Annotated in this window: 122 protein-coding genes, 1 tRNA gene and 1 pseudogene (2 of these 124 running past the window's edge); 65 read left to right on the forward strand and 59 right to left on the reverse strand. The window is 60.7% G+C overall.

What is annotated here, in order from left to right:
* The 4 genes from RHP72_RS06080 to RHP72_RS06095 all read left to right on the forward strand — a co-directional run.
* Nucleotides 1-340, forward strand: the 3' portion of a protein-coding gene (locus tag RHP72_RS06080) for a nuclear transport factor 2 family protein (protein ID WP_165639146.1). It extends 62 nt beyond the left edge of the window; 340 of the gene's 402 nt are visible here — the last part of the coding sequence; its start codon lies beyond the left edge, outside the window; the stop codon is at nt 338-340.
* Nucleotides 341-504: 164 nt separating this feature from the next.
* On the forward strand, nt 505-660 hold the full coding sequence (locus RHP72_RS06085) for a DUF6131 family protein (protein WP_003945564.1): 156 nt from the start codon (nt 505-507) through the stop codon (nt 658-660).
* Nucleotides 661-795: 135 nt separating this feature from the next.
* The gene (locus RHP72_RS06090) at nt 796-1,272 is read left to right on the forward strand and encodes a hypothetical protein (RefSeq protein ID WP_003945539.1); all 477 of its coding nucleotides are present in this window, start codon (nt 796-798) and stop codon (nt 1,270-1,272) included.
* Nucleotides 1,273-1,336: 64 nt separating this feature from the next.
* Entirely contained in the window at nt 1,337-2,494 is a 1,158-nt protein-coding gene (locus RHP72_RS06095) for an AI-2E family transporter (RefSeq protein ID WP_042453495.1), read from the forward strand.
* Nucleotides 2,495-2,501: 7 nt separating this feature from the next.
* Here RHP72_RS06095 and RHP72_RS06100 read toward each other — a convergent pair whose 3' ends face one another.
* Nucleotides 2,502-2,717 (reverse strand): hypothetical protein, encoded by a 216-nt coding sequence (locus RHP72_RS06100; protein ID WP_003945874.1) that lies wholly within the window; start codon nt 2,715-2,717, stop codon nt 2,502-2,504.
* A gap of 188 nt (nt 2,718-2,905) precedes the next feature.
* Here RHP72_RS06100 and RHP72_RS06105 point away from each other — a divergent pair, with 188 nt between their 5' ends.
* Nucleotides 2,906-3,175, forward strand: a complete 270-nt coding sequence (locus RHP72_RS06105; RefSeq protein ID WP_003945929.1) for a DUF4235 domain-containing protein — start codon at nt 2,906-2,908, stop codon at nt 3,173-3,175.
* A 22-nt stretch (nt 3,176-3,197) separates the two neighbouring features.
* Here the strand turns inward: RHP72_RS06105 and RHP72_RS06110 are convergent, their stop codons facing one another.
* A complete protein-coding gene (locus RHP72_RS06110; RefSeq protein ID WP_007734708.1) occupies nt 3,198-3,605 on the reverse strand; it encodes a RidA family protein in 408 nt (135 codons plus the stop codon).
* 111 nt (nt 3,606-3,716) lie between these two features.
* Between RHP72_RS06110 and RHP72_RS06115 the strand changes: the two genes are divergently transcribed.
* Nucleotides 3,717-3,932: a BldC family transcriptional regulator gene (locus RHP72_RS06115; protein WP_003945782.1), complete on the forward strand. Its 216-nt coding sequence runs from the start codon at nt 3,717-3,719 to the stop codon at nt 3,930-3,932.
* A 72-nt stretch (nt 3,933-4,004) separates the two neighbouring features.
* Here RHP72_RS06115 and RHP72_RS06120 read toward each other — a convergent pair whose 3' ends face one another.
* From RHP72_RS06120 to RHP72_RS06130, 3 genes are read right to left on the reverse strand one after another with little or no spacing between them, the layout of a single operon-like run.
* Nucleotides 4,005-5,204, reverse strand: a complete 1,200-nt coding sequence (locus RHP72_RS06120) for an acetyl-CoA C-acetyltransferase (RefSeq protein WP_070160309.1) — start codon at nt 5,202-5,204, stop codon at nt 4,005-4,007.
* On the reverse strand, nt 5,201-5,863 hold the full coding sequence (locus RHP72_RS06125; protein ID WP_007726396.1) for a 3-oxoacid CoA-transferase subunit B: 663 nt from the start codon (nt 5,861-5,863) through the stop codon (nt 5,201-5,203). Before RHP72_RS06125 ends, RHP72_RS06120 begins: the two co-directional genes overlap by 4 nt.
* Nucleotides 5,860-6,627: a CoA transferase subunit A gene (locus RHP72_RS06130; RefSeq protein ID WP_179090791.1), complete on the reverse strand. Its 768-nt coding sequence runs from the start codon at nt 6,625-6,627 to the stop codon at nt 5,860-5,862. Before RHP72_RS06130 ends, RHP72_RS06125 begins: the two co-directional genes overlap by 4 nt.
* A 167-nt stretch (nt 6,628-6,794) precedes the next feature.
* Here RHP72_RS06130 and RHP72_RS06135 point away from each other — a divergent pair, with 167 nt between their 5' ends.
* Nucleotides 6,795-7,574 carry an IclR family transcriptional regulator gene (locus RHP72_RS06135; RefSeq protein WP_042452404.1) on the forward strand — a complete coding sequence of 260 codons (780 nt, stop codon included), beginning with the start codon at nt 6,795-6,797 and terminating at the stop codon, nt 7,572-7,574.
* A gap of 17 nt (nt 7,575-7,591) precedes the next feature.
* Here the strand turns inward: RHP72_RS06135 and RHP72_RS06140 are convergent, their stop codons facing one another.
* Nucleotides 7,592-8,173, reverse strand: coding sequence for a helix-turn-helix domain-containing protein (locus RHP72_RS06140; RefSeq protein ID WP_042453490.1), 582 nt, complete (start codon nt 8,171-8,173; stop codon nt 7,592-7,594).
* Between the two features lie 112 nt (nt 8,174-8,285).
* Here RHP72_RS06140 and RHP72_RS06145 point away from each other — a divergent pair, with 112 nt between their 5' ends.
* The 10 genes from RHP72_RS06145 to RHP72_RS06190 all read left to right on the forward strand — a co-directional run bounded on the left by RHP72_RS06145 (nt 8,286) and on the right by RHP72_RS06190 (nt 21,910).
* Nucleotides 8,286-9,689: an MFS transporter gene (locus RHP72_RS06145; RefSeq protein ID WP_042452402.1), complete on the forward strand. Its 1,404-nt coding sequence runs from the start codon at nt 8,286-8,288 to the stop codon at nt 9,687-9,689.
* Between the two features lie 109 nt (nt 9,690-9,798).
* Entirely contained in the window at nt 9,799-11,706 is a 1,908-nt protein-coding gene (locus RHP72_RS06150) for an alkyl/aryl-sulfatase (RefSeq protein WP_042452401.1), read from the forward strand.
* A gap of 17 nt (nt 11,707-11,723) precedes the next feature.
* Entirely contained in the window at nt 11,724-12,704 is a 981-nt protein-coding gene (locus RHP72_RS06155; protein ID WP_042452399.1) for a linear amide C-N hydrolase, read from the forward strand.
* 104 nt (nt 12,705-12,808) lie between these two features.
* Complete coding sequence (locus RHP72_RS06160; protein ID WP_007726415.1) at nt 12,809-14,140, forward strand: MFS transporter; 1,332 nt, start codon at nt 12,809-12,811, stop codon at nt 14,138-14,140.
* A 46-nt stretch (nt 14,141-14,186) separates the two neighbouring features.
* Complete coding sequence (locus tag RHP72_RS06165; RefSeq protein ID WP_007726417.1) at nt 14,187-15,383, forward strand: anhydro-N-acetylmuramic acid kinase; 1,197 nt, start codon at nt 14,187-14,189, stop codon at nt 15,381-15,383.
* Nucleotides 15,380-16,255 carry a MurR/RpiR family transcriptional regulator gene (locus RHP72_RS06170; RefSeq protein ID WP_003941452.1) on the forward strand — a complete coding sequence of 292 codons (876 nt, stop codon included), beginning with the start codon at nt 15,380-15,382 and terminating at the stop codon, nt 16,253-16,255. Before RHP72_RS06165 ends, RHP72_RS06170 begins: the two co-directional genes overlap by 4 nt.
* Nucleotides 16,256-16,352: 97 nt before the next feature.
* Nucleotides 16,353-17,270: an N-acetylmuramic acid 6-phosphate etherase gene (gene murQ / locus RHP72_RS06175; protein ID WP_047269010.1), complete on the forward strand. Its 918-nt coding sequence runs from the start codon at nt 16,353-16,355 to the stop codon at nt 17,268-17,270.
* Nucleotides 17,271-18,050, forward strand: a complete 780-nt coding sequence (gene nagB, locus RHP72_RS06180; protein WP_283543081.1) for a glucosamine-6-phosphate deaminase — start codon at nt 17,271-17,273, stop codon at nt 18,048-18,050.
* Between the two features lie 60 nt (nt 18,051-18,110).
* Nucleotides 18,111-19,526, forward strand: a complete 1,416-nt coding sequence (locus RHP72_RS06185; RefSeq protein WP_283543082.1) for an FAD-dependent oxidoreductase — start codon at nt 18,111-18,113, stop codon at nt 19,524-19,526.
* Between the two features lie 86 nt (nt 19,527-19,612).
* Nucleotides 19,613-21,910 (forward strand): serine/threonine-protein kinase, encoded by a 2,298-nt coding sequence (locus RHP72_RS06190; RefSeq protein ID WP_311094468.1) that lies wholly within the window; start codon nt 19,613-19,615, stop codon nt 21,908-21,910.
* 27 nt (nt 21,911-21,937) lie between these two features.
* Here RHP72_RS06190 and RHP72_RS06195 read toward each other — a convergent pair whose 3' ends face one another.
* The gene (locus RHP72_RS06195) at nt 21,938-22,246 is read right to left on the reverse strand and encodes an amphi-Trp domain-containing protein (protein ID WP_037129603.1); all 309 of its coding nucleotides are present in this window, start codon (nt 22,244-22,246) and stop codon (nt 21,938-21,940) included.
* Nucleotides 22,247-22,494: 248 nt separating this feature from the next.
* On the opposite strand from RHP72_RS06195, the gene RHP72_RS06200 reads away from it, so the two are divergent.
* The 3 genes from RHP72_RS06200 to RHP72_RS06210 all read left to right on the forward strand — a co-directional run bounded on the left by RHP72_RS06200 (nt 22,495) and on the right by RHP72_RS06210 (nt 25,750).
* The gene (locus tag RHP72_RS06200) at nt 22,495-22,938 is read left to right on the forward strand and encodes a Fur family transcriptional regulator (protein ID WP_037129600.1); all 444 of its coding nucleotides are present in this window, start codon (nt 22,495-22,497) and stop codon (nt 22,936-22,938) included.
* Nucleotides 22,939-22,974: 36 nt separating this feature from the next.
* Nucleotides 22,975-25,197, forward strand: coding sequence for a catalase/peroxidase HPI (katG, locus tag RHP72_RS06205; protein WP_003941458.1), 2,223 nt, complete (start codon nt 22,975-22,977; stop codon nt 25,195-25,197).
* Between the two features lie 79 nt (nt 25,198-25,276).
* Complete coding sequence (locus RHP72_RS06210) at nt 25,277-25,750, forward strand: NUDIX domain-containing protein (protein ID WP_311094469.1); 474 nt, start codon at nt 25,277-25,279, stop codon at nt 25,748-25,750.
* A gap of 17 nt (nt 25,751-25,767) precedes the next feature.
* Here RHP72_RS06210 and RHP72_RS06215 read toward each other — a convergent pair whose 3' ends face one another.
* Nucleotides 25,768-26,586 (reverse strand): universal stress protein, encoded by an 819-nt coding sequence (locus RHP72_RS06215; RefSeq protein WP_311094470.1) that lies wholly within the window; start codon nt 26,584-26,586, stop codon nt 25,768-25,770.
* Between the two features lie 221 nt (nt 26,587-26,807).
* On the reverse strand, nt 26,808-28,550 hold the full coding sequence (gene ctaD / locus RHP72_RS06220; RefSeq protein WP_007726434.1) for a cytochrome c oxidase subunit I: 1,743 nt from the start codon (nt 28,548-28,550) through the stop codon (nt 26,808-26,810).
* Between the two features lie 199 nt (nt 28,551-28,749).
* Between ctaD and RHP72_RS06225 the strand changes: the two genes are divergently transcribed.
* Nucleotides 28,750-29,130 carry a VOC family protein gene (locus RHP72_RS06225; RefSeq protein ID WP_007726436.1) on the forward strand — a complete coding sequence of 127 codons (381 nt, stop codon included), beginning with the start codon at nt 28,750-28,752 and terminating at the stop codon, nt 29,128-29,130.
* A 3-nt stretch (nt 29,131-29,133) separates the two neighbouring features.
* On the opposite strand, the gene RHP72_RS06230 is transcribed toward RHP72_RS06225, so the two are convergent.
* The 3 genes from RHP72_RS06230 to RHP72_RS06240 all read right to left on the reverse strand — a co-directional run bounded on the left by RHP72_RS06230 (nt 29,134) and on the right by RHP72_RS06240 (nt 32,134).
* A complete protein-coding gene (locus tag RHP72_RS06230) occupies nt 29,134-30,834 on the reverse strand; it encodes a GAF domain-containing protein (protein WP_039972680.1) in 1,701 nt (566 codons plus the stop codon).
* Nucleotides 30,824-31,555: a response regulator transcription factor gene (locus RHP72_RS06235; RefSeq protein ID WP_039972719.1), complete on the reverse strand. Its 732-nt coding sequence runs from the start codon at nt 31,553-31,555 to the stop codon at nt 30,824-30,826. Before RHP72_RS06235 ends, RHP72_RS06230 begins: the two co-directional genes overlap by 11 nt.
* 234 nt (nt 31,556-31,789) lie before the next feature.
* Entirely contained in the window at nt 31,790-32,134 is a 345-nt protein-coding gene (locus tag RHP72_RS06240; protein WP_037129595.1) for a nitroreductase/quinone reductase family protein, read from the reverse strand.
* A gap of 238 nt (nt 32,135-32,372) precedes the next feature.
* On the opposite strand from RHP72_RS06240, the gene RHP72_RS06245 reads away from it, so the two are divergent.
* Nucleotides 32,373-32,594, forward strand: a complete 222-nt coding sequence (locus RHP72_RS06245; protein WP_075832430.1) for an RGCVC family protein — start codon at nt 32,373-32,375, stop codon at nt 32,592-32,594.
* Nucleotides 32,595-32,701: 107 nt separating this feature from the next.
* Here RHP72_RS06245 and RHP72_RS06250 read toward each other — a convergent pair whose 3' ends face one another.
* Together RHP72_RS06250 and RHP72_RS06255 are read right to left on the reverse strand one after the other, a co-directional pair.
* On the reverse strand, nt 32,702-33,304 hold the full coding sequence (locus RHP72_RS06250) for a hypothetical protein (RefSeq protein ID WP_397517608.1): 603 nt from the start codon (nt 33,302-33,304) through the stop codon (nt 32,702-32,704).
* A gap of 23 nt (nt 33,305-33,327) precedes the next feature.
* Nucleotides 33,328-33,777 (reverse strand): helix-turn-helix domain-containing protein, encoded by a 450-nt coding sequence (locus RHP72_RS06255; RefSeq protein ID WP_007726458.1) that lies wholly within the window; start codon nt 33,775-33,777, stop codon nt 33,328-33,330.
* Nucleotides 33,778-33,904: 127 nt separating this feature from the next.
* Between RHP72_RS06255 and RHP72_RS06260 the strand changes: the two are divergent.
* A pseudogene (locus tag RHP72_RS06260) lies at nt 33,905-35,002 on the forward strand (MFS transporter); the annotation flags it as partial.
* A gap of 66 nt (nt 35,003-35,068) precedes the next feature.
* On the opposite strand, the gene RHP72_RS06265 reads toward RHP72_RS06260, so the two are convergent.
* The 4 genes from RHP72_RS06265 to RHP72_RS06280 all read right to left on the reverse strand — a co-directional run bounded on the left by RHP72_RS06265 (nt 35,069) and on the right by RHP72_RS06280 (nt 38,278).
* Complete coding sequence (locus RHP72_RS06265) at nt 35,069-36,319, reverse strand: amidohydrolase (protein WP_064114285.1); 1,251 nt, start codon at nt 36,317-36,319, stop codon at nt 35,069-35,071.
* Nucleotides 36,320-36,416: 97 nt separating this feature from the next.
* Nucleotides 36,417-36,839 (reverse strand): hypothetical protein, encoded by a 423-nt coding sequence (locus tag RHP72_RS06270; protein WP_007726468.1) that lies wholly within the window; start codon nt 36,837-36,839, stop codon nt 36,417-36,419.
* A 470-nt stretch (nt 36,840-37,309) separates the two neighbouring features.
* Nucleotides 37,310-37,858, reverse strand: coding sequence for a hypothetical protein (locus RHP72_RS06275; RefSeq protein WP_311094472.1), 549 nt, complete (start codon nt 37,856-37,858; stop codon nt 37,310-37,312).
* Nucleotides 37,859-38,017: 159 nt separating this feature from the next.
* Entirely contained in the window at nt 38,018-38,278 is a 261-nt protein-coding gene (locus RHP72_RS06280; RefSeq protein ID WP_042452363.1) for a hypothetical protein, read from the reverse strand.
* A 67-nt stretch (nt 38,279-38,345) separates the two neighbouring features.
* Between RHP72_RS06280 and RHP72_RS06285 the strand changes: the two genes are divergently transcribed.
* From RHP72_RS06285 to RHP72_RS06300, 4 genes are all read left to right on the forward strand, one after another.
* Nucleotides 38,346-40,061: a 3-ketosteroid-delta-1-dehydrogenase gene (locus RHP72_RS06285; protein ID WP_003943733.1), complete on the forward strand. Its 1,716-nt coding sequence runs from the start codon at nt 38,346-38,348 to the stop codon at nt 40,059-40,061.
* A 689-nt stretch (nt 40,062-40,750) separates the two neighbouring features.
* A complete protein-coding gene (locus RHP72_RS06290; protein WP_257237539.1) occupies nt 40,751-41,569 on the forward strand; it encodes a M23 family metallopeptidase in 819 nt (272 codons plus the stop codon).
* A 244-nt stretch (nt 41,570-41,813) separates the two neighbouring features.
* Nucleotides 41,814-42,575 carry a pentapeptide repeat-containing protein gene (locus RHP72_RS06295; RefSeq protein ID WP_064443221.1) on the forward strand — a complete coding sequence of 254 codons (762 nt, stop codon included), beginning with the start codon at nt 41,814-41,816 and terminating at the stop codon, nt 42,573-42,575.
* Between the two features lie 12 nt (nt 42,576-42,587).
* Nucleotides 42,588-43,004, forward strand: coding sequence for a hypothetical protein (locus tag RHP72_RS06300; RefSeq protein WP_042452357.1), 417 nt, complete (start codon nt 42,588-42,590; stop codon nt 43,002-43,004).
* A 78-nt stretch (nt 43,005-43,082) separates the two neighbouring features.
* Here the strand turns inward: RHP72_RS06300 and RHP72_RS06305 are convergent, their stop codons facing one another.
* From RHP72_RS06305 to RHP72_RS06320, 4 genes are all read right to left on the reverse strand, one after another.
* Nucleotides 43,083-43,424: a hypothetical protein gene (locus tag RHP72_RS06305; RefSeq protein WP_063314901.1), complete on the reverse strand. Its 342-nt coding sequence runs from the start codon at nt 43,422-43,424 to the stop codon at nt 43,083-43,085.
* Nucleotides 43,421-44,572 (reverse strand): alkane 1-monooxygenase, encoded by a 1,152-nt coding sequence (locus RHP72_RS06310; RefSeq protein ID WP_054826870.1) that lies wholly within the window; start codon nt 44,570-44,572, stop codon nt 43,421-43,423. Before RHP72_RS06310 ends, RHP72_RS06305 begins: the two co-directional genes overlap by 4 nt.
* Nucleotides 44,573-44,667: 95 nt before the next feature.
* Nucleotides 44,668-45,321, reverse strand: coding sequence for a class F sortase (locus tag RHP72_RS06315; RefSeq protein WP_003943710.1), 654 nt, complete (start codon nt 45,319-45,321; stop codon nt 44,668-44,670).
* On the reverse strand, nt 45,322-46,653 hold the full coding sequence (locus RHP72_RS06320; RefSeq protein WP_064689434.1) for an ice-binding family protein: 1,332 nt from the start codon (nt 46,651-46,653) through the stop codon (nt 45,322-45,324).
* A 223-nt stretch (nt 46,654-46,876) separates the two neighbouring features.
* Here RHP72_RS06320 and RHP72_RS06325 point away from each other — a divergent pair, with 223 nt between their 5' ends.
* Entirely contained in the window at nt 46,877-47,593 is a 717-nt protein-coding gene (locus RHP72_RS06325) for a TetR/AcrR family transcriptional regulator C-terminal domain-containing protein (protein ID WP_042452349.1), read from the forward strand.
* 356 nt (nt 47,594-47,949) lie between these two features.
* On the opposite strand, the gene RHP72_RS06330 is transcribed toward RHP72_RS06325, so the two are convergent.
* From RHP72_RS06330 to RHP72_RS06350, 5 genes are all read right to left on the reverse strand, one after another.
* Nucleotides 47,950-48,093, reverse strand: coding sequence for a hypothetical protein (locus RHP72_RS06330; RefSeq protein WP_165639161.1), 144 nt, complete (start codon nt 48,091-48,093; stop codon nt 47,950-47,952).
* Between the two features lie 58 nt (nt 48,094-48,151).
* On the reverse strand, nt 48,152-48,613 hold the full coding sequence (locus tag RHP72_RS06335; RefSeq protein ID WP_007726499.1) for an Hsp20/alpha crystallin family protein: 462 nt from the start codon (nt 48,611-48,613) through the stop codon (nt 48,152-48,154).
* A 186-nt stretch (nt 48,614-48,799) separates the two neighbouring features.
* Entirely contained in the window at nt 48,800-49,684 is an 885-nt protein-coding gene (locus tag RHP72_RS06340; RefSeq protein WP_042452347.1) for an MBL fold metallo-hydrolase, read from the reverse strand.
* 137 nt (nt 49,685-49,821) lie between these two features.
* Complete coding sequence (locus tag RHP72_RS06345; RefSeq protein ID WP_042926669.1) at nt 49,822-51,075, reverse strand: wax ester/triacylglycerol synthase domain-containing protein; 1,254 nt, start codon at nt 51,073-51,075, stop codon at nt 49,822-49,824.
* 46 nt (nt 51,076-51,121) lie between these two features.
* The gene (locus RHP72_RS06350) at nt 51,122-52,786 is read right to left on the reverse strand and encodes a hypothetical protein (protein ID WP_234551966.1); all 1,665 of its coding nucleotides are present in this window, start codon (nt 52,784-52,786) and stop codon (nt 51,122-51,124) included.
* Between the two features lie 183 nt (nt 52,787-52,969).
* Between RHP72_RS06350 and RHP72_RS06355 the strand changes: the two genes are divergently transcribed.
* Both RHP72_RS06355 and RHP72_RS06360 read left to right on the forward strand, forming a co-directional pair.
* The gene (locus RHP72_RS06355; RefSeq protein WP_042452341.1) at nt 52,970-53,587 is read left to right on the forward strand and encodes a DUF1109 domain-containing protein; all 618 of its coding nucleotides are present in this window, start codon (nt 52,970-52,972) and stop codon (nt 53,585-53,587) included.
* 200 nt (nt 53,588-53,787) lie between these two features.
* Entirely contained in the window at nt 53,788-54,279 is a 492-nt protein-coding gene (locus tag RHP72_RS06360) for an FBP domain-containing protein (protein ID WP_007726512.1), read from the forward strand.
* A 148-nt stretch (nt 54,280-54,427) separates the two neighbouring features.
* Here the strand turns inward: RHP72_RS06360 and RHP72_RS06365 are convergent, their stop codons facing one another.
* The 4 genes from RHP72_RS06365 to RHP72_RS06380 all read right to left on the reverse strand — a co-directional run bounded on the left by RHP72_RS06365 (nt 54,428) and on the right by RHP72_RS06380 (nt 59,016).
* Nucleotides 54,428-55,168, reverse strand: coding sequence for a hypothetical protein (locus tag RHP72_RS06365; protein WP_007726514.1), 741 nt, complete (start codon nt 55,166-55,168; stop codon nt 54,428-54,430).
* Nucleotides 55,165-56,100, reverse strand: coding sequence for an ABC transporter ATP-binding protein (locus tag RHP72_RS06370; RefSeq protein WP_311094473.1), 936 nt, complete (start codon nt 56,098-56,100; stop codon nt 55,165-55,167). Before RHP72_RS06370 ends, RHP72_RS06365 begins: the two co-directional genes overlap by 4 nt.
* On the reverse strand, nt 56,097-56,459 hold the full coding sequence (locus RHP72_RS06375) for a GntR family transcriptional regulator (RefSeq protein ID WP_007726518.1): 363 nt from the start codon (nt 56,457-56,459) through the stop codon (nt 56,097-56,099). Before RHP72_RS06375 ends, RHP72_RS06370 begins: the two co-directional genes overlap by 4 nt.
* A 2,483-nt stretch (nt 56,460-58,942) precedes the next feature.
* Nucleotides 58,943-59,016, reverse strand: a tRNA-Gly gene (locus RHP72_RS06380).
* Between the two features lie 305 nt (nt 59,017-59,321).
* On the opposite strand from RHP72_RS06380, the gene dcd reads away from it, so the two are divergent.
* The 4 genes from dcd to RHP72_RS06400 all read left to right on the forward strand — a co-directional run bounded on the left by dcd (nt 59,322) and on the right by RHP72_RS06400 (nt 62,053).
* On the forward strand, nt 59,322-59,891 hold the full coding sequence (gene dcd, locus RHP72_RS06385) for a dCTP deaminase (protein ID WP_003943702.1): 570 nt from the start codon (nt 59,322-59,324) through the stop codon (nt 59,889-59,891).
* Nucleotides 59,892-59,916: 25 nt separating this feature from the next.
* Entirely contained in the window at nt 59,917-60,201 is a 285-nt protein-coding gene (locus RHP72_RS06390; protein WP_054187570.1) for a hypothetical protein, read from the forward strand.
* A gap of 91 nt (nt 60,202-60,292) precedes the next feature.
* On the forward strand, nt 60,293-60,499 hold the full coding sequence (locus RHP72_RS06395; protein ID WP_007726530.1) for a hypothetical protein: 207 nt from the start codon (nt 60,293-60,295) through the stop codon (nt 60,497-60,499).
* 30 nt (nt 60,500-60,529) lie between these two features.
* Entirely contained in the window at nt 60,530-62,053 is a 1,524-nt protein-coding gene (locus tag RHP72_RS06400; RefSeq protein WP_311094474.1) for a hypothetical protein, read from the forward strand.
* Between the two features lie 3 nt (nt 62,054-62,056).
* Here RHP72_RS06400 and RHP72_RS06405 read toward each other — a convergent pair whose 3' ends face one another.
* Entirely contained in the window at nt 62,057-62,809 is a 753-nt protein-coding gene (locus tag RHP72_RS06405; RefSeq protein WP_007726535.1) for an IclR family transcriptional regulator, read from the reverse strand.
* Nucleotides 62,809-64,320, reverse strand: a complete 1,512-nt coding sequence (locus RHP72_RS06410; protein WP_042452324.1) for an APC family permease — start codon at nt 64,318-64,320, stop codon at nt 62,809-62,811. Before RHP72_RS06410 ends, RHP72_RS06405 begins: the two co-directional genes overlap by 1 nt.
* A gap of 238 nt (nt 64,321-64,558) precedes the next feature.
* On the opposite strand from RHP72_RS06410, the gene RHP72_RS06415 reads away from it, so the two are divergent.
* From RHP72_RS06415 to tatA, 3 genes are read left to right on the forward strand one after another with little or no spacing between them, the layout of a single operon-like run.
* Entirely contained in the window at nt 64,559-66,139 is a 1,581-nt protein-coding gene (locus RHP72_RS06415; protein ID WP_007726538.1) for an FAD-dependent oxidoreductase, read from the forward strand.
* 39 nt (nt 66,140-66,178) lie between these two features.
* Nucleotides 66,179-66,850: a Rid family hydrolase gene (locus RHP72_RS06420; protein ID WP_007726540.1), complete on the forward strand. Its 672-nt coding sequence runs from the start codon at nt 66,179-66,181 to the stop codon at nt 66,848-66,850.
* Nucleotides 66,850-67,026 carry a Sec-independent protein translocase subunit TatA gene (gene tatA / locus RHP72_RS06425; protein WP_003943732.1) on the forward strand — a complete coding sequence of 59 codons (177 nt, stop codon included), beginning with the start codon at nt 66,850-66,852 and terminating at the stop codon, nt 67,024-67,026. The genes RHP72_RS06420 and tatA overlap by 1 nt, the downstream gene beginning before the upstream one ends.
* Nucleotides 67,027-67,078: 52 nt before the next feature.
* Here tatA and RHP72_RS06430 read toward each other — a convergent pair whose 3' ends face one another.
* From RHP72_RS06430 to RHP72_RS06450, 5 genes are all read right to left on the reverse strand, one after another.
* Nucleotides 67,079-67,693 (reverse strand): class I SAM-dependent methyltransferase, encoded by a 615-nt coding sequence (locus RHP72_RS06430; protein ID WP_007726541.1) that lies wholly within the window; start codon nt 67,691-67,693, stop codon nt 67,079-67,081.
* Entirely contained in the window at nt 67,690-68,448 is a 759-nt protein-coding gene (locus RHP72_RS06435; RefSeq protein WP_003943643.1) for a PIG-L deacetylase family protein, read from the reverse strand. The genes RHP72_RS06430 and RHP72_RS06435 overlap by 4 nt, the downstream gene beginning before the upstream one ends.
* Nucleotides 68,442-69,380, reverse strand: coding sequence for a hypothetical protein (locus RHP72_RS06440; protein ID WP_007726542.1), 939 nt, complete (start codon nt 69,378-69,380; stop codon nt 68,442-68,444). The genes RHP72_RS06435 and RHP72_RS06440 overlap by 7 nt, the downstream gene beginning before the upstream one ends.
* Nucleotides 69,377-70,081: a glycosyltransferase family 2 protein gene (locus RHP72_RS06445; RefSeq protein WP_042452319.1), complete on the reverse strand. Its 705-nt coding sequence runs from the start codon at nt 70,079-70,081 to the stop codon at nt 69,377-69,379. The genes RHP72_RS06440 and RHP72_RS06445 overlap by 4 nt, the downstream gene beginning before the upstream one ends.
* Before the next feature lie 233 nt (nt 70,082-70,314).
* A complete protein-coding gene (locus RHP72_RS06450) occupies nt 70,315-71,082 on the reverse strand; it encodes a GAF and ANTAR domain-containing protein (protein ID WP_003943624.1) in 768 nt (255 codons plus the stop codon).
* Between the two features lie 109 nt (nt 71,083-71,191).
* Here RHP72_RS06450 and RHP72_RS06455 point away from each other — a divergent pair, with 109 nt between their 5' ends.
* The gene (locus RHP72_RS06455; protein ID WP_037131016.1) at nt 71,192-71,890 is read left to right on the forward strand and encodes a HemK2/MTQ2 family protein methyltransferase; all 699 of its coding nucleotides are present in this window, start codon (nt 71,192-71,194) and stop codon (nt 71,888-71,890) included.
* Here the strand turns inward: RHP72_RS06455 and RHP72_RS06460 are convergent.
* Nucleotides 71,847-72,896: an iron-containing redox enzyme family protein gene (locus RHP72_RS06460; RefSeq protein ID WP_221741477.1), complete on the reverse strand. Its 1,050-nt coding sequence runs from the start codon at nt 72,894-72,896 to the stop codon at nt 71,847-71,849. The two genes, RHP72_RS06455 and RHP72_RS06460, sit on opposite strands and share 44 nt — an antisense overlap.
* Between RHP72_RS06460 and RHP72_RS06465 the strand changes: the two genes are divergently transcribed.
* The gene (locus tag RHP72_RS06465; RefSeq protein ID WP_003943717.1) at nt 72,897-73,136 is read left to right on the forward strand and encodes a CDGSH iron-sulfur domain-containing protein; all 240 of its coding nucleotides are present in this window, start codon (nt 72,897-72,899) and stop codon (nt 73,134-73,136) included.
* Between the two features lie 130 nt (nt 73,137-73,266).
* Here RHP72_RS06465 and RHP72_RS06470 read toward each other — a convergent pair whose 3' ends face one another.
* The 3 genes from RHP72_RS06470 to RHP72_RS06480 form a co-directional block, all read right to left on the reverse strand.
* A complete protein-coding gene (locus tag RHP72_RS06470; protein WP_003943666.1) occupies nt 73,267-73,470 on the reverse strand; it encodes a cold-shock protein in 204 nt (67 codons plus the stop codon).
* A 316-nt stretch (nt 73,471-73,786) separates the two neighbouring features.
* Nucleotides 73,787-74,764, reverse strand: a complete 978-nt coding sequence (locus tag RHP72_RS06475; protein ID WP_003943713.1) for a YihY/virulence factor BrkB family protein — start codon at nt 74,762-74,764, stop codon at nt 73,787-73,789.
* An 86-nt stretch (nt 74,765-74,850) separates the two neighbouring features.
* The gene (locus tag RHP72_RS06480) at nt 74,851-75,288 is read right to left on the reverse strand and encodes an STAS domain-containing protein (protein WP_058038940.1); all 438 of its coding nucleotides are present in this window, start codon (nt 75,286-75,288) and stop codon (nt 74,851-74,853) included.
* A gap of 330 nt (nt 75,289-75,618) precedes the next feature.
* On the opposite strand from RHP72_RS06480, the gene RHP72_RS06485 reads away from it, so the two are divergent.
* Nucleotides 75,619-75,867, forward strand: a complete 249-nt coding sequence (locus tag RHP72_RS06485) for a hypothetical protein (protein ID WP_003943680.1) — start codon at nt 75,619-75,621, stop codon at nt 75,865-75,867.
* Between the two features lie 16 nt (nt 75,868-75,883).
* On the opposite strand, the gene RHP72_RS06490 is transcribed toward RHP72_RS06485, so the two are convergent.
* Together RHP72_RS06490 and RHP72_RS06495 are read right to left on the reverse strand one after the other, a co-directional pair.
* Entirely contained in the window at nt 75,884-76,666 is a 783-nt protein-coding gene (locus RHP72_RS06490; protein WP_003943639.1) for a SigB/SigF/SigG family RNA polymerase sigma factor, read from the reverse strand.
* A complete protein-coding gene (locus RHP72_RS06495) occupies nt 76,663-77,097 on the reverse strand; it encodes an anti-sigma factor (RefSeq protein ID WP_311094475.1) in 435 nt (144 codons plus the stop codon). Before RHP72_RS06495 ends, RHP72_RS06490 begins: the two co-directional genes overlap by 4 nt.
* Before the next feature lie 237 nt (nt 77,098-77,334).
* Between RHP72_RS06495 and RHP72_RS06500 the strand changes: the two genes are divergently transcribed.
* Nucleotides 77,335-77,772, forward strand: a complete 438-nt coding sequence (locus RHP72_RS06500) for a hypothetical protein (RefSeq protein WP_037131043.1) — start codon at nt 77,335-77,337, stop codon at nt 77,770-77,772.
* Between the two features lie 9 nt (nt 77,773-77,781).
* Here RHP72_RS06500 and RHP72_RS06505 read toward each other — a convergent pair whose 3' ends face one another.
* The 5 genes from RHP72_RS06505 to RHP72_RS06525 all read right to left on the reverse strand — a co-directional run bounded on the left by RHP72_RS06505 (nt 77,782) and on the right by RHP72_RS06525 (nt 80,013).
* Nucleotides 77,782-78,099 carry a WhiB family transcriptional regulator gene (locus tag RHP72_RS06505; protein ID WP_003943622.1) on the reverse strand — a complete coding sequence of 106 codons (318 nt, stop codon included), beginning with the start codon at nt 78,097-78,099 and terminating at the stop codon, nt 77,782-77,784.
* A 185-nt stretch (nt 78,100-78,284) separates the two neighbouring features.
* Nucleotides 78,285-78,956, reverse strand: coding sequence for an ANTAR domain-containing response regulator (locus RHP72_RS06510; protein WP_042452311.1), 672 nt, complete (start codon nt 78,954-78,956; stop codon nt 78,285-78,287).
* 60 nt (nt 78,957-79,016) lie between these two features.
* The gene (locus RHP72_RS06515) at nt 79,017-79,151 is read right to left on the reverse strand and encodes a hypothetical protein (RefSeq protein ID WP_256082897.1); all 135 of its coding nucleotides are present in this window, start codon (nt 79,149-79,151) and stop codon (nt 79,017-79,019) included.
* Between the two features lie 73 nt (nt 79,152-79,224).
* Nucleotides 79,225-79,770 (reverse strand): Dps family protein, encoded by a 546-nt coding sequence (locus RHP72_RS06520; protein ID WP_003943731.1) that lies wholly within the window; start codon nt 79,768-79,770, stop codon nt 79,225-79,227.
* 84 nt (nt 79,771-79,854) lie between these two features.
* The gene (locus RHP72_RS06525; protein ID WP_003943664.1) at nt 79,855-80,013 is read right to left on the reverse strand and encodes a hypothetical protein; all 159 of its coding nucleotides are present in this window, start codon (nt 80,011-80,013) and stop codon (nt 79,855-79,857) included.
* Nucleotides 80,014-80,371: 358 nt separating this feature from the next.
* On the opposite strand from RHP72_RS06525, the gene RHP72_RS06530 reads away from it, so the two are divergent.
* The gene (locus RHP72_RS06530; protein ID WP_003943719.1) at nt 80,372-80,674 is read left to right on the forward strand and encodes a MerR family transcriptional regulator; all 303 of its coding nucleotides are present in this window, start codon (nt 80,372-80,374) and stop codon (nt 80,672-80,674) included.
* Nucleotides 80,675-80,698: 24 nt separating this feature from the next.
* On the opposite strand, the gene RHP72_RS06535 is transcribed toward RHP72_RS06530, so the two are convergent.
* The 4 genes from RHP72_RS06535 to RHP72_RS06550 form a co-directional block, all read right to left on the reverse strand.
* The gene (locus RHP72_RS06535) at nt 80,699-81,076 is read right to left on the reverse strand and encodes a hypothetical protein (protein WP_007726560.1); all 378 of its coding nucleotides are present in this window, start codon (nt 81,074-81,076) and stop codon (nt 80,699-80,701) included.
* A 136-nt stretch (nt 81,077-81,212) separates the two neighbouring features.
* Complete coding sequence (locus RHP72_RS06540) at nt 81,213-82,700, reverse strand: trehalose-6-phosphate synthase (protein ID WP_064075809.1); 1,488 nt, start codon at nt 82,698-82,700, stop codon at nt 81,213-81,215.
* Entirely contained in the window at nt 82,697-83,116 is a 420-nt protein-coding gene (locus tag RHP72_RS06545) for an STAS domain-containing protein (RefSeq protein WP_007726563.1), read from the reverse strand. Before RHP72_RS06545 ends, RHP72_RS06540 begins: the two co-directional genes overlap by 4 nt.
* A 259-nt stretch (nt 83,117-83,375) precedes the next feature.
* Nucleotides 83,376-83,564 carry a PI-type proteinase gene (locus RHP72_RS06550; protein ID WP_136472457.1) on the reverse strand — a complete coding sequence of 63 codons (189 nt, stop codon included), beginning with the start codon at nt 83,562-83,564 and terminating at the stop codon, nt 83,376-83,378.
* 167 nt (nt 83,565-83,731) lie between these two features.
* Here RHP72_RS06550 and RHP72_RS06555 point away from each other — a divergent pair, with 167 nt between their 5' ends.
* Nucleotides 83,732-83,980, forward strand: coding sequence for a hypothetical protein (locus tag RHP72_RS06555; RefSeq protein ID WP_007726566.1), 249 nt, complete (start codon nt 83,732-83,734; stop codon nt 83,978-83,980).
* A 220-nt stretch (nt 83,981-84,200) separates the two neighbouring features.
* Here the strand turns inward: RHP72_RS06555 and RHP72_RS06560 are convergent, their stop codons facing one another.
* Both RHP72_RS06560 and RHP72_RS06565 read right to left on the reverse strand, forming a co-directional pair.
* Entirely contained in the window at nt 84,201-84,692 is a 492-nt protein-coding gene (locus RHP72_RS06560; protein WP_218960345.1) for a hypothetical protein, read from the reverse strand.
* Nucleotides 84,689-85,267 (reverse strand): RNA polymerase sigma factor, encoded by a 579-nt coding sequence (locus RHP72_RS06565; protein WP_007726571.1) that lies wholly within the window; start codon nt 85,265-85,267, stop codon nt 84,689-84,691. The genes RHP72_RS06560 and RHP72_RS06565 overlap by 4 nt, the downstream gene beginning before the upstream one ends.
* Nucleotides 85,268-85,453: 186 nt before the next feature.
* Here RHP72_RS06565 and RHP72_RS06570 point away from each other — a divergent pair, with 186 nt between their 5' ends.
* From RHP72_RS06570 to RHP72_RS06610, 9 genes are all read left to right on the forward strand, one after another.
* Nucleotides 85,454-85,918 (forward strand): Asp23/Gls24 family envelope stress response protein, encoded by a 465-nt coding sequence (locus tag RHP72_RS06570; RefSeq protein WP_311094477.1) that lies wholly within the window; start codon nt 85,454-85,456, stop codon nt 85,916-85,918.
* On the forward strand, nt 85,915-86,199 hold the full coding sequence (locus RHP72_RS06575; protein ID WP_042452304.1) for a hypothetical protein: 285 nt from the start codon (nt 85,915-85,917) through the stop codon (nt 86,197-86,199). Before RHP72_RS06570 ends, RHP72_RS06575 begins: the two co-directional genes overlap by 4 nt.
* 70 nt (nt 86,200-86,269) lie before the next feature.
* Nucleotides 86,270-86,458 carry a hypothetical protein gene (locus RHP72_RS06580; protein WP_007726577.1) on the forward strand — a complete coding sequence of 63 codons (189 nt, stop codon included), beginning with the start codon at nt 86,270-86,272 and terminating at the stop codon, nt 86,456-86,458.
* A gap of 38 nt (nt 86,459-86,496) precedes the next feature.
* Nucleotides 86,497-86,676 carry a hypothetical protein gene (locus tag RHP72_RS06585; protein ID WP_003943629.1) on the forward strand — a complete coding sequence of 60 codons (180 nt, stop codon included), beginning with the start codon at nt 86,497-86,499 and terminating at the stop codon, nt 86,674-86,676.
* Nucleotides 86,669-87,061 (forward strand): Asp23/Gls24 family envelope stress response protein, encoded by a 393-nt coding sequence (locus RHP72_RS06590; RefSeq protein ID WP_311094478.1) that lies wholly within the window; start codon nt 86,669-86,671, stop codon nt 87,059-87,061. Before RHP72_RS06585 ends, RHP72_RS06590 begins: the two co-directional genes overlap by 8 nt.
* Nucleotides 87,058-87,627, forward strand: a complete 570-nt coding sequence (locus tag RHP72_RS06595; RefSeq protein ID WP_311094479.1) for a DUF6286 domain-containing protein — start codon at nt 87,058-87,060, stop codon at nt 87,625-87,627. Before RHP72_RS06590 ends, RHP72_RS06595 begins: the two co-directional genes overlap by 4 nt.
* Nucleotides 87,624-88,208 (forward strand): hypothetical protein, encoded by a 585-nt coding sequence (locus RHP72_RS06600; protein ID WP_046378100.1) that lies wholly within the window; start codon nt 87,624-87,626, stop codon nt 88,206-88,208. Before RHP72_RS06595 ends, RHP72_RS06600 begins: the two co-directional genes overlap by 4 nt.
* Nucleotides 88,209-88,617: 409 nt before the next feature.
* The gene (locus RHP72_RS06605; RefSeq protein WP_003943661.1) at nt 88,618-88,881 is read left to right on the forward strand and encodes a GlsB/YeaQ/YmgE family stress response membrane protein; all 264 of its coding nucleotides are present in this window, start codon (nt 88,618-88,620) and stop codon (nt 88,879-88,881) included.
* 90 nt (nt 88,882-88,971) lie between these two features.
* Nucleotides 88,972-89,169 (forward strand): CsbD family protein, encoded by a 198-nt coding sequence (locus RHP72_RS06610; protein ID WP_007726588.1) that lies wholly within the window; start codon nt 88,972-88,974, stop codon nt 89,167-89,169.
* A gap of 33 nt (nt 89,170-89,202) precedes the next feature.
* On the opposite strand, the gene RHP72_RS06615 is transcribed toward RHP72_RS06610, so the two are convergent.
* A complete protein-coding gene (locus tag RHP72_RS06615) occupies nt 89,203-89,925 on the reverse strand; it encodes a hypothetical protein (protein WP_311094480.1) in 723 nt (240 codons plus the stop codon).
* A 306-nt stretch (nt 89,926-90,231) separates the two neighbouring features.
* Here RHP72_RS06615 and RHP72_RS06620 point away from each other — a divergent pair, with 306 nt between their 5' ends.
* From RHP72_RS06620 to RHP72_RS06635, 4 genes are all read left to right on the forward strand, one after another.
* Nucleotides 90,232-92,193, forward strand: a complete 1,962-nt coding sequence (locus RHP72_RS06620; protein WP_311094481.1) for a hypothetical protein — start codon at nt 90,232-90,234, stop codon at nt 92,191-92,193.
* Entirely contained in the window at nt 92,190-93,923 is a 1,734-nt protein-coding gene (locus RHP72_RS06625; protein ID WP_311094482.1) for an ABC transporter, read from the forward strand. Before RHP72_RS06620 ends, RHP72_RS06625 begins: the two co-directional genes overlap by 4 nt.
* 46 nt (nt 93,924-93,969) lie before the next feature.
* On the forward strand, nt 93,970-95,118 hold the full coding sequence (locus tag RHP72_RS06630; RefSeq protein WP_217018481.1) for a cellulase family glycosylhydrolase: 1,149 nt from the start codon (nt 93,970-93,972) through the stop codon (nt 95,116-95,118).
* A gap of 571 nt (nt 95,119-95,689) precedes the next feature.
* Nucleotides 95,690-96,613, forward strand: a complete 924-nt coding sequence (locus RHP72_RS06635) for a UTP--glucose-1-phosphate uridylyltransferase (RefSeq protein WP_007726597.1) — start codon at nt 95,690-95,692, stop codon at nt 96,611-96,613.
* Here the strand turns inward: RHP72_RS06635 and RHP72_RS06640 are convergent.
* From RHP72_RS06640 to RHP72_RS06650, 3 genes are all read right to left on the reverse strand, one after another.
* Nucleotides 96,607-96,933: a helix-turn-helix transcriptional regulator gene (locus RHP72_RS06640; protein ID WP_228232489.1), complete on the reverse strand. Its 327-nt coding sequence runs from the start codon at nt 96,931-96,933 to the stop codon at nt 96,607-96,609. The genes RHP72_RS06635 and RHP72_RS06640 overlap by 7 nt on opposite strands.
* A gap of 261 nt (nt 96,934-97,194) precedes the next feature.
* Nucleotides 97,195-98,667 carry a glycosyltransferase gene (locus RHP72_RS06645; RefSeq protein ID WP_081305432.1) on the reverse strand — a complete coding sequence of 491 codons (1,473 nt, stop codon included), beginning with the start codon at nt 98,665-98,667 and terminating at the stop codon, nt 97,195-97,197.
* Nucleotides 98,661-100,130 carry a hypothetical protein gene (locus RHP72_RS06650; protein WP_256938209.1) on the reverse strand — a complete coding sequence of 490 codons (1,470 nt, stop codon included), beginning with the start codon at nt 100,128-100,130 and terminating at the stop codon, nt 98,661-98,663. Before RHP72_RS06650 ends, RHP72_RS06645 begins: the two co-directional genes overlap by 7 nt.
* An 872-nt stretch (nt 100,131-101,002) precedes the next feature.
* Here RHP72_RS06650 and RHP72_RS06655 point away from each other — a divergent pair.
* The 9 genes from RHP72_RS06655 to gmd form a co-directional block, all read left to right on the forward strand.
* Nucleotides 101,003-102,523 carry a sugar transferase gene (locus RHP72_RS06655; RefSeq protein ID WP_007726602.1) on the forward strand — a complete coding sequence of 507 codons (1,521 nt, stop codon included), beginning with the start codon at nt 101,003-101,005 and terminating at the stop codon, nt 102,521-102,523.
* A 150-nt stretch (nt 102,524-102,673) separates the two neighbouring features.
* Nucleotides 102,674-103,771, forward strand: coding sequence for a glycosyltransferase (locus tag RHP72_RS06660; RefSeq protein WP_065456022.1), 1,098 nt, complete (start codon nt 102,674-102,676; stop codon nt 103,769-103,771).
* Nucleotides 103,743-104,894 (forward strand): polysaccharide pyruvyl transferase family protein, encoded by a 1,152-nt coding sequence (locus tag RHP72_RS06665; RefSeq protein ID WP_228232491.1) that lies wholly within the window; start codon nt 103,743-103,745, stop codon nt 104,892-104,894. The genes RHP72_RS06660 and RHP72_RS06665 overlap by 29 nt, the downstream gene beginning before the upstream one ends.
* Nucleotide 104,895: 1 nt before the next feature.
* Nucleotides 104,896-106,218: an O-antigen ligase family protein gene (locus tag RHP72_RS06670; protein WP_311094483.1), complete on the forward strand. Its 1,323-nt coding sequence runs from the start codon at nt 104,896-104,898 to the stop codon at nt 106,216-106,218.
* Nucleotides 106,215-107,264 carry a glycosyltransferase gene (locus RHP72_RS06675; RefSeq protein WP_007726612.1) on the forward strand — a complete coding sequence of 350 codons (1,050 nt, stop codon included), beginning with the start codon at nt 106,215-106,217 and terminating at the stop codon, nt 107,262-107,264. Before RHP72_RS06670 ends, RHP72_RS06675 begins: the two co-directional genes overlap by 4 nt.
* Entirely contained in the window at nt 107,261-108,052 is a 792-nt protein-coding gene (locus RHP72_RS06680) for a glycosyltransferase (RefSeq protein WP_042452281.1), read from the forward strand. Before RHP72_RS06675 ends, RHP72_RS06680 begins: the two co-directional genes overlap by 4 nt.
* On the forward strand, nt 108,042-108,968 hold the full coding sequence (locus tag RHP72_RS06685) for a glycosyltransferase family 2 protein (protein WP_311094484.1): 927 nt from the start codon (nt 108,042-108,044) through the stop codon (nt 108,966-108,968). The genes RHP72_RS06680 and RHP72_RS06685 overlap by 11 nt, the downstream gene beginning before the upstream one ends.
* A 164-nt stretch (nt 108,969-109,132) precedes the next feature.
* Nucleotides 109,133-110,317, forward strand: coding sequence for a polysaccharide biosynthesis protein (locus RHP72_RS06690; RefSeq protein ID WP_228401970.1), 1,185 nt, complete (start codon nt 109,133-109,135; stop codon nt 110,315-110,317).
* A 46-nt stretch (nt 110,318-110,363) separates the two neighbouring features.
* Nucleotides 110,364-111,004, forward strand: the 5' portion of a protein-coding gene (gene gmd, locus RHP72_RS06695; RefSeq protein WP_003943737.1) for a GDP-mannose 4,6-dehydratase. The gene runs 391 nt beyond the window's last position; only the first 641 of its 1,032 coding nucleotides appear in the window; its start codon is at nt 110,364-110,366; its stop codon lies off the right edge, out of view.

The raw sequence follows: 111,004 nt of genomic DNA on the forward strand, positions 1-111,004 counted from the left end.
CTCGAACGACGCCGAACGGATCGGCGATTTCATGGCAGACGACTGGGTGATCGTCTCGGAATCCGGAGTGTCGACCAAAGCGGAGTTCCTGGGTTTCGTGGCCTCGGGCGACCTGACTCATTCGGCGATGGACCGCGTCGGGAGCGCTCGCGTGCGTTTCTTCGGTGACGTCGCACTGTTCACCACGCGGATCGTCAATACCGCGCACTACGGCGGCAGACAATACGACGCCGACGAGTGGACCACCGACGTGTTCGCGCGGCGAGACGGTCGTCGGTGCTGCGTGTTGAGCCACATCACGCCGGCGGTCGAGGCGAAGATCGAGGACGTGGAACTATGACGTAGAGATAAGAGAAAGGCTGATGTTTTAACGGTGACACTATTGGGTAGTAATACGAGTTTCGCATTTATGAATGTATTTATCGGATTTATCGATTGTGAAGTTTCTGTAGTAGCGTCAGTTGAGTAGATCATTTTGATACGCATACCGGATGAGGTTCTCACATGATTGTTCTCGGCATTATTCTGGCGTTGATCGGCTTTTTCACGGGGTTGAGCATTCTGACCACCGTCGGCATCATCTTGGTCGTCGTAGGTGCAGTTTTGTCCATCCTCGGTGCTACCGGGCGCGCAGTGGGCGGACGAAAAGTCTGGTATTGATCAATACTGCGCGAGTAGCTGAAAAAGCGGTACCCGATCTCTTCGGAGATCGGGTACCGCTTTTTGTGCTCCAACTGGTTTTCGGTCTCTCTACCCCAAATTATCGATCTGAGCGGCATCGGGTAAACATGAAGGATGCTTTCTCGAGACCATGACGAAGAGAAATCTGCCGAGCGATTCAGATTCCCTCGCAGATGGAATCAGGTTGACGAATCGCGCCGCGGTTTGGTGTTGGCGTGGGTGGCCTTCACGTTGACGTTCGGCGGAGCACGTCTGGTGACGTGGTTGATCCAGATCGACACCAGGGACGTCGGCGACATCAGCGCCGGTGGCACTCATCTGCATCACTATCTATGGGGAATTCTGCTGTTGGCCGGGGTGGCGATCTTCGGACTCGTAGACCGAAGCCCTCGCGCAAGAACATGGATGGGCATCGCGTTGGGCATCGCACTCGGGCTCATCGTCGACGAGGCTGCGTTACTGATCACTCTCGACGACGTCTACTGGCAGAGCGACGGTTGGCCCAGCATCGCCATCGCTGTGTCGATCATCGGAGTGGTAGGAACCGGTCTCGCGCTGACCCGAAGCGGAGCGGAGAAGCCTCGAGGTTGATCCGGCCGCGGCACGGGTACTCACTCCCGTGCCGGGAAGTCGCGCGGATCGTGAGGTGGCTTGAATGGATCCCAGTTCCGCGGACACCTCACCGGATTCCGACAGTGAAGTCAAAGCTGCAGATCCGATGGCGGAAGCCGAACGTGAAGCCGCAGCATTGGCGACGCCCGTCCGGCCGCTGGGCGAACCGGGGCCGAGGTTCGATCGTCGTTCACCGTTCTTCATCGGTCTGAGCGCGGCGGCCGGTGTTGCCGTGACGTACGCGGTGATCGAAGTGCTCCTGGCGGCGCGAGGCATGCTGATCCTGATCGTGGTCGCGCTGTTTCTCGCGGTGGGCATCGAACCGATGATCGTCTGGCTGGAGCGGAGACATTTCCGACGCTGGATCGCAGTCACCGTGGTACTCCTCGGAATTGCAGTGATGTTGGCGCTGTTTCTGGTTGCTGCGATCACCCCGCTGGTCGAGCAGGGACGTCAGTTCGCATCACACGCTCCCGAACTTCTGACACACATTCGTGACCGGTATCCGATCGTCAGCGACCTCGACGAGAAGTATCACCTCGAGGAGCACCTCACCACCCAACTGGACGGTTCGGGGTCTGCGCTCGCGACGGGTTTGCTCGGAGCGGGGCGGGCGGTGTTCAGCGCAGTCGCCGACGCTGGAATCGTTGCTGTACTGACGACGTACTTCTTGATCGACTACCCACGAATCCGCACGAATCTGTATCGGCTGGTGCCACATTCGCGGCGGCCACGAGCAATCGCCATCGGTGATCAGATACTGGCAGGTGTGGGTGGGTACGTCCTCGGCAATGTTCTGATCTCCGTGATCACCGCAGTGTGCACCTTCGCGTGGTTGTTGATCTTCGACGTGCCGTATCCGTTGATCCTGGCGCTGCTGGTCGCTCTGCTCGATCTGATCCCGATAGTCGGTTCCACGATCGCAGGGGTTGTCGTCGCCCTGGTCTCCCTGACAGTCTCTGTCCCAACGGCATTGGCGACAGTCGCGTTCTTCATTGCGTTACGACTGCTCGAGGACTACCTGCTCGTTCCGAAGATCATCGGGAAGACGGTGGCGGTCCCGGCACTGGTGACCGTTGTCGCGGTTCTGTTGGGTGGAGCGTTGCTCGGTATTGTCGGTGCGTTGCTGGCGATTCCGGTCGCTGCGGCCTTGCTGCTGCTTGCAAGGGAGACGCTCTTCCCGCGCCTCGACGCTTCTTGACCGGCTTCTATCGGACGCTTCGCGCGCGACGCCGAGAACCAGGATTCGGCTTGGGGCACATCCGAGTCGGGATGGTTTCTCCCTCGGCGGTGATACGGAATACCGAGACTTTCTCGCTACAACCGTGATTCAGATCGACCGCGTATGCGATTGCGGCGCGATCCGAGACGAAATCTTCCATCACCGTTGTACCGTCCGGTAGTTCGATTCTGTAGTTTTCCATGACTTACACAACCTTCTTTCGCTAAGACGATCCTACCCGGCTCGAGAAGTGGCAAACCCGTGGAACACAACGTGCGACAGTCGTCTTCGTGCCTTGCCGGTGCAATGTTTCGACACCTCGCCTGCTGGGTAGTGAGAGTCGGTCAGCCCGCTCAGGCGGTACGTATCGAACCACGGAGGATCCGCGCAATGAGCGCAGTATCGAAAGCGATGTACAAGCCACTCTCACTGGCGACCAGCGTCCTGGGCGGCATCTTGGCCGGCGCTGTCTTCCAGCAGGTGTGGAAGCGCATCGGTGACGACAAGAATGCGCCCGAGCCCAAAGACTTGAGCAGGTCGAGCAAGGAAGTCCTGATCGCCGCAGCCCTGCAGGGAGCCATCTTCGCTGTTGTGCGAGCCGCAGTGGATCGTGCGGGGGCAAAGGGCTACCGGGCCCTTGCTCATGAAGATCCTCGGTAGGGACGCCCGGTTCGGTTCGAGTTCAGTCGACGACGGCCGCGATTGCCTCGATCTCGACCAGTTGATCGTCGTAACCGAGAACGGTCACACCCATCAGAGTGCTCGGGGCGTCGTGATCACCGAACGCGTCGCGGACTACCTCCCACGCCGCAACCAGGTCGGCTTGATTGCTCGACGCCACCAGGACGCGGGTGTTGATCACGTCGGTGATGGACGCGCCCGCGTCCGAGAGAGCTGTTCTCAGGTTGTCGACGGCCTTGGCTGCCTGTCCTGCGTAGTCACCGATGGCGGCAGTGGAGCCGTCCTCGTTCAACGGGCAGGATCCGGCCAGGAAGATCAGTCGTGCATCGGCGGGAGCCGTTGCTGCATAGGCATATTCAGCCACCGAAGAGAGTGACGTGGAACGGATCAGAGTTACCGACTTCGACATTATTTCCCCAAGGAATAGTAAAGTTTTGCAGCGAGTCTTTCACAGCACGCCAGGGGTTGCCAATTCATCGTCGGACCCATCCCTTCAGTCGGCAGCTACGAATGACTGCCAATGAGCCGAGAAGAAGAGCACACAGCACCTGTCGACGAGTGGCTGACGACCAAACAGGTTGCAGCACTGTTCCACGTCGACAGGACCACGGTGTCCAGATGGGCGAGGGAGGGCAAAGTCGGCACTCTGAGAACGCTTGGCGGGCATCGGAGGTACCGGCGATCGGAGATCGAGACGTTGCTGCGTAACCGCTCGACGACGCTCGATCACCAATAACCTTCGGCACGAAACAGACAGGTCGCCGAGCATGATGAGGGCTCGGCGACCTGTCTGGTCAGCAGGAAGTAATCAGGCCTTGGGGACGCGGACGATGAGTGCGTCGCCTTGTCCGCCGCCGCCGCAGAGTGCGGCTGCGCCGATGCCGCCGCCGCGGCGTTGCAGTTCGAGGGCGAGGTGCAGGGCGATGCGGGCGCCGGACATGCCGAGGGGGTGGCCGACGGCGATGGCGCCGCCGTTGACGTTGACCTTGGCGGGGTCGAGGCCGAGTTCGCGGGTGGAGGCGATCCCGACGGCGGCGAATGCTTCGTTGATTTCGACGAGGTCGAGGTCGGTGGGGTCGATGCCTTCCTTCGCGCAGGCCTTGGCGATGGCCCGGGCGGGTTGGGACTGGAGGGTGGAGTCGGGTCCGGCGACGACGCCGTGGGCGCCGATTTCCGCGATCCAGGTCAGGCCGAGTTCTTCGGCTTTGGTTTTGCTCATCACCACGACGGCGGCGGCGCCGTCGGAGATCGGGGAGGCGGAGCCGGCGGTGATGGTGCCGTCCTTGCTGAACGCGGGACGCAGTTTGCCGAGGGATTCGGTGGTGGTGTCGGCGCGGATGCCTTCGTCCTGGGCGAAGACGATGGGCTCGCCCTTGCGTTGGGGGATGGAGACGGGGACGACTTCGTTGTCGAAGAGGCCGTCTTTCCAGGCGCGGGCCGCGTTCTGGTGTGAGGCGGCGGCGAAGGCGTCCTGCTCGGCGCGGGTGATGTGGGCGGTTTCTTGTTGGTTGACTTGTTCGGTGAGCAGGCCCATGGCCTGGTCGGTGAAGATGTCGTGGAGGCCGTCGTAGGCCATGTGGTCGCGGAGGGTGACGTCGCCGTATTTGAAGCCTTCGCGGCTTTTTTCGAGCATGTGGGGTGCGCGGGACATCGATTCCTGCCCGCCGGCGACGACGATGTCGAATTCGCCGGCGCGGATGAGTTGGTCGGCGAGGGCGATGGCGTCGATGCCGGAGAGGCACACTTTGTTGATGCTCAGGGCGGGGACGTTCATGGGGATGCCGGCGGCGACGGCGGCTTGGCGGGCGGGCATCTGGCCGGCGCCGGCGGTGAGGACCTGTCCCATGATGACGTAGTCGACTTGTTCGGGTGCGACTGAGGACTTGTCGAGGGCGCCTTTGATGGCGATGCCGCCGAGGTCGGACCCGGAGAGGTCTTTCAACGATCCGAGGAGTCGACCCATCGGGGTACGAGCTCCCGCAACAATCACAGTGGTCGTGTCGGTCATGCCAGTTCAACTTTCAGTTCGGTGCCGGTTGCGGCGACTACGTCTTCGACGCTGACATCGGGGGCGAGTTCACGCAGGACGAGTGGACCTTCTTCGCTCACGTCGATGACGGCGAGGTTGGTGATGATCCGATTCACCACGCCCTGGCCGGTCAGGGGCAGGGTGCACGCGTCGACGATCTTGGGGTTGCCGTCGCGGTCGTTGTGCTCCATGACGACGATGACACGCCGGGCACCGTGGACGAGGTCCATTGCGCCGCCCATGCCCTTGACCATCTTGCCGGGGACCATCCAGTTTGCGAGGTCACCCGTCTTCGACACCTGCATACCGCCGAGGACTGCGGTGTCGATGTGGCCGCCGCGGATCATCCCGAACGAGAGGGCCGAATCAAAATATGCCGCACCGGGGTTGACGGTCACGGTCTCTTTGCCGGCGTTGATGAGGTCAGGATCGACGTTGTCCTCGGTGGGATACGGTCCGGTGCCGAGAATTCCGTTCTCCGAGTGCAGGACCACACGAACGTCCGAGCCCAGGTATCCGGGAATCAGTGTGGGAAGGCCGATTCCGAGATTGACGTACTCCCCGTCGATCATCTCTGCAGCCGCCCGCGCTGCCATCTGCTGGCGCGTCCAACCCGTCACTGTCACTGGTGCGGTCATCGTGAGGTTCCTTCCGAAGCGCTGACGGTTCGCTTTTCGATTCGCTTGTTCTGAGGGCCGGTGTGGACTACGCGCTGGACGAAGACCCCAGGTAGATGCACCGATGCCGGGTCGATTTCACCGGGCTCGACCAGACGTTCCACCTGCGCGATGGTGACCCGTCCCGCCATCGCGGCGAGCGGGTTGAAGTTCATCGCGGTCTTGTCGAACACGAGGTTGCCGTCGGTGTCTCCGAGAACAGCGTGCACGAGTGCGTAGTCGGCGTTGATCGCCTCTTCCATTACGTAACGCTTGGTTCCGAAGACACGAGTCTCCTTCGGAGGCGATGCAATAGCGATCGAGCCGTCGGCGTCGTAGCGCCATGGCATTCCGCCGTCGGAGATGGGGCTACCCACTCCGGCCGGTGTGAAGAATGCGGGGATTCCGGTTCCGCCGGCGCGCAGACGCTCGGCGAGCGTTCCCTGCGGCGTCAGTTCCACTTCGAGTTCGCCGGCCAGGTACTGCCGGGCGAACTCCTTGTTCTCGCCGACGTACGACGCGGTCACTCGTCGGATACGGCCGGCGCTCAGCAAGATTCCGAGACCGTGATCGTCGACGCCGCAGTTGTTGGAGAACACCTCGAGGTGGGTTGCACTCGTAGCTGCGATCGCGTCGATCAACACGTCGGGGATGCCGCACAAGCCGAATCCGCCGACGGCCAGCGTTGCGCCGTCGACGATGTCGGCGACCGCCTCCGCTGCGGACTCGTACACCTTTGCTGTCATGTTCTCTCCCTGCCAAGCGTTCATTGAGTAGACACTCACTCACTTCGATATCCAGTGAACTATCTCCAGTTCACAGGTTCAAGGAATCTCGAACATCAACCGAGAACTGATCGACTACTGATCGTCTGAAGGAATTTCGTTCATTGAATGGACGCTAGGATGGCTGCATGCCAACTCACGGGCAATCGCCGGCCGTGGTCGCGCGGGTGGCTGCACTTCTGCGAGCCCTCGGCGCGTCCGAACCAACGGGCACTTCCACCACGGAATTGGGCAAGGTCACCGGCCTCGCTCGGCCCACTGCGCACCGACTGCTCACGTCCCTGGCTGCCGAAGGACTGGTCGACCGTGACGCACGAACCGGTCGGTGGTCTCTCGGCCCGGAGTTGTACCTCCTGGGGGCGGCGGCCGGAAATCGGTACGACATCACCGACCGGGCTCGCGACGTCGTCGACGAACTTGCCCGGGTCACGGGGGAGAGCGCCTTCCTGTCGGCACGCCGAGGTGACGAGACCGTCTGCATCCTGAGTCAGGAAGGCAGTTTTCCACTGCGATCTCACGTGCTGCACGAGGGGAAGCGATTCCCGTTGGGGGTCGCGTCGGCGGGGCTTGCCATCTTGAGCCATCTACCGACGCGGGACGTCGACGACTATTTCGCCCGAGTGAATCTGGAATCGGAATGGGGTGAGATCCACAGTGAGGCATCACTCCGTGAGCGAATCGAGTCGACGCGTGTCACCGGGTACGCGGTCAATCCAGCCCTCATCGTCGAGGGAAGCTGGGGGATGGGTGCCGCGGTGTTCGATCGCAACGGTCGCCCGGCCTGGGCGCTGAGCCTGACCGGAGTGGAAACACGCTTCCGGCCCGCGCGTCATGCCGAGTTGGGAACGCTACTCCTCGAGTATGCTCATACGTTGTCGAACCGACTGAAAACACATGCAGTGAACTAGCTTTCGATAAACACGCTTTAGGCAGGAGCGTTCTTTACCTTCGTGCGCACGTGTGCCTTCTCGCCTTGCGGGCCGAACAGGTGCAAGATCTCCACCACCTGTTCATCGGCAGGCCCGAACCAATGGGGCTCGGCAGTGTCGAACTCCGCGACTTCCCCGGGGTGCAGGACAACCTCGTTCGCCCCCAGGATGAGACGCAGATCCCCGGCGAGGACGTAGAGCCATTCGTAGCCGGCGTGGGTGACGAGCTTCGGTGGACGCGGCCCGATCACCTGCTTGAAGACCTGCACTCGGCCGGGATAGCGCGTCAACGGAACGACGGCACTGCCGTTCTTGCGTCGGCTCGGGGTGAGATGGACCCGAGGATCGCCCGTAGCGGGGGCGCCGACGAGTTGGTCCAGCGCGACCCGGTGCGCTCGGGCAAGCGGCAACAGCAGATCGAGGGTGGGACGACGCTTACCCGATTCGAGGCGTGAGAGTGCGCTGACGGAGATGCCGGTGGCTTCGGACAGGCCCTCGAGGGTCAATCCGCGATCGCGTCGGAGCGTGCGCAGTCTCGGTCCGATATCGGTGATCAACTGCTCGAATTCAGCATCCATGCCGTCCATCTTTGCAGTTTCCGCAAAATTTCTACCGGCTTCGGACGCTGGAGAGCAACGATCCTTTCGACAGTCGAGTACGGCAGAGCACTTCGAGAGATGGAGTCCGACCATGAAACCTTCGAGCGGGATCGAACCGCAAGTGATCGGACTCGATGCAGGGCGGCGATGGGGCATCCTGGCGATCTGCTGCACGAGCCTGTTCGTCGTCGGGTTGGACACCACCATCGTCAACGTGGCCCTGCCGACGATCGGTGAGGGATTTCGCGTCGGAACCCGTGGTCTGGAATGGGTCGTCAACGCATACACACTCGTCCTGGCGAGCTTGCTGATCTCGTCCGGAGCAGTGGCCGATCGTTTCGGCAGGAGACGAGTCTTTCAGATCGGGCTCGTCGTCTTCGGGGTGGCGTCGATTGCCTGCGCGCTCGCTCCGTCCGTCGAGATGTTGATCGCGGCGCGGATCGTCCAAGGCGTCGGCGGGTCGATGCTCAGTCCGGTTGCCTTGGCGATCGTCGTCAACGTGATGACCGACCCGAAGGAGCGGGCCAAGGCAATCGGGGTGTGGGCCGCGGTCTTCGGCCTGAGTATGGCGGCAGGGCCGATCGTCGGCGGCGTGCTCATCGAAAGTTTCGGCTGGCGATCGGTTTTCTGGATCAACGTGCCGGTGATCTTGGCCGTGCTCGTCTTGACTGCTGTGTTTGTTCCGGAGTCCCGAGCGCAGCAGTCGCGACGACTCGATCTTCCCGGTCAGTTGCTACTGGTGATTCTTGTCGGCGGGGCGGTTGCCCTTCTGATCGAGGGTCCGCGAATCGGATGGTTCTCTGCCGCGGCGACGGCAGGGTATGTCGTTGTTGCTGCAGCGTTGGCCGCATTCATCCGCGTCGAATCACGCAAGCGCGAGCCACTGATGGATCTCGCACTCTTCCGCCGCAGACCGTTCTCGTCGGCTGTGGTCGGCGCTGTCGTGGTGTTCGTGGCGTTGAACGCGACGCTACTGCTCGGCACGTTCTACTTGCAGCACTCCCGCGGTATGAGTCCGGCCCTGGCCGGCGCGATCACCCTCCCGATGGCTGTTGCGGCAACGGTCTGCGCGCCGTTGTCCGGAATACTCGTCGGACGCTTCGGCCCGCGGCGACCGCTGCTGATCGCCGGTAGTTTCACGACGCTCGGTGGACTGTGCCTGGTCTCGCTCGACAACAACACGGCGATTCCGATGCTCTTGGCCGCTTACCTGTTCCTCGGTATCGGATTCGGGTTCTCGAATGCCCCGATCACCAACACCGCCGTCAACGGGTTGCCGAGATCGCAGGCGGGGCTTGCTGGTGGAATAACCTCCAGTGCACGCCAATTCGGTGCTGCTCTCGGTGTTGCGCTGGCCGGTGGCATTATCGGCGGCAGTGCACCGGTAGACGTCGCACAGGCATCGAGGCTGGGATGGATCCTGGTTGCCGGATGTGGGATCGCGGTCCTGGTGATTGCACTCGCATCCCGGAATTCCGAGGAACTCCCCGGCTGATCACCTCGCGTGTTCGTGGGAGCTTCACCCTGCGCGGGTGATTCCAAGCGCGTGCCCAACCGATACAGATGATGGGGTATCAGATCGTCGTATCCGAGCGGGGAGTGCCATGTGCCAGACACCTAAGGACGCAACACCGGCCACAGTCACGGCGAATCGCGAGGCAGTCGCACGGTATGCCATGGACGACCGGCAGGATTTTGCCGACGCGGATCGAGGATTGATCGCTCCGTTGCCGGGCAAGGTTGTCGCCGATGACGGGCATACGGTCTTCGATCCCGATGCGATGGCATACCTCGGTGACGATGTTGCCGCGCCGGAGACAGTCAATCCGAGCCTGTGGCGTCAAGGACAACTGATGCGCCGAGGTGGTCTGTATCAGGTGACGGATCGCCTTTACCAGGTACGGAACAACGACCTGGCAAATTTGACGGTTGTCGAAGGTGGCGAGGGACTGATCGTCATCGACTGTATGGCGGGGGTCGAATCGGCGCGCCAGGGTATGAAGATGATTCGTGAGCACGTCAGCGACAAGCCAGTTTCGGCGATCATCTACACGCACACCCACATCGACCACTACGGCGGAGTCAAAGGGATCGTCGATCTGGACGACGTGACGTCCGGGCGAGTTCCGATCATCGCACCGGGCACGATCGCGTCGTTCGACAAGTTCGCGATCGGGGAAAACGTCGTCGCCGGAAATGCCATGGCGAGACGGTCCTTCTACGCCTTCGGTGGATTGCTCGATCTCGATGCCAAAGGGATGGTTACCTGCGGCATCGGCACGATCAGCACGAAAGGTCCACTTGTCTCGTATATTTCCCCCACTGACAGCATCACGGAGACCGGAACGAAGCGTGAGATAGCCGGTCTGGAATTCGAGTTCCTCTACGCGCCGGATACCGAGGCCCCGGAGGAAATGCACATCTGGATCCCCGAACTCGCCGCGCTGACCTGTGCGGAGAACGCCAATCATTCGCTCCACAACATCCAGACCTTAAGAGGTGCGCGCACTCGCGACGCTCGGAACTTCGCGCGGTATCTGGACGAGACTCTCGAACGGTGGGGAGACGACGCGGCTGTTCACTACGGACCGCACACGTGGCCGGTGTGGGGTAACGAGAACCTGGTGCCGTTCATCGAATCGCAAAGGGACACTTACAAGTACATTCACGACCAGGCACTCCGTCTCGCGAACAAGGGGTACACGCCGCTCGAAGCTGCCGAGGTGATCGAACTACCGGACGAACTCGGGCGCAAGTGGTACAACCGCGGATATCACGGCACTCTGCACCACGACGTTCGCGCCGTGTACACCAAGGAACTGGGAATGTGGGACGGCGATCCGGTGTCGCTTCATCCTCATCCGCCGGTCGAATCGGCGAAGAGGTTCGTCGATCTCCTTGGCGCGCAGAAGATCCTGGACGAGGGTAAGCGGGCATTCGACGCCGCGGACTACCGATGGGCGGCAGAGATCCTGCACAAGTTGGTGTTCGCGCAACCGGAGAACGCCGAAGCGAGGAACCTGCAAGCCGACGTCTACGAGCAGATGGGCTATCAAGCCGAAGGGCCGCAGTGGCGTGGGATCTATCTCTCGGCCGCGTTGGAACTACGCGAGGGCGCCCAGCCTGCCCCGTACGTCACGGCAAGTCAGGACAGTGTCCTCGCGATGCCCATCGACATCCTCTTCGACTTCGTTGCAATACATCTCATCGGCGACAAGGCCACCGACGCGGAACTGCGGATCGATTTCGTGTTCACCGATCGCGGCGACGAGGCATGGACTGCGTGGGTCAAGCGCGGTGTCCTCAATGCACGTAAGGGTGCGTCACCGAACACACAACTGACGGTCTCGGGCCCGAAGGCGGCGCTCGTGGGAGCGCTTCTTCAACCGGGCGCGGCCGCCGAACTGGCCAAGGCCGGGCAGATTTCGCTCGACGGAGACGAATCAGCGCTCGAGACGCTGGGAGGGTTGCTCGATACCTTCGATCCCAGTTTCAATATCGTCACGCCGTAACGAAGGGATAGCTTTCGATGTGTACACGCTTGGTCTACTTGGGGCCCAACGACACTGTGATCACTGCTCGATCGATGGATTGGAAGGTCGACCTCGGAACAAACCTCTGGGCATTCCCGCGCGGCATGACCAGAGAGGGCTGTGCAGGTCCGAACTCGATACAGTGGACGTCGAAATACGGAAGTGTTGTCGCGACGGCCTACGACATGTGCACGACCGACGGGGTCAACGAGGCTGGGCTGTCTGCCAATCTTTTGTGGTTGGTCGAGTCCGAGTACCCGACGTATGACGGTTCGACCCCGGGATTGTCGATCGCGGCGTGGGCGCAATACGTCCTGGATCGCTTTGCGACAGTTCAGGAAGCGGTCGAAGTACTCGCGTCGGAACCGTTCACGGTAGTGACCGCTGCCGTTCCCGGCGAAGACCGCCTCGCAACGCTGCACATGTCGCTCTCGGACGCCGGGGGAGACAGCGCGATCATCGAGTACGTCGGTGGACGCCCGACGATTCATCACAGCCGTGAGTACCAGGTGATGACCAATTCGCCGATCTTCGATCAGCAACTCGCCGTCAACGAGTACTGGAAGCAGATCAACGGGACCGTCATGCTGCCCGGAACAAACCGTGCCGCTGACAGATTCGCTCGGGCGTCGTTCTATGTCGATGCGATACCGCAGACGGACGATCCGCGGGCGGCGTTGGCATCCACCTTCAGTGTTATTCGGAATGTGTCGGTGCCCCTGGGTATTTCGACTCCCGATGAGCCCAACATTTCATCGACCCGTTGGCGCACCGTCGTCGATCACAAACGCACGCTCTATTTCTTCGAGTCGGCGATGACGCCCAATACCTTCTGGGTGGACGTGGCGTCGATGGATCTCGCGGAAGGGACACCCGTCCGAAGGCTCGGACTCGGACCGAACGAGAGCACCGTCTATTCCGGTGACTCCACTGACCAGTTCGAACGGGCGGAGGCATTCACGTTCGCGGGAGCATAAGGCTTCGGGGCGTAGTAAAAATCCAATCGTGAAACTTCTTGACATTTCTACTCCGTTCAGATGAAACTTTGTTGCATATTCGGGTTTCGTCAACGGAGGACGGCATGGGCATCACAGTGCAGACACGGAACGATGGTGCGCAGCTCAAACGGCGCAGGGCGCTCGTCGCCGGCTCCGTCGGAAATTTCATCGAGTGGTACGAGTTCGGTGTGTACGGGTTCTTCGCGACGATCATCGCGTCGAACTTCTTCAGCGCCGACGGCTCCGGCGACCTCGAAAGCCTGATCAAGACCTACGCGTCGTTTGCGCTGGCCTTCTTCTTCCGCCCAGTGGGGGCCGCGCTGTTCGGTCGACTCGGTGACCGCATCGGCCGACGCCCCACCTTGGTGATCGTTCTTCTGCTTATGTCGGGTGCGACGACCCTGATCGGTGTGCTCCCCACCTACGAGAGCGTCGGAATTCTGGCACCGCTGCTCTTGACGGTCCTTCGAATTCTGCAGGGATTGTCGGCTGGCGGTGAGTTCGGCGGTGCAGTGTCGGTGATGACCGAGTTTGCTCCGCCCGGACGACGCGGGCTCTACGGCTCGTGGCAGTCGTTCACCGTCGCGCTCGGACTGCTCGCCGGTGCGGGGATCGCAGCACTCCTCGCTACTGTCCTCGACTCGGGACAGCTCGGTGACTGGGGCTGGCGCATTCCGTTCCTCCTTGCACTTCCGATGGGTCTGGTTGCTCTGTGGCTCAGGCTCCGCCTCGAAGAAACGCCGTCGTTCGAGCGTGCTCGATCAGTCCAGTCCGAACCGACAGCTGATGCAGCGGCGCCTGTAGTGCAGCCGACTGTCGGAGAGACAGCCAAGGCGATTCTGCTCGGAATCGGGCGGTTGATGGGGTGGTCTGCTGCCGGTTACACGTTCCTCGTAGTGATGCCGACTTATCTTCAGAGTTCGCTCAACGCGACTTTCCATCAGGCACTTGTTGCTTCCGTGCTCGCCAATGCGGGCTTCGCGGTGACCATTCCGATCGCGGGTGGACTCAGCGATCGCATCGGACGACGCGCGGTCATGCTCACCGGCACCGTGATAATTCTGGTCTTGGCTCTGCCGCTGCTCAACGTCCTGCAGAACGAGCAGACGTCTTTGACAGCCAAGGGATTTGCAGTGTTTGCCGCCGGCGCCGCAGTGGGACTTGTTGCCGGACCCGGACCCGCCATGCTCTCCGAGATGTTCCCCACCTCGGTTCGGTACACCGGATTGGGACTCGCATACTCCCTGTCCAACGCGGTCTTTTCGGGCTGCGCCGGTTTGATCATCACGTGGCTGATCAAGGAAACTTCCAATCTCGATATTCCGGCCTACTTCGTGATGGCAACGTGCGCCGTCAGTGCGATCGCCTTGAGTACCTTGCGAGGAAATGCCCACAAGCGGGCACTCGTCGACTGACCGCAGCTTTTCCGAATGCCGAAACGATCCGAGTAAGGGATATTTCATGAGAGTCATCGGCCTGATGTCCGGTACTTCGTACGACGCAATCGATGCTGCCGCAGCAGACATCCGGATCGACGGGGACACTCTTGTGCTCACCCCACTGGGCATGGTCAGCGAACCGTATTCCGGTGAGTTGCGGGCTGCGGTGGCGGCTGCGGTCCCGCCGGCGTCCACCACTGTCGGTCAGATCTGCCAACTTGACACCGAGATCGGACAGGCATTTGCGGCCGTCGCTGCGCGGGCGAACGAGGAACTGTGCGGTGGCAGTGCGGAATTGATCTCCTCACATGGTCAGACGATGTTCCACTGGGTCGAAGGAGCGCAAGTAAAAGGCACTCTCCAGCTCGGGCAGCCGGCCTGGATAGCCGAGAAGACCGGATGCACGGTCGTGTCGGACCTGCGCTCTCGCGACGTGGCGACGGGTGGTCAGGGCGCACCACTTGTCAGCGCATTCGACGTATTGTGGCTCAACGGAAGAACTTCGGGTTCCGTCGCGCTCAATCTCGGTGGCATCGCGAACGTCACTGCTCCGGGTGGCGTCCCGACATCGACGGCAGATGGTGCCGCAGTACCGATTGCCTTCGACACCGGCCCCGCAAATGCGCTGATCGACGCTGCGGTAAGCGAATTCACCGCGGGGGAGCAGTGGTTCGATCTCGGAGGTGCTCTGGGCGCAGCGGGCACACCGAACGTCGATCTGCTCGCACAACTACTGAGCGAACCGTATTACGCGCAGCCCGCTCCCAAGAGCACAGGCAAGGAATTGTTCCATCGGGACTACCTACTCGCCGCACTGCGGGGCTACGAATCCTTGTCTCTGGCCGACATCGTCGCGACACTGACTGCACTGACCGCCCGGACCGTCGCCGATTCCGTCAAAGCGCTGGCGGCTACCGAAGTGGTGGTGTCAGGCGGTGGCACCAAGAACCCGACGTTGATGGCGATGCTCCGTGACGAACTGGGCGACATCGCGCTTGTCTCTTCGGACGAGCTCGGCGTCACTTCCGACATCAAGGAAGCATTGGCTTTCGCGGTTCTCGGCTATCTCACCGCACACGGATTGCCTGGAAGCATCGCTTCGTGCACCGGTGCGCGTCACGCCAGTGTGCTCGGATCTCTGACGCCAGGAAGCCGTGGGCTGCCTAGAATCACATCGGTGCCGTCAGCTCCGAAAACGATGCGAATCGAGGCGTTATGACTTTGGACCGGAGTGCTCCGGCGTCCGTCGACCTGCTTGCTCGTATTCGTGCATCACTGAGTAGCCTCTCGCCTGCCGAGCTGCGGATCGCCGAAATCATCGAAGCCGACCCCAGTCTGGCCTCCACCCTGACGGTCAACGACCTCGCCGAACGAGCGTCGACAAGCACGGCGACAGTGGTCCGCACAGCCAAACGACTCGGTTTCGAGGGTTATCCACAGCTTCGTCTCGCGCTGGCGGCGATCAGCGGGTCCGGTACAGAGAACACGATCCCGCTCGGTGTGGACATCGTTGCTGCCGACTCGGCCGGTGAGGTGATGGCCAAGCTCGCCGAGTTCGAATCCGAACAACTCAAGGGCACGGCGCAATTGACAGATCCTGCTGCGCTCGAAGAAGTTGTGTCCCGGATTCGATCCGCCCGCCGCGTCGAGGTCTACGGCATCGGCGCCTCTGGCATCGTCGCGCAAGACCTCACGTTGAAGCTCTCTCGCATCGACGTCAACTGCCGGGTTCATCTCGACCGAGACGCGGCCATGGTCAGCGCCAGCTTGCTCGGACCGGACGACATCGCAGTGGGGATCTCACATTCGGGTGAGACTTCGGATGTCGTGGAACCACTTGCCCTTGCCCGTCGAACCGGGGCGTCGACGGCTGCGATCACCGGAGGGGCACGATCGACGCTCGCCGTGCAGTCACATCACGTTCTGCTCACTGCCGGTAGAGAATTCGGTTTCCGATCGGCTGCGATGGCAAGCCGCACCGGTCAGCTGTTGGTAGTCGACACAATTTTTGCGATGGTGGCGCACTCGCTGCCCAGCGCACTCTCTGCTCTGCAACGAAGCCATGATGCCATTGCTTCGAAGCGGCACTGACGAGGAGTCGTCGCTGTGAGTACTGACGAGGAGTCGTCGCTGTGAGTACTGACGAGGAGTCGTCGTAATGAATATCGATCGAGGAGGACTCGCCACAATGCAATTGGAAATGCTCTCCACCGAGAGACCCAACCCTCTGACCCGCGATCTCGATGTCATGTCGGTGTCGGGTCTGCTGACGGTGATGAATCAACAGGACGCAATCGTGGCCGGCGCGGTGGCAGCGGTACTACCCGCCATCGAAGCCGCAGTCGACTTGATCGTCGCGGCCCGAGCACAAGGTGGTCGACTGATCTACCTGGGAGCGGGGACAAGTGGGCGTCTGGGAGTTCTCGACGCAGTGGAATGCCCTCCGACGTTCGGGACCGATCCGGGCGAGGTGATCGGCATCATCGCCGGTGGCCCAGGAGCGTTTCTGAACGCCGTCGAGGGGGCAGAGGACGATCCGCGAGCGGCTGGGGTCGATCTCGACGCAATCTCGTTGAACGCCAACGACGTCGTGGTGGGTCTGGCTGCCAGCGGTCGTACCCCCTACGTCATCGGGGGACTCGATCACGCCCGCGAACTCGGCGCTGCAACAGTGGCAGTCTCGTGCAACCGGAACGCGGCAATGAGTTCTCACGCCGGCGTGGCCATCGAAGTGGAGACCGGCCCCGAGATCCTCACCGGATCGACGAGGCTCAAGGCCGGAACTGCGCAGAAGATGGTGTGCAACATGCTCTCCACGGCGAGTATGGTTCGCTCCGGGAAGGCATTCCACAATCTGATGGTCGATCTTCGGCCGACCAATGCCAAGCTTGTCGATCGTGCGAACCGGATCGTCGCGGCAGCCACCGGAGTCGATACCGAGATCGCTGCGGAGACCATCGACGATGCCGATGGTCATGTGAAGGCAGCGGTCGTCATGTTGTTGGCCGAATGCGACTTCGCCGAAGCAACCGAACTGTTGGACCGCGCTTCGGGTTCGGTACGTGAGGCCATCGTCGGAGCCGGCAAGAGCAGTGAGGAAGTCTGAATGGAAATCGTCATAGTTCCCAGTCCTGAGGACGGCGGGCGAATCGCTGCCGATATCGTGTGCGGCGCAATCGAAAACGGAGCGCGGACGCTCGGCCTCGCGACCGGATCGTCACCGCTGCACACGTATCGAGAGCTGATCAAGAGGCATCGAGAATCGGGAGTGTCGTTCGCGGCGATGAGCGCGTATCTTCTCGACGAGTATGTAGGTCTCACGTCCGATCAGCCGCAGTCCTACGCGCACACCATCCGCACGGAACTCGTGGATCACCTCGACATCGACAATGCGCGAGTGTTCAGCCCCGACGGCGGGGCCGCGGATCCCAGTGACGCGGCCCGGCGTTACGACGCTGCCATCGCCGAAAACGGTCCCATCGACGTGCAGATCCTCGGCATCGGCCTGAACGGACACATCGGTTTCAACGAGCCCTCCTCCTCGCTTGCATCGCGCACCCGAGTGAAGACCTTGACCGAGAGGACTCGCGCCGACAATGCACGGTTCTTCGCAGACCCAGCCGACGTACCGCATCATGTGATCACGCAAGGGCTCGGAACCATCAGTGATGCAAGGCATCTCGTCCTGATCGCGGACGGCGCCCGCAAAGCGCCCGCCGTCCGGTCCGCGGTCGAAGGTCCGGTCTCGGCATTCTGCCCGGCGTCGGTGCTGCAGCTGCATCCACACGTGACCGTCATAGTCGACGAGGCAGCTGCCGGCGAACTCCAACTAGCGGACTTCTACCGCTACACAACCGAGCACAAGCCTGCAGAGCAAGGTTACTGAAAAGCGGGCTGCTGAAAGCGGACTTGATCTCCAGCGCAGTTGAGGTCCTAGCCTCGGGGGATGATCAACGCCAGAGGTCCAGCGGTATCCCCGCCTGCGGCGCCCCGATTCTTCTCACCACCGCTCAGTGTCGCGATCGTCGGAGCGGGGCCGGCGGGAATCCACGCCGCCGGCGCTCTCGCCGAACTTGCGCCCGGCACCAAGACAGACGTGTTCGAGCGTCTACCGACGCCGTACGGACTGGTGCGCTACGGTCTCGCACCAGGGCACCCCGAGTCCGAAAAGTTCGCCCATTCTCTGCACACCACGCTGGTCGCCAGTGAGTTCCGGCTGTTCTGCAACGTGGAGATCGGAAAGGACCTTTCCGTCGATGACCTACGTTCGTCCTACGATGCCGTGATCATTGCAACCGGTGCGCCGCGGGATGCACCTCTCGACATTCCCGGCGTCGAGCTTCCAGGTTCTTTCGGTGGCGCCGAGTTTGTCGGTTGGTACAACGATCACCCGGACAGCTCGCCGCAGTGGCCGCTGAACGCGGAATCGGTCGCAGTGATCGGAGGTGGCAACGTCGCACTCGACGTCACCCGTATGCTCCTCGCCGAGGCGCAATCGCTGCAGGCCACGGACGTCTCCGACCAAGTTCGGGAAGGGATCGCCGGCAGTCGAGTTCGCGAAGTACACATCTTTGTCCGGCGCGGACCAGCCGACGCTCGCTTCTCCCCGAACGAGTTGCGCGCTCTCGGTGAACTACCCGGCGTAGATGTTGTCGTCGATTCTGTCGATGTCGTACCGGACCGGCATGTCGAGCGGATGACCAAACAGTTGGCGCACACCCGACTGGCAGTCGAGACACTCCGTGGTTTCGCGGACGCTGCTTCTGCCGATCGGACTTCCCGGCGCCGAGTTCACCTGCACTTCTACCGACAGCCGGCGCAGATTCTCGGCAGCGGGAAAGTCGAAGCACTCCGCGTCGAGCGGACAGACCCGGACGGATATGGTCACGTCACCGCTTCGGGTATCTGTACCGACTATCCGGTTCAAGCTGTGTACCGGGCAATCGGATTTCTCGGGACGCCACTTGCCGGGGTGCCTTTCGATCACGGACGCGGCAATGTTGCGCACCAGGGCGGCGCAGCGGTCGACGAGAGCGGCTCGCCGATCGCAGGTTTGTTCGTGACGGGCTGGATGAAGCGAGGTGCCGCGGGGCTGATCGGTGCGGCTCGGCCTGATGCACGCCAAACCGTCGAAACCTTGCTGCGACAGTTGGATTCGGCATACGAGCGTCGAGCCGGCCACGGCCGGATCGCGGAGGTCCTCAGGGCCGGCAGAGTGGTGCCCGTCGATTGGGGCGGATGGCTTCGCATCGATGCCGCCGAACGTGCCCTCGGTGTGAAGCATGGGCGTGATCGGATCAAAATCAAAGAGCGCGACGAACTCGTTCGCATCGGCACGGAGTCGGCAGTTCACGCCGAATAGATTCGCTGGGGTCTGGAGTACCACCGGGGTTACGCTGAAGTGAGTCACTCCGATTCATTGTGATCGAGGTGCGGAACAGAAGTGTCATGAATGAACGTGGTGCGCAGGCCAGTGACGCGACAATCGCGAGCGGGCCCCTGACCGAACGGGGCACCGTCACCGAGTTGCGCCCCTCAACGCTGCCGGTGGTGCGTGACGGCCAGAACGGTGCAGACGGCCTCGGCCGCCTTGTGGCGGATTGGGAGGAGGGACGAACCCCGTCCGACCTGAGCGACTATCTGCCTGATCCAGCCAAGATTCGTCGGGCGGCGCTGATCGAACTGGTCGGAATCGACATGGAGTACCGCTGGCTGAAAAATGATTGCCCGAAACGGCTCACGGATTACTGTGCCGAGTATCCCGAATTACTCGAAGAACCATTACCGGCCGAGCTCCTGTACGAGGAGTTCCGGCTGCGGAAGCAGGGTGGGGAGGACGTCGCAGCAGCCGAGTACCTCAGCGAGTTTCCTTTGCAGGCAGAGAGTTTCGAGCAGATGTTCGATTGTGATTCGATGGCCGGTCGCGAAGACGTGATGATGTTGGGGCTCTCGGGTTTCGACGAGTTCGAAATCGGGCAGCACCTGGACGATTTCGAACTGGTGTTGGAACTCGGGCACGGCGCATTCGCCCGCGTGTTCCTCGCTCGGCAACTCTCGATGCAGCGGTGGGTTGCGTTGAAAATCTCGCGCAACGTCGGAGTCGAGCCACAGACTCTCGCCCAGCTCGACCATCCCAACATCGTCCGGGTCTTCGATCAACGGCTGCTCGAGGAACGCGCACTGCGAGTCCTTTTCATGGAATACGTGCCGGGTGGGACCCTGCTCGACGTGGTCAAACTTGTCCGCGTGACACCGCAGGCGCAGCGGTCCGGACAACTACTTCTCGACGCCATCGACAAGACCCTGGCGACGAAGGGAGAGATGAAGCCCAGCGAGACGAGCCTGAGGAGCGAGATCGCTGCGATGTCGTGGCCGGAGACCGTGGCCTGGATGGGGATGCGACTGGCCGATGCCCTCGAGTATGCGCGTGAGCACGGCGTATTACATCGGGACATCAAGCCGGCGAATGTCCTCCTCAGCGTCGAAGGCATCCCCAAGCTCGCCGACTTCAACGTCAGCTCGAGCGAGGAGGTCTCGACCGAGGACGCTGCATGTTTTGTCGGAGGCTCGCTTGCCTACATGTCTCCGGAGCAATTGGAGGCCTGTGCGGTGGGGGCGCCTGGCACACTCGACACCCGTAGCGACATCTATGCACTGGGCGTGATGTTGTGGGAACTCCTCACCGGGAGTAGGCCTTTCACGGACGACGGTACGGGGGAGAGCCCACCGTCGCCCAAGAAGGCGCTCGAGGCCCGCCGGCGCGGGGTGGATCCCGCAGCCGAGGCACGGCTACCAGACGACTGTCCGCCGGCGCTGCGCCGAGTTCTGGTCAAGTCTCTCTCGCCGGAGAGAGACGGAAGGTGGTCTGGCGGCCGAAAGCTGGCTCGTCAGTTCGCTCTGTGTCTGGACCGGTCTGCTCGCAATCTGGTGGACCCACCGGAAGGGAGTCCACGTTCGACGTTGTGGAAGTGGGCGCTGCCGATAGTGCTTGCCGCGATCGGAATTCCGAATCTTCTTGCGGCGGGCTACAACTACTACTACAACAAGATGCTGATCATCTCGGGTCTCTCGCCGCAGGCTCAGCAGCATCTCGAGCAGGTTCATCTGGTCATCGGGGTGGCTGCGTTCTCTCTCGGTGCCGCAGCGATCCTGTATTGGTGTCGGCTTGCACTCACCGTGCCTCACGGACTGCGCAACGGTCAGACGTACAGCGCGGAGGTCTTGAACAAAGCGCGTACCGCGACGCTGAATGTCGGACATCGCGCGGTGGTGATCGCATTCGGTCTGTGGGTTCTGGCCGGTATCGCATATCCGGTCGCATTGCAGATTGCCGCCGGCGGAATTCCGCAGCGAGCCTACGTGCACCTGATGTCGTCGCTGGCGGTGTGCGGCGCCGTCGCAGTCGCGTATCCGTTCTTCATCCTGACGTACTACTCGGTTCGATGTCTGTATCCGATCTTGTTGTCACACGGCGAGTTACGAAGCGACGACGGACGCGATATTCGCTCGTTGGGTCGGAGCAGCACGCGTTACCTCGCAGTCGCGGCGTCGGTTCCCCTGGTGGGAATCGCGGGGCTCAGTTTTGTCGGTTCGGGTGCCGGTGAGGAACTCAACGCAACAGTCCGTGCGCTGTGTTTGGGCGGTATCGCCGGATTCATCGTTGTGTATCAACTGTTTCGACGGATCGAAAGTGACCTCCGAGCACTGCTGCGCGTCGTGTCTCTCGAGGTGTCGGCGTCTCCGTAAGTGCCGAACAACCGTATTCGAGTCGGCCTATGTGGAAGTGCTCTTGCGTGGTCGGCTGCGACGAACTGCTTTGGTGCGAGGCGGAGACTTCTCTTCCGATTCTTCCTGAGGGTCGTCGCGCCAGTGAATCTCGATTTCTATCTCGACTTCGTTGCCGTCGACTTCGATCTCGAGTTCCCACCGAACCTGTTCCGGAACACTGATTTCGATCGAGTCCCCACCCGACCCCAGCTCCACTTCCGATCCACTGGCGAGGGCTTGGCCGAGGGCGATGAGTCGGTCGGCGACTTCCTGCCGTGAGAGTTCTGACTTCCTCTTGATCTCCAGTTTGGGCACGAGCACTCCTGACCTCGGCGGATTCTCCCTATCACGGTAGTTGGACGAAGGGGAGATTGTCGGAGTTTGTGGAACCACACAGCAGGACGCGTCGACGCGCAACAAACCTGAAGGCGGTGTGGGGACGCCAGAAACAGCGAGGAATCCGGCTCACTTCCAGCACGGACGAATCGGTCGGGAGGGCCCTGTCAGCGATGATTTTCGCGAAAGTCTGGGTTCAGTCCAGAAGATTGCGCAATAGTGGAAAGGTGCCTTCGACGCCGGATTATGCAGCCCAACTGCGTAACGCTGAGCTTCGCGTGACTCGTCCCAGAGTCACGGTGCTCGAGGTTGTGCATGCACGCCCACACGCAGCCACCGAGACTGTCTTCGATGCTGTGCGGGCTGTTCTGCCGGGGGTGTCGCGGCAGGCGGTCTACGACGTGTTGCACGCTCTCACCGACGCCGGGCTGATACGGCGGATCCAACCGTCCGGATCGGTGGCGCTGTACGAGTCACGCGTCGGCGACAACCATCATCACGTCGTCTGCCGGTCCTGTGGGGTCGTTGCAGATGTCGACTGCGCAGTCGGAGAGGCACCGTGTTTGACGCCGTCGGCGCACAACGGTTTCGTTCTCGACGAAGCCGAGGTCATTTACTGGGGCCTGTGTCCCGACTGCTCGACAACTCAGAGTTTGCGATCACAAACGTGATCGAAGTCCGTTCTACTCGCTCATGGAGGGATTACCGTGTCCGATAGTTGCCCGGTTGCTCACGACGGAAACACCGAGAGCACCAGCGAAAGTGAAAACCCCGCAATCCCGTCTCCGACGCCTACCGGGAATCGTCCGAGAACAAACAGCGACTGGTGGCCGAATCAGCCGGATCTCTCTGTCTTGCATTCACATTCGTCGAAGTCGAATCCGATGGGTGCCGACTTCGATTACGCCCAGGAATTCGCCAAGCTCGATGTCGAGGCGCTAAAGCGCGACGTCATCGCGTTGATGACGGCGTCGCAGGATTGGTGGCCGGCCGACTACGGGCACTACGGCGGACTCTTCGTGCGTATGAGCTGGCATGCTGCCGGCACCTATCGCATTGCAGACGGCCGCGGCGGTGGCGGCCAAGGTGCTCAGCGTTTCGCCCCGCTCAACAGTTGGCCGGACAACGCCAGCCTCGACAAGGCCCGGCGCCTGCTTTGGCCCGTGAAGCAGAAGTACGGAAAGCAGGTTTCCTGGGCCGACCTGCTGGTGTTCGCGGGCAACTGCGCCCTGGAGTCGATGGGGTTCAAGACCTTCGGCTTCGGATTCGGCCGAGAAGACATCTGGGAGCCCGAGGAGATCTACTGGGGTCCCGAGGACACCTGGCTCGGCGACGAGCGTTACAGCGGAGACCGTGAGCTGTCCGGACCGCTCGGAGCCGTGCAGATGGGCCTGATCTACGTCAATCCCGAAGGACCCAACGGGCAACCGGATCCGGTAGCGGCCGCCCGCGACATCCGAGAAACGTTCGCCCGCATGGCGATGAACGACGTGGAGACAGCTGCGCTGATCGCCGGCGGTCACACCTTCGGCAAGACGCACGGAGCCGGACCGGCCGACCTCGTCGGACCGGAACCGGAAGGTGCTCCCATCGAGCAGCAGGGACTGGGCTGGAAGAGTGCCTTCGGCACGGGTGTGGGTAAGGACGCGATCACCAGTGGTCTCGAAGTCGTGTGGACTCCCACTCCGACGAAGTGGGACAACACCTTCTTGGAGATTCTGTACGGCTACGACTGGGAGCTGACCAAGAGTCCGGCGGGTGCGTGGCAGTGGATTCCGAAGGACGGCGCGGGGGCGGGCACCATCCCGGATCCGTTCGATTCGTCGGCCGGACGCACCCCGACGATGCTGACGACCGACCTGTCCCTACGCCTGGATCCGACGTACGAGAAGATCACCCGGCGCTGGCTCGATCATCCGGAAGAATTCGCCGAAGAGTTCGCCAAGGCTTGGTACAAGCTCCTTCACCGTGACATGGGACCGGTCACGCGCTACCTGGGACCTTGGGTTCCCGAGCCGCAGCTGTGGCAGGACCCGGTTCCCTCGGCCGATGATCAACTGATCGGGGACGCAGACATCGCGATCCTCAAGAGTCGACTTCTCGACTCCGGGCTGTCCATTTCGCAGTTGGTATCGACGGCGTGGGCGTCTGCCGCGAGCTTCCGCAGCACGGACATGCGCGGCGGCGCCAACGGTGCGCGAATCCGACTGGAGCCGCAGAAGAATTGGGAAGTCAACGAGCCTGCAGCTCTCTCCGCGGTGCTTCAGACTCTCGAGCGTGTTCAGCAGGACTTCAACCAGGCTGGTGGAGCAAAGGTTTCTCTCGCCGACCTGATCGTTCTGGGTGGTACAGCGGCCGTCGAACAGGCTGCGAAGAACGCCGGACAGGACATCACGGTCTCGTTCACGCCGGGCCGAACGGATGCAACGCAGGAGCAGACAGACGTCGACTCGTTCGAGGTACTCGAACCCCGGGCCGACGGATTCCGGAACTACCTCAAGGGAGGCGAGAAGATTCCGGCAGAGATTCTGTTGGTCGACCGCGCGTACATGCTGTCGCTGACCCCGCCCGAGGTGACAGTGCTGGTCGGCGGACTTCGCGCGCTGAACGCGAACTTCGGCAATACCCGTCACGGCGTGTTCACCGATCGTCCCGAGACGTTGACCAACGATTTCTTCGTCAACCTTCTCGACATGGGTACCGAGTGGAAGCCGTCGAAGACGGACGAAAACGTATACGACGGCGTTGATCGCGTGACGGGCGATCCGAAGTACACGGCAACTGCGGTCGATCTCGTTTTCGGATCGAATTCGCAACTGCGTGCACTCGCCGAGGTGTACGCCAGCGCAGACGCCAAGCAGAAGTTCGCCGAGGACTTCGCCGCAGCCTGGACCAAGGTGATGGACCTCGACCGGTTCGACGTGAACTGATCCAGCAGATCGTCGACGACGCCCCGCGAGCTTGTTCTCGCGGGGCGCCGTCATTTCACGCGCACGATAGCGTGGTCGTGTGGCCGATCAATTTGCGCTGGTACCAGCGGTGTACGTGATGGTCTGTCGAAGCAACCCGGTACAACGGCGCGAGGTGCTGCTGCAATTGCGCGAGGGCACGGGATTCATGGACGGATACTGGGCTCACGCTGCTGCGGGCCACGTCGAACTGGGGGAGTCGGCGATCGACGCTGCCGTTCGGGAGGCTGCGGAAGAACTTGGTGTCGAGTTGCTTTCCTCGGAACTGAAGCCGCTGACCGTGTTGCATCGCCGCCACGCGGACGGGAGCGAACCGGTGGATCATCGAGTGGACTTCTTCTACGAATGCCGCACGTGGTCGGGTGAACCACGCCGGATGGAGCCGTTGAAATCTGCAGATCTGCGGTGGTGGCCGGTTGACGAACTCCCGGAGAAGTTGGTCGACCACGAGCGTTTCGTAATCGAAGCCCATCACTCCGGTCAGCTCGCACCCATCCACAGTTACGGCTTCTGACCGGGTGACGATCTGATTCAGGCTTCGCTGGCAACGATGACCGGGCAGTGTGCTTTTCGAATCATCGCACTGCTCGTGGTGCCGAGAGCGGTGTCGTCGAACGAGCCTCGCCCACGCCGACCCACGACGAGAAGCCGTGCCTCGGTGGAGAGTTGTTCAAGAATGGCAACCGAGGGGCCGTCGAACTCGATCTGACGGATCGCGACGCCAGGGTAGAGCGTGGCCCAACCCGACAGTTGCCACGTCAGCGGCGTCGAGTGCTGGGGCGAGTGCCCGGATGCGACGTCTCGACGCAGTTCGGCCTCTGGCGGCGCTGCGTGCACGACGACCAGTTCGGTGTTCGCTGCCTCTGCTTCCTTGAATGCGATGGCCAGAGCGCTTTCGCTGTAGGCGCTTCCGTCCAAACCGACGACAACCGGCAAGGCTGCCGCAGCGCTGCTTTCACGCGGTGTTCCGACTCTTGCGAACGAACATGTCGGTCCAGGTGCGGCGGGATCGTCCTGTGTTGCGACGATCAAGGCGGCCTCGGACGTCAACGCGGTGAGGATTGCGGTGTTCTCCCCGGAGATCAGATCGGTCCGGATCCGAAGATCTGGCGACACCGACTCGGCGATCTGAATGGCCTCCATGAACAGGCCGGTCGGCGATGCCGAGGTGTTCAGATCGGCGCTCGGAGCTACGAAAACGATTTGCATCCAGAGACCGTGGCGATGTGCGAACTCAGCCGCCCACGTGATCACGTCGGGGCGCACCGGGGATCCGTCGATGCACACGACCACCGCTCCGTCCGCGGACCACTCCGAGGTGATGAGATCAGTCGATAGTTCGGGCTTCATCGTGAACTCCTCGAGCTGTGTCTGTTGAATGCGAACTAGCTTGCAGGACAGTGCCGAACAGCAATCCTGCGACGATTATCGAGCACGCGGCAGTCGTCAGGGGCAACCACACGAGCGTCGTGACAGCGAACATGAGCACGAGCAACGGGGCGAGGAGATGGCCGGGTTTCGCTCGGCGTTCGTGGTGCTGCTTTTCTGCCCAGGCTCGGTGCTTCGTGCCGTCATTCATGTTGTTTCACCTCAGTTCTCACGTCGGAAACCGACTTGTGACCAAGCAGTCCGACATGCGCCTCGTCGCGCATTCTTTCGACCATGTGGGGGTAGTGCAGTTCGAATGCCGGCCGCTCACTGCGGATTCGGGGGAGTTCGGTGAAGTTGTGTCGCGGTGGTGGGCAGGACGTCGCCCATTCGAGCGAGTTTCCGAAGCCCCAAGGATCGTCGACGGTCACAATTCGGCCGTACCGGTAGCTCTTGAAAACGTTCCAGATGAACGGAATCGTCGAGGCTCCGAGCACAAACGCGCCGATGGTCGAGATCGTGTTGAGAAGAGTGAAATTGTCCGACGGCAGGTAGTCCGCGTACCGCCGAGGCATGCCCTGGGCGCCGAGCCAATGCTGGACGAGAAATGTTGCGTGAAAGCCGATCAGGGTCAACCAGAAATGGATCTTGGCGAGCTTCTCGTCCAACATCCGGCCGGTCATTTTCGGGAACCAGAAGTAGATTCCGGCGTATGTCGCGAACGCGATTGTCCCGAAGAGGACGTAATGGAAATGCGCGACAACAAAGTACGAGTCGGTGACATGAAAGTCCAAGGGCGGGCTGGCAAGGATGACGCCGGAGAGTCCGCCGAACAGGAATGTGACCAGGAAGCCGACGGAGAACAGCATGGGCGATTCGAAAGTCAACTGCCCCTTCCACATGGTGCCGATCCAGTTGAAGAACTTGACTCCGGTGGGAACTGCGATCAGGAAGGTCATGAACGAGAAGTAGGGGAGGAGAACGGCGCCGGTTGCGTACATGTGGTGAGCCCACACAGCGATCGACAGTGCAGCAATTCCCAATGTTGCATAGACCAATCCGGTGTATCCGAAGATCGGCTTGCGGCTGAAGACGGGGAAGATCTCCGAGACTATGCCGAAGAACGGCAGCGCCAGAATGTAGACCTCGGGATGGCCGAAGAACCAGAACAGGTGCTGCCACAACATGACTCCACCGGTGGCGGGGTCGAACAGGTGCGCTCCCAGGTGCCGGTCCACCCACAGTCCGATCAAGGCAGCAGCGAGCAGCGGAAAAACGAGGAGGATCAGCATGCTGGCGACCAGCGCATTCCACGTGAAGATCGGCATGCGGAACATCGTCATACCCGGGGCGCGCAGGCAGACGATCGTCGAAACGATGTTGACTGCGCCGAGGATGGTGCCGACCCCACCGAGAGCGAGACCGATGATCCACAGGTCGGCGCCCATGCCGGGGGAGTGGAGTTCGCTGGTGAGCGGTACGTAGGCGGTCCAGCCGAAATCTGCCGCACCACCAGGTGTTACGAATCCGGCGGACGCGATCAGGCCGCCGAAGAGATAGAGCCAGTAGCTGAAGGCGTTGAGTCGCGGGAAACACACGTCCGGCGACCCGATCTGCAGTGGCATGAGGTAGTTGGCGAATCCGAAGAACACCGGGGTCGCGTACAGCAGGAGCATGATCGTGCCGTGCATGGTGAACAACTGGTTGTACTGCTCGTTGGACAGGAATTGCATTCCCGGAACGGTCAATTCCATGCGCATGAGTAGTGCCATCAGTCCGCCGATCAAGAAGAAGGCAAACGATGTCACGATGTACATCAGACCGATCATCTTGTGATCGGTGGTCCTGAGGATCTCGACCAGTTTCGAACCCTTCGGAGCGGTTCGGGGAATTGCATCGGCGGGAGAATCGACCTCACCGACCGGCCGGGGCGCGAGATCAACCACGACGGCCGCCTACGCACATCGACGTGACGAAAGACCGAGAATGCCTGGGACTGTGGAACATAACGCAATGATCGTGGCGACCGGGAACTCGGACGAGGGGAAAAGGTCCCTAGGATCGGAACAGAGGCATGGCGTAGATCACGTGGTCCGGTACGGTCGAGAGAGTTGTCTTCACGAGCGGAAAGAAAGCGAGATGGTCATGGCATGTCGTATCAGTGAACTGGTGCTCGGTTGCCGGGAACCCGAGGTGCTGGGCCGGTTCTGGTGCGAGGTTCTGGACTTCGTCGTGCTCGATCGAATGGACGACGGTTCGTTGGAGATCGGCCCACGCGAAGGGTTCGGCGGTCCGCAGCCGACGATCATCCTCAGTCGCAGAGACGAACCGGAGAAGGGTAAGCCCCGCCTGCATATCGACGTCAACGCCACCGATCGCGATCAGGAGGCCGAACTGGAACGCCTGTTGAGTCTTGGTGCGCGGCCGGCCGACATCGGCCAGACAGGGCACGAACAATGGCATGTCCTGGCCGATCCGGAAGGTAACGAGTTCTGCCTGCTCAAGGCCCAACTGGATCCGCTCTGACGCTCAACGATGCTGGATCGGCAACGGACTTCGCCTGGGGCTCAGTGGAACACGCCACACCAGTTCGGTGACACCGTTCTCGCTGGTGATGTTGCTCGAGCCTCCGCACTGACGAGCGCGGGTCGCCAGGTTGTCGAGACCGTGGATTCTGGTTGCCTGGTCGATTCCCACACCGTCGTCGACGATGCTGATGACAAGCTCCTCGGTGGCCCGGATGGTGACGTCGATGGCATCGGCATGTGCATGCCGCAGAGCGTTGCTCAAGCCCTCGCGCACAACGGCTTCGGCATGCGGGGCAAGTCGAGACGGGACGGAACTGTCGATGGTTCCCTCGAAAGTGACGCTGGGAGTGATCGACGAGTGGCCGGACAGACCGTTGACGGCATCGAGTAGTCGCCGCCGCAGGCTTGTGGGAGTAGACATCTCGCTCGTATGGAGGTCGAAGACTGCGGTGCGGATTTCACGGACTGTTCGATCGAGTTGATCGACAGAGGTGTCCAATACGGTTCGAACGGTGTCCTCGTCGCCTGGACGTTGCAGCACCCCCTGCAAACTCAACCCAGTGGCGAACAGCTGTTGGATGACGTGGTCATGGAGATCCCGCGCGATTCGGTCGCGATCTTCGAGGACGTCGACCAGTCTTTCTTTCCGTTGCTGTTCTGCGAATTCGACAGTGACAGAAGCGATGTCTGCCATCGCCGTCAGTTGCTCGATCTCGTCCACTCCCCACGGGCGGTTGCTGCGGCGTGACGCGAAGAGAACACCGCCGCCGAACGAGGTCCCGGAGAGGGGGAGTGCGACCACTGATTCGTCGCCGGAAACATTTAGTGCCGGAACGGAACTGCCATGTGGTGCAGAGATCGGCCGCCGGCTCCGCGCAGCGTCGTCGATCACGGTCCCGGACAGATCGACGGCTGATCCGGTCGCGGGGACAGGCTGGGAATCAGCAGCATCGGCGACGTGGACTACCGGCTCTCTGCCGAGGTCGTAGCGAACGACGCACACAAGATTTCCATCCGTGAGGTGCCGCGTCGTCCGAACCAGTTCCGATAGCGTCTCGTCGCGGGATCCGCCGCTGAGCAGACGTGCATTGACGGCGGCGACGGCCTTGAGCCAGGCTTCTCGCGTCCGGGATTCCTCGAACAGACGCGCATTGTCGATGGCGATGCTCGCAGCATTTGCCAGAATCTGGAGTACAGCCTCGTCGCGGTCGTCGAATGCAGTCCGTTCCGAGCTGTCCGCGAGGTAGATGCTGCCGAACACCTCGCCCCTGACGAAGATCGGAACACCGAGAAACGTGTCCATCGGCGGATGATTGGTCGGAAACCCTGCCGAGGACGGATGCGAGGAGATTCGGTCGGTTCGAACCGGGCACGGTTCTCGAACGACCAGGCCCAGCAGGCCGTGACCTTCGGGAAGATGCCCGATCTTGGCAACCTGCCCCTGAGTCATACCGGAGTGGATGAATCGGGACAAGCGTCCGTCGGGGGATTTCACGCCGAGCGCGCCGTAGTCCGCTTCGAGGAGATGTCGCGCGACGTCGACTATCTGTTGCAGGGTTTCGTCGAGCTGGAGTGTGGACCCGACGGTCAACACGGCACTGAGCAGTTTGGGAATTGCAGTCGGGTTGAGAGCAGTCAGCTCCGCGCTTCCGGCGATGTCGCCGAAAAGGCTGAGCATGAGCGCGTCGCGGCTACCTGGCATGGTGCGTGCCCGTGGTGGCGGAGAAGGGCGAGCCGGACGGCGTCAGCAGGTGAGTGGTCGCCTGGCCGGAAGGATCCGGGTGCGAAGTGCCCGCACGAAGCTTTGTCGCCAGAACTGCGGCCTGCGTTCGACGTTCGAGACCCAGTTTCTCGAGGATGCGTGAGACGTAGTTCTTGACTGTTTTCTCCGAGAGTTCTGCGTGCGAGCTGATCTCTCGATTGCTCAGTCCCTTGCCGATCAACTCGAAGATCAAGAGCTCCTGATCGGTCAACAGGGCTGCCGCAGTACCCGACTCCTGTTCGGACCGGATGCGCCGGACCAAACCGATCACCGCCTGGGTGTTCAACAGCGACTTGCCGGTAGCAACCGTGCGGATCGCCGACACCAGGTCGTGGCCGCGGATGTTCTTGAGGACGAATCCTCGTGCGCCGGCGATCAGGGCGTCGAGCAGTGCGTCGTCGTCGGAGTACGACGTGAGCATCAAAGTGGCGGCGCTCGGGTAGGTCGACGCCAGTTCTCGGCACAGTTCCACACCGTTACCGTCGGGAAGTCTGACGTCCATGACAACCACGTCGGGTCGGCATTCGGGTATTCCGGCCGAGGCTTCGCGAACACACGACGCCTCGCCAACAACGTTGAATCCCGATACCTGATTCAACAGGTCTGCCAATCCACGACGGACGATCTCGTGGTCGTCGACCAGATAGATGCCGATCGTCACGGTGGTCACCTCTTCCAGCTCACGCCTGCCGTCGATGTTACCGGACGGTAATGTCCCGACAGGATCGGGTTGTCCGACCGATGGTCGACAAAAAACCCGCGTCGAAGGGTGCGAGACCGAGTCTCGATTGCACAGAGTCAAAGGTCCCGACCGTCACGAGATCTGAATCACCCAGATCTCGTGAGGCGGTGGGTGTGAGCTGAATGTGATTGCACCGGTGGCTGTTCGATCCGCTCAGTCGACGGGAGCGAGTTCGACGGAGACGTAGACACCCTTGCCTTTTCGGTGTGCGAGTGCCTCGCCGGGGCGATCGATACCGTCCAGTTGGAGAACGATCGGACCTTGTTCCGGGTAGAAATTGCGCCACCAACTCTTCTTGTCCGGCATGGCAACGCCGATCGTCACATGGTCGCCTTTTCGTTTGTAGGACACGGGCGCGCTGAAGGTGCGACCGGACTTGCGTCCGACGTAGGTGATGACGGTCATGGAACGGCCCAGTAGTTTGCCTACGATCGGAGCGCCGATCAGTGGTTGGACCACTACGTTCACGGCGGCGGATACACGTTGGAAAGTGTTCACGAGAAGCCCTTTCACGACGAATGCTGCACGAATTCGAATCCTGCACGGAAATGGTGCGTGCAGTAGTTCTATCCTGCTCGACCGGGATTGTCGCGTGGGCAGAAATTGGTACAAACCGGTGTGCCGAAGCGAGTAGCGTGGGGTACGTCGAGGGTCATTCGAATATGCGCGGTCAAGCCATGTCGTCCTCGACGCCAACCCGGTCTGTGGTCGAACGGCCGAGAACTGGAGCGCCGGTATGGCGTCGAACCCGTCCGATGTGTCGAATGCACGAGGGCAATCCGAGTCGACTGACGAGGATCAGAAAACACCGTCGATCTGCCCGGCGTGTCAGCACAGTATGGAATCCCACGATCCGCTCGGGGTTCGCTTCTGCGCAGTGACTGCCGACCGCGGTCTCGATCGAAAGTGCATCTGCGCTGCCGATCGTGAGGAAATTCAGCACTACTCGCGATACTGATCCGCCTGGGCATCACGTCAATTCGTACGCCAAGATTCGACTGTCACCTCGACGACACTGCCCGCGCCACTGAACGCGCCGCGGGTGAACCGCACTGAGTGACAGATTCACCCTCGTTGCGACCACTTGCTGCGCAGAAGCATCAGTGCGGTAAGGGTGAGGCCCCATCCGATTGTGGACAGTGCGACGCCCATGCCTGCCTGTCCGGTGACATCGGCACTGGCGTCGATGCTGAATGCTGTGGTGAATCCTGCAGCAGTGCCGGCAGCGGCCGTCATACCGCCGGCCTTCATCCATCGCGAGCAATGTGCGGAACCGAAACACGCCAGAATCACTGTCAGTCCACAGGCGACGACCTGCCAGGTGGGGAACTGTGTCGGAGCAGGCAGGCCGGGGCCGCGGAATCCGCCTTTGTAGTCGGCTGACCAGCTGAGCCAGCCCACGCAAGACAGAAAGCCCAGTGCAAAGGCCAACAGGCCGGTGCTCCACAGTCCGAGTGAGCCCGATCCCGTGTGCCCGCCGCCGAGGGCGGTCGTGGAGTGCTCCAGGCCAGTTCGTTCCGAACGCCAGATTGTCCAGATGATGCTCGCGCCGATAGTTGCGGGCACGCCGACGAAGATGAATGCAATCCAGAGAAACTGCGGCCAGGAGAACTCGAGATCGACAGTCATGGTCGGAGTATGCGCGTACTTCGAATCATGTGCGCCCATCTGTCAATCTGGCGAGTTGCGGGTCAACCTTCCTCGACCTTCTCCACATGTGTACTTGTAGGGTCCAGGTCGATATTCCGTGTGTTGATCAGTCGAAGCCTGGGAACCGGATCGCCCGTGGTGTCGTCGATCAAGATCGAGTGTGGCTCACCGTCATCGAAGGCGTGGCGCTCTCCCCACTGTCGCAGGCTAATGATCACGATGAACAGATCCATACCGCGTTCGGTCAGGATGTACTCGTTGCGGGTACCTTGCGCGTTCGGTTGGACTTCGAAGATTCCCTGCTCGACAAGGACTTTGAGCCTGTCCGTGAGAATGTTCTTTGCGATGCCCAGGTTTCGTTGAAACTGACTGAATCTCGATGACCCGTCGAAGGCGTCACGCACGATCAGCAGCGACCATCTGTCGCCGATGATGTCGGCCGCTCGGGCCGTCGGGCAGTGCGGGTCTGTCCATTGTGCGCGATCCGGCATCGAGTTCCTCATTGGTTGCGTTTTGAAACTGTATTGACGTAACCTCCAAATGGTATCAAAACGCAACCAAGTTGAGGTGGAAGTGCCTGTACGTCATGCTGTCGAGAACTCGCGGGGCAAGTTGAAAATGTCTCGCGGACTTCGCCTGTTGCTCGCAGTGCTCTGCGGGGTCTCGGTAGCCAACATCTACTACGCACAGCCGCTCCTCGGGCAAATAGGCTCGGATCTTTCCATTCCTCCGGCCGGCCTCGGTTTCGTAGTCGCACTCGCCCAACTCGGTTATGTGGTGGGGTTGATCGTGTTGGTGCCATTGAGCGATCTCGTGAATCGAAAGAAATTGATCGCAATCCAGATCGTCGCTGCTGCAACGGGAACGATGCTTGTTGCTCTGGCCACCACGAATCTGCAGCTGTTGATCGGGATGGCGGTCGCAGGCACGTTCTCGGTAGTTGTTCAAGTCATAGTTGCCTATGCTGCGGCAATCAGTGACCCGGACGAGCGGGGCGCAAACATCGGTGTCATCACCAGCGGCGTTGTCGTCGGCATCATCCTCGCTCGGACTGTCGCCGGCGCAGTTGCGGATCTGGCAGGCTGGCGGGCGGTCTACGCGGGATCCACTTTCATTTCGGTACTGGTCGCGGCCGTCGCGCTGACGATGCTGCCGAAAGATCCTCGTTTGCAACACGATAGGCGTTCGTACGTGCGTGCAATGGGGTCTGTCGTGACGTTGACGCTTACGAACCGACTGTTTCGCACCCGGGCCCTGATCGCCTTGTTCCTTTTCGCGTCCTTTGGTGCTTTGTGGAGCGGAATGGCCCTGCCGTTGAGTGAGGAACCATGGCGGTTGTCTACCACACAGATCGGGCTCTTCGGAATCGCAGGATTGGTTGGAGCATTGGGCGCGTTCGGTGCCGGTCGGTGGGCCGATCAAGGCAAAGCGCAACGCGTCACCGGGGCGTCTTTGGTCGTTCTCTTGCTGTCGTGGGTATTCAACGCGCAGGCGACGCACTCGCTGGTGTTACTCGTAGTCGGTGTTGTTGCGTTGGACTTCGCCGTACAGGCTGTTCATGTCACGAGCCAGAATCTGATCGTCGCGAACACACCGGAATCGTCGGGGCAGATCATCGGTAGTTACATGGTGTTCTATTCGTTGGGCAGCGCGGCTGGGGCGGTTTCCACCACTATGGTTTTCGACGCGGCAGGGTGGGGCGCTGCAAGTATTCTCGGCGGCGCCTACGCGTTTGCAGCCTTGATCGCATGGACGATCGATCGATTGCGGACCCGCAACACTCTAGGGAGTTGGGAGCCACGTCCTGGCCGCGACGACCAAGGCGTTCACACCGATGGTCAGGGTCGGCTCGATCACGGGAGCGTAGTGCGGAGAGTGGTTCGACGGCACGGTTCGCAAAGCCGGATCAGTCATGTCACCTGTCGTGAACAGTGAAGGGTCGGTACCGCCCAACAGCCAGTACGACAGTGGCGCACCGGCACTGGTCGCGAGAATGCCGACATCTTCACTACCTGCTCCCGCTCCGGGATCGAGAATCTTGTTCGTCCCCAACCATTCGGCAAACGCATCGAGTGTCTTGTCCAGCGCTGCCGGATCATTGACGACGATCGGAAAGTGCTCCGTCTCGGTGATGGTCGGTGAGGTGGGTGCACCGGCGGTGGCCGCTTCGCCCCGGACGATGCGGTCGACGCTGTCCAGGATGCGCTGACGCACACCTGCGTCGTAGCTGCGGATGTTGAGTTGCAGTTCTGCTTCGCCGGGAATGACGTTGGCGGCATCTCCAGCATGGATGGAGCCGACGGTGAGGACAGCTGTGGCAGTACTCGGGACCTCGCGTGAGATGACAGTTTGCAAACGCAACACGGTTTCGGCTGCCATGACCACGGGATCGACCGAGTTCTCCGGCATAGATCCGTGGGCGCCCTTTCCGACCAGTCTCACACGAAGTGAGTCCGATCCCGCATACGAGGGGCCGGCGTGCCCGGCGATCGTGCCTGCCGGTAGCGGCGATACATGTTGTCCGAGAACGATGTCGGGCCTCGGGAATCGCTCGAACAGTCCGTCGTCGACCATGGCTTGCGCACCCGCGCCAAGTTCCTCAGCCGGTTGGAAGACGAGGACAAGAGTGCCAGACCAGGTCGTCGTATCCTGAGAGAGGATCCGGGCCGCACCGAGTAAGCAGGTCGTATGCAGGTCATGGCCGCACGCGTGGCTGACCGAGACGGTCTTTCCCTGATCGTCGGTCGTTGTCACGGTACTGGCGTAGTCCAATCCGGTTTCTTCCCGAACCGGGAGGGCGTCCATATCCGCACGCAGCAGCGCTGTGGGGCCCACTCCGTTCTTCAGGACTCCGACGACTCCGGTAGTCCCGACATCGGTGGTGGTGTCGAATCCAAGTGCTGTTAAATGTCTTTCCACCAGACTGGATGTTCGTTGCTCGTGAAACCCCAGTTCCGGATGGCTGTGGAGGTCCTTGTACAGGTCGATCAAATCCAGATCCACGGCGATCGTTTCGTGCACTGACGAGGTCATGAGTGTCCTCTCGGTAGCGTCTTTTCAGGCTAACCGGGATGACGGGTCGGTAAACAGGACCTTAGGTCCAACGGTGCCGGTGATGCGGAGTCTGGTGCTACGGCACGTAGAACGATGTGACACCTGGGGTGATGATGGATCCGGCCACGGACAGCACGGCAACAGCGACTTGACCGGTCCCGGTCTGCACGATCGCCTCTGCTGGGACTCCGTTGAGGCCGTCCGAGAGCCGAGCCGAGCCGGAGGCCCCGGTCGAAAGGTTCAGCCAGCGCACTTCGGACGAGAGCAGGCATCCCCACCGGCCTTCCTTGCCTCCGGTGATCGTCACCGTGCCGGGTTGTTCACCGACGACAGCTACGCAGCGGACGGCCGGCGCGTCGAAGCTGCCGTTCGGGTTGCCGTACGGCGCAGGGTTGACCTGGAATGGAATGGTCACCGCGGCGGATGCGAGCGCTACCGACGTCAGAGTAGAAGCGATCACGACGGATGTGCAGACGCTCAGTCGGCGAACGAGATTCATCACGGAGGCCTCCAGCCATGTCCAGGTGATTTGCTTGTCTTCCCCGACGTAACGTTTTGGTCGTAGCTTCCCTTCTTGCATCGCCGCATTGAAGACGACAGCCTCACCATATCCGGTTGCACAGGAGAATTCAGGTACTCGTCGCTATTCGCTACATGTGGCGGCCTCAGATGCCGTCCGTCGAACCGCCTCTGCCGTCGTCGAAGCACGTACTACGGCAACCGGTGTTCCGGCTGTGGGATCGAAACTCCAGTCCTGCCGATAGGACTGGAGTAGATCTGGATCTGTGATCATCGCACCTGGCGACAATCGCTGGGCGAGCGTGTTCAAAGCGTCGACATTGACCATGATCTGGTTTCAGCCTTCCGCTCCGAGATGTGAAACTCATTGTGTCCAAGGCATGTCCGTGGACCTGAGAGTTGAAAGTCATTATCTCGAGTGCGGTTGAGATCTACCGAATATGGCGTACGTCATATGTTGCTGAGGTCGGTCAGTACCTGATCGAAGGCGCCGGTACGTCCAGGTGTGACTACCTTCTGAAACAGTGTCAGGACACATTCGTCAAGGGTGTCCGTTGCTGTGAGGGTTCTTCTGGAGACGGTACTTCTACCGGACCATCGGCCACGTTCCATGTGTGCCAATGCGATTCCGTCACGCCGGGCTGTTGCCTTTCGGCCCGATGAATGAACGAAGAGGTATGTTCTGCCCGCGATATCGACTTCGCACAGCTTGTTCTTGCGGCGCATGGCCTTGGGCTTCTGGTCGATCAGGGTCCCGATCGTTCCGTCGGACAATCGAAGTGATGCAGGTCGGCCTTTACGGAATGCGAGCCTGGATCGATCCTGCTCGGCTGTTGACGATTTCCTCTTCCGCCCGCCGGCAACGCTCTCAGATCCGTCGTCGGATGCGGGAATCAGTTCGCCTTGAACGTTCCCCGACGGATCGAATATCGATACGGCCGAACCATCTTCGGCGAGGTTGACGAACCAGCCGGTCTCTGTAGGGGTGTTCCATTTCATGTAGATGATTATTCTTCATCAGTGCCGAGGAACATCAGCCGACAGCCCGAGACGAGGATCGCGGTCAGGATTCGACAGTCACCTCGACGACGCCATCGTCGCCGTTGAAGCGAACTGCCGGCCAGTACCCGTCCATGAAATGCAAACCGCACGCGTCTGTCAGACGTTGACAATCGCTTCGACGGCCAGACGGTGAAGAGCCTGGTGCTGCTCGAAGACGTGGCGTAGGCGGGGAAGCATGCCGCGTGCAAGGGTGCCGAGCGTTTCGTCGACGATGCCGAAGCTGGGATTTGTCCTCACGTGAGCAGCGTAGACATCGAAGAAGGCAAGCCGCGATTCTGCTGGGGCGGGCACAACGCCCGAACCGTGGCAGGAGCCGTTCTTCGCCAATCCACTCGCAATGTCCCGCTGACTGGGCATCCGGAACCTTCTGCGCCGCGACTGCCTTAGCGTTCTACGTCGATAACCACGTGAAGGGATTTGTTCAATGGCGAAGAATCAGGCACCCCCCGCGACACAAGCCAAGGACATCGTTGTCGATCTACTGGTGATCGGGTCCGGTACCGGCATGGCTGCCGCCCTCACCGCGAACGAGCTCGGCTTGTCCACGCTGATCGTGGAGAAGACGCAGTACGTTGGCGGTTCGACGGCGCGGTCCGGTGGAGCGTTCTGGATGCCTGCCAACCCGATCTTGGCGAAAGCCGGTGCGGGCGACACCGTTGAGCGCGCGAAGACATACGTGCGTTCGGTGGTCGGTGATACTGCCCCTGCCCAACGTGGGGAGGCATTCGTCGACAACGGTGCGGCCACCGTCGACATGCTTTACCGCACGACGCCCATGAAGTTCTTCTGGGCCAAGGAATACTCCGATTACCACCCCGAACTGCCGGGAGGTAGCGCCGCCGGACGTACCTGCGAGTGCCTGCCGTTCGACGCGTCGGTACTCGGCGCGGAACGCGGTCGCCTGCGGCCCGGTTTGATGGAAGCCGGACTGCCGATGCCGGTGACAGGTGCGGACTACAAGTGGATGAACCTGATGGTGAAGAAGCCGAGCAAGGCTTTCCCTCGCATCATCCGCCGCCTGGCGCAGGGCGTTTACGGCAAGTACGTACTCAAGCGTGAATACATCGCAGGCGGTCAGGCGCTCGCCGCCGGCCTGTTCGCAGGTGTGGTCCAGGCCGGTATCCCGGTGTGGACGGAAACGTCGTTGGTTCGGCTCATCACCGAAGATGGCCGCGTAACGGGTGCAGTTGTGGTGCAAGACGGACGTGAAGTGACGGTGACCGCTCGGCGTGGTGTCGTTCTGGCAGCCGGCGGGTTCGACCACAACATGGAGTGGCGCCACAAGTACCAGTCGGAGAGCCTCGGTGAGCACGAGAGCCTGGGCGCAGAGGGCAACACCGGCGAAGCGATCGAGGCAGCACAAGAGCTCGGCGCAGGTATCGGATCGATGGATCAGTCGTGGTGGTTCCCCGCGGTGGCAAGCATCAAGGGCCGCCCGCCGATGGTGATGCTCGCAGAGCGTGCGCTGCCAGGCTCGTTCATCGTCGACCAGACCGGTCGTCGATTCGTGAACGAGGCGACGGACTACATGTCGTTCGGCCAGCGCGTGCTCGAACGGGAAAAGGCCGGAGATCCGGCCGAGTCGATGTGGTTTGTTTTCGACCAGGAGTACCGCAACAGCTACGTGTTCGCAGGCGGTATCTTCCCTCGTCAGCCGCTTCCGCAGGCATTCTTCGACTCCGGCATCGCGCACAAGGCGAGCAGTCCGGTCGAACTTGCCCGCAAGGTCGGTCTTCCCGAGGAGGCTTTTGCCGAGTCCTTCGAGAAGTTCAACGAGGCCGCTGCTGCCGGTAGCGATGCGGAATTTGGTCGCGGCGGAAGTGCATACGATCGGTACTACGGCGACCCGACAGTGTCCCCGAACCCGAACCTGAGGAAGCTCGACACGAGTGCCCTCTACGCGGTGAAGATGACGCTCAGCGACCTCGGCACCTGCGGCGGTGTGCAGGCGGACGAGCATGCACGCGTGCTTCGTGAGGACGGCAGCGTGATCGACGGCCTGTATGCGATCGGCAATACTGCGGCCAACGCATTCGGTCACACCTACCCGGGCGCCGGTGCAACGATCGGCCAGGGGCTGGTTTACGGATACATTGCCGCTCACCACGCAGCCGAGAAAGTAGCTTCGACTCAGCAGTAGATCCACTAGGCAACAGATCGCCGAACGGGAGATCAGCACGCGTTTCCGATGCCGGGAACGTGCACTGGTCTCCCGTTCGGCTTGTAGGAGCAATGCCGCCTGTATGTCCCATCTCGGTAACGCTGACGCGCCGGGTGATCAAGACGCGGTATCGTCTCCAGAAGTGACATGGGGCACTGGCGATTGTTCGACCAGATGCCATCCACCGAAGGCGCGCCTGATATCGACCGGTCGGGTCGAATGCGCAAAAACAGGTATGTACCCAGGTAATTCAACCGTGGTGTGGAGCGTCGTGAAGCGACAGCGTATGAGGTGATTCCTCATCCGCAACGCAAGGATCTCCATGTTCCACCCCCTTTCCGACCATCCGGGTAGACACCCGCCCTGTCGATCTTCGAATGAGAAGCCTTCGGTTTGTTCCGGCATTCGTAGTCCTCGATCAACGATCGATTCAGGCACTGCCTCGATGTAGAACCCGTATCTCCTGTGCTGTCACCAGGAGTTGCAGACCTGCGGGTCTATGCGCGCGCTCGCGTTCGAGAGCGGTCACCGTACCTCTCTCCATGGCGCGATCCGAACATTTCACTCCAACGGAGTCTTGGTGCGATACACCAAGTAGCTCAGCACGTATTGAGTGCTGTCTGCGGGTAGAGCCTGCACCTGCTCCGAGCACATCAGTCAAGGAAAACATGAGTAAGCACAGAAAACACAAGCCTTCCAGCACAAAACGATTCATCGCCGTAACTGCGGGACTGGGCGCCCTTGTGGGGGCCGGAGCAGTAGCCAATGCAGGTACCGCCGGTGCGCAGGGCTGGTCGGCGAGTTGCAATTGGGAGTGGCCGGTAAGCGGATCACTTTCGCAGGGTTACCACGCGGGACATGACGGAGTCGACTTCGCTGTCAACGTCGGCACCGCGCTCCACGCGCCCACATCGGGCACGATTTCTGTTGCCGGACCCAATGATCCGGGTGGATATGGAACGTACATCCAGTTGGAAGCGGACAGTGGCGAGCAGATTCAGATGGGCCACCTCTCCGAAACATGGGTCGGTGTGGGGCAACACGTCGAGGTAGGCGACGAGATCGGGGCAACGGGTAACACCGGTAGCTCCACCGGCCCACATCTGCATCTCCGCATTCACAGTGGAGGCGCCGTCGATCCCATGTCCTTCCTGAGTTCGATCGGGGCGTGCGATACCGGGTCGAGTATTGCTCCCGCGCCCGCGCCCGCGCCCGCGCCCGCGCCGGCACAGGACGTAGCACCCGAATTTGCACCGGAACCGGCGCCTGCTCCCGTTGTCTACTCTGAGACATCCGAATCTGCACCGGTAGAAAGCATTCCGGAGTCGGAGACTCCAGCGCCCGGCTCAGAGGTAGTCGTTGCAGCCGGTGATACATTGTTCGACCTCGCGACAGAACGAGGTCTCACCTGGCAGCAGGTGTGGGACATGAATCCGCAGATCGTCAATCCCGATCAGATCCTTGTGGGCGACGTGATCAACTTGTGAGAGTTGATAATTCGATACTGATCCGGAGATGAGTCAACGGCTCGTACACGACCGGTTTCAGTACCCCAGTTGACTCCGAGTTCCACTTCGTGTGCGTGAGCGCTGCAGCCGGGCCGTGCATTTCACGGTCCGGCTGTTTTGCGCGCTCCGAGAAGTGATTCCTACCGAAGTACTGATGTGTGGTGGTTCGCTTCTCGGGCAGCCACGGCCAATCAATGGGGATCTTGCCGATACTATTGAGCCCGTGAACCGGTCCGCGATCACCTCCCTACGTCGACGTTGGTCAGATGAGGGCGTCGATAATTTACGGGCGCAGCTGCTCGATCAGTCGCGGATCGTCAAGCCGCCCCACACTCTCGTCTCCCCATGGGCGGAGACCGATGACGGGCTGATCGATGTGCGTGGCCTGACAGCGGGTAGCGCTGGATTGGACATCCGGTATCTCACGTTGGAACGGATTGATCTGAGTTTCGCTCGGGGTCCGATCTCCGTCTTCGAATCCGAATTATTCGACTGCCGTTTCGATTTCGTGGCACTGACCGGACAGCCCCGTTTCAATCGCCGATTCGAACGGTGCAGTTTCCGGGGTGCGACGCTCTCTCGTCTGGCGCTCGGACCGAGGGTCGTCGATTGCGATTTCACTGGAGCCAAAGCACGCGGGCTCCGCTCCGTGCCCAATACTGTGTTCGAACGATGCGCATTCGACGACACAGACCTGACTGGTGCGCAGTTCGCCGATACCTCATTCGTGGAGTGCACTTTCGGCGGCGCACGATTCTCGGCGGCCACGAGTTTTGTGCGGTGTTCCTTCACCCGGACCGCTGTCGAGTTCTCCGAGGCGCAAGTGTCGCGAACAACGTGTGACGGCACCGCGATTCCGGATCAATGGGAAGGTGAGGCCGATTCAGCAGTCGCACTGGAGCGGTATGCCGGTCGATATGCCCGAGCACTTGGCGTGGGGGATACAGAGGGTATGGCCCTCGATCCTGAAATGGATGATTCGTAAAGGGGCAGATCGATGACTCGCGGGGTCACGTTCAGGACAGTATTCGGTGGACCGTCGGTGCCGCTTGACTTCATCGAGGAGTTGACTCGGCTCAGACACCGGCTGAGGGGCATCGCGATGCAGTACGACTTCGATCTGTTTGTTGTCGTTGGTGGCGACATCTCCGTGGTGACCGATCCGACCGGGATCCGGCTTCCGCGTGTGTTTCTGGGCAGGCGTACCGCTACGGCGCAGGTACAGATGAACACTGACGACGTGATGGGGGTGCCCGACCCGCGTGCATTTCTGTACACGACGATCCATGCGGCACTGACGGAACTGATCACGCGTGTCTCAGACCGCGACAACGACTTCGATGCGGACGGGGAGCGAGCGAAGATCGAGTTCTTGATCCTCGATGACATTGGCGAGCGCGAATCAAAGCTGTGATGGCAAATGACAAATGCTGCGCTCCCGCATTCGTCAGGCTGTTGTCACTCTCTGGCATCAAACACTGCGGTGACCACTTCACAGAAAATCGCCGGGTGCCGGCGATGGACGAACCTCACTGTGAGTTCTGCGGTGCGCGGTAGCGGTGACAAGTAGGTAGCGTTCAGCTGCGGCGTAGTCGGTGATCGATGTTCCGTCGGGCCCGGGGGTTTGAGTGATCAGGTCGAGGTATCGGCGGCGATAGAGGTATGCGTCGGGCTGGGTCAACAGGTACTCCGCGGCAGCGACGACGTCCAGGCTCGGTGCGGCTCGTCTGAGCCGGGTGCGCGCCGGCTGGTACGCAGCTCTGGCGTGTTTGGTCGGCCCGGTGGCCGTGTAGTGCCCGTCGCTGTGGTCGTCGTCTCGGGCATTGTCATTCATATCGTCGCCTTGGTGTGAATGAGCTCGACGTTGCCGTTGTAGTAGCCGAGGACACGGTGATCCATCATCCGCCGCCACAGTGGTGGTACGGCAGCGCAGACGATCATCACCGCGTATCCGGCAGGGAGTTGCGGAGCGGTTGGAGCGCTGCGCAGAGATTGGTAGCGCAGACGCGGATTCGCGTGATGGTCACTGTGTCGTTGTAATTGGTACAGGAACAAATTGGACAAGAGATGATCACTGTTCCAACTGTCTTCGGGCCGGGCTTTGACAAAGCTGCCGTCTTGTCTTCGCGCACGGAGCAATCCGTAGTGTTCGAGGTAGTTTGCGGCCTCGAGGAACGTGATCCCGGCCAAGGCTTGCAGGAGCAGCCAGGGCAGTATCTGCCACCCGAATAAGGTGATCAACGTCCCGAACAGTGCGGCGCTCAGCGACCATGCCTGCAAGATGTTGTTTCGAGGCGACAGTGCGGGTGAACCCTGCCGGCGCAGGCGTGCTGATTCGATCCGCCAGCCCGATTTCAGACCTCCGAATACGCTGCGGGGCAGGAATATCCAGAACGATTCCCCGAAACGAGCACTGGCGGGATCGCGCGGCGTCGCAACGTTGACGTGGTGACCGTGATTGTGCTCGATGTAGAAGTGCCCGTAGAACGATTGAGCGAGCACAATTTTCGCCAACCGCCGCTCGAGGCGGCTGCTCTTGTGGCCTAGTTCGTGTGCGGCATTGATACCGACGCCCGCAACGACGCCGACGGTCATCGCCAGTGCGATCTTCTCTCCGGTTGCCATCGGGGCGTGCGCCCAACACCATGCGGCGAAGACGAGGCCAGCGTATTGAAGTGGCACGAACAGGTAGGTACACCAGCGGTAGTAGCGGTCGTCCTGCAATGCCGCGATCACGTTGTCGGGTGGGCTGCGGCCATCTGCGCCGACTGCGACGTCGACGATCGGGATGACGAGAATCAGGATCCAGGCACCGGTCGCCCAGAACAGGCCGAGGTGCAAATATTCGACCAGCAGCCAGGACAGGAAGGGACTCAGCGGGATCAGCAATCCCAACGGCCACCAGTAACGCTTCCGATCCCGCCATGCAGGAGCGTCGACACCTGCTTCGGCGCTCGCTCGAATGTCGTCGGTGTCTGTCATCGAAACTTCTCGAGCACGGGAAAGTGGAATACGGTCATTGCTCTCCAACGGTTCGTGCGGACTTTCGAAGTGGTGTGCTGCGGCGTCTCAGGCGGTTAGGCCAGGTCGGCGAATGCGATGATGTTGTCGTTGTAACTGCGTGCGGTTTCGTCGAAGGATCCACCGCACGTGATGATCCGGAGTCCGGGGTGGTCGATGTCGCCGTATACGACGTCGGTGGGAAAGTCCTCTTTGGGGAAGTGTTCGACACTGGTAGCGGTGAACACTGCGCGACTTCCGTCTTCGCGGGTGACGATGATGTCGGCTCCTGTTTCGAGATTCCGCAGATCGAAGAAGACCCCGTCGGTGCCTTGCCAGTCGACGTGGCCGGCGATGATTGCCGGTCCGACCTCACCGGGTGCGGGAGCGCCGGTGTACCACCCTGCGTCCTTCCCATCCGGTGGGACCTCGAGTGCTCCATCGGTATCGAGTCCGAGATCGATGATGTCGGTGTCGACGCCGATGGACGGGATTTCGAGGCGCGCGGGGCGGTGTTCAGCAGTTACCGGCGCCCTTTCGGGCAGTGCAGAGTCAGTGGCGCGTGGCGCGGATGTGGTGTCTTGTCGAGGCGACGAGTGTGGTTGTGAATTTCCGCTGTCGGATTGTCCACCGGCGCATCCGACCACCGTTACGAGTACTGAAACAGTAAGGGCGAGAGCCGTGATGGCTCGGCGAGTTCGCGGAGCCATCACGGAGTTTTCGTCTTTCATCTATCGACTTGTCCGACGGATGACGAGGGCCGACATAGCCACGACGCTGAAGAAGCCGACGAGCAGGGCGATCCACCCTCCACTGGACTGTCCGTCGCGTTGGGATTGTGTGCTTCCGTCACCGGTGTCGACCGACCCTCGTGGTACCTGCTGCACCTGAGGGGCTCGAACATTCGGGGATTCCGGGCCTACCGGTTGAGTGGTCGGGGTACCCGTTCGAGAAGCTGACGTCGTCGGCACCCGAGACGGGACGGTTACCGTCCCGGGAACGGTGGGAGGTATTCCCGGCAGTGGTGGGAGACCGGGAATCTCGGGTATGGACGGAATGTTTCGGCTGGTCGTGATGATCGGCGGTACGTCCACAGTGGTTGTAGTCGTGCCGTTCGGCCCTGGTGTGGTGGTCGTCGCTTCCACCGGTGTACCAGTCGTGGTTGTAGTCACCTCCGGCGGGACGACCGTCGTGGTTGTAGTCACCTCCGGCGGGACGACCGTCGTGGTTGTAGTCACCACCGGCGGGACCACAGTCGTGGTGGTAGTCGTCGCGGTGTCAGGCGGGACTGTAGTCGTCGTAGTGGTCGGAGTCGTGGTCGTGACAGGAGGCGCACAGGTCGGGATCGTAACGGTGTTCGTATCCAGAGTGACCGCGCCATTGATCGCCAACAGTCGACCCTCGACGGTTGCCTCGGTTGTGGCAGTAATGTCTGTCAGCGCCAACAGGTTTCCTCGGAAGACGGAGTTGGTGCCCAGGGTGGCGGAACTTCCAACCTGCCAGAAAACATTGCACGCCTGCGTTCCGTTGATCAGTGCAACGGTGCTGGACGACGATGTGATCAGCGTTGATCCCGCTTGGAAGACGAAGACTGCATCGGGGTCACCTTGCGCGTCGAGGGTGACGGTTCCCGACAGTGCGATCGACGAACCGGAGTTGTAGACACCCGAAACCAGTGTCCGACCGGTCAAGTCGTCTCCCGTCGGTTGTGTGGGTCCCTGACCGGCAAGAGTGTTGTAGGCAGTCAACACGTCGGGTTTCGCTCCCTGCGATACCGCGTCGCCACCATGATTGGTGCCGGTAATCGTCAGGTCCGATACACCGGTGATGGTTGGAGTCGGATACGTGCCGATATCGCCGCCGAGGGTTGTCGGTCCGGTGTTGGTGATTCCTGCTCCGGCAAGGACTGCAAAGGGCTCAGCGGTGCCGAGTCCGACAGCAGTCGCTTCCGCGCCGGCAGTGCCGGCCGGCAAGACGAGAATGCCGACGGAGAAAACGGAAATCGTTGCAATACCCGAGAATTGAAAGAACCGCGAGCGTCGTGTTGCGGTGGGTGCTGTCATGTTCTGTTCATCTTCGATCCTTTGAAGAAGGGACTCATGCGACGAAAGTGAGTCCGTACGTCCGCGCCGACTCCGGCGCCGGGACGTATCGATGAGCGCCCACGTAAATCCGGACATTCCGGGTATACGATGTGTGTATACGTTGTATGCATAGGGCGTATCCGAACAGTAAACCAGCCGTACTGTTCTGTCAACGCGTAGGCATACGTTGTATGTTTTGTGAATGACCGGACACTCGCCAGATCGCACTAAGGGTTTGATTCCCGCCGCGGACCGCGAGGAGCCCCTCACCAGGGCGCTCGTACTCTCGACGGCGTTGGCGATCATCGACGAGGAAGGTGCCGACGGCCTCTCCATGCGCCGACTGGGCAAAGCGCTCGACAGAAATCCGATGACTCTCTACAGGTACGCGGCCAACAAGGCGGCCCTGCTGGACGGGGTCGTCGAGACCGTGCTCGAACAACTGGTCGTCGACCCGTCCGATCGCGACTGGAGGGGGCAGCTGCACGCAGTTGCGTACGGGTATCGCCGCCTCGCGCTCGCGCACCCCAACGTGGTTCCTTTGCTGGTCACTCGGCCGCTGTCCACCCCGCTCGGATTGCGTCCTCCCGGGACGTTGCGCTACGTCGAAGCGATTCTCGAACTGCTGATACGGGCCGGTTTCACTCCTGAAGACGCATTACACATCTACCGAGCAGTGTTCGGCTTCCTCAACGGGCACATTCTCAACGAGCTTCAGGAAATAGTCGAAAATCCCGAGGAGACGGACGATCTCTTGCGACTCGGTCTGCATCGGCTTGCGCTTGCCGAGTTTCCGAGACTGCGGTCGATGGCTACGATCATGGCTCACTACGACGGGCAGGACGAACTCGAGCGCGGTCTGGCAATCCTTCTGGAGGGTCTGGCGACGGCATCTCCTCCGACGAGGGTTGAGGGCTGACCACTTTCAGTTTGGGTATCGACATGAGACGACCTCGACGGCCACACAATTCAGGGGACCGACGAGGTCGGTAAGCGTCAGCGCAGTCACTGACGTCTACATTTCAACCGTACGAGTCACGGTCGGCAGGTGGCGGCGAGCTTCGTCCTTGTTGTGTGAGTGTTTCGTCCTGCTTCGCCCATTTCGGGCGGTTCCTGACCTGCTGCAGGTGATGGCTCTTCGGTTCGGCCGGAATGCTTCATCGAGCTGAACGTGTGTAGAGCGCCTGTAAATGTCTTCCGTCCGCCTCGGTGGACGGACGGAAGGCATCAATTCATTTGTGGGTGACCGTATTCGGCGAACACGGTCTGGTTTTGTCAGGGTTGAAATTCTTCGTTGGTGGGGTTCTCGGGCGGGGTGGCCGCGAGGATGCGCTTCCACCAGCCTTGCCGCTGCGGGTCTTCGTTCCAGACGACCGGTTCAGCCAGAGCTGCGGCGGGGGCCATGATTGGTGCGGGCATAGTGGACCTCCTGGATGAAAGGCTCTCGTACAGTCGATTTCGTGCCAAGCCGTTCAGGTCAGGCTTCGATCTGTCCTTGGGTTTTCACCTCGGAGTTTGCGGTGCGGGACGGTGGCCCCGACGAGATTTCGATCCGCCGCGGTTTCGCCTTCTCTGCGATCGGCAAGGTCACGGTCAACACGCCGTTGTCGTATGAGGCGACGATCCGTTCGGAATCGATGTCCTCACTGATGGACAGCTGCCTTCTGTATGTTCCTGTGAAACGCTCACCGGCCAGCCACGTCACTCCCTCTTCGGAAATGGCGCTGCGGTGCGCGGTCAGGGTGAGGGTCGAGCCGTCTACCTGTACGTCCACTGATCCTGGGTCGACGCCGGGAAGATCGGCGTGAAGGACGTAGTGGTCATCGATCTTGTAGAGGTCCATCGGCATGAAGCGTGGACTTCGGCTGCTGCCGGTTCCGGTGGCAAGCAGGGACTTGGTGATCGCGTCGATGTCGGTGAAAGGATCGAAACGAAGCACAGCAACACACCTCCCGTATCGTCTAAGAAAGGTCACCGTCACCTCGACGGCGACCGAACTTACTGTGCGAGAACATGATAACCAGCCAAGCTGGCACTCTGCAACCTCGAGTGCCAGATTTTTTCGGTGAACTTCGGTCCGATTTTCGGAAGTATCCGAAATGGCGCGATCAGTTCGCCAGGGATGTCAGAGGGTCCGGCGAAACACCTTGTCTTCGTCGACTGTGACGGCACCGGATGCGATGAGTCGTTCGAGGTGTAGCTGAGCTGTCCGTCGTTCGACGGCGTCGACGTACGGGGCCGATACGTGGGGGCGGTAGACGAGTCGATGAGCGACTATGTCTTCCAAGAGTTTTGGTTCGCCGAGGAATTGGATGAGACGGTCTTCGCGGCTCAGTAATTTGTCGCGGTATGCGGACAACCGGCGACGGAACTCGTCGCTGCCCTCGACCACGCCCTTCTGATGGAATGTTCCGTACCAGCGTGCGTCGATCGTTGCGACGTGGTCGATGGAGTCGAGGAAGTCGTTGACGCTGCTACCCAGGTCGCCGTACATCGGGCCGAAGGAGGTGAGGTCGATGTCGGCGACGTAGAAGAAGCCGTCTGGTTCGACGAGGACCCCGCAGTGTCCGCGGGTGTGCCCTGGCAAATGAATGACTGTCGCAGTGCGGTCGCCGAGGTCGAAGACGTGGCCGCCCGCGATCCCCGACACGTTCTCGTGGGTCGGGGGTATGCCGTATTGCGTAGCAATCGACTGCTGGACCTCGACTCGTTCGTTCGGAGGAAGGCCGTAATTGGTGAGCATCGTGTCGAGGGATGCGACTGCGGGTGCGTCGAGATGGTGCGCATAGGCCGGGGTGTCGAAATGGCGTAGTCCGGCGATGTGGTCCTCGTGCCCGTGGCTGACGAATACGAGGTCTGCGCCGACGGGGTCGCGGTCGAGGGAGAGCGAAGGGTCGATGACGAGCGTGCTTTCAGATCCGTGCACTACCACGGTGTTCCCGTAGGGGACGGCACCACCGTTCTCAGGAACCAGTACCGAGACCTTGCCGAATTCTGCAGGTGTGAACATCTTTCGCCTTCCTCGTGACGATCGTGTCGTGACGACACCGGCTTGCAGGCTCGAATCAGTGGAGATGTTGTCGAGACGTCTCGACAGTATCCGTTGCCCAAGCGGCGAGGTGCATCGGATAGTGGCAGTAGATCCAGTCAGTGTGCAGTGCCGGCTATTTCGTCGAGAGTCCGTTCGACGGCTCGGGCGATCTTGCTTGCAGGTGGGAGATGCTCGGCATCGGCCTGGATTCCGATCCAGAATGTGTCGTTGTAGGACGCTGCGGTGAAGCCGACGCGGACATTGCCCGCCAACGGGCCCAGAGGCCAGAGTTCGACTAGCGCTGCCCCGTCGAGCGTGAGCGGGCCGCGCGGTCCATGGACGTTGGACACGACTGCACCGATCATGTGCTGCCGCTTTGCGAGCTTGTCGAAAACGCCGGCGATACGCGGTGACCGAAAGGTTGTTCCCGCAGCGCGTGCGGAAGGTTTGGCCGCAGCGGTTTGCTTCGCGACGATCGCGACTGTGCGTTGTGGGTCGGTTTCACGAAGTGGAAGGTCGATGATCATGAACCCGACGGCATTGCGTGCGCTACCGATCGCTGTGACTGCGACGGGTACCGATACCGCAATCGACTTGGGGATGGGCTCGCCGCATTCTTGGAGGATGAATCGCAGTCCGCCGCCCACCGCAACGAGATAGGCATCGTTCAAAGTGCCTCCCGCTTGCTGCGCGGCATGCTCGATCAGAGAGGTGCGGACGTTGACGGACGAGATCGATCTCGTGGGACCAATGGCGCCCAGCAACACCCGTGATCGGATTGGCCGGTGCAGGAAAGTACCGATTCGAAATCGGAGGAGGTCGAGGGAACCGGCGGCCTTCGGAGGGATGTTCGGCACGGGAGCGCCCGGGTCGGTACTTTTCGAATCAGGTGAGGCGAACAAGCGCTCGAAAAGGTCGCTGGCTCTGGCGCCGTCGAGAACCGCGTGATGCACTCGGATCACAATGCCGCACAGACCCGGTCGAGCTGCAGGAACGAAGGCGATGTGCCACAACGGTCGGGTGGTGTCGAGGGGTTGCATCACGAGTCGACCACAGACGGATTCGAAGTCGGGTTCTGTAGGCCCGCGTTCGTCAAGCGAGAGATGGAGGTCGAAGTCGATGTCGTTTTCCGTCCACCACCATGACCCGTTCCGCATGATCGGTCGCTGCCGCAGTAACGGCTCCTGCGCGATGTGAGCGGCGAGAGTGCGGTGAAGTCGCACTAGATCAGGTCGACCGTCTCGATCGACGAAGCCACCAGGAGCGAGCAGTCCGGCAATAGTGACCAGGTAGGGCTGGACGTGCACACCGAGCTGGAAGCTCGCAGCGTCGACGGGTGATATCGGCACGTCGGGTGTGGTGTCGACCATCTGCTGAGCCTAATCGAGGCGACATGGTGGACGGCGCTGTTTTCGGCTAGCGGATCACCAAGTCGTGGTCGGTGGCGCTGAGCGTGATCGCGGCAATGGGGTTTCCGTGCATCCAGTCCTGCACGAACGCGTCCAGAGCGGGGTTCGATGCCCGATCCGCGTACGCGTCCGACGGGATCTCGATTGCCCCGACGAGGTGGCGCGGATCGGCATCGAGGCCGGATGCGCGGGGAGTCATCCGTAGTCCGTCGGCGGTGTGCAGGACGACCGGAAGAACCGTGCCATCCGGTGCAGTCACGGTCGCGGTCCGCGTGGTGGCGACCGGGTCGAAATGGTCCACGTCCAGTCGGTATCCGGACGGTTGTGCGTGCTGGCCGATCGCGTCGAGCATGCGCGGATCCACCACAGAGTACGGAAACCCGATGTCGATCAGAGTCTGACCGTCGATGGCACCGTCGCGGGCGGGCAAGGTCGTGGACAAGTGCCAGGGGGCAGCGGGGGACAGGGTATCCGTCGACCGGTCTGTCGGCGCGTTTTCGATCAGTGTGCCGAGGAGGGACGCGCCGGTCGGTGTGAACTCCCAGTCGCCGCCGACGAGATCCTTGTGCCAGAAGCCGGATTCGGCGCCGCGGAGACCCTCGACACGCAACTCCCGCCGGTTCGGGCCGGGACCGAGTGAGTGCACACTGATCGCGGATGTAACTTCACCGGGAATTTTGGGCTGGTGCACCCAGTCGGGGGCCGGAAGTTGGATCGCGGCGGTGCTGCGGTCCAGTGTTTCGGCCACGAGGTTGGGTGCCGACGGCTTGTCCGACTGATCTTCCCAGCTGTAGCGGAAGAAGATCGAGTCCGATCCCGAAGAATCGAAATCAAATGTGCGGGTGTACATGTCGCCGTACTTGTTCATCACGAAAGTGGTTGATCCGGCCGCCGACAGCGAGTCCGCCTGGAATCGCCCGCCGAGCGGGCCGCCGATCTCGTAGCTGTCGTCGTTGGGCAGCCACGGGTCCGCGTAGGTTATCCGGCTGCCGTCCCCGGTCAACGTGGGGATCATCGTCATCTTGGCGAGTCCGACGAAGTGAATCCGTCCTGCGACGTCGGTGAAAGTTTGGTTGTCCCAAGGCGACGAGACGCTCAGTGCCCACCCGTTCGGGTGGTCTCCGGGGAGTTGTCGGCCGGGACCGCTCCACAGCGGTGCGCCCCATGCCGAGGTCCAATTCCACACCAGCGGATCCTGGGATGCGTTGTCCATCGTGTAGATCCAGCCGTTGTCGTCGACAGCGACGAGTTCGTCGTCGTCCAGTGATATCCCGACCAATCGTCCACGCAGGCACCCGGGCATCGGCACGAAACGCCACGGTTGAGCCGTTGATGCGCCTGGCTCTCGCGGCCGAGCGAGTAAGTCGTGGTCGACTAGCGCGAAGTCCCAGAAACGATTGAATTGCGTAGTTGGCGTGCGGATCTGGACCGAGCTGGGGGCGGTTGAACCGGTGAATGTCGGTAGGTTTGCCAACCCGACTCGACCTCCACCGGAGGGCGCACCTGGTGGCAGTTGGGCGGTTCCGAATGATATGCAACTGGCCGGCCCAGGTTCGGTGGGCGCGGCAGCGGCGAGGGGAGTGGACCACAGGAGGGCGGCGGAGAGTAGGACGCCGACGCTCAGCAGTCGCGGTCGGTGCGGGTGCGAAACTCCACTCGCGGTCTCGTTCACCGTCCGATTGTCGCATGATCGGCACGTTGAATCTGCGAATTGTGAGGTTTGTCCATCTGTGTCGGTTGCGGCGAGAGTGCCGATCGCTGCGTTGGTTGTTGTGAGTGGAACGAGAGTGCTTGTACTGCAAAGGTATTCGCCGTGTAGCTGAGTTTTGCCATGACCTGCAGATACGGTGGGGTGATGAGAAGGCCGAAGTCGCTGGGTGAATGGTTGGTAGCTGACCCTCCGGAGTCGTCCAAGCCACCGGGGCCGATTCTTTTGGCATTCACCGTTGTTCCGCTCATTGCGTTGGTCTGCCGGCATTACGGTTGGTGGCCTTCGCCGTTCGGGGAGTACAGATGGTTGGATCCCTTCCTCGTCAGCGCCGCGGCTCTGCTCATCTTGATCGTGGTCGGTCTGGTGTGGGCGATCCGCACCCTCTATGTCCTTGGCCAGGACCGGCGGTGGTCGTGGTGGATTCTGTCCTCCCCGATCGCCGTCATCGCTGCAGTAGCTCTGGTGTTGTTGATGCCGCCGGCAACTTTCCTCGACAAGAGCGGAGAGTTCGAGACCATCGCAATTGGTCTTTTGGAGCAGCCTGAATCGACCGTGGAAGAGCTCGAGATCGGCCAGTTCGATATCAGTAGTGCCCATGTCGTGCGGCCGGATGAGGTCTACTTCATCGACAACGACAGCATGTTCATCACCTCGAGTGGGTGGGTGTACTCGCCCAGCGGCCCACCATCGGGGTTCGATGATTTCTCCGCAACTCACCTCGGCGGACCTTGGTACGAGTTCACGGCGGTATGGCGTGACTGATAAATCGAGTGGCCTGTAACGCAGGCCTGTAGCTACCATCGCGGTGTGGATACGTACACGGTGACGCCCCATGGGCGTGAGGGGGTTGTCGGCGTCGTCTTCGCCGGCGACAGATAGCGCATTTCGGACCCGACAGCACTTGGTGCTGATCGGGCCATGAGCTGTACCCACCTTCACCGAGCCACGATTGGTACACACCCATGATCATTTTGACCGATACATCTATTCGTTCCAGCCTCGTCAACGCGAGTCGTAAGGAGAAGTCCGATCTCACCCTGCCGGACGGCTTCGGCACCATCGACTTCGACGCTCTCGACTACCTGGGCTGGCGAGATCCGAAAATGGGCCGACGCGCCTACGCGATCGTCCCGACACTCGACGGGGAGACCATCGGAGTCTTGCTCGTTCAAGCCGAGGCCACTCCGCGATCGCGCGCCCAGTGCTCCTGGTGCCGCGACACGCGACTCCCCAACGAGGTCGTCTTCTACGGCGCCAAGTTGGCCGGGCCCGCCGGTCGACGTGGCAGCACGGTCGGAACACTGATCTGCCGAGACTTCCAGTGCTCGTCCAATGTTCGTAACGACCCCCCGCTCCCGTATGCCGGCTACGATGCCGCCGCTGCGCGGCAGAACCGGAAAGACGAACTGGTGCTGCGGGCTTCGAGTTTTGTCGAGCGGGTGGCTCGGCAGTAGAGCGGACCAAATCGGGGACGAGGTAGCACCCTGTTGCGACGTTCGTCCCCCTTCCTGACTCAGGGAGGGGGACGAGCTGTCTAGACGGGTTTGATCCGACGAGCACTTCGAAACGACGCGACATGTGGCGTCGCACATGATTGCGCGGTCACGGCGTTGCTCGACGCAACGTCGCCCAGGCTCCGGCGATGCACGCGATGGCAAGGGCCAGAGGGAGTAGCGCCATCGGTACCACTCGGGGAGTATCGACAAACCACGAACCGATCGCCGGCCACCACCCAGCCCAGGTGATCGCGATCGCTGACAAGCCGAGCAAGCCGAAAAGCCCGGTGAGGGAGGCGAGTAGACCGGTGATCCTCCACCGCTGGTAGATAGCACCTGCCAGCATTGCGATCGAACTGGTCAGCAGCAGCGTCGCGAACAGTGCGAGCAACTGTACGGCGGTGTTGTCGGTGAAATAGCGTGCGATGCCGAACATGCGCATGTGCACACCCCAGCCGTTGGTGGCGGACTCCAGCACGGACAGCAGTTGCAGCGCGATTGCGAAGACTGCGGACTGTGCCAGCGCCATAACCGTGGTGGCAGTGAAGAACTCGCGGCGGGTCACGCTCAGTCCGAGCGCGAATGGGAACGTCTGCGTCATCGACTGGAGGTAGAACGCCAGCACGAAACCGTAGACCGAGAACACACTGCCGGTGAATCCTTCACCCTCCTCGTTCCCGACGATCGCGTAGATAGTGAAGCTGATCAGGAACGAGATCAACAGGATGCCCACCGGCCAGGCGATCAGCAACGGCCACGCGACCGTGTGCAGTTGTAGGACGGCACCGATCCTGGACCGAGCGGGCGTCTTCGGGACCGTCCGTGGCTCTGTCGTTGCGATACTCATACGGTGATCTCCTTGCGCTGCGTCGAAGTCGCGATGACAAGTTCCTGCAAAGATGCCGGTTCCACTTGGACTCCTGCCTCCCGCAGTCGGTTTCGCTCGGTCTCTGTCACATCGGCCTGCAACATGATTCGGCTGTGGGCGCCCAGTGTCTCCCGGCGCAGGACCCTGCCGGACGCAGCAACGGCATCCACCGCATCAATGGGACCGGATACCAGCACGGCGCGACCTCGCAGTGCGTCCGCGTCCTCGTCGACGACAATCCGGCCGCTGTCTACGACAATCACGTGCTCGAGCAGATTGGCTACCTCGTCGATCAGGTGAGTCGAAAGCACCACAGTGCGAGGATGTTCGGCGTAGTCCGCAAGCAGGCGATCGTAGAACAGTTGGCGTGCAACGGCATCGAGACCGAGATACGGCTCGTCGAAAAGCGTCAGGGGCGCGCGGGAGGCGAGTCCGATGATCACCCCCAATGCCGACCGCATGCCGCGTGAAAGCTTCTTCACCTTGCGACAGAGGGGAAGTTGGAAGTCGTCGAGCAGTGTCTCGGCGAACGCGTGGTCCCAATTCGGGAGTAGATGGCCGGCGGCGACGAGTACGTGCTTGACCTTGAGGTCTTCGGGGTACGTCTGGCTTTCCTTGACGAAGCACACGTTTGCTAGGACGTCGGCATTTTCGAAAGGGGCAGCGCCGAATACCTCGACGTCGCCGCTGGTGTGCAGGTCCTGCCCGGTCAGTATCTGCATGATCGTCGTCTTGCCTGCGCCGTTACGGCCGAGTAGGCCGTAGATCTTGTTGCGGCTGATCTCGAACGAGACGTCCGCGAGCGCGTCGACATCCCCGTACTTTCTGTCCACGGAGCGCATCGAGGCGACAAGTTCAGTTTCGTCGAAACGCCTGACTCGGGGCTCGGTCGTTGTCGTGCTTGCGTTCATCGGTCCGCCTTCCTGTCGTCCAGCATGGATTTGAGTTCGCCGAGGGAAATCTGGAGCCGGTCGGCCTCCGCGACCAGCGGCTCGATGTACTGGCGCGCGAACGCTTCTCGGCGTCTGAACCTGAGTGCGTCGCGGGCACCGACCGTGACGAACATTCCGATTCCCCGTTTCTTGTAGAGGATCCCCTCGCCTACGAGCTGATTGAGGCCCTTGGCTGCCGTCGCCGGATTGATTCGGTGGAACGCCGCCAGTTCGTTGGTTGAGGGCACCTGCCCGTCTTCCGGCAGGGAGCCGTCGATGATCGAGCCTTCGATCTGCTCGGCGATCTGCTGGAACAGTGGTCGTCCGTCGTCGATCACGATGATCGATGCCCGATGTTCACTGGTTCATTACTCATGTAATGAACCATAGAACGTCGTGGCGCATGTTGGCAATGAGATCGCGGAATCTGGCACCGATGACTTGGGTCTCCGAGCGCTGCCTATCGGGACATTCATCGCAGAGGCTGATGGAACAGCTTGGATGCAGACCGGCTACGACTTCCAGATCCCGGGGCGTTGCGCACAGGCATTGAGCTTCTTCGGAACCATGGAACCGCCGATCTAGGTGGTCGACCACGGGACGGGGCACCTTCGGGTGGCCGGTAGTTATCGCCTCAATGAATTCGGCCACCTCGTCGAAGGCGGCAACTATGTCGCGGGGGTCAATCTGCATGGACGTTGTCGATGGAGAGTTCGCTATGTGTTGACGCAAACACCCGTCAGCATCGGCAGTTCGCCACCCACCCGTGAAGCAGGCGAAACCACCAGCCTCGGCTTCGGGGCGTAACCCGTAGTCGTAGAACGGAAGCTGGACCGCACGCGGCGGTCGGGCCCCTTTTCGTCAACCCAAAGACGGAGTCGTATCCACCGCAAGTAGGGACTTAGCGCCCCGTTTTGGTGTTTCTGTACTGATTTGCAATCCCGATACGTACGCTTCCGGCCAGGGAATCGGACACTCGACCAGCAGGGGTATCTATGCCGAATGTGACAGTGAAATTCGGGGGTTCAGACCCGGAAACAGCAGACCTCGCACGCCGGGCACTGCAACCAGTACTCGACAGCATCTACCGCACATACCGCAGGAAACCGCTCCCATTCGTCGAAGCCGCACTTAGACGCGCAGGTCGAGGAAGCTTCTCACAAGCAGGAATTGAACGATTTGCCGACTACATTTCAAGAGGAGACCGACCGATCCTCACCACATAGCGGCCGCTCGTGATCACGCCGAAGAGTGAAGCGCTTCCACCGGCTACCTGTTCGACGACCTAAATTGGTCAGTGCCAACTAGGTACAGGTCCATCGTGGTCAACATCAACATCAAGAGACAGCGCCCGCGTCCGAGATCGGTAGCTTGCCTCCCCGTAGCAAGGGCACTCGAGCCAGCAGACGTATTCGATCAAACGGAGCTGAGAAGGCTGATTCAGCAGATGCACATTAATCGACCTCTGTGTGAATTCTGCTCACGGTGCACACTCGCGTGATCAAACCAGTCGGCGCTGTGACATTCGGTTGCTGATCCTATTCGGGGCGGCCTCGACCGACTATTTGGGAACTGTCAAACATAAGCTCCCCTTCCTGGCCAGGAAGGGGAGCTTATGTTTGTGACCACCGCACGATCCACGCATCTTCTGATATGCAGGTTTCAGGCAGAGCTGAAAATGTCATCCACATGCGGTCGGCCGATCTTCTCTACAAGTCGGGAGCGGTTAGTGGCCCTGCGCCTTCTAATGAGAAGGGGATCGTGGAACCGTTCGCCATCGCCACGATCACGTTGACGATAGCAAAGAGGACGTTATCCATTTGAATTCACCTCCTCGCTCCGTCTAGGGCCCGGCAGTATTCGCTACTGCATACAGGGCAGATGTCCTGCTATCGAGATTGAGACCTGCAATGTAAGCGGCGAGCCTGGACCGAATGAGGTGACTGTCCTGATATATCCGAGGCCATTCGAGGAGTTGTAGTCCACCAACCAAGATCCACCAGAAGCACCTGCGCCAAAGTTGCCCGGTTTGGCAGTTGCGTGAGAAGCCGTAGTTCCGAACGTCATAACCAGGGAAGACGCTGCGATGCTTGCGGGGAATGAGGTTTCGACTCTGGACACTTACGGCCTTCTATCGAATTGGGGCCAATCTGCCGGTTTCTAAAGATCGTCGGGAAGGTAGCACGACGCTAATGTGACAGTCCTCGAAACTGGGGTATTTCTTCGAGCTTTATCCGGCTCTCCGGATCCGTGCAGAGCGATGGTCGTACATTGGCACTTACGGTTAGGGCGTCCGATACTGAGGAAGAATACGTACTTGATTCTTTTCGAAGGTGATTTTTGACGAACTTGGGTATTTTCACAGTTGTGATTGTGAGAAGATCTGCATTCTTGCATGAGTTGTGGTCCCCGGTGTCCGGGTGCGCTACGGCAGATCGGTTTCAAAAACTTCAACTGATAAGCGCGCGGAGTCCGAGCGGAGACAGTTTCCAACCCCATCGGTTGGTAGTCGCGCTCGAATCACTGATGGACGGCAAACGAACCGAGGTACCGGCGACCATCGGCTTCGAGGTCGACAGCACTCTCCTGACAGTGCGCGCAATGGACACCGATTCAGGCCGGGGGACGACCAGTCGGACTGCATCGATGAACTGCAGAATTCCGAGACGCGGTCCTCTAGCACCCCCATTTTCGTTGGATTCACATTGACTGATCACTGAATGGAGGGGGTTGTGTACCTGCCGTGTACCTGTCACAGGATTGGGTCCCAAACAAGCGAAGTTCGACTGCCCCAAAAGGGCTCTGAACTGCGGAGAATCTGTGGAGCCGATGACGGGAATCGAACCCGCGTATTCAGCTTGGGAAGCTGATGTTCTACCATTGAACTACATCGGCGTCGCAGCCGACCGGACGTGTTTTCACCGCCGATCAACGTGCTTTCCGAACATTATCAGACGAGCTTTCAAGCAGCGGTGTCCCCGGCCGCCATTGATCAACACAGGAGTGTCGAAGTCGGCGCCTTCGGTAAATGATTTGCCCAAAATTTGTGCGCAGGAACACCTTTCGGGATGGAGAACTTGAGATAGGTGGGGCTGGGCTCTCCAGTGGGAGTCCAGAACCCGCGCATCGTGTTCGGTAACCACAGTGTGATCGCCCCGGCGATGGGCCGGCACTGCCCGCAGAACCGGTAGCCTCTACCTGTGCTGCTCTCCGATCGTGACATCCGTGCCGAAATCTCCGTTGGACGTCTGGGTATCGACCCTTTCGACGACTCCATGGTGCAACCGTCGAGCGTCGACGTGCGCCTGGACGGTCTGTTTCGGGTTTTCAACAACACGCGGTACACGCACATCGACCCGGCACTTCGCCAGGACGAGTTGACCAGCCTGGTCGAACCGGCAGAGGGCGAGCCGTTTGTGCTTCATCCCGGCGAGTTCGTTCTCGGTTCGACTCTCGAAGTGTGCTCACTGCCGAACGACCTCGCCGGCCGTCTCGAAGGTAAGTCGAGCCTCGGGCGCCTGGGCCTTTTGACGCACTCCACCGCCGGCTTCATCGACCCGGGTTTCAGCGGCCACATCACACTGGAGCTGTCCAACGTCGCAAACCTGCCGATCACGCTCTGGCCGGGAATGAAGATCGGACAGCTCTGCCTGCTCAAGCTCTCGAGCGCTGCAGAGTTCCCCTACGGAAGCTCCGAGGCCGGATCCAAATACCAGGGCCAGCGCGGCCCGACACCGTCGAAGGCGTACCTGAACTTCAACCGCGGCTGAACGAACGAACTTCGGGGGGAGTCGCATGATCGGAATTTTCTACGGTCTGGTTTTCATGAACTTGTTGTTCGTGACCAGCACCGTGTGTTTGATGAAGCCGTCCAAAGCCAGTGTTGTTGTGACCGTCTGTGCAGGGGTGGCGTGGCTGTTCTTCAATGGACCGCTGGAAGGTCAGGTCTTGTGGTCGTTGAACAGAGAACACGGTCTGACGGTCTCGGATCTGATGTCGCTTGTTGCCTTCGGCATCGCCGCTCGTGGTTGGAATCAGGTTCGCAAAGCCCGCGAAACCGTCGGCGCAGATCGTTTCTGACCTGCGCGCTCAACTGGATTGACCGCCACGATTCGGACAGATGTTTCGACCTGGAGCACAACAGTCGTCGAATCGGGCACAATTACTGGTTATGTGGTGGATTGTCGGAGGCGTACTACTCGTATGGGTCGTGTGTTCCATTCCGATTGCCATCCTGGTGGGGCGGGGTATCGCGCGTCGGGACCGCGCGGAATTCGACGGGCGAAATCAACAGTGGGCCGACGAGGTTGTCAGGTCGATCGAGAAGCAATCGGAGCAGGACAATGCCGATCGGCGTAAGCCACCACTGATCAGCTGACCAGCTCGACTTTTCCGGAGGTGAGTGGGCATGGAACTTCCATCCGATACTCCCGACGACGTCGTGGCCGCGGCCGCCGGCGGACCAAGGGTTCCGCAGTTCGATCCCACAGTGGGGATTCCGGTAGTTCCGCCAGGGGGAGATGCTCCCCACCGGTTGGTGGTCATCGGCGATTCGCTGTCGCAGGGATTCCAGAGCGGGGCGATCTTCAATACCGATCTGTCGTACCCGGCGATCATTGCTCACCAGCTGGGCCGGCTCGACCAGTTCCGCTTTCCCCGTTACGGCGGCCCGGGCGGGCTTCCGCTCAACATCGAACTGTTGCTCCGCACCCTCGAGGAGCGCTTCGGCCCACGGCTCGACCTCTGGGAGGTGCCGCTCGCACTCTTTGCTGCGCGCGCGTTCATGGATCAGGTAGAGGACTATTGGGAACGCGGACCGGGCAGCGAAGCGCCGACATTCTCGACAATCAACCACAACCTCTCGGTGTACGGGTGGGATCTTCGTGACGCTCTGACCAAGACGGCGCAGGGCTGCGAGGATGCTCTTCACCAACCGCACGACGATTTGATCAGCCAGATCGTCGAGAACAACGGCGAGCGCGCCGCACTGCGAGTTCTGCCGCGAGGCTCCGACGCCGAGAAGCGTATGACCGCGTTCGACGCAGCAGCGGAGTTGGGCAAGGAAGGCATCGAAACTCTGATCGTCTTCCTCGGTGCCAACAACGCGCTCCGCACCGTCACCGAACTTCGAGTCGAGTGGAGCGGCAACAACTTCCGTGATCCGGGCGGCAAGCGCGACTACACGGTGTGGCGGCCTGAGCACTTCGCGTCGGAGTACGCCGAGGTGCTGGCCGCGATCCGCAAGATCAACGCCCAGCACGTCATCCTCTGCACCGTCCCACACGTGACCATCGCACCGATCGCCCACGGGCTCGGGGGGAAGATCGAAATCGGATCCCGCTACTTCCCGTACTACGCACGACCGTGGGTGCGCGACACCGACTTCGACCCACAACGCGATCAGCACATCACCGGCGCGCAGGCGTGGGCCGTCGACACCGCAATCGACATGTACAACGACGGAATCGAGCAAGCCGTCGCGAATGCCCGTCGGGTGGGGAAGGACTGGTACCTCTGCGATATTGCCGGGTTGCTCGAGCGCGTGGCCTCACGGCGCTACGTCACCGACGTCAATGCGCGGCCGTCATGGTGGACGCCGTACCCCCTTCCCAAGGCGCTGACCGACTTGCAACCCGTGCCGGACTCGCTGTTCCTCTCCGCCGACGGTCGCGGCGGCCGCGCTTCGGGCGGCCTCTTCTCGCTCGACGGCGTTCATCCCACGACAGTCGCGTACGGGGTGATGGCGCAAGAACTGGCGAACATCATGGTCACGGCAGGGGTCCAGTTCGACCGCGCTCAGATCGATTTCGACCGACTCGTCCGACGCGACACCTTGGTGCGCACTCCGCCGCAGAATCTCGATTCCACGCTCGGCGTCATCGGCTGGGCCGACGAGCATCTCGGCTTTGCCAAACGTGTGTTCGGCCTCTGACTTTCAGCTTGCCTTCGACATCGTCGGTGCAACGATGCGTTCCGCGTACTCCCGCAGCAGTGCCACCAGGTCTGCGTCGTCGACGGAAAGTCTGCCGGTCGGACCTATCGCAGCCAAGGCACCGACGACACACCTTTCCGCGTCGTGGATCGGGACGGCGACGGCGGAGCGTCCGACACGAATCTCGTCGACCTCACGGGCGGCCTCACCGCGCCGGATCCGCGAGAGCTCGAGTTCCAACGCGTCGCCGTCGGTGATGGTGTGTGCGGTGACCTTTCGCAGTGGGGCCTCGGCCAATTCGGGTCGGTTGGCGAGGAGCAGCTTCCCGATAGCCGACGCGTGAACGGCTGTGACCAGTGTCCGTTCGCCACTGAGTTCGTGGTCGGGATCGCGATCGACGAGCCGAATTCTGTTTTCTGCAAACGACGCGAGGTAGACGCCGAACCGTAGCTGTTCGCGGAGTTCTTCGAGGAGCACCGAATTGTCGATGGGTGTGGGTTCGGCGGCAGCCCCGGCTAATTCACGGGTGCGTCGGCCTAGTGCGAAGCCGGAGAGGTCGGCGATCCGAACCAGGTAACCGTCGGCGACAAGGATGTTGAGTAACCGATAGGCAGTGGCAGGTGGGATGTCGGCCAGGGCGGCAATGTCCTTGGCGGTGGCTCCCGATCCGAGCCTGGCCGCCGACTCGAGGAGGGCAAGGGCGCGCTGAACCGCTCGGGGTTCGTGCCCACCGAGGTCGCGTGGTCGGCCCACCATCAGCGGGCGCCGGCAGTCGGCTCGCCCACCAGCACGATGTTTCCGGCTGCGTCGGTGGCGAACACCCCAGCTCCTGGTAGTACGTCCTCGGTTTCGGGACTGTCGAAAGCTCCGACGTGCAGCAGACTTTTGGGGCTTCGGCGTCGCAGGTAGAACTGCCAGAGTGTGCCCGAAGTCAGGATCACGAGTACGGCGATCGGTGCAACGTACGCGTGGTCGATCGTGTTGGCATAAACCAGGTAACCGAGGACTATCGCTCCGGCACCACTGCCACACGACGCGGCCGCGAGAACGCCGGGAGTGTGCTCGCCGATCCGTGTCAGGAAGACAACGGATGCGATAGCCGTCAGTGCATAGGCCACGATGACGGCGCCGCGAACAGTCAGTCGAACGTCGTCGAAGATTTCTCCGCGCCCGAGAACGGCAAAGGTTCCGCCGCCCAGCAGGACGGTGCAGACCACGGTAGTCAATGCGAAGTAGGGCGTACGGAAGGCACTGTGAACCGAGGCGAACCGGCGGGGGAGTAGGCGCTCGACACCGAACGAATAGACCAGGCGTGACGCAGCATTGGACGACGCCATCGAGGACGCCAGCCACGAGCACCCCAGACCGACGTTGAGCGCGATCACGACACCGGGGCTCACGCCCGTCGCCGTTCCGTGGAGATAGGCGTTGACGAGGGTGTCACTGCGCCCGGACCAAGCGGCCCAGCCCGCGAAGATGAAGAGCGATCCACAGATGATCGGAGTGAGAAGGACTGTGCGGGTGACGGTTACCAGCGGACGACGGGCCTCGGGGCCGAAGAAGGCCGCGCTCTCGAATCCGGCGAGAGCGAACACGGCAGCCAGGGCGGTGAGTAACAACCCGTGGCCGGAGGTGGGTGGAACGATCTGTGCTTGTTGACTTCCGGAACCGCCCAGGATCATGAGCCCGACGATGAACAGAAGTGAACAGCTTTCGACGACGAGGATCGCGAGCGCGGCAAATCTGACACTTCGCACGAGAGCGCCGAGAATCAGCAAGGCTATCCCCAGATAGAGCGCGATGACGTGAAAAGTCTTGTCCACGTGCACACCCGCGAAGCCGAGCAATGCGATTGCGGCCTGTCCGCCGTGATAGAGCGTCATCACCGCGCTGCCGACGTACTTGACCAGCATGGCGATGCCGGTGGTCAATGCTGCCCGGGTGCCCAGGCCACGAAAGACGAAGCTGTGCAATCCGCCCGACGCAGCCATTCGGCGAGTGAACTGCGAAACGCAGAAGGCTATGAGCGTCACCAGCACGGTGGCCGCGATGATGGTGATCATCCCGCTCAACAATCGGCCGTGTGTCAGCATGGTGACGGGCAGAACGACCATCGACACAGCAGGGGCAGTGGTTGCCACCGACTGGGCCAGCACTTCGGCGCCCGAGAGTTGCCGACGGCCCAACGCCCGCAGCGGTGATCGCGCCGGGGGCTGCTTCTCGCGCGTGGTGAAGGACCGCGCGATGGCTTCGGTGAGAGCGGACATGTCGCGTCACGCTAGTCCGGTTCTGTAACGCCGATATTGCGGGCATGCTTCCGCTGATCGCACTCGGGTGAGAGAGCAAGATGCGAACGCTCGCACGTTTCTCACTCGGTCCCCACCGACTGTTTCCTGCGCGTCAAGTTCCGGACCCAACGCTCCTGAAGTCTGTGTTCAACACCAACCACCCGGGTCACCGGGAGCACACTGGGGAGCTCGAATGCCATACACACGTAGATCTTTCATGCGCAGCCTGGGAATCACCGGCGGCGCCGGCCTGGCACTCGGTGCTATGTCGTCCATCGGCCTGGCGCCGGCAGTGGCGTCGACGCCGAGGCGATTTCAGGCACCTGCTGCGGGTGACCTGATCGGAAAGGTCAAGGGAAATCACTCCGTCGTGATCCTCGGCGGCGGACCGTCCGGGCTGTGCTCTGCCTACGAACTGCAGAAGGCCGGATACAAGGTCACCGTCCTCGAAGCACGCAACCGCCCGGGTGGTCGGGTGTGGTCGATCCGCAACGGCACCGAAGAAACCGACCTGAACGGTGAGACACAGACCTGTTCGTTCTCCGAGGGGCACTTCTACAACCTCGGTGCGACGCGTATTCCGCAAAATCACAACACCATCGACTACTGCCGCGAACTGGGCGTCGAACTGCAGATGTTCGGAAACCAGAATGCGAACACCTTCGTCAACTACACCGGCAACAAGCCGCTGGCGAATCAGTCGATCACCTACCGAGCAGCCAAAGCCGACACCTACGGATACATGTCCGAGCTGCTGCAGAAGGCCACCAATCAGGGCGCTCTCGACCAGGTCTTGAGCAAGGAAGACAAAGAAGCACTCTCGTCCTTCCTCACCGACTTCGGCGATCTCTCCAGCGACGGCCGCTATGTCGGATCCTCGCGTCGAGGGCACTCCGCGGAGCCGGGCGCCGGCCTCAACTTCGGAACCGAGATCGAACCATTCGGGATGAGCGATGTCATCCAGGGCGGCATCGGGCGTGCATTCTCCTTCGAGTTCGGTTACGACCAGGCCATGACGATGATGACCCCCGTCGGTGGCATGGACCGGATCTACTACAAGTTCCAGGACGCGATCGGGATGGACAACATCGAGTTCGGCGCCGAGGTCAGCGGCATGAAGAACGTGCCGGAAGGCGTCACCGTCGACTACGTCGTCGACGGCAAATCCAAGTCGATCACCGCCGACTACGCAATCTGCACGATCCCACCGCACTTGATCAAGCGGCTGAACAACAATCTGCCCTCCGACATCCTGCTCGCGTTGGATGCAGCCAAGCCGTCGTCGTCGGGCAAGCTCGGTATCGAATACTCGCGTCGGTGGTGGGAGACCGAGGACCGCATCTACGGTGGCGCGTCCAACACCGACCGCGACATCTCCCAGATCATGTTCCCCTACGATCACTACAACTCCGACCGCGGCGTCGTCGTCGCGTACTACAGCTCGGGTAAGCGTCAACAGGCTTTCGAATCGCTCACCCACCGTCAGCGGCTGGCAAAGGCCATCGCCGAAGGCGCAGAAATCCACGGCGACAAATACACTCGCGACATCTCGTCGTCCTTCTCCGGAAGCTGGCGTCGCACCAAGTATTCGGAATCCGCCTGGGCATCATGGGCCGGCGCGGGAGATTCCCACGGCGGCATGGCAACTCCCGAGTACACCAAGCTGCTCGAACCCGTCGACCGGATCTACTTCGCCGGCGATCACCTCTCCAACGCCATCGCCTGGCAGCACGGGGCCTTCACGTCCGCGCAGGACGTCGTGACCCACCTGCATCAGCGTGTTGCGCAAACTGCCTGACGTGCTTCGTTTCCCATCACTTTTTCTGGAGGTCTAATCATGAAATCTCGCAGCACCAAGGTCCTTGCAGCGGCATTCGCCGCCACCACGCTACTGGGCTTCGCCACTGCCTGCTCGTCTGACGAGGCGGACGCCGAGACCACATCGAGTTCGTTCGTCTCGAAATCGATTCTCGAAGCGGGGCAGGCAAACCCGATGATCGCTCAGGGCGTCGCGATCGGCGGCGACACCGCAATCTACAAGACCAGCGGCATCGGTCCGTCGGCAGGAAACAAGGCGGCGCCGGAAGGTTCGCCGGAGTCGTACATCGACGGTCAGTTCTCCGGCGGTGTTCTGCCGACCGGTGTCACCGTCACCGAGGCGCAGGGCATCAATGTACTCAAGAAGATCCGCGACAACCTCGAAGCTCAGGGATTGAGTCTCGAAGACGTCGTGACGATGCGCGTCTTCCTCGACAACGCGCCGGGATCGGACAAGGCCGACTACACAGGATGGAATCGCGCGTACCGGCAGTTCTTCGCCAACACCAATCTCGACACGGGTGACACCGAGTTGGTGCCGATGGGCACGGCCGAGCCGATCGCTCCGATCGAGCGAAACAGCGCCCGGCCCACCCGATTCGCCCTCGAGGTTGCCGGACTGCCCGTTGCCGGTTGGCTCGTCGAGGTAGAGGTCGATGCGGTGTACCCCGACGGCAAGGAACCCGCCTGATGGGCGCGCTCAGCCCGACTCACTGGGCGATCGTCGCAGTAGTGCTCGTGGTGCTGTTCGGTTCGAAGAAGCTGCCCGACGCGGCCCGGGGCCTCGGCAGGTCGATGCGGATCCTGAAGTCCGAAGTCGGTGAACTGCAGTCGGATACGGACCTCGCGTTGGAGCAGCGAGACTGACCCCCGTGCGCGGTTGAGGAGTCCCCACACTCCTCAACCGCGCACAGGTCTACTAGATCAGACCTTCGGAACGAGCTACCGACGGTGGTGACGGCGGACCCTTCACGAAGACATCGATCAGCACGTCCTCGTCCTGGTACGACGCGAACTGCGCCAACCCCGGGGTCTGGCGCACAGCCGAATGAACGGCGTCACCGTTTTGCGGATACTCCGGCACGACGTGACGCCAATGGGCGCACAGCAGCGTTCCGCCAGGCTCGAGATGCTCGACGACCTGCAGCATTGCCTCGATGAGCTTTTCGAAGGTCAGGTAGTAGCCGACTTCGCTGATGACGACGAGGTCGAAGGTTTCTTCGGACCAGTCGTCACCCAAGGCCCAGAGCCGAAATTCGGCGTCATGTCCGGTAAGCCTCGCACGAGCGCTCTCGAGTGCGGTCGGGACGATGTCGGTGGCGAGAACGCTGTCGCAGCGCTCGGACAACTTCTCGGTGAGAACCCCGATCGAGCACCCCGGTTCGAATGCGCGACGGTATCGAGGTTTCGGGAGCATAGCGACACTGAGTGCGTACTTCCGCTGCTCGTACCAGCGGGATTCGAAATCCCATGGGTCGGACTGTGCGGCATACATCTTGGCGAAGTAATCCGCGGGGAGTTCACGATCGCTCATACGAACACCGTCTCGTACGGCCTCAGTAATCGTTCCATCGCGTGGCGGGGGAGGATGGGTGCATCCGCGGGATGATCGGAAAGCGGAGCGATCTGTGAAGTGAACTCATTGGTGGCAGCAGATTTCGCAGCCTGAACGTCGGAGGGCAAGGTCACCTTTCGTGCTCTTTCCCACGGGACTGCCGCATGATCCGGCGCGGCCCAATGCCACGCCCAGATGGGATACTCGATCAATCGCGATCCAGTGTCCGCGCACGCCCTCGCCGCCGCGTCTCCGGTGGCTTCGTGGTCCGGGTGGCCGTCCCCGCGCCACGTGGAGGCGCACCAGGTATCCGCCGAGGAATCACCGAGAATCGAGCTGAGGCGGTCGGTCAACTCCTGTCGGTTCTCGCCGATCTTTCCGTCCGGGATGCTCAATCTAACCGGTGTGGGAATTCCGAGGACACGCGCTGCCCGATCCGACTCGGACCGTCGACGGCGTTCCATCTCGGGCTGAGTCACGGTCGGTGAATCGGGATGCGAAGCTCCGCCGTCGGTGACAGATACGACCTGAACACTGATGCCGGAAAGTATTGCCAGAAGAGCGGTTCCGCCCAGACCGAGTATTTCGTCGTCGGGATGGGGAGCGACGATGATCAATCGTGAGCATCCGGTGAGATCCAGTTCCGGAAAACTTCTTCCCCACTCCCGCCATGTCGATTCGGGAGTGCCGCCGTCGTCGACAGGTTTCTGCGCGAACAGTTTCGAGTTCACCACGGCCGTTTCCCCTTGGCTGCAATCCGGCCCAGCTCGGCGAGATCCTTCTCGGCGTGACTCTGCCGCAAGTAGACGGTGAGATCGGCTACCCGTGCGGCGTGCGCGGCGTCCATGCAGAGCGGTGCGGCGCCGAGAGCGCGTCCCACCCGATCCAGGGTCTCGGTAGCGGCGCGCTCGACAATTGCGCGCACACGGAGTGCCCGCTGCATGGCCTCGGCATTTTCGTCGAAGGGATCCGCATCGATCTCGGCCGCCGCGACTGCGAGCGCGTTGCGCGCTGCGGCGAGCGCTGCATCGACCGCACCGAGGTGTGCGAGTACGTAGGGGTCTTCGCTGCTTGCAGCCTTGTCGTACAACGGATCAGCGACGCCGCAGGCGCCGCCGTACCAGCATGCAGCCACGCCGATCGCGCCGTGCCAGAACCCCGGGCGGCTCAGATAGTCGCCTGCCGTCCCGACCGGTATGGCCGGAACCATGTCGAAGTCGACCGCGCTGGAGTCGCTTTCGGCCATACCGACGGCCTTCCACGAATCGGGAACGGGATGCACCCCAGGTAGTCCGAGCTCGACCGCGAAGAGGGAGGGGACACCGTCGACCAAGGCGGTGATCAGTGCATGCGTGCAGGTGTTGGCGCCGGAACACCACAACTTGCGACCGGTGAGCGTCCAGATCCCCACGTGCTCAGACGCATTCACCACAGGTTGGGGTGGCTCGGCCGCCCACACTCCCCACAGCTGCCCGGGTTCGGGATCCGGTCCGTCGAGTTCGGTGAGTATCGCGACGGCATCGGTGTGAGCCTCAGCCATCCGGCCGAGAACCACATTCTCCCGTGTGAGCTCTGCCAGGGAGGTCCACCGTGCGGCCGTCGCGCCGCCGCCGGGCAGCGGCAAGTACAGTCCACCTGCGTCCAGGAGTGTGTGTAGTCGTTTCATCGTGCCAGCTCCGCTTCTTCGTTATCGGCGGTCGTACCACCCAGGTTACGGATATGTCCGGCAAAGCCGCCCGGAGTTCGGCCGTCGAGACGCGCAGACGTGGTGACCGCAATGTCCTCTGCCCACGCGATACAGGCACCGGCCTCGCTCAACCGCCGGACGAGATCGACATCCTCGTCTTCTTCGAGATCGCAGAATCCTCCGACGTCCCAGTACATATCGGCGCGGACACCGAGGTTGGCACCGTGGACGTGACCGTGTCGACCATAGGGATGTGCGTGGTACATACGTTCGTACCGTTCGCGAACGGAGTGCGGATGGCCTTCCCAGTCCGCGATGCGAACGGTGCCCGCGACGACGTCCGCAGTACGCGCATACTCCAATTGGCGCGCAATCCAGGTGGGGCCGACCACCGAATCGGCATCGGTCGTGGCGAACCACGCTGAGGCCCCCAAATCCGAGCCGAACGCAGAGAAACCCGTCGCTCGCGAACGGCCGACGTTCTGATGCTCGACGCGGAGTACTTCCACCCCGTCGGGGATGACCCCCGCGGTTCCGTCCGAACAGTTGTCGAGGACGGCAACCACTCGGACGGGGACAACGCAAGCCGACGCCGCTGTTGCGAGTGCACGAAGGCAATTGGGGAGGTCTTCGGCTTCGTTGTGGGCGGGAACTACGACAAGAACCTGGTCGATTGGCACAGTGACGATCCTTTCCTCACCCTGGTACGGTCGGGTCTTCTTTCGTCCCGGTTCTCAACAGATAACCACATTTCGGACGGGTGCCGCCGCGCGACCGCCAGCAGCCGTGCAGGTCGAAAACTGTTTCGGTGAAACATCTCTGGATACGTTTGAGAGATGTGCCGGCGGGGTACAAGACGGGGTTTTGTGACTGTGCTTTCGGGTGCAAAACGGGGTTTTGCACCGAAGAATCTTCAGAACCGGCGGTGGCGCACCGAATCGACGAGCATCCGGGCCACCTCGTGCAGTTTCACGTTGGTGTGCTGCGATTGCTGAACGAGTCGGCTGAATGCTTCGTCGGCGTCGATGCCGTGGATGGCGATCAGCACGCCCTTGGCTTGTTCGATCTCGGCACGAGATTCCATGGCGCAGTGCAACTGTTCGATGTGCTCGTGTGCCTGACGCCAGCGTCGTGAATCTGCGATCGCCGCGCCCGCACCGGCGGTGAACAATTTCATCAACTCTTCGTCGAAGGGCTTGAACTCTGTCGAGGCGAATCCGTAGACGTTGAACGCGCCGAGAAGTTCGGTGCTTCCTTCGCCCATGGTGAGCGGCACGGACAAGTAGGACCGGACACCTTGTTTCCGGGCCTCGGCGGTGAATTCCGGCCATTTGTCGTCGTGATCACCCACCTTCGACCGAACCGACGACATGGTGCGCGCGGCGTCAACGCACGGACCACGATCGGCGGAATGCTGGGCATCGTCTATCGCGGAAAGGTAGTCCGCGGTAGATGCAGCAGTTCGTGGGCCATCGGCGGACAGCACCGTCACGCTGACAGCATCGGCATCCGGCAGCGCTTTGACCGCCGTCTCGGCCAGACGTTGGAGCATGGAGTCGAGATGCGCGTCCGTGTTCAGAGTGGACCGGAGTCCGGCAATCGCTTCGGCGAGGGTGTCGAGCGAATCTGCTGCGGAAGCAAACGCCGCGGCTCCCTGTGGGGTGTCCGCATTGCCTGTCATGATTCAGGTCTACTCCGCAAAGTGCGGCGATGTAACCGTTCCAGGCGGTCTTTGCTTCGATGTTGCATGAAATCCGAGGTTCCTGGGTAGCCGCACGCAGCGATGTGCGATGTCGCCTGAAAAAGAGGAGCCGATGATGATCCTGCGTTTACCTGGTGTGTATCCACCGCAACACGACACGTCGTTACTGGCGGATGCGCTGCTGTTCGAGCGCCTCACCGCTCGCAGTCGGGTGCTGGATCTGTGCACGGGGACCGGCGCCCTCGCTGTCGCGGCATCCGCGGCAGGCGCAGGCCACGTCGTCGCGGTCGACATATCTCGCCGCGCGTGTGCCAATGCTCGTCTCAACGGGATCCTCAACGGAACCTCGATCGACTCCCGTCGTGGCGACCTCACCGAGGCGGTGCACGGCGAACTCTTCGATCTGGTGATCTCCAACCCGCCGTACGTCCCTGCTCTTGCAGATGATCTCCCTACCGCTGGAATCGAACGTGCTTGGGACGCAGGAAAGGACGGACGCGCCCTCATCGACAGGATCGCAGCCACCGTGCACGAGGTGCTCGTCCCGGGCGGCACACTGCTTCTCTTGCAATCGGTGCTGTGTGGGGTCGACAAGACCGAGGCGATACTCGAAGAACACGGTATGGCCGTAGAGATTTCAGCCCGGAAGTACGTTCCCTTCGGGCCCGTGATGCGCGAGAGGCGCACCATGCTCGAGGCACGAGGGTTGATCACCACCGGTCAGGAAATCGAACAACTCGTGATCATTCGCGCAACGAAGTCTTGCCCTTCTCCCAACTCGATGTGAGGTGATCGCCGAGAAGATCGTCGAACGCCAGGCACGCTGCGGCGCCGAACAAGATGTCATCAGTGCGGTGCGGCTGCGAAGAAGCGAGACCGCCGGCGAGTTCCCGAACGGCGATCTGTTCGTGAACGGAATCCGCTTCCACGTGCTCGTCGTAGAACAGTGTCGCGCCCGAACCGAATCCGAGTCGGCGCAGTCCTGCGCTGTATCGTTTGCTCGGCAGCGCAGACGTGGTCTCGACAGCGCACAGGTGCCCGACCAGCGTTCCGAGATGGCGGCGATGAAAACCGAAGAGCGAGAGAGCATTCAACGACGCCAACGTTACCGCGGGAACAGAATCGATGTAGTGGCCGTAGCGGTCCGAAAGACCTACAGCCCGCATGGTGTCGGCAAAAAGACGCGAATGCATTCGCTCTGCGCGACCGCCTCCGTACTCGTCGCTCTGCACTTCGACGAGGGCGGCCTTGACGGCACCGGAGAGACGCGAAATTCCGAGGGTGTGCACATCCGCCTCGCGGAGCTGATTGAGCGAACGGTGAATCAGCACCTCCGAGAACTGATCGATCGTTGCATCTTTCGCCATGAAGGACGCAAGACCTGGGCCTGCACTGGGGGCGGTCAGCGACCAGAGGTCGGCCACGACGTCGCCAGACGACTCCACTGTCCCCACGAGTTGCGCGATGGCGGACTCGAAACGCTCTTCGAGCCGAGACCGCACCGCGAGCAGGTCCGGATTCCACTCCCACTTGTCCGAGACGTTCTCGATTCCCTGCAAATGAAGCTCGTAGAGGAGCGTCAGGGTCAGCTGAGCGTCGTCGTCACGAAGAATGTCGTAGGTGAGGTCGGTGGACTGTGCATCCTCGTACGCGTCAGCGGCAGCCGTAATCTCCCTCGGATCGGCCGAGGAGCGCAGAATGGAAACGAGAGTGGCGCTCAGTGGGCCGCGGGCCTGTGGAACAGGCATGGAAGTGGGCACGCCAGTGGCCGAATCGAGAACTGAAGAGGACATATGACCGCGTTTCCCGAATCGTCATCTGCCGAAACACCGAGTGTTCCCGGTAACAACACCACCATAACCGCCTGCACGGACGGCCCGCTGCTGGTGCGTGGTGACTTCGAGTTGCTCCGTGACGACGGAACCCCGATAGAGAACAAGCGCTCTACGGTTGCATTGTGTCGATGTGGGCGGACCGGCATCGCGCCGTTCTGCGACAGCTCCCACAAGAAGAAGCGGGCGCGAGCGACGTAACCGGTGCCAATATTCGGAACAAGCCCAACCCGTGAACCAAGACGACCCGGAAACCAAGAAAAGGCTGGATGCCGGCACCATGCGGTGCAGCGTCCAGCCTTTTCAGTCTGAAGTCAGACTGGGATCGAACTCAGATGGCGCGAACGTTCTGAGCCTGGGGGCCCTTCTGGCCCTGTCCGATCTCGAACTCGACCTTCTGGCCCTCGTCGAGGGACTTGTAGCCGCTGCCCTGGATCTCCGAGTAGTGAACGAACACATCCGGTCCGCCACCTTCCTGCTCGATGAATCCGAAGCCCTTTTCACCGTTGAACCACTTGACACTGCCCTGAGCCATAACCAAATTCTCCTGGATCCATCGAGCCGAGCCCTCCCATCGAGAGTCCGGTCTCACACCTGATCCTGCCATGCTCTTCTTTTTCTGTCTCCAATTAGATGCATGGCGAGTTGCAGTATTTGACGGCTTTGTCCCGTTCCGGGACCACGTCGGAAGCAGGTGATTGTTCAACTATGCGCGTTTACCTGCTGTGATGTATTCGTCCCTTCGATGCAGCGCGAAATGACAACACCTGTGTTAAATCTGGATTCGCGGCGCAGAATGCCACCCCGATACCGAGGAGGGGACCAAATACCCAACTCGATCGGGGTCGAGATCAGTCCGAATCGTCGGGTTTGGTGTGCCCGTCGAACGTCACATGGATGTTCTCGTGGGGAACCGCGCGTTGTGCTTTTGCTTGATCGGCGAAGGTGCGCCGATCGCCTTCGATGAGTTCGGTGTTGTCGGTGAACGGAGCCAACAACGCCCGCGGATGGAGTTTGTCGACTCGCACGACGTTGATTTCCGCGCACATGACGATCGAGGCTGCAGCGAGGAACAAGAAGGCCAACAAACCCAGAACGATGGCAAAGACGCCATTGGTGGTGGAGGCACCCCGCACCACAGAGGTCACATAGAGGGCACCGAAGGACTGAAGTGCTTGCCAGAGAACAGCAGCGGCGATCGCTCCAGGTGCCACATCGGCTACCGAGAGCGGGCGGGCGCAGGTGAGCCGGAAAGCGACGATGAAGATGCCCGCATTCAAGACGACTACCGCAAGGGTAAGCAGGAAGCTGAACGAACCGCCCAGATGAAGCGCACCGCCGATGTTGGAGACAGCGGTGGTCCCCAAGATCGCGAGACCGATCGTGCCGAGGAGTAGTAGCCCTTGGAGACGCCCGCGGATGGGATCCGGTCGCATATTTCGGGGTACCGACCACACCGTGTTCATCGCGTTCTGGCAAGCCAGAGCGACACCGAGGCCACCGTAGAGACCACCGACGATTCCGATCACCAGACCCGTGACACCGCCGCCGATCTGTTGCGCATTGCCCAGGTCGTCACCGATCACCGGAAACTGATGCAGCGCGGAGTCCAAGATCTGTTGCTGAAGCTCAGGGTTGCCCGACAGCACGAAGCCGAGAATGGTCGAGAGCAACAGAAGAAGAGGAAAGAGCGAGACGAAGCCGTAGTAAGCGATCAGCGCGGCTAGATAAACACCTTGATCGTCGAGGAACTTGTAGAGGACCGCTATCGGGAACCCCAGGGCCGGATGCTTCTGTTGCAAGGCATCGAGGCGCTTGGCGATTGTCATTCTCGGTCTCTCTCAGCTCGTCGGACAGCCCGACGAACCTTAGTCGCTGCGAGCGCCCGGCGCTCGACGCCGGTGCAGCCGTCGCGTCAGGAGGCTTCGAGTGACTTCTCTGCTTCGTCGAGCGCGCGCATTGCTCCCTCGACAGAGTTGGTGACCGGGAATTCCTCTTCCGCCCGCGCCGCGCGAAGCAAGCGTCGAAGCGGGTGTGACCCGATCGCGGCCCACTGGAAGTCGTTGGCTCGCGAACGGGAGTTCAGCTCGGCGAACAGTTCGAGGCAGACCGCACCGACGAACAGTGAGTTGGACAAGTCCAGAATGACGCGAGACCACTCCGCAGCGTACGAGTTGAGAAGTTCTCGTAGTGCTGGGGCGGAGAGTTTGTCGAGGTCGACGTCGACCTGGATCAAGACTGTCGAGGGCGCTATCCGCCAGGCCGCGAAACCATGCGTTTCCACGATCGGCCCCAATTGTGTTGAGGGATCGATGGAATCGATCGGTGTGTGGTCGAGTTCATTCAGATTCATGGCAGATCCGGTCTGTGTGCTTTCATCGAAAGGCTGACGACCGATCTGGCGGCGCGGAAAGTGAATGCGTCCAGGCGTGGAAAGCTTTAGAGCTCAATGGAAATGAACAGTACAGATGTGCGCAGGAAATACTCACCTGATCCAGAGCCTTGATGCGAACCGAGCGCCAGTGGCTTCAACCCCGGCTGTATTCTCAACCTCGGTACCGTTCAGTGTAGCTCGAGGGCGTGAATCGGTCCAGGTGAGAGGTCGAATATTAAGCGGTGCAATGTTTTTGGCTCGACGCTTCGGTATGGTGGAAGATCAGCGTCACCGGACGAAGGGAATCAGATGAACGACCGCGATGCACTCACGGCCATCTCGACCAAGCTCGACACACTGATCGGCGCGGAGACCAACGGTTTGCGGGACGAGGTTCCGCCCGGTTCCAGTGTGCAGCGCACCGAGCAGGATGGCGAGCACGGCCGGTGGGGGCACGATTACCGCCTCGCCAACAAGTATCTCGAGGCCCTGGACATCGGCCAGCCCGGCCTCATCGATCGAGACGAGCTGGAACGTCTTGCACAGGAATACATCTGATCCTCGAGACGTACCTTCAGAAGATTTCACCCATCTCGGTGCGTAGCTGCTTCAGTGACTGAGTGAGGATTCTGGATACATGCATCTGAGAGATGCCGACCTTTTCGGCAATCTGGGATTGGGTGAGATGGCCGAAGAATCTGAGAACGACGATCGTGCGCTCGCGCTCCGGTAGTGCCAGGAGCGCGGGCCGCAGGGTTTCGTGATTGTCGATCCGACTGATCGCTTCGTCGTACTGTCCCAAAGTGTCTATCAGAGTCAGACCACTCCCGTCGCCGGCGGAAGCGGTGTCGAGCGGTGTGGTTCGGTACGAATTACCGGCGGTCAAACCTTGTTCGACCTCGTCCGGTTCGATGTCGAGTTCCTTGGCGAGTTCCGCGACTGTCGGTGCACGGCCGAGCGTCTGGGACAAAGTCGTGAGCGCCCGGTTGAGGGCAAGGTGCCGTTCCTGAAGGCTACGAGGCACTCGCACGGACCAGCCGTGATCGCGAAAATGCTTGCGAACCTCACCCATGACGGTCGGGACGGCGAACGACAGGAAATCCGATCCTTTGTCGACGTCGAATCGCTGCACGGCCTGTATGAGCCCGACGCGAGCAACTTGCTCCAAGTCCTCGAAAGGCTGGCCACGCCCCTGGTACCGGCGAGCGACGTGTGTGGCCAGGGGTAGGCACAGTTCGATGATCGAGGTGGTGATCTTTTCTCGGCTGGGATCATTCGGCGGAAGCGAGGCCATCGAGACGAACAGTTCGACAGCTGTTTCGTACTGGTCCTTCTTGTCCGGTGGGACAGCGGTCACGCACGCTCCTGGGGCAAGCCCTTTTCAAGCGTCATCGTCAGGGTGATGTGACCGTCCGCGTCGATTTCCGACTGTTCCAAGCGGACGGAATCGACCAGCGCTTCGAGAACGAACCATCCGAAGCTGTGCGACTTGTCGGGTATCTCGGAGTGCGCGATCACGGACACGACAGTCCGAAGTGTGCGGCCGACGGTGTCGAATCGGCAGGTCAAGTCGCTGGACGGTATCGCGTGGCCGATGAGGATGCTCGCGACTTCGTCCATCGCCAGAGCAAGGTCGGCTGTTCCGTCGACATCGAGTCCGGTGTTGTTGGCAACCGTTCGGATGATTCCGCGCAGAGTGGGAAGTTGAGAGTACGACGCGCGGACGCGGAGCGAGGCGATGGAGTCGTGAGTTAGTTCGGTTTCGGTCGGACTCGACAGAGGGATCAAGGGGCTTCCTGTAGGTAGATGTGGCGTAATTCCGGCGGACCGAGGCAAGGACCGGTACCGGCCGTGCGTGCCAGCCATCTCTACCCCGGAAGTATTCATGGCCTTGGATTACCCTTCGCCCGGCGAACTAACCCTCTTTACCCGAACTAGAGGATGAATTGTGAGACACATCACCTGTGGTGCGGACGTACCGAATCCTCATCTTTCATTTTCGCGTCGTTCGGGTACAGCCGCTTCATGGACACCCATTCGGACAGACAGATCCCCGTACACATACGACCGGAAGGTGTCACTGATGACGAGGTGAAGGCGGCAGGAGTGCTGTCGAACGCCCTTGAAACGGTGGAACGGGCACGCGGTGCTCTGTACGACTTCCATCAGCTGATAGGGCATGCCGATCTGATGCTCGACGAGGTCGTCGAGCTACTGCGATCCAGCGGCAACGACGACCTGGCCGATCAGGTCGAGGGCGAGTTGATCGGCCGGAACGTGGTCGAGGGGCGCTGGACTTTCCAGTTGGTCGAAGAGTTCGACGAGAACTACTGGTCGTTTTTTCGTGAATGCGAGAAAGTGGTGCGCGACAAGCTGGCAGGCGGAGTGCCGCACCTCTTCGAAGCCGAGATGAAGGAGCGACGCCGCACGCACGGTTTGCGGCACCACGAGGCCAGGCCCTGAGGTTCCTACCTACTCTCGTGAGCTCGTCGCGGCACTGATCAGTGGTTCAGTTCGAGCTTTGCGCAGCGATTCTCGCTCGGTCGCCGTCATGCCGCCCCAGATACCGTGGGGTTCCCCGGTCTGGATGGCGTGCACCAGGCATCTCTGCACGACAGGGCATCTGGCGCACACCAGCTTCGCCGAACTCTCGCGCTTCGCTCGCCTGGAGCCGCGCTCGTTCGTGTCGTCGTAGAACAGAGCGGGGTCGGTGTCGCGGCAGGTGCCGGACAGTTGCCAATCCCACTCGTCGGCAAGGGGCCTGGGAGATGTGTAGGAGCGCATGAACATGGACGTTCCCTTCGCTGCGTGACGAACTCGGCTCGGATCGCGGATCCAGGTCGGGTGTTAAGACAAAGCTCGGTCCCGCCGGCCTGAACCGGCGGGACCTTCGAGGCTCCTCCCTCGAGGGGGAAGATTTCGGGGGTACCTCTGGTCGGTCATTACCCAGCCGTACAACTTTTGAATCCCGGTCGTCAGGAATTCTTTTGATCCACGGCACGTCGTTCTGCTGCGGCGACAAGACCACCGGCGATGTCGCGCACCTTGACGTTCCATTCCTGCGACATCTGGACCAGAAAGTCGAAGGCTTGGTCGGCCGAGCACTCACGCTCGGCCATCAGTAATCCCTTGGCCTGCTCGATCAAGGGCCGAGAATCCAAAGCTCTTCTCAGTTCGTCATTTTCCGCGCGAAGGCGGGTGAGGACGTCTGACGCCGAACTGGACTGCTGAGCCAGCGGTCGTTGAACCTCGTATACACGATGAAGCACACCGATGACCCTGCCGTCATCATCGGTGACGGCGGAATTCACCGTATTCCAATAGCGGGTGACAAACATCCCGCTCCCGCGCTCGTCGCGCACGTCGTAACGCTGAGTCGGCAGTGCGTCCCGAGTTCGGGACCGCATCGTGCGCTCGAATGACGCTGTCAACGAGAAGATTCCATCGGCAAACGAGTCGTCGGGATTGTCGGGGAAGGCTTCGAACACTTCCACTCGGTGCAATTGATCGAGGCTGCGACCGGATACGGCAAGGTATTCGTCGTTTGCGCCCTGGATACGAAAATCGCTGTCCACGAGCAGAAGAGAAGAACTGCTTGCCGCAAATCGATCGCTACGAACGATCGAGCGGAGAGTGCTCGAACTCATGATTGTGTCGTTTCTGTCCTGTCTTCGACGGTTGCGGCCCCTGGTATTTCAGATGATATTTCAGAAGTAGGTGATCGCGAGAACTCCAAGGGCGGTGCCTGCCACGATCGATCCGAACAACAAACGCTGCTGCAACACGAACATCTGATACTCGCGACGTGTTTGTGTCGACGTGCCGCGCGAGTCCGCAGACATGCTCTTGCCCCTTCCTGTTGTGGGGAGTGCGATTTCGGCCGACCCCCGATCGGCCGAAACCGCGGACGGTGCATCAGTTCTGACGCGCCTCATTTGCGGCATCCTGCTCGGTGGACGCGCCTTCGTGTACGAGGCTGCCACCCGAGTTCTCGAGGTGAGCACGAACGAACCACTGGAACTTTTCCAACTGCGCCGTCTGGCCGATCAACATGTCCTCGGTGATCGGATCGATCTTGCCGACGCTGTCGATTGCGGTGCGACTGTCGGTGATGATCCCGGTGTAGACGAGGTCGAGCGCAGCGAGGTGCGCACGAGCGTCGTCGCGGCCGACGGAGTAGTCGTCCCACGTTCGATCGCGCTCGATTGCTCCCGCGGTGCCCTTGGGCGAGTTACCCAGTGCCGCGATACGTTCGGCCACATCGTCGGCGTAGCCGCGAACCAACTCCACCTGGGGGTCGATCATCTCGTGAACGCCGATGAAGTTGGGGCCCACGACGTTCCAGTGAACGTGCTTGAGCGTGAGGTGAAGATCGTTGTAGGCGCTGAGGCGTTCCTGCAGAATATCGGCGACGGACGAACCGTCTGCGCTGCTCAGTCCCGGTACGGTGAACTCGGACATATGTTTTCCTCTCGTCTTGATGGGGATCGCCCTCCAGTGGGGCGGTCTCGCGCCATCGTCAATCGGATCGCGTGTCGGTCAGGTTCAGTGCGCGAGTGCTACTGGCTCCTCTGTCACCGGGTCGCCGTACATCATCGCGATTCGGCGCTTGACCTCTTCGGTTGTCAAAGTCGCACTTGCGACAGTGATTCCGATGCCGGTGGTGCTCTCGCCCTGTGTGGGCGGGATGTCGATCGTCGTCATCTTGCTCCCGGTGAAGAGTGTGCCGTGAGGGAGTCGGCTGAACCACCGACTCCGACGTCTGGGTGTTCTGCGCCTTCGAGCTCCAGTTATGGCGCTTACAGGTGCTACAAAATCTATATCAGCCGATGTAGATAATTGGCAAGGCTACTTCGATTCGCGGGCGAAGGAAAGCGCATTGTGCAATCTTGTCGAAATCGGCTTTGATCTGCCATTTCACGCCTTTTCTGCTCGACGATTCTTGTTGTCAGTGGTCCTGGACACGCTTGAATCTATGTCCTGGGCGTCAGATTCACTGCGTGATGGTGCTAAGGTCGGGTGACGCCGATTGAGACAGCCGACACCGAACTAGGAGGTTCCAGTGACGTCGGAATCCCAGACCCGGGCGCTGCGCGGCGTGTACGGGATCTCAGTGATGTCTGAACTGTCCGGGGTAGGACCTCAGACGCTGCGCCTTTACGAGCGAAGGGGCTTGCTCACACCAACCCGTACCGATGGCGGTACGCGCCGGTACAGCGAGGCCGACCTGGACACGCTCGGACGAATCACCGCGCTGATCGACGACGGAGTCAATCTCGTCGGTATTCGTCTGATTCTGTCCCTCGAGGCCGAGAATGCAGTCTTAGCGGCTCGAATCAGCCAGTTGACCGCCGAGGGGGACTAGTGGTGCTGCTCGAGACGATGCCGTTCAGGACGGAGTTTCGGTGCGGGTAGGGTCGCCGAAGTCCGCGTCGGCGGAGATCTTGTTCCCTGCCGCTGCGATCTGTTCGAGCGCGGCGTCCAACGCATCGACCAACCATTGATGCGACGCCTCCGCGAGGAGGCGATCCGGAGTGTCGGTGTTCTCGGATTGGAAGAACCGCACCAGCCACGATTCTCCGTTGTCGGGTCGATCGGAGAGTCCAGCCGCGGTATTGGTCGCCAGAAGGAACCGGTTGTATTCGAGGTCAACACGAATGGCGTACTCGCCGAACAGGTTCACCACGTTGGCCGGCCGATGAGTAGCGGCAGCGAGCGCAATGAGAGCGTCGTTGTAGGTTTCGGAGTACTTCATCGTGAGGGGCATGGTCGGCCTGTCTTTCTGGGCCGATGCAGCATTGCACGGCTATGTCGAGGAAATCAGTTCGCAGCCGCTGCTTGACGATGAACTGAAACCAATCCTAGCTCGAGTCTCCGAGCGCACTGACGCAAGCCCGTGAGGGTCAGTTGTTGCGCGCAAAGTTCGACTCACGCTCCGTGACGAACTGATCGTCCGGAAGCGGTCCGGGTGGGGCAAGCGCAGTCAGGAACGACTCGGCCCACTGATGCACATCGTGTGTCATGACCTGTCGATGCAGCGCAGCCATACGGCGACGGCCTTCCTTCGGATCCTGATGAACCGCGGTCAGGATCGTATTCTTCACGCCGTCCAAATCGTGCGGGTTGACCAGGTATGACTGTCGTAATTCCATTGCGGCACCGGTGAACTCGCTGAGAACGAGAGCACCTCCGAGGTCGCCACGACAGGCCACGTACTCCTTGGCCACCAGATTCATCCCGTCGCGCATCGGCGTCACGAGCATGACGTCGGCAGCGACGAACAGTGCGATCAGTTCTTCACGGTCGACCGGCTGATACAGGTAGTGAACGACGGGGCGGCCGATCTGACTGTGGTCACCGTTGATGCGGCCCACCTGCTCTTCGATGACGCTACGCAGGTCGATATAGTGCTGCACGCGTTCACGACTGGGCGTCGCGAGCTGCACCATCGTGTACTTCTCCGGATCCAGACGATCCTCGTCGAGGAGTTCCTTCAAGGCTTGAAGCCGCAGGTCGATACCCTTGGTGTAGTCCAGCCGGTCGACTCCCAGCAAGATTTTCTCGGGATTTCCCAGCTCTTCCTTCAACTCGCGCGCGCGACGCAGGACCGAATCGCTTTTCGACTGGCGCTCGAGTTCGGCAGAATCGACGGAGATGGGAAAGGCGCCCACCTTGACGACGCGAGAATCGAAATCCACATGCCCGAGCGCACTTCGAACACCGACGCCCGCGGTCGTCGTCTTGAGGCCGAGAAGTTTGCGGGCCAAGAACAGGAAATTGTTTGCGCCACCAGGTAAGTGGAAGCCGATCAGATCGGCGCCCAGCATTCCCCTGACGATCTCCTTGCGCCACGGAAGCTGCATGAAGAGCTCGACCGGAGGGAACGGGATATGAAGAAAGAACCCGATCGTCAGATCTGGCCGCAGCTCGCGCAGCATCGCCGGCACAAGTTGCAACTGATAGTCCTGCACCCAGACAGTCGCTCCGTCCGCGGCGCAACGCGCGGTTTCCTCGGCGAACCGCTGGTTGACTGCGACGTAGGTGTGCCACCACGACCGCTCGAACGTCGGAGCCACCAGAACGTCGTGGTAGAGCGGCCACAACGTGTCGTTGGAGAACCCCTCGTAGTACTCGGCGAGGTCCTGAGAGGTCAGCTCGACGGGAAACAGACGAAGGCCGTCAACCACTATCGGATCGACCTTCTCGTCCGCGACCCCCGGCCAGCCGACCCAGGCGCCATCCCGCTGTCGCAGGATGGGTTCGAGCGCAGTGACGAGCCCACCCGGACTTCGCTTCCAGTTCTTGCTTCCGTCTTCGTCGGTTTCGAGATCGACCGGCAGTCGGTTTGCGACGACGACGAATTCGGAGAGCTTTTCGAGATCGGTACTCACGCCGACATCGGCTCCGCCAGGGTCTCGTCCAGGACGGAGGTCGAGGACAGGTACGCGACTGCATCGGCTGTCGAGTCGGTGTACACGATGTCGGTGTCCATCTTCAGAAGAGACAGCGGACGCCTGACAGGGTGCGCTGCGACGAGCGTCCACGGCACGCCGAGCCTCCGTGCCTTGGCCGACAGAGTCTCGATGATGGAAAGACCTCCGACGGAGATGAACTGGACGTCCGAGCAGTCGAGTACGAACGGGTGTCGCTCACCGATCAGGTCGTCGACGCAGGCAGCGAAATCAGCTCGGGACCGGACGTCGATCTCGCCGCTGACCACGAGCGACTGAATGTTTTCGGCACAGGTCGTCGTGAAGGTGGGGGGACTGTCCGTACGCTCATCTGTAGTTCTCGAAAACTCGTTCATCGAAACTCCTGACGGATTGCTCGAAACGGTTCGTTCGAACGGTCTGGTTCGAAACGGTTTCGTTCGAAACCGGGAAACGGCACGGGAAGCAACGCACGAACCGTGCTCGTCTTCAACGGCTGGGTACTCAACCGTGCTGAGTGCCTACCTTACCGCATCGCGAAAACCCAGGTGAAAAGCGTTAGATCCGTACGGATTTCAAGGTCCCGTGAGCGTCGGCCCACGGGACCTTGGTCCCGATGGTTCAGACCTTCCGGGATCAATCGGTGTCAGTCGCCGGGCCGGTGCTCGAGGCTCCGCCCTCGTCGGCCCACGTACGTTCGCCCGACGGATCGGTCTGAACGTCCTTGGGTGCGGTGTCGGAGCCGGTTCCCGGACCGTGGTCGGTGCCGGTGGTCTGCGGCTCGTCCGTCTGATCCGTGCGGTCGGTGGAATTCTGTTCACTCATGGTGCGCGTTTCCTTCGGGAAGTCGTTGTTCATGTACTTGTCGTTTCCTGCTCACCCGCGAGGGGTACTCAGTAGGGGGTAGTGCGTCACGTCGAGCCAGTACGTCACGTCGAGTCCATACCGGCAAAGTCAGCTGTCACCGAAGCAGGAGATTTCACGTGAACCATATGACCGTGACGACCGAACACCTGCGTGCACTGCTGGGCAGTGGCCCCCATTCGGAACTGGTAGCGGTCGGGGGCGAGATCGAGATCTACGTCCCCGATGAAGAAGGGTTCGGTCTCGAGGGTATCTCGCTTGTCACTCGCGAGCAGTTGGCCGAACGTCTACCGTCCTCACCCGACAACCCCGACGAAGGTGAACTACGTATCGCCGCAGAATCGTTGAGCGAGATGATCGCCGAACTCGGCGGTTGAACTCCGAAGTTCGGGGCAGCCGACGTCAGATCTGCGGGATCGGATCCGGAGGGTACGGGTTCGGTGGCGTCGGAGTCGGTGGCACGGGCGGCGGATTCATCGGATCGGGTGGTGTCGGCGCCGGTGGTGTCGGCGGCCCCGGGTCGGGGGCGGGGCCCGGATCCGGTGGTGGGGGAGTGGTCATGAGTGCCGGGTTCCCAAACACTTGCCGAACAAACACCTAGTGTTCGGAGTGGCTTTTGGTGTTCCCTTCGGCAGGTAGATCATCGACGATGTCGACTACGGCGACGTGGATGCTCTCTGCAGAGACCGGTGGGTCCGTGTCGCCGAGGATCAGGTGAACGACATCGACGACGGTGAATCGAACCCGGTCCGACAGTTCGGCCAGATCCACTCCGTATGGCGCTGCCAGTTCGATACGTAGTGAACGTATTTCGTGGCCGTCGACGAAGAACTCGATGCTGCTCGGCGAGCAGTGGTGCCGAGAACGTATCTCGGCGGCCAAGTGGGTGCGGAGTACGTGATCGCTCACCGACACCGTGCCTAGACGTGGACCTTCCGACGCGTGTGCGTCGAGCGGCCAACCGGACGCCGAGGTCGACCGTAGCGCCCGGATCACCTTGTCGCTGATTCGATCCCAGCCCGGCTCGGGAGCGTTCCGCAGGACGTCGGATGCGTGCGCCATCAATGCGTCGGTTCGTGATTCAGTCATCGCCACCTCGTCATTCGTTCACTCAGGTTAGCCCGTGCACGATGGTGATGCCCGCGCACCGCATCCGGGGTGAGTCTTAGAATCTTGCCGATTTGAACGAACGTGAGCATCTCCACCTCTCGCAGCGTCCATGCCGCACGCTGGCGATAAGGCAGTTCACCCAACGCTTCTTCCAGTGCCTCGAGGAACGCGGAGTTCGAGGTCGTGTCGAACGGGCCGGCCTCGGGAGACGGCACGAGAGGATCGAGCAATCTGTCGTCGATCGGTTGAGCTCTCTTGATTCGATAGCTGTCCACGATCTTTCGGGAACAGATCGCGAAAAGCCATGTTCGCATCGACGATTCGCCACGAAACGAATCGAGTCGACGCCAGGCGGCCACGAAGGTGTCCTGGACTACCTCGAGAATGTCACCTTCGTCTGCGAGCATGCGACGCGCATAGCGGTGAAGTGCAGGTCCGTAGTAGTGCACCAGTGACTCGAATGCTTCTCGGTCGCCGAGTATCGCAGCGTTCACTGTCGCGGTGTCCAAACCGTCAGGTGCTTCGGTGAGCCCCTGTGTGTGCGGTAACGCCACAGTCGCTCCTCTCGCGGAAATGCGGAAAACTCGGCTGCGTTCGAAGATTGTTCGCCCGGCCGGGGCGTTGAATGTTACGGACAGTAACTAACAAGTGTCAGTGATGCACGCCACCTGACTGGGGCATTCGGTTTTGCCTTCGAGTGGCGACTACACAGGTAGATCGATCAACAGGAGGAGATGACAATGGTCAGCACGCAGGTTGCGACAGCATCTACGAAGGATGTTGCATCATCGAACGACTCGGCTCTCGTGAGTTCGCAAGGAAAGACGTCGATCGCCGACACCGTTGTCTCGAAGATTGCCGGTATCGCTACGCGAGAGGTGAGCGGCGTGTACGACGTCGGCGGCGGAGCGTCGCGGGTTGTCGGGGCACTGCGCGAGCGGATCCCCGGCGCGAGTGTCAACCACTCCCAGGGAGTATCGGTCGAGGTCGGCGAAAAGCAGGCAGCGGTCGACATCGACATCGTGGCCGAGTACGGCGTATCGCTCGCCGATCTGGCCACCGGCATTCGCCGCAACGTCATTGCGGCGCTCGAACGGATGACGGGTCTCGAAGTGACCGAGGTGAACATCACGGTTCACGACGTTCACCTCGACGAGGGCAGTGAGGACGAAACCGGCGAGCCCAAGACTGCACGGGTGCAGTGAGTTCCGAAATCGCCGACACCATCGCGGCGGCTGTGACGGGGATACCTGGGGTCGCCTCGCTTCATGCCGGAATGTTCGGCGAGGTTGGCACTTACCTCCCCGGTCGCCGCGTCGTCGGCGTGCGGGTGACGGAGTCGTCGACAGACATCCATGTGTGCATCTTCGCCGACGCCGCCGTTCGAGATACGGCTTTACGTATCCGCCAAGCGGTTTCAGGACTCGTTACAGGCCCCGTGAACGTGACAGTGGAAGACGTAGTCGGTCGTGCGCACGATGCCTGAGCACTCTCGGGGTTCAGTTCCTGATCGACGATCCGCACGCCGAGAGGCGATCAGGAACTACCACCCCGACGTGGGCGGATCTGCCGACGCGCTCAATCGAGCGCTCGAACGCGTCGACCGGGACTTCGCGTCCCCGATCGGTGTGGGTGTGCGCAGGACACTGCGCGGCACGATGCGGCAGATAGCGAAACCCGCTCGGACCCAGTACACGCGTTTGCGCGCTCGGTTTCCGGGTGCCAAGACCTACACCGAGATATGACTCGCACCATCGAACATCATCCACAACGGAGGATTCACATGACCACCTCGACTGTCGGCCTACTGGCAGGACTACTTCTCGGAGTCGCAGCTGCTGCAGGCGGTTTCACCGGATTCCTCATCGCTCTGGTTCTCGGTGTGATCGGATACCTCGTCGGTGGTCAGCGTGACGGCGAGTTCGATCTCGGTGTGATGCTGAAGGGTCGCGGACGTGGCTGAGACAGCTCGACCGGAGTCGTCTGTGCTTGGTGAGCCGGGCGATCGTGGAACGCTGACGATTCGAGACAGAGTCGCGCAGAAGTTGGTTCTCGAGGCGACGCGCGGGACCCCGGGGGTGCGTCATCACGCCGGCGGCATGGACAAACTGACCGGGCGTGAATTGCCGAGGGCGCGAGTGCTGGTATCCGGCAAGCGGGTACGGGCCAAGGTGGACATCGCGATCGAGTGGCCCGGATCCTTGTCGGTCATCGGTACCGCGGTGCGAGAGAACGTGACAACCCAGTTGCAGTCTGTATCGGGCCTGGACGTAGACGGCGTGGACGTGGCGATCGTGAGCGTTCTCCCGGCATCGACCACGCGTGACGCGGGAAGGACAGTGCGATGACCGCCGACAAGGTCGCACCACCCACTGCCTCGAGGGCTGCTGCTCCTGTTCCCCTTGCGGCGCCCGGATCGGCCGTCACGGGATTCCTCATCGCCGCGGCGCTACTTGCGCTCGGCGTGGTCGGCGTCCGCGACGCGCTGGTGGATACCGGCGTGATCACCGGGTCGCAGTGGATACCAAGTGCTGCCGCATATGTGGACGGGCTCGCGTACCAGGGTTGGATGTTGCCGGCGGGGATCGCAGCCGTCGTTCTCGGCCTGTGGTTCGTCATCCTCGGACTCAAACCGCGACGAAAGACTGCCAATGCCTTGGTCGGAGTCGCGAATACGTGGATCGATCCCGCCGATGTAGCGGCGATAGCGTCTGTTCGCGTCGAGTCACTGGCCCAGGTTCGATCCGCTTCGTCACACGCGACCCGGCGCAAGCTGGAAGTGAAGGCCTCGGTCACGCCCGATGGAGCCGCCACCGCTGAATCGGAAATCCGTGCGGTGCTGGGGGACTTGGCCGGGTCGCTGTCACCATCGCCGCGAATCAAGGTTCGTATCCAGGCGGGATCGCTGTCATGACTCGGACGGCGACGGCGATGGATCGCGTGGCGACATGCGTCGTGGGGATGCTCGCGATAGCGCTGGGAGTTGCAGCGATCCTGTGGAATCGCGACGTGATCAAGGATTTCCCGGCGCGTATCGAGATCCCGTGGGCTGAAGATCTTGTCGATCACTCGTGGTGGCCATGGGCTGTCGGAGCTGGGGGAGTATTGCTAGTCCTCCTCGCGTTGCGGTGGTTGATCGCGCATGTGCCGCTGCGTCGGGTGAAGGAGATCACGGTCCCTGGGTCGAACTCGCACAATTCCATCACCGCGGATCTGGGTGCGGTGGCGGAAGGGGCGAGCGCATCACTGGAGGACTTCGACGAAGTGTCGCGTGTCCGAGGAAAAGCGTTGCTCGATCGTGGAGTTCGCACGATCGATTTGCGAGTGACATTGAGACGTAGCGTCGTATCCGGATCGGAAACGTTGTCCGAGTTGATTTCTCGCGTCACTGACACGGGGGATCAAGTCGAGTCGATGGTCGGTGATCCATCCGTCGCGACCAGAACTCACATCGCCGTGGAAAGCGCGAAACGCGATGAGCCGAGAACTCTCTGATCAATCGAGGTTTGAGCCTCCCGGTGACCGGGTATTGGTAGACCTCCCGATCGTGCACAGAGTCATGGATGTTGCTGTGGCACTGTGTGTCACGGTGCTCCTTGCGACCGTCACTTCGATGGCGATCGCGATCGTAGTGACGCTGATCATGTGCGCGTCGGTGAGTGTCGTTTCTCGTATGTGGTGAATCGCCAGTCATTTTGGTTCTGTCGTGAACACCTGATAGAAAGGTAAGCAGACAATGTGGCTGCTACTGAGTGCACGATCCCCCGCGTCGTGCGGTGGAGAGTCCGGTTGTGTGCAAACACTACCCGCGATCACGGTCTAGTTGCGCGGGCCGATCGCTCGGAACTCTCCCTTTACCGGCAGTCTCTCATTGCGCCGCCCCTCTTTACTCTAAGGAGTTCAAATGCTTCCTCTCGGTATCATCGCCTGGATCATCATCGGTGGACTGGCGGGTTGGATCGGCAGTAAGATCATGAAAACCGATGCGCAGCAGGGGATCTTCCTCAACATCGTTGTCGGTGTCATCGGCGGTCTGATCGGTGGTTTCCTGCTTCGAGTCTTCGGCGTCGATGTCGAGGGCGCGGGCTGGATCTTCAGCTTCCTCACGTGCCTCCTCGGCGCCGTCATCTTGCTGTTCCTGGTCAAGGCAGTCACCGGAAAACGCTGACACGCATTTGTCCACGCAGTTCGAGTTCGACTGAATCCACGACCGAATTCCACGGCCGAACGCACGACCGAATCCAAGAAGGAGAAATACATGTCTGACTTCATCGACAAGGCAAAGCACCGCGCTGAGGATCTCATCGGCGAAGCGAAGGAAAAGTTCGGAAACGCCACGGGCAACGATGATCTGGCTGCCGAGGGTGTTGCCGATCAGGGCGAGGCGAAGGTCAAGAAGGCCGGCGACACTGTCAGTGACAAGGTCTCGGATATCAAGGACAAGTTCACAAGCTGAGTGAGCTTCGGCGCGGTTGATCGGCACGTCCGGTCAACCGCGCTTTTGTGTGTCTCCTCGGCCGTTGCGGCTACCGCGATACGCGAACTTGCGCGTTTCTGCGAGCCACTCCGGAAGCATGCGCATGTGGGCCGGTGTGTTCAGAATCGGATCGAAGGACGGCTGGAGGCAATCCGGGTGGTCCTCGACCTCGTCGAGACAGAGATGCCCGATCGGTATCAACTGAAGTTGAATTCTCGCGAGGTACACGGAGAAGTGCAGCGGGGAATGATCGACCGCAGCTTTCAATGCAGACAAAGAAGTGCCGGCCGGATGGACACCGCGCGGTGTCACGATCAGCCGCGCCGCGGCACCGCCCGCGCGTGAGTAAGGAACCAGTGTGCTGTATCTCGCGCCGTTCCACGAGAAAGCCGGAGCTGGAAACATTTTCGAGAAGGTAGAAAGTCCTGATGTTGCGAGAAGAATGTCCCACGGGTTTTCATCTGCGCCGACATCGTGCAACCGAAGCGCCAGGCCGAGTACGTCGGGTAGGTCTCCGGGTGTTCCGAGGGCTTTCGACATTCGAGCGGTGACGGTAATCGTCGACGACTCCGATACCGGCCACCATGGGGTGGCCGGCTTCAATGTTCCCTTCAGTTCGATCCCGTGAGGGTGAAAAACCCTGGCCATGCGCAGCGATGATGCGAAGTGGAACGGCGCACCGACCAGCTTCCCGATCGCACTCTTGCCGGCGGGGATGATCGAATTGATCGTCACAGCTTCCTTTATCTGAGAATTCTCCGCCCGTGAAGCGCCCGGACTGGACGGACGTTCAGGCGTATTGACGGGCTTTTCAGTGGCGTCTTTCGACTTCCCAGTGGTGGTGATTGCTAATCATGTGACATGCCGTAACAAAAGTCTCGCCCGCCGGGATAATTAGCCAAACGCATAAATTGGTCGTTATGGTTTGTTTGTCCGTAACGGTGCGATCGGACCTGCGACCGTCGCGAACTGGCGAGATTGCTACTCGTGATTTGTGTTTGGTGATTGCGCGGAAACAAGAAATGTCGAGGAGACACGCTGATGGGCCACTCTCGAACCTGGCTGACGCGCGCGCTGGCAATGCCGGTGGCTGTCGCGGTCACTTTGTTGCTTCCGCTCGGCAGTGTCGCCTCCGCCCAGGATTTCGAGGACGACGCAGATACTTCGGTGGCCGCCGCAGCCACAACTCCGATCTCCTTCACCGAACTCGGACGAGGAACAGACATCGTGTTCTCCTCCGATGACGCACCCGTCTTGGTGACCGTGCCGGTGCCGGACGGACTCACCGCAACAGCCGTGACCGGAATCCTGACCGCCCCGACCGACTTCAGTAGGGGTTGGCTCGAAGTGACTGCGGACGGCAGATTGGTGAGCCGCGTCGACTTCGACGCCGGGCAGGCCGGAACCGGCCTACCGATTTCGGTTCCGTTGCAAGGTCTCGAAGTGGTCGACCGGAGCGTGACCGTGTCGATGATCGCTCACCTCGTTCCCGTCGATGACCGCTGCTACGACCGAACGAGATACCAGCCCCTTGCGCTCCGGGATGCCTTTGTCGCCTACGACGGTGCCGAGCAGCAGCCCACGACTGTTGCAACCTTCTTTCCGCCGATTTTGAGGAAGGCAACCATCTACGTCACGGATGGTTCGTCACGGTCACAGCATAGTGCGGCTCTGCAGCTGAGTGCAGCGATTGTCAACAAGTACGGAAGTCAGCCTGACGCCGTGGTGGTGGAACAACTGCCGAACGGCCAGAGTCTGCCGTCCGCTGAGCCGGGACTGTTCGAGAGAGCTGTAGTACTCGGCAACAGTGGGGACGCCGGCATCGATCTCGCGGCTGCTCCGAATGGTGCACCAGTGCTGCGAATTTCAGGGGACGACAAGACCCTCGTTCCTCAGGTCAGTCTGTTGGCGGCGAACTTCGACGGCTACTGGGCGGCGAGCAGGGCGCTCGCGTCACCGGACAACACAGTTGCCCAGATTTCCCAGGACGCCATCACCGTCGGTGAGCTGAAGCTCGGAACGTTGACGGCTTCCGGTCTCAATCACATCGAGGTCGACGTCCCGTTCAGCCAGTCGCAACTGGGGCGTCCGATGAAGGACGTGTCGATCCGAATGATCGGTTCCTATGTACCGCTGCCGAATTCACGCAACGGAGAACTGTCGATTTCGCTGGGGGACTCACGGCTTGCTTCGCAGACGGTGAACGAGACAGGGCGCTTCGACATCGGCGTCGATGTTCCGAACGAACTCCTGCGTCGCGACCTGACCTTCGAAGTCTCGATGGATGTGACCGGCGACTTCCAATGCGGCACCAGTAGCCCGTCTTCGCTCACTGTCGATCCGGCAAGCACCATCACGTCCACTACCGGATTCCCGCCGACGCCTGGAGGATTCCAGGCATTACCGCAGTCGATGCTGCCCACACTCGATGTCGGTTTGAGTCACGGTGATTTCGCAGATCTCGTTCGCGCGCAGCGCCTCGTTGTCGCGATGCAGCGGTTGAGCTATCTGCCGCTGCAACCGCGTGTGCTCCCGTTCGGCGACGCGGCGACCAGTTCGCTGCCGGCGTTGTTGATCGCGGCGGACGGGAAGCTTCCCACTCCGGTGGCTCTACCCATGGACACAGCAGATCAAGGGCTCCTGCGCTTGCAGGGTCTGGAATTCGGTGGACAATACGGTGCCTTGCAGGTGGTTTCGGGGTCGCACAACGAAGTGGTGGCGCTGACCTCTGAGGGTGATGCGGCCGATGCCGACGGTCTGCTCAACTGGTTGGAAAGTGGGAAGGACCGGTTCGCAGAACTGACCGGCGATCTCCTGGTCGCGCCTCGGGGAGGTGAGCCCTTCGATGTCGGAGTCAACGTCGCCCCGTTGGGCACCGCGACCTCGGCCGAAGAGGAGACCGGACTGAGCGCGGTCACGATCGGCTGGATCGGATTCGGGACCTTGGTTCTGATCGCTGTTGCCGTCGGTGGTGTGCTCGTGGCTCGGCGTCGCGGACAGTGACCGTCACCGATCGCCCGGCCCTGTCCGTCGCGGTCCACGATCTACCGGGCCGCAAGCCATGGCGGATGTTCGTCGCGCTCTTCGCGATCTACACCGCGTTGGGCGTGTGGATGAACGCGGGTATCGGGTTCATCTTCACCGATTCGCTCAGCCGCGTCGCCGCGGTGTCGGCGATGCTGCTCAGCCGTGATCCGCACTTCGCGGCGATCGGGTTCGTGTTCACCCCGTTGACGGCGGCAGTCCAGATTCCGTTGGGCCTGATGGGTCATTGGTGGCCGGATCTGCTGCGGTGGAACATCACTGCGGTCGTGATGTCCGCGGCCTTCATGGCCGGTGCTGTGATTCAGGTACGTGGGATCAGCCGCGACCGTGGGTCTGCGCGATGGGTCACCGTCGTCCTGACCGTGCTGTTCGCTGTCAACCCGATGATCGTCATGTACGCGGCGAGCGGAATGAGCGAAGCTCCGTTCCTCTTTTTCGTTCTGTGGGCGACACGTCGGTTGATTCGGTGGATGCGAAGCGACGACGTACACGACCTCATCGGTGCCGGCCTCGCTTTCGCTCTGGCGTACCTCACCAGATACGACGCATTGGCCCCGCTGTTCGTCGCGGTGGTGCTGGTGACCGTGGTGAGTTGGCTTCGTTTCCGCCCGACTGCTGAGGAGCGCGGCGAGGGCGCGGGGCCCGGCTTGCGGCTCTGGGCAGCAGCCCTCGACGGTGCCGTAGTGCTGATGCCGGGATTCCTTGCCTTCGCCTTGTGGTCGTTTGCCAGTTGGCTCATCACAGGTCAAGCTTTCCAACAGTTCTCGTCGGTCTACGGGAACAGTTCCATCCTGGAGCAGGCTGGTGCCGGAACCGACTCACCGATCGCCCGTCTTGCGTTCTCGATTACCGAAATGGCCGTACTCGGCCCGGCGCTCCCGGTGCTCGCGGTCCTTGCAATCATCTACGCACTTCGGCGGCGCGACACCGAAGTGGTCGTGCCTCTTGTGTTGTTCGGCGCCATCCTCGGTGCCCAAACCTTGCTCTACGTGATGGGATCGACGTTTCCCCTTCTGCGCTTCTACATTTCGATCATTCCGCTGTGTTTCGTGTTGGTCGTCCTGATCGCACCTCGCGGAGCGCCGGTCGTCACGCGTCGACCGGGGGCTGCTGCGTCACGCTCGGTATCGACGTACCCCGAGCAGTCGGGACCCTCTCTGCCCCTTGTGATCTCTCTGTGCTTGCTGGTCGGGTCGACGCTGGTCACGTTTGTCGCGATGGGTAATGCGCGGATCGCAGTGCTCGAGCATTCCATTGCCAGTGCGATCATTCCGGGCCGGCAGAACCTGGAGGAGCAGACGAATCTGCGCACGTTTGCGGCCGAGCGTCGCATCGCCAGATACCTGGACGACTTGGCTCTGCCGGAGGGGTCGGTTCTGCTCGACACCGTGCAGAGCTATGCCGTCGTGGCGTCGTCGAACAACCCTCGGCAATTCGTCGTGCCTTCCGATGCGGACTTCGTGCGCGTACTGAACAACCCCGCCGAACATCACGTCGAATACATCCTGTCGGTGCCGAACACCGGTCGCGGTGTGTCGGACGCGGTCAATCGGCGCTATCCGACGATGTACGACACCGGGGCCGGCGGTGTGGGAGCGCTGGTACTCGAGGTTCCCAACGACGGCGGCATGGACCCTTCGGCCTGGCGTTTGTATCGCGTCACCGGTGAACGGCTAACGGGTCGATGAGGCAATTCGTGTGGGAGGATTGTCCGTATGACGTGGATGGTTGTAGATGTCTTCTGAAGAAGTGCGTCCGCGTGTGCCTGGCACAGTGCGTCGCCGTATCGCTGCCGCTGTAGTCAGCTTTGCAACCGTCGCGGTGGTGACAGGAATGTTCACGACGCCGGTGGTTGCCGATTCGCCCAAGACGGTTCGGGTGGGAGCGTCGTCGAGCGGACTGACGCTCGACGGACAGCCATGGTGGCCTACCGGGCTGAATGCTTATCAACTGGCCACTGATTGGTCGGTGAACTTCGGCTGTGGCGCCATGGTCGATCTCGATGCCTACTTCGGTTCTCTGCCACCGAACTCCGTCACGCGTTTCAACGCGTTCCAGGCGCTCGCGGTGAACAAGGTGTCCGGGGAGATGGATTTCGGCCCGATGGACGCGGTGTTCGACGCTGCGGCGCGACACAATCAGTTCACGATTCCGGTGCTCTCACCCCAGGACAGCGGGTGTGATGACGGGCTGTTCAAATCCAGGGACTGGTACACCGACGAGTGGAAGGTCGCGAACCTGATCCCAGGTCGAGCCACCATGAGCTTCCAGGACTGGATGCACACCGCCGTCGACCGTTGGAAGAACGAGCCTTCCGTCGCGGCGTGGGAATTGGTGGGGGAGCCGGAACCGAGCCTGTGTACCGATGCCGCCTGCAATTGGTGGACAAGAACGTGCCCGTCTGATTCCGCGCAGGTGTTGCGGGAGTTCTTCGACACGGCAGGCGCCGAACTTCGGGCGATCGATCCGAACACCCTGATCACGGCCGGATACGTCGGGGGCGGTCAGTGCGGCACTGCGGGTGACGACTACCAGTACGTGAGCGAGTCCGACTTCGTCGACATTCTGCAGTATCACGACTACGGAGCAGACGGGGTTCCGCTTCCGGGCGACCAGTGGAACGGACTGGCGCGTCGCATCGAACAGGCCGCGAACGTCGGGAAGCCGTTGTTGGTCGCCGAGACAGGCGAATTGGCAGGCAGTTGTGAATCACTGGCGACCAGAGCCACGAATATCGAGACGAAGCTGACGGGGCAGAAGGTGGCCGGTACGGCCGGAGCTCTCCTGTGGGCATTCGTGCCGGATCCACGGCCGAACGAATGCACGATGGATATCGGGCCTGACGATCCACTCTTCGACGTGATTGCTTCACTGGCAAGTTAGGACACTGCGAGTAGTCCACTGGGAGTTCCGCCCAGTGGGAGTATGGTCACGATTTGATAACAAGCTGAACCTGGTGTTGCGGCGTGATGATCGTATTTCGTTCGTATTCAATGGTATTCAGTGGCATTCACCTGTGGATAACCGAACTTGAAGGCTGGTGAAGTCGCACGGGACCATCGATGCGACGCCTCCAGGACCTACGTCCGGGTCGGCTGGGGACGGTCCGGTTGAGGCGCTGAGTTCGGAAGTTGTGTCGTACCTGTCTCTTTGGTCAGTTGCTACGTCCCGCCGTGGTCAACGTCGAAATACGATCACAACCGTTCGCCGCGGTAACGGGTAGTGCGCGGAGTGCGGCGCGCCCCTCGTGGAAGTGACATCGAGGGGTGGTGTGTAGCTCTCGCGCGCAACGAATTCCGAGTTCGAGTCAACTTGCGGCGGCATCGGCCGCCCGGTAGACCTTGTGCGCAGGCTGTACATGCGGTGTGAGCTTCGGTCGTCGAAATGAGGGGACGACCGCTGCATGCGCGTAACGGTAAGTGTGTGAAACATCGCGTGAGCGGAGAGGTGAACGATGACTGGGTGCGCTGAACGGCCTTTCAAGACTGCTGTGGTTCCGGCTGCCGGAATGGGGACTCGTTTCCTCCCGGCCACCAAGACGGTTCCGAAAGAGTTGCTCCCCGTGGTCGATACACCCGGGATCGAGCTGGTCGCCAGCGAAGCGGCGCAAGCAGGCGCGGAACGTCTGGTGATCGTCACTGCGCCGGGCAAGGCATCGGTCGTCGGGCATTTCGTCGAGGACCTGGTGCTCGAGGGCAAGCTCGCCGCCAGCGGGAAGCACCATCTACTCGAACGTGTGCGTCGGGCTCCGGGCCTGATCTCGGTGGAGCCGGTTGTGCAAGAGTCTCCGCTGGGATTGGGACACGCTGTCGGTCTGGTCGAATCGGTGCTGGATGCGGACGAGGACTCGTTCGCGGTGCTGCTTCCCGACGATCTGGTCCACCCCTGCGGCATTCTCGACGCGATGGCGAAGGTACGTGCCGAGCGTGGTGGTTCTGTGCTGTGCGCGTTCGACGTCGCGCCCGATCGTGTTGGGGCCTACGGAGTATTCGACGTCCAAACACCTGTGGAGGGCAGCGATCCCGATGTACTTGCCGTCATCGGCATGGTTGAGAAGCCGGCTCCTGAGGATGCTCCGTCCACTCTCGCCGCGGCCGGACGATACCTTCTCGATCGCGCCGTGTTCGACGCGCTCAGACGAATCTCACCCGGGCAGGGTGGCGAACTACAACTGACGGATGCGATAGCGCTGTTGATCGCGGAGGGGCATCCGGTTCACGTCGTCGTCCATCACGGAACCCGCCACGATCTTGGTAACCCGGGAGGCTTTCTGCGAGCATCTCTCGACCATGCGCTCAGTCGCACCGAGTACGGACCGGAGTTGCGAGTCTGGCTCAAGGAACGATTGGATCAGCCGGATCCGCAGCTGACCTACTGACTTGCAAGGCTATGCGACGCGGAGCGTCTCGCCAGCTCATCGAGGAGATCTTGCGTGCTGAGCGACGACAGCGAAATCGGCTTGTCGTCCAGACCCGACTCGTCAGGTGTCATGTAGCCCGCCGCGACAAGAATTTCCTGGACGTGGACGTCGAAGACGCGGCAAGCAGTTCTGATCGTGTCCTGCGTGGGGGGGCGTTTCGCGGACAGCCACCGACCGAGTTCGGAGGGGCGTATTCCCAGCGCACGCGCAGCATCGGCTACGTCAGTTTCTTGGCGAAGTTCCAGTTGATGCTTCACCCATTCCGAAAAACCGCTCATACCGGTCATAGTGCCTGAGTGCTGCGCGGTAAGCCAGCGCCGTCTCGACACGTAAGGCGCTCGACGGCTGATCTGTGATCATTCGGCAACCAATCACCGCAGTTCTCGCGTACCGGTAGTTAAGTTTTGTGACTGGATTGTGTGTTTACCGCAACCATCTAGCTGTGCGTTTTCCGGTGAAACCCGAAATCGGGTGAAATTGTGGGTGAGGCGGATCAGTAGACATAACTCACACCTGTGTAGAACGTGAGGGTTGCGTTGTCACGTGTTCAGACCGTGGAAGGTTTTTTCCCAGTAGGACGGGTTGCGAATCAATTGGTAGGTCCCCTTGATCGCCGCGATGCTCATCAGCACCCAATACAACGGAGCAGTCAGACAGGCGAGGAGGAGCATCGCGTTTCGCGTTTCTCGGCACGCCACGAGGTTCATGTAGAGAACAGCGGCATTACCGAATGCCAGAGAGATCAACGCGGGGAAATAGACATAGTTGGGGAAGACCTGGTGGATCACTTCAGGTTGTCCGAGAATCCAGTCCAGACTGATGAGCCAGAACACCATGTTCAAAGTGGCGACCAAAGGTGTGCCGGCCATGAGAATCGTGAATCGGAGAAAGCCGATCGGACCCAATCCTCGCCATAATTTGACGGGTTGGCGCATGTGGACGAGCCACGTCTGCAAATAGCCCTTGTACCAACGCGAGCGCTGTCTGATCCAGTTGATCGTGTCACTGTTGGCTTCTTCGAGCGTGGTGGAATTCAAGACCGCGGTGCGATATCCGCTCTCTGCAATCCGCACGCCGAGGTCCGCATCCTCCGTGACATTGAAAGGATCCCACGCCCCGATCTCGTCGAGGACGCTACGGCGTAGGTGATTCGAGGTGCCGCCGAGAGGAATCGGTGAATTGCTCCGCATCAATCCAGGAAGGATGAAGCTGAACCACAGCGCGTAATCGGCGGTGAACCACGCGGTCAACAGGTTCTGAGTTCCGTTGTGGAATGCAAGTTTGGCCTGAACACAAGCAGTGTTCTCGGGAAGTTTCGCGAAAGTTGCGACTACTCGACGTAATTGGAGTGGGTCGGGGGAATCCTCGGCGTCGTAGATCGTGACGATCTCGCCCGTCGAGAAATGCAGACCGTAGTTGCATGCTTTCGGTTTGGTTCGTGGATCGGCCGCGGGCACCTTCAGAATGCTGACGACCTCGTCCACACCGGCGGCAAGTGCAGCTTCGATAGTGACGGCGTCGTCTTCCTCCAGTAGGAGAAGGACTTGCATCTTGTCTGCCGGATACTCGATCGCTCGCATGGCTGCGATGAGGTCGCCGACGACTTCAGGCTCGTTGTATGCGGGGACCAGAATGGTATAGGTGGGAAGGTCGTCGTATGAAAGAGCAAGTGCCTCTTCGTCACTGATCGTCATGATCGAGGACGCATCGAGACCCCTCGTGAACAAGATCAGACGGTCGACCATCGCCCAGATGTATCCAATGGTGCAGATCAATGTCAGCGCGATGAGAGTCGGGACGAGGAAGAACACGAGGCTGACGACGACCAGCGCAAAGCCTGCCAACAACGTATTTCGCTGCCACGGATAGAAGGCCACGGAGGCGGATGAGATCGGATGGCGCTCGCGTAGACCGTTCACTGCATCGTGCAGGGCGGCCTCGCGGTACTCCGCTGTATCCGGGTCACCGCTGACCACGACACTGTTGGACTGGCTTCGGTTTGCGTTCACCACGTCTGAGCCTCCACGAGTAGTCGAGCGAGTGCTTCGAGCATGTCCAGGTCCTTGTACTCGGATTCGGTGTCTTCGGTCGAGGTTTCACCACGCAGTAGAACGGCGAGGGTATTGCTACCGTTGGACGCCATCGACGGCTTCGGTTCGGGGAAGTAGGCGTCGGGTTCGTGATTGTCGACGCTGATCAGGCTGACTCGTTGCGCTGCTCCGTCGCCCCGCGTCCAGACGAAATTGAGATTGCTCCATGTGAGAAGGAGAGCGTCGTCGACGATCGTGTACATCTCGGCGACGATCCCGTGCGGCAGCTCCAGCGTGACCGTCGGGCTGACTCTCGCGTTCTCCAGGTCGTAGGTGGTCTTGCTGGGATACACGGCGAGCGTGGAGGGTCGACGGACCTGGACGACGTCAATCTGTACCGTGCGAGGCCGCATCTGTGAGTCCCAAGCGGGATTCGGAGTGTCGGCCCGAATGGTCTGACGACTCAGTTCGGCGGTGCTGCCGAAGTAGCGACGGGGCCAGTCGTATTCGGATGCTCCAATCTGATGCCAGCCCAGCGGAACGACAAGTCGAGGATCCGCAGTAGCCGGGGGCGGACCGACGTTGACGGTCAAACTTGTCGATGGCAGCGGCGTGAAGAACATCAGCACTGCGGCGGCAAACACCGCGAGGATGGTCCAGTTGCTTGTGGCTGTCGAAGGCTTTCGGAGTGGTCGGTCGAACGGTTTGAGCGACTTACCCCGGCGTTCGTACAGATAGAAGGCACCGCCGACGACGATTGCGGTTCCGAGTGCCGGAAACAACTGCACGGCGAAAAGCGGAGCAGCGGGATACTTCTGAATCGTGAAGTAGAGAATCACCACACCGAGCACCGTCGCGGCGACGAAGGCGATCGCCCCTCGCCTCCACGTTCTACTGACGGCGATCGTGGTCGCGGCAGACGCGACAAGCACCATGAGGACGCTGTAGTCGAAACGAGTTCCGCCCATTTCGGTCGCGATGGCGCGGTAATGCAGCGGCGCCAAGATGATCGGGACCACCCAGATTGCCCAGTACCGATTGACCGGACGGAGGCCGAACATCAGAACCGCTGCGCTCCAGACGAATACCCAGGCTGCGATGACGTCGATATGCATCAGTTCGTAGGTCTCGGCGAAACGCGGTAGCAGGAGCGCTTGAAGTCCCAACGCGACGAAGAGACCGATGCAGCCGACTATCTTGTCGGTCTCACGATCGTGAATCGGAAGCTCCGGGCCGCGCCTCAAGTCTGTTCCGACGGCTGCAACCAGGCACAAGAGCGGTAGAGCGAAGACGTAGCCGATGGCAGTTCCGCTGGCCGTGCTCTGCCAAAGCTTGGTCCAGGTGGGCCAAAATGCAAAGATCGTGGCGAGCGCGATCATCAACCATCGCACTGCGAGTCGAGGAATGATCCCGGACTCGGAGCGGATCTCACGAATCTTCAACATTTCCAGTTCCATTCGCTTACTACCCGACATCTGCGTGCGATTCGAGGCTGCGCACCGCTGGGGACTGCCGACCATCGCCATCGGTCCGGCGCCATATGCAGACATTACTTGATCGAGACATATCGCCCTCGCCACGTCGAAGCGCCAGTCCCCGAGCAGTCCGGCCGGAACGTCTCACATGCTCACATCTCACATAGTGGGAATTTTAAAATCTTATTTTCGGTACCCAGTGCGGGTCTGGGTTGGCCGGATGGCATGGCGGGATTTCGGGTCTGCCGAATTACTCCATATCGAAGGGCAATTCACTTGCGAATTGCAGAAAGTTCAATCAGGTCCGGCGGATTTGACCTACGGGGACATAGGTCCCCGGCGTGCAGGGACGGTTCTCGGTTGCGTGGATTCGGGTCCAGTTACCCATGCGAAAGAACTGTGGTCAGCAGTGAGAGGCAATGTCCGCTTTGTGAGCTATTGCAGTCGTCGGGACCTAAGCCCTCGACGTTTCCGCGGATCTACTCAATAGCTGAACTATAGCTACTAACTGGTAACTACAGCGTAAATGGCACCGTGACATTGCGGCGATTGAACGTGAACGATCGTCCAACATTCTTTGGGTGTGTGCTGGGAAGAAAAATTGCCGGTTAGAGTCTTGACCTGCAACATTATTCGAATTGAACTCCGGCCTTGGAGATGTTCTCATAGTACTCACGCGGCACGTGCAATGCCTCCGGATTATCGAGTTGCAATGTTGCCGATACCTAAGCGGAACATTTGCTCTTCTCCATCTCTAGCTGTGAGTGAAGCATTCGGGTGCAAACGGGAAATTCCGAAGAACGGTCGGGGCCTGGCGGCTCGCAAACGGGAAGGTTGGTCAGATGTCGGCATTGGACATGTCCATGGCGCCGTCGCTCGGGTATCGGCGTCCGCGCATCGTGCCGGACTCCCGTGCGGAGTTTTCCTCGCGTGCTGCGTGGCAGCATCGATACATACGTGCTCTGGCAGTGACGGATTCGCTGATTGTCGTAGCGGCGGTTTCGGCTGCGCAGTGGCTTCGATTCGGCGCCGCGCCGACCGCCGTCGACGCTCGTGAGCTCGGGCAGTTCAGCTACACCGGTTTGTCGATCGGCGTGGTGATCGCGTGGCTGGCGACGTTGCAGATATTCAGGACCAGATCTGCGAGTGTGATCGGAAGCGGTCCTGAGGAGTATCGGCGAATCCTGGTGTCCGCGATGAGATTGTTCGGCGTCATTGCGATAGTAAGCCTTCTGCTTCGTCTCGATATCGCCCGGCTCTACCTCGCATTCGCGTTCCCTGTCGGCCTTCTCGCGCTACTGGTGAGCCGTTGGCTCTGGCGTGGGGTGATCGTGCGAAGGCGTACTCGCGGTGAGTGCCTCACATCGGTACTGGTGGTGGGCAGCAAGGATGCCGGCGCTGAACTTGCACGAAACTTCGAGCGGGGTAGCGCAGACGGTTTCCGCGTGGTCGGAGTGTGTGTGCCGGGGTTCCTTCGGCGCGCGGACGAGTCCATCGCAGTCGACGGGCGTGACATACCGCTCCTCGGTGGTGAGACATCGGTAGTCGAAGCGCTGGAACTGGTCGGCGCAGATACCGTTGCCGTGACGGCAACCGAACATCTCGGCTCGGATGGCATCCGTGCACTTGCCTGGGATCTGGAATCGCGGGACGTAGATCTGGTCGTTGCGCCAAGTATCGTCGACGTGTCGGGGCCGCGCCTGTCGATGCGGCCGGTGGCCGGTCAGCCTTTGATACGCGTCGAGCGACCGAAATATCATGGTGCGCAACGCTTTGCGAAATCGTCGTTCGACGTAATTTTCGCGTCATTGTTACTGGCAGCAATTGCACCTGTTCTCCTGGCCGCGGCACTGGCGGTCAAGCTCTCGAGCCCGGGCCCGGTGTTGTATCGAGCGGAGCGAATGGGACTGGACGGCAAACCATTCCCGATGCTGAAGTTCCGTTCGATGGTCCAGAACGCAGACTCACAGGTGGAGTCGTTGATGGCCCAGAACGACGGCGCCGGTGTGCTCTTCAAGATGCGCGACGACCCGCGCGTTACACCGGTCGGGCGCTTCTTGCGCCGTTACTCGATTGACGAGCTGCCACAGTTCGTCAATGTTCTTCGGCGCGAGATGAGCGTGGTCGGCCCCAGGCCTCCGCTTCGCCGCGAGGTCGAGGCCTACGACGGAACTGTCAGTCGCCGACTTCTTGTCAAGCCGGGGATTACAGGATTGTGGCAGGTCAGTGGACGATCGGACCTTTCTTGGGAAGAGACTGTACGACTGGACCTTTCGTACGTCGACAACTGGTCGCTGATGGGTGATGTATTGATCGTCGGCAAAACGTTGAAAGCGGTGTTGGCCAGCGACGGTGCGTACTGAGACGTGAATGCGGATTCGGGACCGACTTCAGTTCGTGATGTTCTCGGTGGAAAGGCATAGCTCCCCTTGATCTTTCGTACGTCGACAACTGGTCGATGACGAGCGAGAACACGATCGTCGCGAAGGTGCTCAAGGCGATGTTGGGAAGTGATGGAGCAAATTGACCAGGAGAAGTTTGTGTCGGAACCGCCAAAGTTGAAGTCGTTGCTTGTTGTGGCGCCCTGGTTGGAAGGTGGGGGTGCACAGAAATCATTGTGCGGGTTATTGCGCGGGCTTACCGACACACATACGACCGTGGTCACTTTGTTTGCAGGATGCCGAGACTTCAACGAGGTTGCGGACCTCGCAGACGAGTTCGTCATGCTCGACTATCCAAGGAGTCCTGGCGGACTGGTCGGAGCCAGTCGAGCCATAGCAACACATCTACAGCATTCGGATGTGGTCTATTCACTGATGAGGGGTAGCCATGTCGCACTCGGCGTTTCGAGTTTGCTCAAACGTCTTCCGGGTGAGCTGATTGCGACCTTCCATCAGTTGCCGAGTGCGGATGAAACTGGCGTTCTCTCCCTGGTCGAGAACATGCTCGTTCGCAAAGCACTTCGGCACGCAAAGCTGATCACCGCGCCTTCGGAATCAGCCGTGAGTCAGATTCGTCAGCGACGTTACGGACCGCACGCTCGGCTTGTTTACGAGCCGAACTTGATCCGAGTTGACTCGAGAGAAACCATTCGTCGTGAATCTTCGGGGGCACCGCTACGGCTCCTGGCCTGTGGCCGTCTATCCAAGCAGAAGGGCTTCGATCGTATTCCCGAACTGCTGTCAGATATCGAGATTCCGTGTGAAATAAAGATCTTGGGATCAGGACCGGAAGAAGAAGACCTGAAACGGCGGTTCGGCAGTACGAAGTCTTCTTCGCATACGGTGGAACTAGTAGGACGCGTCGATGACGTTGTGCCCTATCTGGATTGGTCAGACGCGGCATTTATGCCCAGCCGAAACGAACTCAACCCTGTGTTCGTATGGGAGGCGTGGGCGCGCGGCCGGCCGGTTGTTGCTGCCGATCTACCTGCATTCGAGGATCTGCGAACCTCCGGGCCGGTGCTCACATTTACCGGCGCGGCCAGCCTTCGGTCCGCCCTCGGCGTCGTATCGAGTGACGAGTACCGAGATTTCGCCTATTCAATGGGTTTGCAGGCGTCCCGAACCATGACGACCAGGAGTGAGATCGTTGCCCGAATACAGTCGTGACCACCCGCGCATCCTGGTCATTCACGCATACAGTGCTCAAAACTCCGGCGACCGGTTGCTGGTGGAGGAAACACTCGAATTGCTGAGATCGGTGTGGCCGGATTCTGTCGTCGACGTGATTGCCACTGATGCCGAATCGTTCCGTCACCATCCGATGGCGGATCATGTCAAGTTTCATCAGTGGACGTCGGCATGGATTCCGAACCCGAAAAAGAAGGCATCCGTACGTGTTTCCATGCTGGCCAGTACCGTCACCGGCGGGCCGGCACCTGTCAGGATACTGTTCGAGCAAGCGGATTTGATAGTCGCTGTCGGGGGCGGATACCTTCGGGGTTCGTCCGTTTCCGAGGCCCTGAAAACTGCGGGGGCGCATTTCGGTCAACTCGATCTTGCCGCACGAAGTCGTGCGCGTAAGATCTATCTGCCGCAGAGTATCGGTCCGTTCCCGAACATTCTCCGTCGGCGTATCGCGAGTTCGCTGAAGGCGATGGATCAGGTGCTCGTTCGTGACGATCGATCACGGGAATTGTTCGCCGACCTGACCAATGTCGAACGAATCTCGGATCTGGCGGTTCTCAAGATGGCGGAGGTCCGTACACCTCGTACTATCGAGATCACGCATGGCCCGGTAGTCGTGGCACGTGAGCTGTCCCGCCCTGGATCCTACGAGAACACTCTGTCCGACTTGGCTCGGTCAGATCATGTTGTATGGGCGATTCAGTCCACCGGTGGCGGAAACAATGACACTCCACTCACCGTCAAATACTCCTCGGGAACCCCAAAGCCATTGCAGCACTATCTGGAGAGCGCGGAGAATCGCGTCGTTGTCAGTACACGCCTGCACGGATCGTTGTCTGCATTGCTCGCCGGAAAGCCGAGTGTGCACCTGGGCTACGAACGAAAATCATGGGGAGCATTTCATGATCTGGGGTTGGAACAGTACGTTCTCGATGCCCGACGGACTTCGGCAACTCGCGTTCTCGACGCGGTGGAATCGATTCGAGACGATCCAGCCACTTACTGGCGCCTGATCGATTCACGCATCGAGGCCGTCGCATCCCAGAGGGAACGCCTACTCGGCTCCCTGGCTGTGCCATGCCACCTGCCGACGGCTGGCCAATGACATGAACCTCTCGTTCCTGTTGTTTGCCAGTGTTTTTCTCTTGCTGATCGCACGTGTACGTGGGGTCACGGTGTTGCCAACCCGCCGTCAAACCTCAACAGGTACCAGAAGCGGGCTGATCGGGATCTGGTTTTGGGTATCGGTGGTATGGCCGGTCCTTTTCAAGGCGGTGTTAGGTAGCGTCCTTGCCCTATACCTTCCAGTTTCTGGCTCCGCGGTCTTCGTGATCTCCTACGTGCCTTCGATTGTCATCGGAATCGCGATTTTCATCGCCTCTCTCGGGTCCCGAGATTCATTCCCCTATATGCCCGCGATACTGGTCATGGCGGTGGCGATCATGCCGATCCTCATCTTCGGGGTCGTGGACATCGGTGTCGTCGGAGCGATATTCATGATTGTGCCTACGCTCCTGTGGTGCCGCGCGCTCTCGGTTGACGTACTGAACTGGCCCCGTCTTTGTTACCAGGGTCTGCTTGCGCTTTGTCTGAGCATGGCTGTGGTTTTCGTCGTCTGGCCTGAGGCTGTGGTCGAGACCTGTCGGTTGGACAAGTGCACTGTGGCGGGCCAAGTGCTCACGTCATCGATCACAGGCAATGGCAACTTCCTGGGGCTGTGTGTCGCACTGCTGAGCGTCGTTGCCGTGTATCGGCAACACTGGATCACAGTTGCGGCGGTTGGACTGGCGAGCCTCATCGTGATCGAAATTTCTGGCAGTCGAACAGCGATGATCGGTCTGGTTCTCGGCTACCTCGTAGTCCTCGGTATCGGAAACCGCATGTCGCGGGTTGTGGCTCTGGCAGCTGCGATGGTTGCGTTGGTGATTTCTTTTGTGCCAGTGTTCCGAGTTTACGGGCTCCGCGATTACACCTATCGCGGTGCTTTGTGGATGAGGGCGAAGGAGCTGATTTCGGAGAGTCCGAATGTTGGTCACGGCGCGAACTATTGGACGGAGCATAACGCGTATCGCTTCTCCTCCAACTATGCCGCGCACAACATTTGGTTAGAACTCGGCGTTGCCGTCGGGTTTCTCGGAATTGCCGTGCTTGTCGTCGCTGCGGCCTGGGCGTTGCTGACCACTGACGTGGAAAATCGATACTTGGCATGGGCGCTGATCGTAACTACGGTCGCTGTGGGATTTCTGGAGGCGCCCATCCAGCCGTATCGAACCGGTCTGCTTCCCTTCCTGTGCCCTCTCATTCTTCTCTTGTGCTCCTCGGGTATGCGGAAAAGATCAGTTGATACTTCGGAGACGGAAGACCTTGCGATGGAAGATATTCGAAGCTCACATGTTGATGCCGGCCTGACGAGGGATGGTGCGCGATGAAAGTTCTGCATGTCACGGAAGCGCTCGGAGGAGGTGTAAGCACCGCGATCTTGAACTATCAGGCGTTGACGCCAGAAATGCATCACTGCGTGATTGCTCGCGAACGGGCCGGGCAGAGCACATACAATTTCCCCTCCGAACTCAGCGTGACATTGGTACCTGGAAGTTTGGCCGCACTTTTGCTGTCCGCGATTCGTATGGTGCGCCGGGGAGATTTCGATGTTCTCCACCTGCATTCCAGTCTTGCCGGTCTCGCCCGGATCATCCCGGGGCACCGAGCTGGAATCGTATACACCCCACACTGTTACGCATTCGAGCGCACCGACGTCAGTCCCCTGGCGCGGGTACTCTACAAGTCCGTTGAGCGTGGGCTACTCTCGATTCGGCGTCAGTGCGTTGTTGCCGTGAGTGGACGAGAAGCCGAGTTGACTACGGAGTTGTCGAACTCCTCCACCTCCATCGTGGTCGGCAATGTATCCCCGACCGATCACGGCGCATATTTGCGCGCAAGCAGCCCTCGGACAGCGGAAGCATCGGCTGAAAGAAGCCGAGTAGTGATGGTGGGAAGGATATTTCCCCAAAAGGATCCCCAACTGTTCGCCGATATTGCAGCAAGGTTGTCGAGCAGGTTCGAGTTCGTGTGGGTAGGAGACGGCGAAGCCGGGTTGAAAGAAAGTCTCGTGGAATCCGGGGTTCGGGTGACGGGCTGGATTCCAGCTGAACAGGTGCTGGATGAAGTGCGCGCCAGTTCGCTGTATCTCCATACCGCGGCCTGGGAGGGCGCTCCGATTTCCGCTGCGGAAGCCGCCGCGGTCGGTGTCTCGGTGATCAGTCGTGACATCAAAAGTATGGTCTCGCTTGGCTATCCAGTCGCTGGCAATACTGCGGAGTCTCTGTCAATGGCCGTCACACATTACTTCGACTGCCTGGACTACCGAACGACTGTTCAAGCCAAGACACAATATTTCAACCGAACAGTGGACGTCATGAGTTCGCGTACAGCACTCATCGACGCCTATGCATTCGCGATAGGGGCTTCTCGATGACTTCATCGGTCACCGTCATTACCATCACCAGGAATGATCTTTCGGGGCTGGTCCGCACGATCGAGAGCGTCCGGGCTCAGAGTGCACAGGGAGTCGAACACATCGTGATCGATGGTGGTTCGACGGATGGAACTGTCGAATACCTTGATTCGTTGGGTGATTCGTTAGTTTGGAACACCGGCCTCGACAGCGGTCGCTATGACGCAATGAACATCGGTGCGGAACTGGCGAGTGGCGAGTTGCTGTGGTTCATGCACTCGTCCGACGTGTTCCATTCATGTGACGTTCTGGAGAGAGTCTCTCGAGATCATCAAGGAGGGGGCGTCTCTTGGCGGTGGGGATACGGGCTGAGCAACATCCACGACTCCGGAAGTTCCATCGGAATCGGTGGCCGCGTCCCGTTCAGTCTGTCCCGATTCGCGCTAGGTGGAAACATCATTCCCCATCAAGCATGTGTGATCGAGAAGTCGCTGCATGTTGAGATCGGCGGTTACGATACCGAATTCGGACTCAGTGCCGACCAACTGTATCTGTTGAAGATGGCGGTCCGATCGCAACCGCGGGTGTGGACCGAGTTCTTCTGTGACTTTGATTCGGCCGGCGCTGGTTCGGTGCGGGGCATGATGGATCATTACCGGGACATGCGGCGATCACGCGCCCTGACCGGAATCACAGTCTTCAGGGCGCAGTGGCTCGATTATGCGGTGTCCTTGGGGGTTGCGCTTCTCGCAAAAACCGACCGTGTTCAAAGACGAGTTCTAGCAGGGGTGACTCCTCGTGTCCGATGACTATTTGGAACCCACAACGCAATCAAGTGCGGAATTCGCAGTTGTCATACCAGCTTTCAACGCGGAAGCCACACTTTTGGCGTCAATCGAGAGCGCGCACAATGCGGGCGCTTCGGAAGTCATCGTGGTGGACGACGGATCCACAGACAGTACCGCCGCGTTATGTCGCGCCCACGATATACGTGTCCTGACGCAGCCAAATGCGGGTGCATACCTCGCGAGACGACGGGGGGCCACGCTCGTCACGGCACCGTACATCGTGTTCCTGGACGCGGATGATCTTCTGGTCGCACCCGGCATTCACGAGTCCTTGGGTATTCTCTCTGCGCAGGCGGACTGCGCAGTCGTCGCTGGACGTGTGATGGCGAGTCTCCCACGTGGGCGTAGTCGGTTGAACAATCAGTCGTACTCCGAGATCAATACTCGAACCCTGTTGACACAAGGGTATGGTCCGTTTCCACCGGGAGCGGCGCTGGTTCGGCGTGCCGATTACGAAGCAGCGATTGCGCTGGACGTACCGGAGATCGTCGAGCGTTACGCCGACGACTACGAAATGTTCATTCGTCTATCCGTCGTCGGCCGAGTCGTTCAACACAACACCGTTTCCCTCGTGTATTCGATGTACGCAGGCAAATCCATTGGTTCTCCTGAGAAATCGCTGTTGTGCAAGGAATCGATCAGGGGGCACTACGCGCGACATCTGGGGATCCCAGTTCGGCTGATGAGCGCATCGGCGGTTGCCGCAGCTGCGAACGCACGCATGGGACGAGCGTCGTTCGCGCAAGGTTTGTACTGGCGGGGTTGCGTGAAGGTAGCAGTTGCCGCGTGCTACAAGGTACTCGCTCGGATCGGCGACAGCGGTCTGAAGCAGTCCACAATCGTGTCCGGCGCTAGAACCTCGGAGACACGAGGGTGAACACAGTGGTCAGCTCATACGTGAGGTCGGCGAAGTCGATCGACCTGGGCGGGACCGGGTTCTTTCGACTGGTAGGTCTGCTGGCCGGCGCTTGCGCGAACTTCGCCGTAATAGCAATTCTGTCTCGGGACTACGGCGTCGAGTACTACGCCTTCTATGCGCTGATGGCGTCCATGTTGAATCTACTTCCCTTCGCGGACTTCGGTATTGGCGCGACCATGGTGAACGCGACAGCAGATTACCGAAGTGGTGCACTCGATCGGATGTCGTTCCAATCCCATTTTCGGCGGGCGAGTCTGGTCACCGTTCTGGTATCCCTCGCTGTCGCAAGCCTCGCGTTCCTGTTCTATCAGATGGGGCTGTGGGTGCCAGTTCTAGGCGCAGTCGGTGAGATGGATCATGCGTCGGCGCTGGCCACAGTAGTGATTGTATCTGCGGCAGTTGGTATTCCATTGGGTTTGGGGTCACGCATCCTGCAGGGTTGCGGAAAGATGCGCGTTGTCGTTACCGCAGCGTTGATCGGTCCGATCATTCAACTGATCGTGATAGGGGTTTGTTGGACTACTCAGGCGCCGGCCTACCTGTTTGTTCTGGCACCGTGCGCAGGCTACCTCGCCGTCGGATTTCTTACCCTTGCTCTCGCGCTTCGATCGATTTCCGGCGATGAGGGTTCGTTGATCGGCTGGCGTCTTACAAGCCCGGTGCGAGTTCGCATAGCTGAAACGGCGGTTCCGTTTTTTCTCATATCGATCGGCATGGTTGTCGGGTTCCAGAGCCATAGGTTGCTGATCTCCACTTTTGGAACGGTCGAAGACGTCGCACAATATTCGGTGGTGGCGCAATTCGCTGGACCCCTGCTGGCTATCTTGGGAGTGATGGGCCAGAACTTGTGGTCAAGATATCGCGAGCGATACCGAATCGGGACACTTCGGGTGCGTGAATTCGCCCAGCATATAGTACTTCTCGGCACTGTGGGCGCCGTATTTGCGCTTGCTCTGGTCGTCATCAGCTATCCGGGAATTCGGTTTGTCTCGGGTGGAAGTCTTGTCGTCCCGCTGGCAACCGTTTTGGCCGGAAGTGTTTACATCCTTGTTGTTTCGGTGCATCAGCCGGCGGCGATGTTCCTCATGGACCCGCGAGGACTATGGTTGCAAGTCCTCTGTGTCTGGCTGAGCGGCCTCGTCGGAATGGTATTGGCAATATCCCTGATTCCTGAACTCGGAGCCGCCGCACTCTACTTGGGACTATCCGCAGGAATGGTTGTACTCCAGGTTATTCCGTGTATCTATATTTCGGTTCGGCGAATTTCAAGCATGGAGAAGGCGGTGGAGGCAGGCGTGACCGTGTGAATAGCTGCCCGAAAATCGTGAAGTCGCACATACATGAAGGAGAGAAATGAAGAAGGCACTGATCACAGGCATCACCGGTCAAGACGGCTCCTATCTCGCGGAGTTGTTGCTGGGCAAGGGATACGAGGTCCACGGACTTATTCGTAGATCGTCCACGTTCAATACAGCTCGAATCGATCACATGTATGTGGATCCCCACACGCCGGATGCAAAACTGTTCCTTCATTACGGAGATCTCAGCGACGGGGCGCGTTTGGTCACTCTTCTCGCACAGATACGCCCGGACGAGGTCTACAACCTCGCAGCGCAGTCCCATGTACGGGTAAGTTTCGACGAGCCCGAACATACCGGTGACACGACGGGAATCGGGTCGATCAGGCTGCTCGAAGCAGTCCGGATGGCTGGTCTCGAATGCAGGTTCTACCAGGCGTCCAGCTCCGAGATGTTCGGTGCGACACCGCCTCCGCAGGACGAGCAGACTCCCTTCTATCCGCGATCGCCGTACGGTGCGGCGAAGGTGTACTCGTACTGGATCACCAAGAACTACCGCGAGGCGTACGGGATCTTTGCCGTGAACGGAATTCTGTTCAACCACGAATCTCCGCGGCGAGGCGAAACATTCGTAACTCGCAAGATCACGCGAGCGGTGGCGCGGATCAAGGCCGGCCTGGAAAACGATTTGTACAT

This window comes from Rhodococcus sp. SG20037, assembly GCF_031763325.1.
GTDB classification, from domain to species: domain Bacteria; phylum Actinomycetota; class Actinomycetes; order Mycobacteriales; family Mycobacteriaceae; genus Rhodococcus_F; species Rhodococcus_F qingshengii.

Bases quoted from the DNA above. Each gene is read 5' to 3' on its own strand.
- RHP72_RS06535 (WP_007726560.1), bottom strand. From the start codon at position 81,076: ATGCCCCTCACGATGAAGTACTCCGAAACCTACAACGACGCTCTCATT.
- RHP72_RS06505 (WP_003943622.1), bottom strand. From the start codon at position 78,099: ATGTTCATGCGCTCCTACACATCTCCCAGGCCCCTTGCCGACGAGTGG.
- RHP72_RS06500 (WP_037131043.1), top strand. From the start codon at position 77,335: ATGGACACCCATTCGGACAGACAGATCCCCGTACACATACGACCGGAA.
- RHP72_RS06325 (WP_042452349.1), top strand. From the start codon at position 46,877: ATGACCGGACACTCGCCAGATCGCACTAAGGGTTTGATTCCCGCCGCG.
- RHP72_RS06280 (WP_042452363.1), bottom strand. From the start codon at position 38,278: ATGCCCAGTCAGCGGGACATTGCGAGTGGATTGGCGAAGAACGGCTCC.
- RHP72_RS06660 (WP_065456022.1), top strand. From the start codon at position 102,674: ATGGAGCAAATTGACCAGGAGAAGTTTGTGTCGGAACCGCCAAAGTTG.
- RHP72_RS06465 (WP_003943717.1), top strand. From the start codon at position 72,897: ATGACCGCGTTTCCCGAATCGTCATCTGCCGAAACACCGAGTGTTCCC.
- RHP72_RS06365 (WP_007726514.1), bottom strand. From the start codon at position 55,168: ATGAGTATCGCAACGACAGAGCCACGGACGGTCCCGAAGACGCCCGCT.
- RHP72_RS06285 (WP_003943733.1), top strand. From the start codon at position 38,346: ATGGCGAAGAATCAGGCACCCCCCGCGACACAAGCCAAGGACATCGTT.
- RHP72_RS06400 (WP_311094474.1), top strand. From the start codon at position 60,530: ATGGAACTTCCATCCGATACTCCCGACGACGTCGTGGCCGCGGCCGCC.
- RHP72_RS06405 (WP_007726535.1), bottom strand. From the start codon at position 62,809: ATGGTGGGCCGACCACGCGACCTCGGTGGGCACGAACCCCGAGCGGTT.
- RHP72_RS06110 (WP_007734708.1), bottom strand. From the start codon at position 3,605: ATGTCGAAGTCGGTAACTCTGATCCGTTCCACGTCACTCTCTTCGGTG.
- RHP72_RS06655 (WP_007726602.1), top strand. From the start codon at position 101,003: ATGTCGGCATTGGACATGTCCATGGCGCCGTCGCTCGGGTATCGGCGT.
- RHP72_RS06275 (WP_311094472.1), bottom strand. From the start codon at position 37,858: ATGAAATGGAACACCCCTACAGAGACCGGCTGGTTCGTCAACCTCGCC.
- RHP72_RS06255 (WP_007726458.1), bottom strand. From the start codon at position 33,777: ATGCCGGATCGCGCACAATGGACAGACCCGCACTGCCCGACGGCCCGA.
- RHP72_RS06620 (WP_311094481.1), top strand. From the start codon at position 90,232: ATGGGCCACTCTCGAACCTGGCTGACGCGCGCGCTGGCAATGCCGGTG.
- RHP72_RS06485 (WP_003943680.1), top strand. From the start codon at position 75,619: ATGAACGACCGCGATGCACTCACGGCCATCTCGACCAAGCTCGACACA.
- RHP72_RS06455 (WP_037131016.1), top strand. From the start codon at position 71,192: ATGTCGCCTGAAAAAGAGGAGCCGATGATGATCCTGCGTTTACCTGGT.
- RHP72_RS06390 (WP_054187570.1), top strand. From the start codon at position 59,917: ATGATCGGAATTTTCTACGGTCTGGTTTTCATGAACTTGTTGTTCGTG.
- RHP72_RS06155 (WP_042452399.1), top strand. From the start codon at position 11,724: ATGTGTACACGCTTGGTCTACTTGGGGCCCAACGACACTGTGATCACT.
- RHP72_RS06185 (WP_283543082.1), top strand. From the start codon at position 18,111: ATGATCAACGCCAGAGGTCCAGCGGTATCCCCGCCTGCGGCGCCCCGA.
- RHP72_RS06215 (WP_311094470.1), bottom strand. From the start codon at position 26,586: ATGAAGCCCGAACTATCGACTGATCTCATCACCTCGGAGTGGTCCGCG.
- RHP72_RS06270 (WP_007726468.1), bottom strand. From the start codon at position 36,839: ATGAATCTCGTTCGCCGACTGAGCGTCTGCACATCCGTCGTGATCGCT.
- RHP72_RS06145 (WP_042452402.1), top strand. From the start codon at position 8,286: ATGAAACCTTCGAGCGGGATCGAACCGCAAGTGATCGGACTCGATGCA.
- RHP72_RS06085 (WP_003945564.1), top strand. From the start codon at position 505: ATGATTGTTCTCGGCATTATTCTGGCGTTGATCGGCTTTTTCACGGGG.
- RHP72_RS06130 (WP_179090791.1), bottom strand. From the start codon at position 6,627: ATGACAGCAAAGGTGTACGAGTCCGCAGCGGAGGCGGTCGCCGACATC.
- RHP72_RS06470 (WP_003943666.1), bottom strand. From the start codon at position 73,470: ATGGCTCAGGGCAGTGTCAAGTGGTTCAACGGTGAAAAGGGCTTCGGA.
- RHP72_RS06340 (WP_042452347.1), bottom strand. From the start codon at position 49,684: ATGTTCACACCTGCAGAATTCGGCAAGGTCTCGGTACTGGTTCCTGAG.
- RHP72_RS06555 (WP_007726566.1), top strand. From the start codon at position 83,732: ATGACCGTGACGACCGAACACCTGCGTGCACTGCTGGGCAGTGGCCCC.
- RHP72_RS06610 (WP_007726588.1), top strand. From the start codon at position 88,972: ATGTCTGACTTCATCGACAAGGCAAAGCACCGCGCTGAGGATCTCATC.
- RHP72_RS06640 (WP_228232489.1), bottom strand. From the start codon at position 96,933: ATGAGCGGTTTTTCGGAATGGGTGAAGCATCAACTGGAACTTCGCCAA.
- RHP72_RS06225 (WP_007726436.1), top strand. From the start codon at position 28,750: ATGGCATGTCGTATCAGTGAACTGGTGCTCGGTTGCCGGGAACCCGAG.
- RHP72_RS06410 (WP_042452324.1), bottom strand. From the start codon at position 64,320: ATGTCCGCTCTCACCGAAGCCATCGCGCGGTCCTTCACCACGCGCGAG.
- RHP72_RS06120 (WP_070160309.1), bottom strand. From the start codon at position 5,204: ATGACCGACACGACCACTGTGATTGTTGCGGGAGCTCGTACCCCGATG.
- RHP72_RS06675 (WP_007726612.1), top strand. From the start codon at position 106,215: ATGAAAGTTCTGCATGTCACGGAAGCGCTCGGAGGAGGTGTAAGCACC.
- RHP72_RS06190 (WP_311094468.1), top strand. From the start codon at position 19,613: ATGAATGAACGTGGTGCGCAGGCCAGTGACGCGACAATCGCGAGCGGG.
- RHP72_RS06550 (WP_136472457.1), bottom strand. From the start codon at position 83,564: ATGAGTGAACAGAATTCCACCGACCGCACGGATCAGACGGACGAGCCG.
- RHP72_RS06300 (WP_042452357.1), top strand. From the start codon at position 42,588: ATGACTCGCGGGGTCACGTTCAGGACAGTATTCGGTGGACCGTCGGTG.
- RHP72_RS06310 (WP_054826870.1), bottom strand. From the start codon at position 44,572: ATGACAGACACCGACGACATTCGAGCGAGCGCCGAAGCAGGTGTCGAC.
- RHP72_RS06690 (WP_228401970.1), top strand. From the start codon at position 109,133: ATGGCGTCCATGTTGAATCTACTTCCCTTCGCGGACTTCGGTATTGGC.
- RHP72_RS06560 (WP_218960345.1), bottom strand. From the start codon at position 84,692: ATGACTGAATCACGAACCGACGCATTGATGGCGCACGCATCCGACGTC.
- RHP72_RS06170 (WP_003941452.1), top strand. From the start codon at position 15,380: ATGACTTTGGACCGGAGTGCTCCGGCGTCCGTCGACCTGCTTGCTCGT.
- RHP72_RS06520 (WP_003943731.1), bottom strand. From the start codon at position 79,770: ATGTCCGAGTTCACCGTACCGGGACTGAGCAGCGCAGACGGTTCGTCC.
- tatA (WP_003943732.1), top strand. From the start codon at position 66,850: ATGGGCGCGCTCAGCCCGACTCACTGGGCGATCGTCGCAGTAGTGCTC.
- nagB (WP_283543081.1), top strand. From the start codon at position 17,271: ATGGAAATCGTCATAGTTCCCAGTCCTGAGGACGGCGGGCGAATCGCT.
- RHP72_RS06135 (WP_042452404.1), top strand. From the start codon at position 6,795: ATGCCAACTCACGGGCAATCGCCGGCCGTGGTCGCGCGGGTGGCTGCA.
- RHP72_RS06345 (WP_042926669.1), bottom strand. From the start codon at position 51,075: ATGGTCGACACCACACCCGACGTGCCGATATCACCCGTCGACGCTGCG.
- RHP72_RS06160 (WP_007726415.1), top strand. From the start codon at position 12,809: ATGGGCATCACAGTGCAGACACGGAACGATGGTGCGCAGCTCAAACGG.
- RHP72_RS06150 (WP_042452401.1), top strand. From the start codon at position 9,799: ATGTGCCAGACACCTAAGGACGCAACACCGGCCACAGTCACGGCGAAT.
- RHP72_RS06600 (WP_046378100.1), top strand. From the start codon at position 87,624: ATGACTCGGACGGCGACGGCGATGGATCGCGTGGCGACATGCGTCGTG.
- RHP72_RS06595 (WP_311094479.1), top strand. From the start codon at position 87,058: ATGACCGCCGACAAGGTCGCACCACCCACTGCCTCGAGGGCTGCTGCT.
- RHP72_RS06670 (WP_311094483.1), top strand. From the start codon at position 104,896: ATGAACCTCTCGTTCCTGTTGTTTGCCAGTGTTTTTCTCTTGCTGATC.
- RHP72_RS06415 (WP_007726538.1), top strand. From the start codon at position 64,559: ATGCGCAGCCTGGGAATCACCGGCGGCGCCGGCCTGGCACTCGGTGCT.
- RHP72_RS06115 (WP_003945782.1), top strand. From the start codon at position 3,717: ATGAGCCGAGAAGAAGAGCACACAGCACCTGTCGACGAGTGGCTGACG.
- RHP72_RS06305 (WP_063314901.1), bottom strand. From the start codon at position 43,424: ATGAATGACAATGCCCGAGACGACGACCACAGCGACGGGCACTACACG.
- RHP72_RS06090 (WP_003945539.1), top strand. From the start codon at position 796: ATGCTTTCTCGAGACCATGACGAAGAGAAATCTGCCGAGCGATTCAGA.
- RHP72_RS06250 (WP_397517608.1), bottom strand. From the start codon at position 33,304: ATGGGCGCACATGATTCGAAGTACGCGCATACTCCGACCATGACTGTC.
- RHP72_RS06245 (WP_075832430.1), top strand. From the start codon at position 32,373: ATGGCGTCGAACCCGTCCGATGTGTCGAATGCACGAGGGCAATCCGAG.
- RHP72_RS06315 (WP_003943710.1), bottom strand. From the start codon at position 45,321: ATGAAAGACGAAAACTCCGTGATGGCTCCGCGAACTCGCCGAGCCATC.
- RHP72_RS06450 (WP_003943624.1), bottom strand. From the start codon at position 71,082: ATGACAGGCAATGCGGACACCCCACAGGGAGCCGCGGCGTTTGCTTCC.
- murQ (WP_047269010.1), top strand. From the start codon at position 16,353: ATGCAATTGGAAATGCTCTCCACCGAGAGACCCAACCCTCTGACCCGC.
- RHP72_RS06545 (WP_007726563.1), bottom strand. From the start codon at position 83,116: ATGAACGAGTTTTCGAGAACTACAGATGAGCGTACGGACAGTCCCCCC.
- RHP72_RS06635 (WP_007726597.1), top strand. From the start codon at position 95,690: ATGACTGGGTGCGCTGAACGGCCTTTCAAGACTGCTGTGGTTCCGGCT.
- RHP72_RS06100 (WP_003945874.1), bottom strand. From the start codon at position 2,717: ATGGAAAACTACAGAATCGAACTACCGGACGGTACAACGGTGATGGAA.
- RHP72_RS06105 (WP_003945929.1), top strand. From the start codon at position 2,906: ATGAGCGCAGTATCGAAAGCGATGTACAAGCCACTCTCACTGGCGACC.
- RHP72_RS06475 (WP_003943713.1), bottom strand. From the start codon at position 74,764: ATGACAATCGCCAAGCGCCTCGATGCCTTGCAACAGAAGCATCCGGCC.
- RHP72_RS06605 (WP_003943661.1), top strand. From the start codon at position 88,618: ATGCTTCCTCTCGGTATCATCGCCTGGATCATCATCGGTGGACTGGCG.
- RHP72_RS06230 (WP_039972680.1), bottom strand. From the start codon at position 30,834: ATGCCAGGTAGCCGCGACGCGCTCATGCTCAGCCTTTTCGGCGACATC.
- RHP72_RS06460 (WP_221741477.1), bottom strand. From the start codon at position 72,896: ATGTCCTCTTCAGTTCTCGATTCGGCCACTGGCGTGCCCACTTCCATG.
- RHP72_RS06680 (WP_042452281.1), top strand. From the start codon at position 107,261: ATGACTTCATCGGTCACCGTCATTACCATCACCAGGAATGATCTTTCG.
- RHP72_RS06290 (WP_257237539.1), top strand. From the start codon at position 40,751: ATGAGTAAGCACAGAAAACACAAGCCTTCCAGCACAAAACGATTCATC.
- RHP72_RS06360 (WP_007726512.1), top strand. From the start codon at position 53,788: ATGATCATTTTGACCGATACATCTATTCGTTCCAGCCTCGTCAACGCG.
- RHP72_RS06630 (WP_217018481.1), top strand. From the start codon at position 93,970: ATGTCTTCTGAAGAAGTGCGTCCGCGTGTGCCTGGCACAGTGCGTCGC.
- RHP72_RS06440 (WP_007726542.1), bottom strand. From the start codon at position 69,380: ATGAAACGACTACACACACTCCTGGACGCAGGTGGACTGTACTTGCCG.
- RHP72_RS06480 (WP_058038940.1), bottom strand. From the start codon at position 75,288: ATGAATCTGAATGAACTCGACCACACACCGATCGATTCCATCGATCCC.
- RHP72_RS06165 (WP_007726417.1), top strand. From the start codon at position 14,187: ATGAGAGTCATCGGCCTGATGTCCGGTACTTCGTACGACGCAATCGAT.
- RHP72_RS06420 (WP_007726540.1), top strand. From the start codon at position 66,179: ATGAAATCTCGCAGCACCAAGGTCCTTGCAGCGGCATTCGCCGCCACC.
- RHP72_RS06515 (WP_256082897.1), bottom strand. From the start codon at position 79,151: ATGTCTGCGGACTCGCGCGGCACGTCGACACAAACACGTCGCGAGTAT.
- RHP72_RS06320 (WP_064689434.1), bottom strand. From the start codon at position 46,653: ATGACAGCACCCACCGCAACACGACGCTCGCGGTTCTTTCAATTCTCG.
- RHP72_RS06125 (WP_007726396.1), bottom strand. From the start codon at position 5,863: ATGACCGCACCAGTGACAGTGACGGGTTGGACGCGCCAGCAGATGGCA.
- RHP72_RS06140 (WP_042453490.1), bottom strand. From the start codon at position 8,173: ATGGATGCTGAATTCGAGCAGTTGATCACCGATATCGGACCGAGACTG.
- RHP72_RS06395 (WP_007726530.1), top strand. From the start codon at position 60,293: ATGTGGTGGATTGTCGGAGGCGTACTACTCGTATGGGTCGTGTGTTCC.
- RHP72_RS06650 (WP_256938209.1), bottom strand. From the start codon at position 100,130: ATGTTGAAGATTCGTGAGATCCGCTCCGAGTCCGGGATCATTCCTCGA.
- RHP72_RS06525 (WP_003943664.1), bottom strand. From the start codon at position 80,013: ATGACGACGATCGACATCCCGCCCACACAGGGCGAGAGCACCACCGGC.
- RHP72_RS06370 (WP_311094473.1), bottom strand. From the start codon at position 56,100: ATGAACGCAAGCACGACAACGACCGAGCCCCGAGTCAGGCGTTTCGAC.
- RHP72_RS06570 (WP_311094477.1), top strand. From the start codon at position 85,454: ATGGTCAGCACGCAGGTTGCGACAGCATCTACGAAGGATGTTGCATCA.
- RHP72_RS06430 (WP_007726541.1), bottom strand. From the start codon at position 67,693: ATGAGCGATCGTGAACTCCCCGCGGATTACTTCGCCAAGATGTATGCC.
- RHP72_RS06355 (WP_042452341.1), top strand. From the start codon at position 52,970: ATGAGAAGGCCGAAGTCGCTGGGTGAATGGTTGGTAGCTGACCCTCCG.
- RHP72_RS06330 (WP_165639161.1), bottom strand. From the start codon at position 48,093: ATGCCCGCACCAATCATGGCCCCCGCCGCAGCTCTGGCTGAACCGGTC.
- RHP72_RS06585 (WP_003943629.1), top strand. From the start codon at position 86,497: ATGACCACCTCGACTGTCGGCCTACTGGCAGGACTACTTCTCGGAGTC.
- RHP72_RS06510 (WP_042452311.1), bottom strand. From the start codon at position 78,956: ATGAGTTCGAGCACTCTCCGCTCGATCGTTCGTAGCGATCGATTTGCG.
- RHP72_RS06265 (WP_064114285.1), bottom strand. From the start codon at position 36,319: ATGACCTCGTCAGTGCACGAAACGATCGCCGTGGATCTGGATTTGATC.
- RHP72_RS06095 (WP_042453495.1), top strand. From the start codon at position 1,337: ATGGATCCCAGTTCCGCGGACACCTCACCGGATTCCGACAGTGAAGTC.